General features: G+C 43.2%; 98 protein-coding genes (2 of these 98 cut by a window edge). 96 read left to right on the forward strand and 2 right to left on the reverse strand.

From position 1 onward, the window contains the following. The 83 genes from fliG to mutL form a co-directional block, all read left to right on the forward strand. On the forward strand, nucleotides 1–679 hold the 3' portion of the coding sequence (gene fliG / locus NYE56_RS08260) for a flagellar motor switch protein FliG (RefSeq protein WP_268549329.1). The gene continues 338 nt to the left of window position 1, outside the view; only the last 679 of its 1,017 coding nucleotides appear in the window; the start codon falls outside the window, past its left edge; the stop codon is at nucleotides 677–679. Next, entirely contained in the window at nucleotides 672–1,424 is a 753-nt protein-coding gene (fliH, locus tag NYE56_RS08265) for a flagellar assembly protein FliH (protein WP_268555217.1), read from the forward strand. Before fliG ends, fliH begins: the two co-directional genes overlap by 8 nt. Continuing rightward, on the forward strand, nucleotides 1,421–2,737 hold the full coding sequence (gene fliI, locus NYE56_RS08270) for a flagellar protein export ATPase FliI (RefSeq protein ID WP_014479783.1): 1,317 nt from the start codon (nucleotides 1,421–1,423) through the stop codon (nucleotides 2,735–2,737). The genes fliH and fliI overlap by 4 nt, the downstream gene beginning before the upstream one ends. Before the next feature lie 2 nt (nucleotides 2,738–2,739). After that, a complete protein-coding gene (gene fliJ, locus NYE56_RS08275) occupies nucleotides 2,740–3,183 on the forward strand; it encodes a flagellar export protein FliJ (protein ID WP_003231977.1) in 444 nt (147 codons plus the stop codon). An 11-nt stretch (nucleotides 3,184–3,194) separates the two neighbouring features. Continuing rightward, nucleotides 3,195–3,809, forward strand: coding sequence for a MotE family protein (locus tag NYE56_RS08280; RefSeq protein WP_268555216.1), 615 nt, complete (start codon nucleotides 3,195–3,197; stop codon nucleotides 3,807–3,809). A gap of 12 nt (nucleotides 3,810–3,821) precedes the next feature. After that, nucleotides 3,822–5,285: a flagellar hook-length control protein FliK gene (locus tag NYE56_RS08285; RefSeq protein WP_341283702.1), complete on the forward strand. Its 1,464-nt coding sequence runs from the start codon at nucleotides 3,822–3,824 to the stop codon at nucleotides 5,283–5,285. Further along, nucleotides 5,282–5,704, forward strand: coding sequence for a flagellar hook assembly protein FlgD (gene flgD / locus NYE56_RS08290; RefSeq protein WP_069840323.1), 423 nt, complete (start codon nucleotides 5,282–5,284; stop codon nucleotides 5,702–5,704). Before NYE56_RS08285 ends, flgD begins: the two co-directional genes overlap by 4 nt. 21 nt (nucleotides 5,705–5,725) lie before the next feature. Continuing rightward, complete coding sequence (gene flgG, locus NYE56_RS08295; RefSeq protein ID WP_014476809.1) at nucleotides 5,726–6,520, forward strand: flagellar basal body rod protein FlgG; 795 nt, start codon at nucleotides 5,726–5,728, stop codon at nucleotides 6,518–6,520. A gap of 39 nt (nucleotides 6,521–6,559) precedes the next feature. Continuing rightward, nucleotides 6,560–6,775: a swarming motility protein SwrD gene (swrD, locus tag NYE56_RS08300; RefSeq protein WP_003231966.1), complete on the forward strand. Its 216-nt coding sequence runs from the start codon at nucleotides 6,560–6,562 to the stop codon at nucleotides 6,773–6,775. Continuing rightward, nucleotides 6,772–7,194: a flagellar basal body-associated protein FliL gene (gene fliL / locus NYE56_RS08305; protein ID WP_064671382.1), complete on the forward strand. Its 423-nt coding sequence runs from the start codon at nucleotides 6,772–6,774 to the stop codon at nucleotides 7,192–7,194. Before swrD ends, fliL begins: the two co-directional genes overlap by 4 nt. Before the next feature lie 33 nt (nucleotides 7,195–7,227). Beyond that, nucleotides 7,228–8,226, forward strand: coding sequence for a flagellar motor switch protein FliM (gene fliM / locus NYE56_RS08310; RefSeq protein ID WP_003220879.1), 999 nt, complete (start codon nucleotides 7,228–7,230; stop codon nucleotides 8,224–8,226). Then, the gene (gene fliY / locus NYE56_RS08315; RefSeq protein ID WP_014479788.1) at nucleotides 8,216–9,352 is read left to right on the forward strand and encodes a flagellar motor switch phosphatase FliY; all 1,137 of its coding nucleotides are present in this window, start codon (nucleotides 8,216–8,218) and stop codon (nucleotides 9,350–9,352) included. Before fliM ends, fliY begins: the two co-directional genes overlap by 11 nt. A gap of 25 nt (nucleotides 9,353–9,377) precedes the next feature. Further along, nucleotides 9,378–9,740: a chemotaxis protein CheY gene (gene cheY / locus NYE56_RS08320; RefSeq protein ID WP_014476812.1), complete on the forward strand. Its 363-nt coding sequence runs from the start codon at nucleotides 9,378–9,380 to the stop codon at nucleotides 9,738–9,740. Nucleotides 9,741–9,754: 14 nt separating this feature from the next. Continuing rightward, the gene (gene fliZ / locus NYE56_RS08325; protein ID WP_341283703.1) at nucleotides 9,755–10,414 is read left to right on the forward strand and encodes a flagella biosynthesis regulatory protein FliZ; all 660 of its coding nucleotides are present in this window, start codon (nucleotides 9,755–9,757) and stop codon (nucleotides 10,412–10,414) included. Then, nucleotides 10,407–11,072, forward strand: coding sequence for a flagellar type III secretion system pore protein FliP (gene fliP, locus NYE56_RS08330; protein WP_003245692.1), 666 nt, complete (start codon nucleotides 10,407–10,409; stop codon nucleotides 11,070–11,072). The genes fliZ and fliP overlap by 8 nt, the downstream gene beginning before the upstream one ends. Nucleotides 11,073–11,086: 14 nt before the next feature. Further along, a complete protein-coding gene (fliQ, locus tag NYE56_RS08335; RefSeq protein WP_003220888.1) occupies nucleotides 11,087–11,356 on the forward strand; it encodes a flagellar biosynthesis protein FliQ in 270 nt (89 codons plus the stop codon). A 7-nt stretch (nucleotides 11,357–11,363) separates the two neighbouring features. Continuing rightward, entirely contained in the window at nucleotides 11,364–12,143 is a 780-nt protein-coding gene (gene fliR, locus NYE56_RS08340) for a flagellar biosynthetic protein FliR (RefSeq protein ID WP_251187117.1), read from the forward strand. Continuing rightward, the gene (flhB, locus tag NYE56_RS08345) at nucleotides 12,143–13,225 is read left to right on the forward strand and encodes a flagellar biosynthesis protein FlhB (RefSeq protein WP_003231949.1); all 1,083 of its coding nucleotides are present in this window, start codon (nucleotides 12,143–12,145) and stop codon (nucleotides 13,223–13,225) included. Before fliR ends, flhB begins: the two co-directional genes overlap by 1 nt. Nucleotides 13,226–13,257: 32 nt before the next feature. Then, on the forward strand, nucleotides 13,258–15,291 hold the full coding sequence (gene flhA / locus NYE56_RS08350; RefSeq protein WP_003231947.1) for a flagellar biosynthesis protein FlhA: 2,034 nt from the start codon (nucleotides 13,258–13,260) through the stop codon (nucleotides 15,289–15,291). Further along, nucleotides 15,291–16,391, forward strand: coding sequence for a flagellar biosynthesis protein FlhF (flhF, locus tag NYE56_RS08355; RefSeq protein ID WP_341283704.1), 1,101 nt, complete (start codon nucleotides 15,291–15,293; stop codon nucleotides 16,389–16,391). The genes flhA and flhF overlap by 1 nt, the downstream gene beginning before the upstream one ends. Then, nucleotides 16,382–17,278: a flagellum location/number ATPase FlhG gene (gene flhG, locus NYE56_RS08360; RefSeq protein ID WP_341283705.1), complete on the forward strand. Its 897-nt coding sequence runs from the start codon at nucleotides 16,382–16,384 to the stop codon at nucleotides 17,276–17,278. The genes flhF and flhG overlap by 10 nt, the downstream gene beginning before the upstream one ends. Before the next feature lies 1 nt (nucleotide 17,279). Continuing rightward, nucleotides 17,280–18,353, forward strand: a complete 1,074-nt coding sequence (gene cheB, locus NYE56_RS08365; protein WP_341283706.1) for a protein-glutamate O-methylesterase CheB — start codon at nucleotides 17,280–17,282, stop codon at nucleotides 18,351–18,353. Nucleotides 18,354–18,358: 5 nt separating this feature from the next. Further along, nucleotides 18,359–20,377, forward strand: coding sequence for a chemotaxis protein CheA (cheA, locus tag NYE56_RS08370; protein ID WP_341283707.1), 2,019 nt, complete (start codon nucleotides 18,359–18,361; stop codon nucleotides 20,375–20,377). A 21-nt stretch (nucleotides 20,378–20,398) separates the two neighbouring features. Beyond that, nucleotides 20,399–20,869: a chemotaxis protein CheW gene (cheW, locus tag NYE56_RS08375; protein ID WP_003231938.1), complete on the forward strand. Its 471-nt coding sequence runs from the start codon at nucleotides 20,399–20,401 to the stop codon at nucleotides 20,867–20,869. Nucleotides 20,870–20,887: 18 nt separating this feature from the next. Next, on the forward strand, nucleotides 20,888–21,517 hold the full coding sequence (gene cheC / locus NYE56_RS08380) for a CheY-P phosphatase CheC (protein WP_003231935.1): 630 nt from the start codon (nucleotides 20,888–20,890) through the stop codon (nucleotides 21,515–21,517). Then, nucleotides 21,514–22,014 carry a chemoreceptor glutamine deamidase CheD gene (gene cheD, locus NYE56_RS08385; RefSeq protein ID WP_268555210.1) on the forward strand — a complete coding sequence of 167 codons (501 nt, stop codon included), beginning with the start codon at nucleotides 21,514–21,516 and terminating at the stop codon, nucleotides 22,012–22,014. Before cheC ends, cheD begins: the two co-directional genes overlap by 4 nt. A gap of 22 nt (nucleotides 22,015–22,036) precedes the next feature. Continuing rightward, nucleotides 22,037–22,801, forward strand: a complete 765-nt coding sequence (gene sigD, locus NYE56_RS08390; RefSeq protein ID WP_003220911.1) for an RNA polymerase sigma-28 factor SigD — start codon at nucleotides 22,037–22,039, stop codon at nucleotides 22,799–22,801. 28 nt (nucleotides 22,802–22,829) lie between these two features. Continuing rightward, nucleotides 22,830–23,333: a swarming motility protein SwrB gene (gene swrB / locus NYE56_RS08395; protein ID WP_341283708.1), complete on the forward strand. Its 504-nt coding sequence runs from the start codon at nucleotides 22,830–22,832 to the stop codon at nucleotides 23,331–23,333. A gap of 143 nt (nucleotides 23,334–23,476) precedes the next feature. Then, a complete protein-coding gene (rpsB, locus tag NYE56_RS08400) occupies nucleotides 23,477–24,217 on the forward strand; it encodes a 30S ribosomal protein S2 (RefSeq protein ID WP_003220918.1) in 741 nt (246 codons plus the stop codon). Between the two features lie 101 nt (nucleotides 24,218–24,318). Then, a complete protein-coding gene (gene tsf / locus NYE56_RS08405; RefSeq protein ID WP_003231929.1) occupies nucleotides 24,319–25,200 on the forward strand; it encodes a translation elongation factor Ts in 882 nt (293 codons plus the stop codon). 145 nt (nucleotides 25,201–25,345) lie between these two features. Further along, complete coding sequence (pyrH, locus tag NYE56_RS08410; protein WP_003220923.1) at nucleotides 25,346–26,068, forward strand: UMP kinase; 723 nt, start codon at nucleotides 25,346–25,348, stop codon at nucleotides 26,066–26,068. A gap of 1 nt (nucleotide 26,069) precedes the next feature. Then, nucleotides 26,070–26,627 carry a ribosome recycling factor gene (gene frr / locus NYE56_RS08415; protein ID WP_003231927.1) on the forward strand — a complete coding sequence of 186 codons (558 nt, stop codon included), beginning with the start codon at nucleotides 26,070–26,072 and terminating at the stop codon, nucleotides 26,625–26,627. A gap of 130 nt (nucleotides 26,628–26,757) precedes the next feature. Further along, nucleotides 26,758–27,540: an isoprenyl transferase gene (locus NYE56_RS08420; RefSeq protein WP_003231925.1), complete on the forward strand. Its 783-nt coding sequence runs from the start codon at nucleotides 26,758–26,760 to the stop codon at nucleotides 27,538–27,540. 3 nt (nucleotides 27,541–27,543) lie between these two features. Continuing rightward, nucleotides 27,544–28,353: a phosphatidate cytidylyltransferase gene (cdsA, locus tag NYE56_RS08425; protein WP_003231924.1), complete on the forward strand. Its 810-nt coding sequence runs from the start codon at nucleotides 27,544–27,546 to the stop codon at nucleotides 28,351–28,353. A 61-nt stretch (nucleotides 28,354–28,414) separates the two neighbouring features. After that, nucleotides 28,415–29,566, forward strand: a complete 1,152-nt coding sequence (gene dxr, locus NYE56_RS08430; RefSeq protein ID WP_003245155.1) for a 1-deoxy-D-xylulose-5-phosphate reductoisomerase — start codon at nucleotides 28,415–28,417, stop codon at nucleotides 29,564–29,566. Between the two features lie 6 nt (nucleotides 29,567–29,572). Next, a complete protein-coding gene (gene rseP, locus NYE56_RS08435; protein WP_010886508.1) occupies nucleotides 29,573–30,841 on the forward strand; it encodes an RIP metalloprotease RseP in 1,269 nt (422 codons plus the stop codon). 32 nt (nucleotides 30,842–30,873) lie between these two features. Then, the gene (proS, locus tag NYE56_RS08440; RefSeq protein WP_003231918.1) at nucleotides 30,874–32,568 is read left to right on the forward strand and encodes a proline--tRNA ligase; all 1,695 of its coding nucleotides are present in this window, start codon (nucleotides 30,874–30,876) and stop codon (nucleotides 32,566–32,568) included. Between the two features lie 108 nt (nucleotides 32,569–32,676). Continuing rightward, the gene (locus tag NYE56_RS08445) at nucleotides 32,677–36,990 is read left to right on the forward strand and encodes a PolC-type DNA polymerase III (protein ID WP_341283709.1); all 4,314 of its coding nucleotides are present in this window, start codon (nucleotides 32,677–32,679) and stop codon (nucleotides 36,988–36,990) included. A 329-nt stretch (nucleotides 36,991–37,319) separates the two neighbouring features. Beyond that, nucleotides 37,320–37,790, forward strand: coding sequence for a ribosome maturation factor RimP (rimP, locus tag NYE56_RS08450; protein WP_003231915.1), 471 nt, complete (start codon nucleotides 37,320–37,322; stop codon nucleotides 37,788–37,790). Nucleotides 37,791–37,824: 34 nt separating this feature from the next. Beyond that, nucleotides 37,825–38,940 (forward strand): transcription termination factor NusA, encoded by a 1,116-nt coding sequence (nusA, locus tag NYE56_RS08455; protein WP_003231912.1) that lies wholly within the window; start codon nucleotides 37,825–37,827, stop codon nucleotides 38,938–38,940. A gap of 13 nt (nucleotides 38,941–38,953) precedes the next feature. Next, nucleotides 38,954–39,229 (forward strand): glucose-induced regulator RulR, encoded by a 276-nt coding sequence (gene rulR, locus NYE56_RS08460; RefSeq protein ID WP_009967250.1) that lies wholly within the window; start codon nucleotides 38,954–38,956, stop codon nucleotides 39,227–39,229. A 1-nt stretch (nucleotide 39,230) separates the two neighbouring features. Beyond that, the gene (locus tag NYE56_RS08465) at nucleotides 39,231–39,533 is read left to right on the forward strand and encodes a YlxQ family RNA-binding protein (RefSeq protein WP_003220946.1); all 303 of its coding nucleotides are present in this window, start codon (nucleotides 39,231–39,233) and stop codon (nucleotides 39,531–39,533) included. Between the two features lie 19 nt (nucleotides 39,534–39,552). Further along, nucleotides 39,553–41,703 (forward strand): translation initiation factor IF-2, encoded by a 2,151-nt coding sequence (gene infB / locus NYE56_RS08470; RefSeq protein ID WP_014479801.1) that lies wholly within the window; start codon nucleotides 39,553–39,555, stop codon nucleotides 41,701–41,703. Then, nucleotides 41,700–41,978, forward strand: coding sequence for a DUF503 domain-containing protein (locus NYE56_RS08475; protein ID WP_003231905.1), 279 nt, complete (start codon nucleotides 41,700–41,702; stop codon nucleotides 41,976–41,978). Before infB ends, NYE56_RS08475 begins: the two co-directional genes overlap by 4 nt. A gap of 16 nt (nucleotides 41,979–41,994) precedes the next feature. Further along, a complete protein-coding gene (rbfA, locus tag NYE56_RS08480) occupies nucleotides 41,995–42,348 on the forward strand; it encodes a 30S ribosome-binding factor RbfA (protein WP_009967251.1) in 354 nt (117 codons plus the stop codon). A gap of 81 nt (nucleotides 42,349–42,429) precedes the next feature. Continuing rightward, nucleotides 42,430–43,359: a tRNA pseudouridine(55) synthase TruB gene (gene truB / locus NYE56_RS08485; protein WP_341283710.1), complete on the forward strand. Its 930-nt coding sequence runs from the start codon at nucleotides 42,430–42,432 to the stop codon at nucleotides 43,357–43,359. 18 nt (nucleotides 43,360–43,377) lie between these two features. Next, complete coding sequence (gene ribF / locus NYE56_RS08490) at nucleotides 43,378–44,328, forward strand: bifunctional riboflavin kinase/FAD synthetase (protein WP_015252082.1); 951 nt, start codon at nucleotides 43,378–43,380, stop codon at nucleotides 44,326–44,328. A gap of 156 nt (nucleotides 44,329–44,484) precedes the next feature. Then, nucleotides 44,485–44,754 carry a 30S ribosomal protein S15 gene (rpsO, locus tag NYE56_RS08495; protein WP_003220957.1) on the forward strand — a complete coding sequence of 90 codons (270 nt, stop codon included), beginning with the start codon at nucleotides 44,485–44,487 and terminating at the stop codon, nucleotides 44,752–44,754. Nucleotides 44,755–44,926: 172 nt separating this feature from the next. Further along, nucleotides 44,927–47,044, forward strand: coding sequence for a polyribonucleotide nucleotidyltransferase (gene pnp / locus NYE56_RS08500; protein WP_003231897.1), 2,118 nt, complete (start codon nucleotides 44,927–44,929; stop codon nucleotides 47,042–47,044). 116 nt (nucleotides 47,045–47,160) lie between these two features. Next, complete coding sequence (locus NYE56_RS08505) at nucleotides 47,161–48,120, forward strand: polysaccharide deacetylase family protein (protein ID WP_341283711.1); 960 nt, start codon at nucleotides 47,161–47,163, stop codon at nucleotides 48,118–48,120. Between the two features lie 39 nt (nucleotides 48,121–48,159). Further along, a complete protein-coding gene (locus NYE56_RS08510) occupies nucleotides 48,160–49,389 on the forward strand; it encodes a M16 family metallopeptidase (protein ID WP_341283712.1) in 1,230 nt (409 codons plus the stop codon). 77 nt (nucleotides 49,390–49,466) lie between these two features. Next, a complete protein-coding gene (locus NYE56_RS08515; protein ID WP_341283713.1) occupies nucleotides 49,467–49,724 on the forward strand; it encodes a YlmC/YmxH family sporulation protein in 258 nt (85 codons plus the stop codon). Between the two features lie 185 nt (nucleotides 49,725–49,909). Next, nucleotides 49,910–50,803, forward strand: a complete 894-nt coding sequence (gene dpaA / locus NYE56_RS08520) for a dipicolinic acid synthetase subunit A (RefSeq protein ID WP_003231888.1) — start codon at nucleotides 49,910–49,912, stop codon at nucleotides 50,801–50,803. 2 nt (nucleotides 50,804–50,805) lie between these two features. After that, the gene (dpaB, locus tag NYE56_RS08525) at nucleotides 50,806–51,408 is read left to right on the forward strand and encodes a dipicolinate synthase subunit B (protein ID WP_003231884.1); all 603 of its coding nucleotides are present in this window, start codon (nucleotides 50,806–50,808) and stop codon (nucleotides 51,406–51,408) included. A gap of 125 nt (nucleotides 51,409–51,533) precedes the next feature. Continuing rightward, nucleotides 51,534–52,574 carry an aspartate-semialdehyde dehydrogenase gene (gene asd / locus NYE56_RS08530; protein WP_014479807.1) on the forward strand — a complete coding sequence of 347 codons (1,041 nt, stop codon included), beginning with the start codon at nucleotides 51,534–51,536 and terminating at the stop codon, nucleotides 52,572–52,574. 91 nt (nucleotides 52,575–52,665) lie between these two features. Then, the gene (dapG, locus tag NYE56_RS08535; RefSeq protein ID WP_015483233.1) at nucleotides 52,666–53,880 is read left to right on the forward strand and encodes an aspartate kinase; all 1,215 of its coding nucleotides are present in this window, start codon (nucleotides 52,666–52,668) and stop codon (nucleotides 53,878–53,880) included. Between the two features lie 30 nt (nucleotides 53,881–53,910). Continuing rightward, entirely contained in the window at nucleotides 53,911–54,783 is an 873-nt protein-coding gene (dapA, locus tag NYE56_RS08540) for a 4-hydroxy-tetrahydrodipicolinate synthase (RefSeq protein WP_014476832.1), read from the forward strand. A gap of 177 nt (nucleotides 54,784–54,960) precedes the next feature. Then, nucleotides 54,961–56,628: a ribonuclease J2 gene (gene rnjB / locus NYE56_RS08545; protein ID WP_014476833.1), complete on the forward strand. Its 1,668-nt coding sequence runs from the start codon at nucleotides 54,961–54,963 to the stop codon at nucleotides 56,626–56,628. 115 nt (nucleotides 56,629–56,743) lie between these two features. Further along, entirely contained in the window at nucleotides 56,744–57,481 is a 738-nt protein-coding gene (gene tepA, locus NYE56_RS08550; RefSeq protein WP_003245712.1) for a translocation-enhancing protein TepA, read from the forward strand. Beyond that, complete coding sequence (gene tepJ / locus NYE56_RS08555) at nucleotides 57,478–57,690, forward strand: TepA modulator TepJ (protein ID WP_003231871.1); 213 nt, start codon at nucleotides 57,478–57,480, stop codon at nucleotides 57,688–57,690. The genes tepA and tepJ overlap by 4 nt, the downstream gene beginning before the upstream one ends. A 130-nt stretch (nucleotides 57,691–57,820) precedes the next feature. Continuing rightward, nucleotides 57,821–60,184, forward strand: a complete 2,364-nt coding sequence (gene spoIIIE, locus NYE56_RS08560; protein WP_015483234.1) for a DNA translocase SpoIIIE — start codon at nucleotides 57,821–57,823, stop codon at nucleotides 60,182–60,184. A gap of 143 nt (nucleotides 60,185–60,327) precedes the next feature. Next, nucleotides 60,328–61,053 (forward strand): GntR family transcriptional regulator, encoded by a 726-nt coding sequence (locus tag NYE56_RS08565; RefSeq protein ID WP_335449312.1) that lies wholly within the window; start codon nucleotides 60,328–60,330, stop codon nucleotides 61,051–61,053. A 137-nt stretch (nucleotides 61,054–61,190) separates the two neighbouring features. Next, the gene (gene bcbE, locus NYE56_RS08570; RefSeq protein WP_031600514.1) at nucleotides 61,191–62,402 is read left to right on the forward strand and encodes a bacillibactin exporter BcbE; all 1,212 of its coding nucleotides are present in this window, start codon (nucleotides 61,191–61,193) and stop codon (nucleotides 62,400–62,402) included. Between the two features lie 179 nt (nucleotides 62,403–62,581). Further along, nucleotides 62,582–63,862 (forward strand): EF-P 5-aminopentanol modification-associated protein YfmF, encoded by a 1,281-nt coding sequence (gene yfmF, locus NYE56_RS08575; protein ID WP_335449314.1) that lies wholly within the window; start codon nucleotides 62,582–62,584, stop codon nucleotides 63,860–63,862. After that, entirely contained in the window at nucleotides 63,859–65,145 is a 1,287-nt protein-coding gene (gene yfmH / locus NYE56_RS08580; protein WP_003244823.1) for an EF-P 5-aminopentanol modification-associated protein YfmH, read from the forward strand. Before yfmF ends, yfmH begins: the two co-directional genes overlap by 4 nt. Nucleotides 65,146–65,199: 54 nt before the next feature. Then, on the forward strand, nucleotides 65,200–65,928 hold the full coding sequence (ymfI, locus tag NYE56_RS08585; RefSeq protein ID WP_015483236.1) for an elongation factor P 5-aminopentanone reductase: 729 nt from the start codon (nucleotides 65,200–65,202) through the stop codon (nucleotides 65,926–65,928). Nucleotides 65,929–66,008: 80 nt separating this feature from the next. After that, complete coding sequence (locus NYE56_RS08590) at nucleotides 66,009–66,266, forward strand: DUF3243 domain-containing protein (RefSeq protein WP_003245199.1); 258 nt, start codon at nucleotides 66,009–66,011, stop codon at nucleotides 66,264–66,266. 129 nt (nucleotides 66,267–66,395) lie between these two features. Then, nucleotides 66,396–67,187 carry a DUF3388 domain-containing protein gene (locus tag NYE56_RS08595; protein WP_003220998.1) on the forward strand — a complete coding sequence of 264 codons (792 nt, stop codon included), beginning with the start codon at nucleotides 66,396–66,398 and terminating at the stop codon, nucleotides 67,185–67,187. 18 nt (nucleotides 67,188–67,205) lie between these two features. Continuing rightward, the gene (gene rodZ, locus NYE56_RS08600) at nucleotides 67,206–68,120 is read left to right on the forward strand and encodes a cell shape determination protein RodZ (RefSeq protein WP_021479276.1); all 915 of its coding nucleotides are present in this window, start codon (nucleotides 67,206–67,208) and stop codon (nucleotides 68,118–68,120) included. 49 nt (nucleotides 68,121–68,169) lie between these two features. Continuing rightward, nucleotides 68,170–68,751 (forward strand): CDP-diacylglycerol--glycerol-3-phosphate 3-phosphatidyltransferase, encoded by a 582-nt coding sequence (pgsA, locus tag NYE56_RS08605; protein WP_003244753.1) that lies wholly within the window; start codon nucleotides 68,170–68,172, stop codon nucleotides 68,749–68,751. Nucleotides 68,752–68,768: 17 nt separating this feature from the next. Next, complete coding sequence (locus tag NYE56_RS08610; RefSeq protein ID WP_123373593.1) at nucleotides 68,769–70,019, forward strand: competence/damage-inducible protein A; 1,251 nt, start codon at nucleotides 68,769–68,771, stop codon at nucleotides 70,017–70,019. A gap of 172 nt (nucleotides 70,020–70,191) precedes the next feature. Beyond that, nucleotides 70,192–71,238, forward strand: coding sequence for a recombinase RecA (recA, locus tag NYE56_RS08615; RefSeq protein WP_003245789.1), 1,047 nt, complete (start codon nucleotides 70,192–70,194; stop codon nucleotides 71,236–71,238). A 167-nt stretch (nucleotides 71,239–71,405) separates the two neighbouring features. Further along, entirely contained in the window at nucleotides 71,406–72,581 is a 1,176-nt protein-coding gene (locus tag NYE56_RS08620; RefSeq protein ID WP_268555199.1) for a serine hydrolase domain-containing protein, read from the forward strand. Between the two features lie 275 nt (nucleotides 72,582–72,856). Beyond that, complete coding sequence (rny, locus tag NYE56_RS08625; RefSeq protein WP_003221010.1) at nucleotides 72,857–74,419, forward strand: ribonuclease Y; 1,563 nt, start codon at nucleotides 72,857–72,859, stop codon at nucleotides 74,417–74,419. Between the two features lie 68 nt (nucleotides 74,420–74,487). Then, the gene (gene ymdB / locus NYE56_RS08630; protein WP_003245138.1) at nucleotides 74,488–75,282 is read left to right on the forward strand and encodes a 2',3'-cyclic-nucleotide 2'-phosphodiesterase; all 795 of its coding nucleotides are present in this window, start codon (nucleotides 74,488–74,490) and stop codon (nucleotides 75,280–75,282) included. A gap of 199 nt (nucleotides 75,283–75,481) precedes the next feature. After that, entirely contained in the window at nucleotides 75,482–75,742 is a 261-nt protein-coding gene (spoVS, locus tag NYE56_RS08635) for a stage V sporulation protein SpoVS (protein ID WP_003154135.1), read from the forward strand. 264 nt (nucleotides 75,743–76,006) lie between these two features. Then, complete coding sequence (gene tdh, locus NYE56_RS08640) at nucleotides 76,007–77,050, forward strand: L-threonine 3-dehydrogenase (protein ID WP_015252072.1); 1,044 nt, start codon at nucleotides 76,007–76,009, stop codon at nucleotides 77,048–77,050. Nucleotides 77,051–77,062: 12 nt separating this feature from the next. Continuing rightward, nucleotides 77,063–78,241: a glycine C-acetyltransferase gene (locus NYE56_RS08645; protein ID WP_327830113.1), complete on the forward strand. Its 1,179-nt coding sequence runs from the start codon at nucleotides 77,063–77,065 to the stop codon at nucleotides 78,239–78,241. 147 nt (nucleotides 78,242–78,388) lie between these two features. Next, nucleotides 78,389–79,918 (forward strand): tRNA (N6-isopentenyl adenosine(37)-C2)-methylthiotransferase MiaB, encoded by a 1,530-nt coding sequence (miaB, locus tag NYE56_RS08650; RefSeq protein ID WP_014479820.1) that lies wholly within the window; start codon nucleotides 78,389–78,391, stop codon nucleotides 79,916–79,918. Nucleotide 79,919: 1 nt separating this feature from the next. Beyond that, the gene (gene ricA, locus NYE56_RS08655) at nucleotides 79,920–80,351 is read left to right on the forward strand and encodes a regulatory iron-sulfur-containing complex subunit RicA (RefSeq protein ID WP_003231834.1); all 432 of its coding nucleotides are present in this window, start codon (nucleotides 79,920–79,922) and stop codon (nucleotides 80,349–80,351) included. 261 nt (nucleotides 80,352–80,612) lie between these two features. Continuing rightward, nucleotides 80,613–81,158 (forward strand): outer spore coat protein CotE, encoded by a 546-nt coding sequence (gene cotE / locus NYE56_RS08660; protein WP_003231833.1) that lies wholly within the window; start codon nucleotides 80,613–80,615, stop codon nucleotides 81,156–81,158. A gap of 132 nt (nucleotides 81,159–81,290) precedes the next feature. After that, the gene (gene mutS, locus NYE56_RS08665) at nucleotides 81,291–83,867 is read left to right on the forward strand and encodes a DNA mismatch repair protein MutS (protein ID WP_341283714.1); all 2,577 of its coding nucleotides are present in this window, start codon (nucleotides 81,291–81,293) and stop codon (nucleotides 83,865–83,867) included. A gap of 15 nt (nucleotides 83,868–83,882) precedes the next feature. Continuing rightward, on the forward strand, nucleotides 83,883–85,766 hold the full coding sequence (gene mutL / locus NYE56_RS08670; RefSeq protein ID WP_341283715.1) for a DNA mismatch repair endonuclease MutL: 1,884 nt from the start codon (nucleotides 83,883–83,885) through the stop codon (nucleotides 85,764–85,766). A 397-nt stretch (nucleotides 85,767–86,163) separates the two neighbouring features. Here mutL and NYE56_RS08675 read toward each other — a convergent pair whose 3' ends face one another. Together NYE56_RS08675 and NYE56_RS08680 are read right to left on the reverse strand one after the other, a co-directional pair. Beyond that, on the reverse strand, nucleotides 86,164–86,619 hold the full coding sequence (locus NYE56_RS08675; RefSeq protein WP_015252068.1) for a regulatory YrvL family protein: 456 nt from the start codon (nucleotides 86,617–86,619) through the stop codon (nucleotides 86,164–86,166). A 154-nt stretch (nucleotides 86,620–86,773) separates the two neighbouring features. Next, nucleotides 86,774–87,331: a hypothetical protein gene (locus NYE56_RS08680; RefSeq protein ID WP_014476847.1), complete on the reverse strand. Its 558-nt coding sequence runs from the start codon at nucleotides 87,329–87,331 to the stop codon at nucleotides 86,774–86,776. A 120-nt stretch (nucleotides 87,332–87,451) separates the two neighbouring features. On the opposite strand from NYE56_RS08680, the gene NYE56_RS08685 reads away from it, so the two are divergent. The 13 genes from NYE56_RS08685 to pksL form a co-directional block, all read left to right on the forward strand. Next, nucleotides 87,452–88,069, forward strand: a complete 618-nt coding sequence (locus tag NYE56_RS08685) for a TetR/AcrR family transcriptional regulator (RefSeq protein ID WP_268553839.1) — start codon at nucleotides 87,452–87,454, stop codon at nucleotides 88,067–88,069. Between the two features lie 189 nt (nucleotides 88,070–88,258). Beyond that, nucleotides 88,259–88,936: an MBL fold metallo-hydrolase gene (locus NYE56_RS08690; protein WP_003231824.1), complete on the forward strand. Its 678-nt coding sequence runs from the start codon at nucleotides 88,259–88,261 to the stop codon at nucleotides 88,934–88,936. Nucleotides 88,937–89,046: 110 nt separating this feature from the next. Next, nucleotides 89,047–89,313, forward strand: a complete 267-nt coding sequence (locus NYE56_RS08695) for a hypothetical protein (protein ID WP_341283716.1) — start codon at nucleotides 89,047–89,049, stop codon at nucleotides 89,311–89,313. Continuing rightward, the gene (fabD, locus tag NYE56_RS08700) at nucleotides 89,310–90,176 is read left to right on the forward strand and encodes an ACP S-malonyltransferase (protein ID WP_341283717.1); all 867 of its coding nucleotides are present in this window, start codon (nucleotides 89,310–89,312) and stop codon (nucleotides 90,174–90,176) included. The genes NYE56_RS08695 and fabD (NYE56_RS08700) overlap by 4 nt, the downstream gene beginning before the upstream one ends. A 502-nt stretch (nucleotides 90,177–90,678) precedes the next feature. Continuing rightward, nucleotides 90,679–91,653 (forward strand): acyltransferase domain-containing protein, encoded by a 975-nt coding sequence (locus NYE56_RS08705; protein ID WP_341283718.1) that lies wholly within the window; start codon nucleotides 90,679–90,681, stop codon nucleotides 91,651–91,653. Continuing rightward, entirely contained in the window at nucleotides 91,650–93,953 is a 2,304-nt protein-coding gene (gene fabD / locus NYE56_RS08710; RefSeq protein ID WP_341283719.1) for an ACP S-malonyltransferase, read from the forward strand. The genes NYE56_RS08705 and fabD (NYE56_RS08710) overlap by 4 nt, the downstream gene beginning before the upstream one ends. A 62-nt stretch (nucleotides 93,954–94,015) precedes the next feature. Beyond that, nucleotides 94,016–94,264, forward strand: coding sequence for an acyl carrier protein (locus NYE56_RS08715; protein WP_003231809.1), 249 nt, complete (start codon nucleotides 94,016–94,018; stop codon nucleotides 94,262–94,264). Continuing rightward, entirely contained in the window at nucleotides 94,242–95,489 is a 1,248-nt protein-coding gene (gene pksF / locus NYE56_RS08720; RefSeq protein WP_341283720.1) for a polyketide biosynthesis malonyl-ACP decarboxylase PksF, read from the forward strand. Before NYE56_RS08715 ends, pksF begins: the two co-directional genes overlap by 23 nt. After that, nucleotides 95,490–96,752: a polyketide biosynthesis 3-hydroxy-3-methylglutaryl-ACP synthase PksG gene (pksG, locus tag NYE56_RS08725; protein ID WP_341283721.1), complete on the forward strand. Its 1,263-nt coding sequence runs from the start codon at nucleotides 95,490–95,492 to the stop codon at nucleotides 96,750–96,752. Then, on the forward strand, nucleotides 96,740–97,519 hold the full coding sequence (locus NYE56_RS08730; protein WP_341283722.1) for an enoyl-CoA hydratase/isomerase: 780 nt from the start codon (nucleotides 96,740–96,742) through the stop codon (nucleotides 97,517–97,519). Before pksG ends, NYE56_RS08730 begins: the two co-directional genes overlap by 13 nt. Before the next feature lie 39 nt (nucleotides 97,520–97,558). Beyond that, the gene (locus NYE56_RS08735; protein WP_015715915.1) at nucleotides 97,559–98,308 is read left to right on the forward strand and encodes a polyketide synthase; all 750 of its coding nucleotides are present in this window, start codon (nucleotides 97,559–97,561) and stop codon (nucleotides 98,306–98,308) included. A gap of 44 nt (nucleotides 98,309–98,352) precedes the next feature. After that, a complete protein-coding gene (gene pksJ / locus NYE56_RS08740) occupies nucleotides 98,353–113,484 on the forward strand; it encodes a polyketide synthase PksJ (RefSeq protein WP_341283723.1) in 15,132 nt (5,043 codons plus the stop codon). Then, on the forward strand, nucleotides 113,468–115,343 hold the beginning of the coding sequence (gene pksL, locus NYE56_RS08745) for a polyketide synthase PksL (protein ID WP_341283724.1). 11,753 nt of this gene lie beyond the right edge of the window; the window shows 1,876 of its 13,629 coding nt (coding positions 1–1,876); the start codon lies at nucleotides 113,468–113,470; the stop codon falls past the right edge of the window. The genes pksJ and pksL overlap by 17 nt, the downstream gene beginning before the upstream one ends.

The following is a 115,343-nucleotide window of genomic DNA, read 5'->3' on the forward strand; positions in this document are numbered from 1 at the left end:
TGCCAGAAAAGCGGAGCCTGAACAAATTTTGAATTTTATCCAGCAAGAGCATCCGCAGACGATGGCGTTAATCTTGTCTTATTTAGATCCTGTGCAGGCCGGGCAAATTTTATCCGAGCTGAATCCTGAAGTACAGGCTGAGGTTGCGAGAAGAATCGCGGTCATGGATAGAACGTCTCCAGAAATAATTAATGAGGTAGAACGGATTCTGGAACAAAAATTATCTTCTGCATTTACTCAGGATTATACACAAACAGGCGGAATTGAAGCTGTTGTGGAAGTGTTAAACGGGGTAGACAGAGGGACAGAGAAGACGATCTTGGATTCATTGGAAATTCAGGATCCCGATCTTGCTGAAGAGATTAAAAAGCGGATGTTTGTCTTCGAAGATATTGTCACACTTGATAACCGTGCCATTCAGAGAGTCATTCGCGATGTTGAGAACGACGATTTGCTCCTTTCATTAAAGGTTGCAAGCGAGGAAGTCAAAGAAATTGTATTCAACAATATGTCACAGCGTATGGTTGAAACCTTCAAAGAAGAAATGGAATTTATGGGCCCTGTACGCTTGAAAGATGTAGAAGAAGCTCAATCGAGAATTGTAAGCATCGTCAGAAAGCTTGAAGAAGCCGGTGAAATTGTGATAGCAAGAGGCGGAGGGGATGATATTATTGTCTAATATCATTAAACAAGAATCATCTATTTCTCCAAAAAAGGAAAAAAGAAAACTTTCTATACAAGAGGTGCGTATTGATCATTCTCACCTTTTGCAGGCTGAAGAGAACCCGGAGGCGCTTATGACTCGAGTGAAAGAGGAAGCTGACCGGATTTCTGAGCAGGCAAACAGTCATATAGAAAATATTCGCCGTCAAATTGAGCAGGAGAAAAACGATTGGGCGGCTGAAAAACAGAAGCTTATTGAAGAAGCAAAAAACGAGGGCTTTGAACAAGGAGTAGCCTTGGGAAAAGCTGAGGCAATGAAACAGTATGCCGAACTGATCGGCCAAGCAAACAGTATAACTGAAATGTCCAGAAAAGCTGTTGAGGACAAGCTTGAAGACGCAAATGAAGAAATCGTTGAGCTTGCCGTTGCCCTAGCAAAAAAAGTTTGGCAGCAAAAGTCTGATGATAAAGAGGCTTTCCTCCTGCTTGTACAACAGGTTATAAACGAAGTGAAGGAATATGACGATATATCAATTTATGTTGATCCATATTACTATGAGACAATCTTTCAGCAAAAAGATGAAATCCAGCAGCTTCTTTATAAAGAATGCCGGCTTGGCATATATGCTGATGAAAAAGCTCAAAAAGGAACCTGTTATATTGAAACTCCTTTTGGCAGGGTAGATGCGAGTGTTGACACACAATTGATGCAATTGAAAGATAAACTTCTGACAGCGCTGGAAGCAGGTGCAGCTGAATGAAGACACAGAGTCTGATAGATTGTATAGAAATGACAGACTCGTATAAACGATACGGAAAAGTCAAGCGGGTAATCGGCCTGATGATTGAATCAAAAGGGCCAGCAAGCTCAATTGGCGACGTGTGTCTAATTTATGCAAAAGGACAATCTGGGAAAGTCATTAAAGCTGAGGTAGTCGGCTTCCAGGAAGAAAATATTTTGCTTATGCCTTATTTAGAGGCTGCGAGCATTGCACCTGGCAGCATTGTAGAAGCTACTGGGGAATCACTTCGGGTTAAAGTTGGAACGGGACTGATTGGACAAGTCATCGATGCTTTTGGAGAACCGCTTGACGGAAAACTTCTGCCGAAAGGGCTTTCGCCTGTATCAACGGAGCAATCACCGCCCAACCCGATGAAACGGCCACCTATCCGTGAAAAGATGGGTGTTGGAGTCAGATCAATTGACAGCTTGCTGACAGTCGGTAAAGGCCAGCGGATTGGAATTTTTGCAGGAAGCGGTGTCGGAAAAAGCACATTAATGGGGATGATCGCCAAGCAGACAGAGGCTGACTTAAACGTCATTGCACTTGTCGGAGAGCGCGGACGAGAGGTTCGGGAGTTTATTGAAAAAGATCTGGGGAAAGAGGGGCTGAAACGATCGATTGTAGTCGTTGCCACCTCAGACCAGCCAGCATTAATGAGATTGAAAGCGGCATATACAGCGACTGCAATTGCCGAGTATTTCCGAGATAAAGGCCAAAATGTCATGTTTATGATGGATTCTGTTACAAGGGTGGCAATGGCGCAGCGAGAGATTGGACTGGCTGCAGGGGAGCCTCCGACGACAAAAGGTTATACACCTTCAGTGTTCGCTATTTTACCTCGTTTACTAGAACGAACGGGTGCAAACGAGCATGGAACCATTACGGCATTTTATACAGTGTTGGTAGACGGGGATGACATGAATGAGCCGATTGCCGATACCGTACGCGGAATTTTAGACGGACATATTGTGTTGGACAGGGCGCTTGCCAATAAAGGCCAGTTTCCTGCAGTTAACGTACTAAAAAGCATCAGCAGGGTGATGTCAAACATTTCAACAAAACAGCATCTGGATGCGGCAAATAAATTCCGTGAACTTTTATCGACATATCAAAATTCGGAAGATCTCATTAATATCGGAGCTTACAAAAGAGGATCATCCAGAGAAATTGATGAAGCGATACAATTTTATCCGCAGCTTATTCAATTTTTAAAGCAGGGAACAGACGAACCGGCTTTATTGGAAGAAAGCATTGCTGTATTAACTAGTTTGACAGGAAATGAGGAATAAACGTGGCTTATCAATTTAGATTCCAAAAGCTGCTGGAACTAAAAGAAAATGAAAAAGACCAATCCTTATCTGAGTATCAGCAATCAGTTTCTGAATTTGAAAACGTTGCTGAAAAATTATATGAGAATATGAGCAAAAAAGAATTGCTGGAACAAAATAAGGAAAAGAAATTAAAAAGCGGCATGAGTGTACAAGAAATGAGGCACTACCAACAATTTGTCTCAAATCTTGATAATACGATCTATCACTATCAAAAGCTTGTCATTATGAAAAGAAATCAAATGAATCAAAAACAAGAAATTTTGACAGAGAAAAACATTGAAGTGAAAAAGTTTGAAAAAATGCGTGAAAAACAGTTTAAAATGTTTGCTCTTGAAGATAAAGCTGCAGAAATGAAAGAAATGGACGATATTTCGATTAAGCAGTTTATGATTCAAGGCCATTAGGAGCGAATGTAATGTCCGGCAAAAAGAAAGAATCAGGTAAGTTCCGTTCGGTTTTGCTGATCATTATCCTCCCGCTGATGTTTCTATTAATCGCAGGGGGGATTGTTCTTTGGGCTGCTGGTATCAATGTTTTAAAGCCGATACAAGATGCTGCGGCAAAAACGCCGGTTCTTAAAGAATTGGTCCCTGAAACCGAAAATAAAAAAGGCACAGCATCAAGTAAGGATAGCAGTAATACGACAGCTCTGGAAAAGACCATTAAGGATCAAAAAAGTGAAATCAGTATATTGAATAAAGATTTAGAAACAAGTAAATCAGAAATCGATAGGCTCAATCAAAAGATCCGTTCACTTGAAAAGACGGCTGAGGATCAAAAAAAGTCATCAGAAGATCATGCTGAAGGATCAGCAGACTCGAAAGCTTCTTCTGAAAATGACAAAGTGATCAGTGTGTACAAAAGCATGGACAGCGGAAAGGCTGCTAAAATTATTGCCCAATTAAAGGAGCAAGAAGCACTGAAAATATTGAATGGCCTAAGCAAAAAGCAGCTTGCTGACATATTGGCGAAAATGACTCCTGAGCAAGCAGCAACCTATACAGAAAAAATTGCTGCCAGCCAAGAATAGGGGGAATGAAAGGTGAAGCTGCTTGAATTAGCCGGACCTTTGCTGCAAACCACAACGGGTTCTGCCGCTAAAAACATGAAAAGTAGCCAGGGAGTTTTTCAAAACTGGCTTATGTCTGAGGCTGGATTGAAGGAACTTTCAGAACAAGGAAAGGGAACTCCTAATTCCGAAGATCAGCTTTTAGCAGATGCGCTTAAAAAGATCGGTGAATGGCTAAATGCAAGTCCTGAAGATCAAGACAAACAAAATGCGGATCTTTTGCAAACATTAAGCAAACTGACAGGGAAGCAATTGGATGCGAATGTTCTGCAAATGTTGCAAGTTCTTTTGCAAGCAGTTGAATCAAAAATGTCAGGCGGGACGGATCAATTGCTCACAGAAACGGAGAAAATCTTTTCAGAAGCTAAAACGGCTCTGAGTGCCAATGATTCTGCTTCTGACATTAATGGAGCACTGAAGTCTGATACAGAGCAATCAAATCAGGAAAATGAAGTATCCGAGCCTGCTAAAGAGCTTATCTATATCCAGATGTTCATTAGCCAGCTCGTAGAAGGGAATAAGCTGACTGATCGCGGGAATGGCAATGAAGCTCATGCCATTTACCAAAATGGAGATCAATTCCTTTCTGCATTAGAAAAGAAGGGTGTATCTCAAAAACTAATTCAGGATCTTAAACAGCAAATATTCACTAAAGCTGAGTCAAGTTCAAAACTTTACTCGATGACAGCGTCAGAGCTGAAAAGTTTTCAAAGCTTAATGGATCAAATGTCTATGCTTCCTCAAAAAGGGACCAAAGAATGGAGTTTAGCTGAAAGCCAGCTGAAAGCCTTCTTGTTATCGAAATCATCCGAATCATCACAAGACTTTGGGAAGCGTGTTCTCACACCGCTCTCGCAGAGTTCATCCAGCAAAAATGCATCGGATGTTTCTGGAAGTATTCAGCCTGTAGATAGTAAATCAGGACTCCAAATGCTGTTTTCGGGGTATCGGAGCATAGGAGGAGTACAAACACTTGATCTGCAGCAGATGTCATCTGATATACCAAATGCCGAAACAAAAACGGTGGCTGATCAAGTGATTAATGCGTGGAAGCAGATGAAATATACGCCTTTCGGCAGATCGACGGGAAGTTTCACTATTCGGCTGAACCCTGAACATTTAGGATTTGTCACAATCAAGCTGACAAATGAAAATGGAATGTTTCAGAGTAAAATCATTGCATCTAGCCAATCAGCAAAAGAATTGCTTGAACAGCATCTTCCACAGCTGAAGCAATCATTGCCGAATATGGCCGTTCAAATTGACCGTTTTACTCTTCCGGTCCAAAGCGGGGATCAGCCGATATACGGCCAGCTTGCTGATGAACAGAAACAGCAGCAAGAGGGGCAGAGACAGCAAAGACAGAAAAAGCAATCAAATGATTTTGGCGATCTGCTCGATGAAGTGTCGATGGTTGAAATGGAGGAGGAAGAATGACTTCTATAAGTTCAGAATATAAACTGCCTGAAAAAACGAACACCGTGTCGACGAACAACAGCAGCTTGGGGAAAGACGAGTTTTTAAAAATATTAATGACTCAAGTTCAAAACCAAGATCCGCTTAACCCGGTTGACGATAAAGAATTTATCAGCCAGATGGCGACTTTTTCAAGCTTGGAGCAAATGATGAATCTGAATACGACAATGACTCAATTCGTTGAAAACCAAGATCCGTTTACAACGTATGTTGATTGGATGGGAAAAGAAGTATCTTGGACTGATGGTAAAAGTGCAACAGATAAAACAGGCACAGTAAGCTCTGTTAAACATTCTAAAGGAAATTATTATCTCGTTCTGGATGATGGGACCGAGATCAGTCCTGCGAATGTCATGTCTGTGGGACAATCATCTAAATAAAAACATCTGGGGGAATATATTATGTTACGTTCACTTTATTCTGGAATCAGCGGTATGAAAAACTTTCAAACAAAGCTTGATGTTATCGGCAATAACATTGCCAACGTAAATACAGTAGGATTCAAAAAGAGCCGTGTGACCTTTAAAGATATGGTGAGTCAAACGATTGCCGGCGGTTCTGCTGCTGGTGCAACAATCGGCGGAACAAACTCTAAGCAAATCGGTTTAGGTTCATCATCTGGCACAATTGATACAATTCATTCAACAAGCGCGACACAAAGCACAGGAAGAACACTTGATTTAGCAATCGATGGCGATGGCTATTTTCGAATTGATACAGGCGCCGGAACAGCTTATACAAGAGCTGGAAACTTCTATTTAGATAACACCGGAACATTGGTTACAGGTGATGGCTACCATGTACTAAATATGAATGGCGGAACAATTAAAATTCCTACTGATGCACAAAGCTTCACTATCGGTTCTGATGGTAAGGTATCGATCGTTGATGCCGGTGGTCAATCACAAGACGGCGGACAAATCGGGATTGTGACTTTTGCCAACAGTGACGGATTGGATAAAATCGGGAGCAACTTATACCGTGAATCTTTAAACTCTGGTACGGCCAGTGCAGCGAACCAGCCCGGTGATGGCGGAACAGGTTCCCTTAAAGTAGGATTTCTCGAAATGTCTAACGTTGATTTAACTGACGAATTTACTGAAATGATCGTAGCCCAGCGCGGATTCCAATCAAACTCAAAAATTATTACAACATCTGATGAAATCCTTCAAGAACTGGTTAACCTTAAACGTTAAGGAGGGAGGGGAGGCGAGTAATCGCTTCTCCGCTGTTTTATGATTAAAGTAACCCGTTTGAACGGGCAGCCCTTTACACTGAATGCGCTATTTATTGAACAGATTGAATGTTTTCCGGATACTACAATTACTCTGTCAAATGGTAAGAAGTTTGTAGTAAAAGAAGATGAAGAAGCTGTTCTGGAAAAGATCGCAGCTTTCTACCGAAAAATACAAATATTTGCAATGGATCAAGGAATAGAGGAACCGGAATGAAGAAAAAGTTAATGATCATCTTACTAATTATTCTTATCGTAATTGGTGCTCTCGGGGCGGCGGCTTATTTTGTTTTAGGCGGAAAGTCCGAAAATAGTGAAGCGAAAAAAAGTATTGATGAAATCGTTGCGTCTTCTGTTGATGTAGAAGAGATCACAACAAATTTAAAGTCTGATAACATTATCCGTCTTGCTATTAAACTTGAAACTGATTCTGATAAATCAAAAGAAGAACTTGAGAAACGTGATTTCCAAGTGAAAGACGCTGTTATATCACTGCTGGCTGATACGAATGCTGATCAGATTGAGGGAGACAAGGGAAAAGAAACCTTTAAGAAGGAACTAAAAGATAAAATAAATAGCTACCTCCAAGAAGGAAAAGTAGAAAAAGTGTATATTACCTCCTTTAATCTGCAATAAAGCATAATTTGACAGAATACGGAGGTGAGGAAAATGTCAGGAGAAGTTCTCTCCCAAAATGAAATAGATGCACTGCTTTCTGCAATATCAACTGGTGAAATGGACGCTGAAGAGCTGAAAAAAGAAGAAAAAGAGAAGAAAGTAAAGGTTTATGATTTCAAACGTGCGCTGCGGTTTTCTAAGGATCAGATCCGCAGTTTAACGAGAATTCATGACAATTTTGCAAGACTTCTTACCACTCATTTTTCTGCTCAGCTCAGAACCTATATTCACATATCTGTCAGTTCTGTTGACCAGGTCCCGTATGAGGAATTTATCAGATCGATTCCAAACATGACGATTCTAAATCTATTTGATGTTCATCCGATGGAAGGAAGAATTATGATGGAGGTCAACCCCACGATAGCTTATACGATGATGGATCGGGTCATGGGCGGGATTGGAATCAGTCATAACAAGGTTGACAGTTTGACAGAAATTGAAACAAAAATCATTTCTAATTTATTTGAAAATGCACTGGGTAATTATAAAGAAGCTTGGCAGTCAATTGCTGATATTGAACCGGAAATGACTGAGTTTGAAGTGAATCCGCAATTTGTTCAGATGGTATCTCCTAATGAAACAGTCGTGGTAATCTCGCTCAATACTCAAATTGGTGAAATCAGCGGTGTCATTAATCTCTGTATCCCGCATATTGTACTCGAGCCGCTCATACCGAAGCTTTCAGTCCACTATTGGATGCAATCAGACCGAAATGAGCCAAAGCCTGAGGAAACAAAGTCGCTTGAAAAACGTATCATGACAGCACAAATACCTGTCGTGGCCGAGCTCGGCACATCTGAACTGACGATAGAAGAGTTTTTAAGTTTAGAAGTCGGAGACTGCATAACTTTGGACAAATCAGTCACGGATCCTCTTACTGTATTGGTCGGAGATAAGCCGAAATTTTTAGGACAAGCCGGCCGGGTGAATCGAAAACAGGCAGTGCAAATTTTAGATCACGACATAAGAGGTGAACAAGATGGAGAATAATAGATTATCTCAAGATGAGATTGACGCGCTTCTTAACGGTACTGGCAGCACGCTTGATGAGCCAGAGGTTCCGGAAGTAGATGACTTATCGGAAATGGAGCGTGATGCGATCGGTGAAATCGGTAATATTTCATTCGGCAGTTCTGCGACAGCACTGTCAACGCTTTTAAATCAAAAGGTCGATATTACGACTCCAAGCGTAACGGTCATTCCAAGAAGTAAAATCAGCGATGCGTTTCCTGAACCGTATGTAGCGATTGAAGTGAATTATACGGAGGGCTTCAGCGGAAGCAACCTGTTAGTCGTGGAACAAAGTGACGCGGCGATCATTGCTGACTTAATGATCGGGGGAGACGGAAAAGGTGCGGACCCTTCACTGGGTGAAATCCATTTAAGTGCGGTTCAAGAAGCAATGAACCAAATGATGGGATCGGCTGCCACATCAATGTCTACTGTATTCAGTAAAAAAATTGATATTTCACCTCCTCGGGTTGAATTGCTGGATGTTACTGAAGAAAAGGGTACAGACCGTATTCCTGATGATGAAATGCTGGTGAAAGTTTCTTTCAACTTAAAGGTGGGAGAATTAATAGACTCCAGCATTATGCAGCTTTACCCATTGACATTTGCGAAAGATTTAATTTCAAGCCTTATGAACTCAGAAAGTGCAGAGGAAGAAGAAACGGTGCAGCCTGAAGTTACATACGAACAGCCGAAAGAGCCTGTGACGCCAGAGCCGCGTATTGAACCGAAGCAACAGCAGCAGCCGCCAAAAAGGCAGGGAACAGCAAAAAAAGCAGCGCCAGTTCAGGTTTCACCGGTGGAATTTTCCGCGTTTGATCCAAACGAAGCTGTACAAGCCCCTATTCATAATCTGGATATGCTTTTGGATATCCCACTTTCGATTACTGTTGAGCTTGGCAGAACGAAGAGAAGCGTAAAAGAGATTTTAGAGCTTTCTGCCGGAAGTATTATCGAGCTTGATAAATTAGCCGGTGAGCCTGTAGATATTTTAGTTAATCAGCGTATCGTTGCCAAAGGCGAGGTGGTTGTCATTGAAGAGAACTTCGGAGTAAGAGTCACTGACATTTTAAGCCAGGCAGAGCGCATTAATAATTTAAAATAACGAAACACAAGGAGAGAGATAGATTATGGCACATAGAATTTTAATTGTAGATGACGCAGCATTTATGCGAATGATGATTAAAGATATTTTGGTGAAAAATGGTTTTGAAGTTGTGGCGGAAGCTGAAAATGGAGCACAAGCGGTAGAGAAATATAAAGAGCATTCACCTGACCTTGTTACTATGGATATCACGATGCCAGAAATGGATGGTATTACAGCATTAAAAGAAATTAAACAAATTGATGCGCAGGCAAGAATCATCATGTGTTCTGCTATGGGACAGCAATCAATGGTTATTGATGCCATTCAGGCCGGCGCTAAGGATTTCATTGTGAAACCTTTCCAGGCTGACCGTGTGCTTGAAGCAATCAACAAAACATTAAGTTAAAGGGTGTACGACTGTTGAAAAAGAGTCAATATTTTATGGTTTTTATTTGTTTTTTCGTTTTATTCAGTGTACATCCGATTGCTGCTGCCGCGGCAGACTCTGATAATTCAACTGTAAACGAATGGTTTCAAAAAAAAGATGAAAAAACTGCAGATCAATCAGAGCAAAAGAAAGAAAAAACAACAAAAACTGCTGATGAGACGGAGGGAGCGGCTGCTCCTTCTGTCTCAGCTTTTGATTTTGTAAAGATGATTTTCGCTTTACTGTTTGTTATCGCGCTGATTTACGGGCTGGTTAAGCTCATGAACAAAAGAAATCGGCTCCTAAAGCCTTTTCAATATGTTGAAAATATTGGCGGCACATCGGTCGGCCAGAACAGATCCATACAATTGATCAAGGTCGGGAAAAGTGTGCTCGTCGTCGGTGTAGGAGAGACGATCCAGCTGCTGAAAGAAATTGAGGATGAAAAAGAGATTGAAGTCATTCTCAGTCAGCATGAAGAGGCAATGTCAAGCAAAATAGAGTGGCAAAAGTTTGTGAAGCCGCTTAAGAGTTCTGAACATCAGCCGCAGCAAAAACTGCCTTCATTTTCAAAAGCATTAAAAGAGCAACTTGAAGAGTTAAAACAAAACCGTTCTGAAGGAAAGAAGAAAGGCCCACGTCATCATGAATGAGTTTATAAATATTTTCAGTTCAAGCGATCCGGAAAACGTAAGTTCAACTGTTAAATTACTATTATTGTTAACTGTATTTTCAGTGGCGCCTGGAATATTGATTCTTATGACTTGTTTTACTCGCATCGTCATTGTTCTGTCATTTGTCAGAACTTCACTTGCGACGCAATCTATGCCCCCAAACCAGGTTCTTATCGGGCTTGCGCTGTTTTTAACATTTTTTATTATGGCTCCTACTTTTTCAGAAATTAATAAAGAAGCGCTGACCCCATTAATGGACAACAAAATCAGCTTGGATGAAGCGTATACGAAAGCTGAGGAACCGATTAAAGAATTTATGAGTAAACACACAAGGCAGAAGGATCTGGCGCTGTTTATGAATTACGCGAAAATGGATAAACCTGAATCATTAAAGGATATTCCGTTAACAACAATGGTTCCGGCTTTTGCCATATCGGAGCTTAAAACAGCATTTCAAATAGGTTTTATGATTTTTATCCCTTTTTTAATTATAGATATGGTAGTGGCGAGCGTCTTGATGTCAATGGGAATGATGATGCTGCCTCCAGTTATGATTTCTCTGCCCTTTAAAATATTACTTTTTGTTTTGGTAGACGGCTGGTATTTAATTGTGAAATCTTTGCTTCAGAGCTTTTAGGGTAGGTGCTAAACGTGAGTTCAGAATTTGTAATTTCTATGGCGGAAAAAGCCGTATACGTAACGCTGATGATCAGCGGGCCATTATTGGCTATTGCTTTACTGGTCGGTTTAATTGTCAGCATATTTCAGGCGACAACTCAAATCCAGGAACAGACTTTGGCGTTTATTCCGAAAATCGTGGCGGTTCTCCTGGCTCTCATTTTTTTTGGTCCGTGGATGCTGTCGACGATTCTTTCATTTACAACAGAGCTGTTTTCTAATTTAAATCGTTTTGCAGGGTAATGTAGAGATGAATTCAATTATTGACTTATTTCCTGCTTTTTTATTGGTTTTTATTAGAATCTCTGCTTTTTTTGTAACGATTCCGCTATTTGGACATCGAAATGTGCCGGCTGTTCATCGCATAGGTTTTGCTTTTTTTCTTGCGGTCATTTGTTTCAGCACCATTGATAAACCGCCCTCTTTGGAGATAGATGAGCACTATATGCTCTTGGCGTTTAAAGAAGCTTTGGTCGGCCTATGTCTGGGTTTAATTGCTTATATGATGATTGCCGCAGTGCAGATTGCCGGCTCGTTTATTGATTTTCAAATGGGGTTTTCAATAGCAAACGTTATTGATCCGCAAACCGGTGCACAAAGTCCGTTGATTGGCCAGTTTATCTATACGATGGCACTTTTGTTTATGCTGAGTGTCAATGCCCACCATTTGCTGCTGGACGGTATTTACTACAGCTTTCAGTATATTTCAGTTGATCAGGCATTTCCGAATTTCGGCGATGAAAAGTTTGCCTATTTGATCGCGAAAAGCTTTAATGCAATGTTTATTATCGCTTTTCAAATGTCAGCGCCGGTTGTGGCCAGTTTGTTTCTAGTTGATTTAGCATTAGGTATCGTGGCTCGAACTGTTCCGCAGTTAAATGTATTTGTGGTCGGTCTGCCTTTAAAGATCGCTGTCAGTTTCATCATGCTCATTGTATGTATGTCCGTTATCTTCGTCGTTGTCCGGAATGTTTTCAGTTTAACGATTGAAACGATGCGGAATCTTTTAGCATTGGTCGGTGTTTCTTAATGAAGCTTAGAGTTGACCTGCAGTTTTTTGCGGGAGAGAAGACAGAAAAAGCCACTCCGAAAAAACGGAAGGATACGCGAAAAAAAGGGCAAGTAGCCAAAAGCTCTGATGTAAATACCGCCGTTTCTTTACTGGTAATATTCCTTTCGCTTATTGCAATCGGTCCATATATGAGAGACAGGCTGCTGTCATTCATAGAAACATTTTATACCGAATCGCTCACAATGAAGCTCTCAGAATCAAATGTGCATACATTGTTTGTCAGCTTATTAAAGGATATGGGCATGATACTCGCACCGATTTTGCTTGTTGCTCTTGTTGCAGGAGTAGTAAGCAACTATATGCAGGTTGGGTTCTTATTTTCTGCTGAAGTGATACAGCCTAAGCTTGAAAAACTGGATCCGATCAAAGGCTTTAAACGAATATACAGTATGAGGGCGATTGTAGAGCTGATTAAATCAATTTTGAAAATCGTAGTCGTTGGTTTTGCGGCTTTTGCTGTGCTTTGGCTGCATTATGGAGAAATTCTCCGGCTTCCTCTCCTGACACCCGAAGAGGCACTTTCTTTCGTTTCAAAACTCACTTTGTGGATGGGACTAAGCGGTGCAGGTGCATTGTTGATTCTTGCGGGTCTCGACTATTTATATCAGAGGTTTGACTATGAGAAAAATATCAAAATGTCAAAACAAGATATAAAAGATGAGTACAAAAAATCTGAAGGGGACCCGATTATCAAGTCTAAGATTAAACAAAGACAGCGGGAAATGGCGATGAGGCGGATGATGCAGGAAGTTCCAAAAGCAGATGTCATTATCACAAACCCGACTCACTATGCGATTGCTTTGAAATATGATGAAGAAAAAATGGACGCACCTTATATTGTTGCAAAAGGCGTCGACCACCTTGCGTTAAAAATCAGGAAAATTGCTAAAGAGCATGATGTCATGATGGTAGAAAACAGACCGCTTGCCCGTGCGTTATATGATCAGGTAGAAATTGACCAGGCAGTGCCGGAAGAATTTTTTAAAGTTTTAGCAGAAATTCTGGCTTACGTATATAAAACAAAACAAAAAGTATATTGAATTTTTCGATTTAAAAGGAGAGAAAAAACAGCATGTCAACAAGAGATTTATCCGTTTTAATAAGTGTTGTCCTCATTGTGGCGATGCTGGTGATTCCATTTCCTCCATGGCTGTTAAGTATTTTGATCATTATTAATATTTCTCTTGCGTTGATCGTGCTTCTCACCACAATGAATATGCAGGAAGCGCTTCAGTTTTCAATTTTTCCGTCACTGTTGCTGCTTTTGACCCTATTTCGTTTGGGCTTGAACGTCTCAACTACCCGTTCAATTCTTTCACACGGTGAGGGAGGGAAAGTCGTCGAGACTTTCGGAAATTTCGTTGTCGGCGGAAATGTATTAGTTGGACTCGTTGTATTTATCATCCTTATTATTATTCAGTTTATCGTCATTACAAAAGGTGCTGAACGTGTTTCCGAGGTTGCAGCAAGGTTTACGCTGGACGCAATGCCTGGGAAGCAGATGAGTATTGATGCTGATTTAAACGCAGGGATGATTACCGAACAGGAAGCGAAGCATCGCCGCGAAAAAGTGGCAAGAGAAGCAGACTTTTATGGAGCAATGGACGGTGCCAGTAAATTTGTAAAAGGTGACGCCATTGCCGGAATCATCATTGTGATGATCAATATTATTTTCGGAATCGTGATCGGAATGCTTCAGCAGGGCATGTCCATTCAAGAGGCTGCTTCACACTTTACGATGCTGACTGTAGGGGATGGAATTGTTTCGCAAATCCCGGCACTGTTAATTTCTACGGCTACGGGTATTGTGGTCACAAGAGCTGCCTCTGAAGGAAACTTAGGGCATGACATTACAGGCCAGCTGTTTGCGTATCCAAAGCTTTTATACGTCGCAGCAGCTACGATAATGCTTTTAGGTATTTTCACTCCGATCGGCATCCTTCTGACGGGGCCGCTTGCGGGATTGCTTGCTTTTGGCGCATATACACTATCTAAATCAGGTAAGGAAAAAGAAGAAGTGGATGAGATTCTTGAGGAAGAGGCTGAGGTGGACGAGCTTAAAAGCCCTGAAAGTGTTGTTCAGCTTCTGCATATAGATCCGATAGAATTTGAGTTTGGATATGGCCTGATACCGCTTGCTGATGCCAATCAAGGCGGTGATTTATTAGACCGAATTGTTATGATACGCCGTCAGTTGGCTTTGGAACTCGGGCTTGTCATTCCTGTCGTGCGAATCAGAGATAATATAGCGTTGCAGCCTAATGAATACCGATTGAAAATTAAAGGAAACGAAGTAGCAAAAGGCGAGCTGTTGCTTGATCATTATTTAGCGATGTCGCCTACTCCTGAGGACGATCTCATTGAAGGGATTGAAACAGTGGAGCCTTCATTCGGTCTACCGGCTAAATGGATTAGCGAAGCGGTAAAGGATGAAGCCGACATGCTTGGTTATACAGTAGTTGATCCTGCATCAGTCGTTTCAACGCATATTACGGAGAAAATTAAGCAGCATGCCCACGAATTGATCGGAAGGCAGGAGACAAAACAGCTGATCGATCACTTGAAAGAATCGTATCCAGTCCTGGTTGAAGAGGTTACGCCGAATCCATTGTCTGTCGGTGATATTCAGAAAGTGCTTGCTAAGCTTTTAAAAGAAAAAGTTTCAATTCGAAACTTAGTAACGATTTTTGAAACACTTGCTGACTATGGGAAATTAACAACAGATTCTGATCTCTTGACAGAGTATACAAGACAAGCGCTTGCTAAACAAATTACAGCCCAGTTTGCCAAAGAAAATGAAGTATTGAAGGTTGTTACTTGTTCGGGCCGTGTAGAAAAAGCAATAGCAGACGGTGTGCAGCAGACGGAACACGGGAACTATTTATCACTTGAACCAGATATTTCAGAAAGTATAGTGCGCTCTGTCGCCAAAGAAGCTGAACAGCTCTCATTACGTCAGGAAACCGCGATTCTTCTTTGCTCGCCGCCTGTCAGAATGTATGTGAAGCAGCTTCTGGAACGGTACTTCCCTGATCTTCCGGTACTCTCTTATAACGAACTTGAGGCGAATGTTGAGGTACAAAGCATTGGAGTGGTGGATATTTAATGAAAATAAAAAAATTTACTGCTGCTTCAATGCAAGAAGCGGCACTTCTCATCAGAAAAGAGTTAGGTAATGAAGCGGTCATATTAAATTCGAAAAAAATTAAAAAGCGAAAATGGTTTGGCCTCATCAACAAGCCTGCTGTTGAAGTAATCGCCGTATTGGATCAGGACTTTCTTGAGAAAAAAACGCCTCAGAAGGCAGCTGAACCGAAACAAACATTAAAAAAACCGGTCAGCAGTCCGAAAATAGAGGAGAGAACATATCCCCCTCAAATTCCGGCGCAACAGGAGCTAGGTGATTTTTCAGCATATCAATCTGTACTTCCTGAGCCGCTGCGAAAAGCAGAAAAGCTTTTGCAAGAAACAGGGATCAAAGAGTCTACGAAAACGAACACTCTGAAAAAATTGCTTCGCTTCTCTGTTGAAGCAGGCGGCTTGACTGAAGAAAATGTTGTCGGCAAACTTCAGGAAATACTATGCGATATGCTGCCCTCAGCAGACAAGTGGCAGGAGCCAATTCATTCAAAATATATCGTTCTCTTTGGTTCAACAGGGGCTGGTAAAACAACTACACTGGCTAAACTCGCAGCCATATCTATGCTTGAAAAACATAAAAAAATCGCTTTTATTACAACAGATACGTATCGTATTGCAGCTGTTGAACAGTTGAAAACATACGCTGAACTGCTGCAGGCTCCTCTGGAAGTTTGTTATACAAAAGAAGAATTTCAGCAGGCGAAGGAGTTATTTTCTGAGTATGATCATGTGTTTGTTGATACAGCCGGAAGAAACTTCAAGAACCCGCAATACATTGATGAACTGAAAGAAACGATTCCTTTTGAGAGCAGCATTCAGTCATTTCTAGTTTTACCCGCGACTGCAAAATATGAAGATATGAAGCATATTGTCAAACGGTTTTCATCTGTCCCTGTCAATCAGTTTATTTTTACGAAAATAGATGAAACGACTTCCTTAGGTTCTGTATTTAATATACTGGCAGAATCAAAAATAGGTGTCGGGTTTATGACTAACGGCCAGAATGTGCCTGAGGATATACAGACTGTATCTCCACTTGGTTTTGTGAGGATGCTGTGCAGATGAACAGATATGACCAAGCAGCAACTTTACGGGCGAAAATGGCAAAACGTGAGCGCGTTTTGCCAATGGTTTATTCACAAAAAGCGAAGACACTTGCTGTCATCAGCGGCAAGGGCGGTGTCGGAAAATCCAATATTACCTTAAATATGGCACTTGCGCTGCAGGATAAAGGTAAGAAGGTGCTGCTCATCGACCTTGATATCGGGATGGGGAACATTGATATATTAATGGGAAATTCATCGTCTGCCACGATAATTGATGTTTTAACCGATCGTAAGCCTTTGCTCCAGTCATTATCCATTGGCCCAAAGGGTTTGCGGTATATATCAGGGGGAACCGGTCTTGATGTGATGTTTCAGCTCGATCAGAGAAAATGGACGTTTTTTGCCAATGAACTTTCTCATGCATTAAGCCAGTTCGATTATGTGCTGTTTGATATGGGAGCGGGCTTATCAAAAGATCAACTGCCTTTTATTTTATCAGCAGAAGATATTTTGATTATAACAACTCCCGAGCCGACGGCCATTATGGACGCATACAGCGCTGTCAAGCACTTGGTTTTGACAGAAAATAAGCTTTCAATGAAGGTGGCTGTCAATCGGTGCCGTGACCAAAAGGAAGGGCTTGACGCTTTTGCCCGCCTCTCCCGTACAATTCATATGTTTTTGGATGTTCAGGTTCAGTTTGCCGGTTCCGTTTCTGACGATGTGATCGTGAGCAAAGCGGTTGTCGAACAGGTTCCTTTTTTCATAAAAAGCCCTCAGGCAAAAGCCAGCCGGTCAGTCTGTATTTTAGCGGACGCCTTGTTTGAAAGAGAAGAAACGAGACACAAAGAAGACAAACAGACATTTATTGAGAAATTATCTTCTTTTTTAATGAGGAGGGCTTAATTTGATTCGTGTGCTTGTAGTTGATGATTCAGCTTTTATGAGAAAAATGATAAGTGATTTTCTGACCGAGGAAAAGCAGATAGAAGTAATCGGAACTGCGAGAAACGGAGAAGAAGCGCTTAAGAAGATTGAATTATTAAAACCGGATGTTATTACTCTTGATGTTGAAATGCCGGTCATGAATGGGACAGATACGCTCCGCAAAATTATTGAGATTTATAACTTGCCGGTCATTATGGTGTCTAGCCAGACCGAGAAAGGTAAAGAATGCACAATTAATTGTTTGGAGATCGGTGCCTTTGACTTTATCACAAAGCCATCAGGCTCAATATCTCTGGATCTATACAAAATTAAAGAACAATTAGTTGAGCGTGTCGTCGCGGCAGGACTTTCCGGCAAGCGGAAACGTCCTGTTTCCCAGACAGTTCGGCCCGAACCTATTGTGCGTGCTGTCGCTAAGCCTGAATTAAGCAAACCGAAACCTGGCACGGGCAGACAAATTGTGTGTATCGGCACATCAACAGGCGGTCCACGGGCGTTACAAAAGGTGATACCGAAGCTCCCTAAGGATTTGAACGCACCAGTGGTTGTCGTTCAGCACATGCCTGAAGGGTTTACTGCTTCTTTGGCTGATCGGCTGAATCATTTATCTGACATTCAGGTAAAAGAAGCAAAAGATGGTGAAGCAGCTCTTAACGGCTGTGTTTACATAGCACCGGGCGGAAAAAACATATCCGTTATTAAAAACAGCGAAGGACTCCAGATTGTGCTTGATAACCATGACACACCAAGCCGTCATAAACCATCTGCTGATTATTTATTCCGTTCTGTCGGGAAACTGACAGATTATGAAAAAGTAGCGGTTATCATGACCGGAATGGGCAGTGACGGCACTGCTGGGCTAAAGGACATGCTAACAGCCGGCAATGTGAAAGCCATTGCGGAGTCTGAAGAATCTTGTGTCGTATACGGGATGCCAAAAGCTGCTGTTAAAGCGGGTCTCATTCATGAGATTAAACATGTGGAAGATATCGCAGCATCCATCACAAGCTGTGTGAAAAAAGAGAGGGTGTGATTCAAATGGATATGAATCAGTATTTAGATGTCTTTATTGATGAGAGTAAAGAACATTTACAAACATGTAATGAAAAGCTTCTTCTTTTAGAGAAAGACCCGACTGATCTTCAGCTCGTACATGATATATTCAGGGCTGCCCATACATTAAAAGGAATGAGCGCAACGATGGGCTACACGGATTTAGCACATCTTACCCATCTGCTTGAAAACGTGCTGGATGCAATCCGAAACGGAGACATGGAAGTCACCTCAGACTGGCTGGATATTTTGTTTGAAGCTCTGGATCACCTGGAAGCAATGGTTCAGTCTATTATTGATGGCGGGGATGGTAAAAGAGATATTTCAGAAGTGAGTGCCAAGCTTGATGTGAATGGTGCGCACGCTGAATCCGCCGCCTCCGCGGAACCTGCAGAAGCACAGAGTTCAGCATCTGATTGGGAATATGATGAATTTGAACGCACAGTTATACAAGAAGCGGAGGAGCAAGGCTTCAAACGATATGAAATCAAGATTTCTCTGAACGAAAACTGTATGTTAAAAGCAGTTCGTGTCTATATGGTGTTTGAAAAACTAAATGAAGTCGGAGAAGTAGCCAAAACAATTCCAAGTGCTGAAGTGCTTGAAACAGAAGATTTTGGAACTGACTTTCAAGTTTGTTTCTTAACACATCAATCAGCGGAAGACATTGAACAATTAATCAATGGCGTGTCGGAAATTGAGCATGTTGAAGTCATTCAAGGGGCTCCTTTAACATCTGCTGAAAAGCCTGAAGAATCTAAGCAAGAAGATTCACCAGCAGCAGCTGTACCTGCGAAGCAGGAGAAACAAAAACAGACTGCTAAAAACGATGAACAGGCGAAGCATTCAGCCGGCGGATCTAAAACAATTCGTGTCAACATTGACAGGCTTGATTCTTTAATGAACTTATTTGAAGAGCTTGTCATTGACCGCGGGCGGCTCGAGCAGATTGCGAAAGAGCTTGAGCACAATGAACTGACTGAAACGGTTGAACGAATGACGAGAATTTCCGGAGATTTGCAATCGATTATTCTGAATATGAGAATGGTCCCGGTTGAAACCGTTTTTAACAGATTCCCGAGAATGATTCGCCAGCTTCAGAAAGAGCTGAATAAAAAAATTGAACTCTCGATCATCGGTGCGGAAACTGAACTGGATCGTACAGTAATTGATGAAATCGGAGATCCACTCGTTCACTTGATCAGAAACAGTATTGACCATGGTATCGAGGCGCCGGAAACACGTTTGCAAAAGGGAAAACCGGAATCAGGAAAAGTTGTGCTTAAAGCTTATCACAGCGGCAACCATGTCTTTATCGAAGTAGAGGATGACGGCGCAGGCCTTAATCGCAAAAAAATTCTGGAAAAAGCGCTTGAGCGCGGGGTCATAACGGAAAAAGAAGCTGAAACCTTAGAAGACAACCAAATTTACGAATTGATTTTTGCTCCGGGGTTCTCAACTGCTGACCAAATTTCTGATATTTCCGGCCGCGGTGTAGGACTTGACGTTGTAAAAAACAAACTGGAGTCTCTTGGCGGTTCAGTCAGTGTGAAATCAGCCGAGGGTCAAGGCTCTCTATTCAGCATCCAGCTGCCGCTTACCTTGTCTATTATTTCAGTTCTGCTGATTAAGTTGGAAGAAGAGACATTTGCCATTCCGATTTCTTCAATCATTGAGACAGCAGTTATTGACAGAAAAGACATTTTGCAAACGCATGACCGTGAAGTGATTGACTTTAGAGGGCATATTGTCCCTGTCGTTTATTTAAAAGAAGAGTTTAAAATAGAAGATACAAGAAAAGATGCGGAACAGCTCCATATCATTGTCGTGAAAAAAGGCGACAAACCTACTGCATTTGTGGTGGACTCCTTTATTGGCCAGCAGGAAGTTGTGCTGAAATCACTCGGAGATTATTTAACAAACGTCTTTGCAATTTCCGGAGCTACTATTTTAGGAGACGGAGAAGTAGCGCTCATTATTGATTGTAATGCACTGATTATTTAACCATTCGAGGAGGTGTCTCACATGACTGCAGAAATTAAAACAGGCGAAAAAATGATAGTCTTTATGGTAAATGGCAAAGAATATGCCATTTCCGTCACTCAGGTGAAATCAATTGAAAAATGGCAAAAGCCAACGAGGGTACCTGGCGTCGAACCGTATATTTGCGGGGTAATCAATTTACGCGGGGTGGTGACTCCGGTTATTGATTTAAGAAAACGCCTGAATTTGCCAGAGTATGAAATTACCGATGAAACACGAATTATCATTATTGCTTATCGTGATATTGAAGTCGGCTGGATTGTGGATGAAGCGAATGATGTGATTACCGTACACGAAAGTGAAATAGAATCTGCTCCAGAAGGCGTTCAGAAAGATACGGATGTGTCGATCGAACAGATTGTGAAACAAGAGAACAGACTCTTAAATATTATTGATGCGAACGCGGTTTTGGATAAAGAATCATCTCAGTCCGCTGTGCCCGATCAAGCTTAATCTTAAAGGGGTTATGACATGAGTATTTTTAATGGAATCAAAGAAGAGCAGATGGACATTTTGCGGGAAGTCGGCAATATAGGCGCCGGCCACTCCGCCTCTGCAATGGCCCAGCTGTTAAATAGAAAGATAGATATGGAAGTCCCATTTGCAAAGCTGCTGTCTTTTGATGAGCTTGTTGATTTTTTCGGCGGCGCCGATGTCCCGGTTGCCAGCATCTTTTTAAGAATGGAAGGCGATTTAACGGGTTCAATGTTCTTTATAATGCCTTTTTTTCAGGCGGAGCAGTTTATCAGAGAGCTGATTGGAAACCCCGATTTTGACATAGAGGACTTAGGTGAAGACCACATGAGCTCATCCGCTTTGCATGAACTGGGCAATATTTTAGCGGGGTCATATTTAACCGCTTTGGCAGATTTGACGAAACTCCAGCTCTATCCAAGTGTTCCTGAAGTCTCATTGGACATGTTCGGAGCTGTGATCAGCGAAGGGCTGATGGAGCTCAGTCAGGTTGGAGAACACGCCATTGTTGTCGACACGTCAATTTTTGACCAAAGCCATCAGCAGGAGCTGAAAGCGCATATGTTTATGCTGCCGGACTATGATTCATTTGAAAAGCTCTTTGTCGCCTTAGGTGCATCATTATGAGTACAACTGAGGCTGTTGTTATAAAGGTTGGGATTGCTGACGTGAAGATCGCCCGCTTCCCGGATACCATTCGGACCTCTGGGTTGGGCTCATGTGTGGGGCTGGTGCTTTATGATAAAGAAAAGCAAACGGCGGGTCTTGTTCATGTCATGCTTCCGGATTCGACGTTATCGAAAACTGTCGAGCTCAACCGGGCTAAGTACGCTGACACCGCCGTAAAGACCACGATTGATATGCTGATAGAAGCGGGATGCCGGAAATTTGCATTAAAAGCAAAGCTGGCCGGCGGATCAGAGATGTTTAAATTTAAATCGACAAATGATTTGATGAAGATCGGACCGAGAAATGTATTAGCGATAAAAGAACAGCTGTCTTTATTTAATATTCCTATTATTAGTGAAGATACGGGCGGCTCAAGCGGCCGGACGATAGAATTTGAACCGAAGTCCTGCATGCTGCATATTCGAACTGTTAAACAAGGTGAAAAAACGATTTAATTAAGGTATTAGGGGGATAACAATGCAATCCTTGAATTATGAAGATCAGGTGCTTTGGACGCGCTGGAAAGAGTGGAAAGATCCTAAAGCCGGTGACGACTTAATGCGCCGTTACATGCCGCTTGTCACATATCATGTAGGCAGAATTTCTGTCGGGCTGCCGAAATCAGTGCATAAAGACGATCTTATGAGCCTTGGTATGCTTGGTTTATATGATGCCCTTGAAAAATTTGACCCCAGCCGGGACTTAAAATTTGATACCTACGCCTCGTTTAGAATTCGCGGCGCAATCATAGACGGGCTTCGCAAAGAAGATTGGCTGCCCAGAACCTCGCGCGAAAAAACAAAGAAGGTTGAAGCGGCAATTGAAAAGCTTGAACAGCGGTATCTTCGGAATGTATCGCCCGCGGAAATTGCAGAGGAACTCGGAATGACGGTACAGGATGTCGTGTCAACAATGAATGAAGGTTTTTTTGCAAATCTGCTGTCAATTGATGAAAAGCTCCATGATCAAGATGACGGGGAAAACATTCAAGTCATGATCAGAGATGACAAAAATGTTCCGCCTGAAGAAAAGATTATGAAGGATGAACTGATTGCACAGCTTGCGGAAAAAATTCACGAACTCTCTGAAAAAGAACAGCTGGTTGTCAGTTTGTTCTACAAAGAGGAGTTGACACTGACAGAAATCGGACAAGTATTAAATCTTTCTACGTCCCGCATATCTCAGATCCATTCAAAGGCATTATTTAAATTAAAGAATCTGCTGGAAAAAGTGATACAATAATGAATTTCATGGTTAGCGAGTGAAAAACATGTCAACACTATTATGGCTTTTAAGCTTTACGCTCCACGGCGTTCTTCTGTACGCTGTCATTATCCTGTATACGAGGCTCGCTGCAGTGAAAGAAACAGAAAAACAGCAAAAACAGATACTTGAAGAGACGGAAAACACCTTGGCGGCATTTCTGCTTGAATTAAAAGAAGAAAATGAGAAACTGATAGAATATAAAGCTTCACCTGCAAGTCAATCCGATGAAGAATCCCAAAAGCCAGGCCTTCAGCACTCTGAAACATATCAAGAGCGGGATCCAGTTCAAGAGGCAGAGAATCTTCCTGAACATATTGAAGGTCTGATTACAGAGGTTGACCGTCGGGAAGAGATCGTAAACAGTGAGGTCCAATCATTTGAAGACCAGGTCATAGAATTATATGAACAGGGATATTCGGCAAGTCAAATTGCCCAGAAAATGAAGAGCGGAAAGACAGAAATCGAGCTATTTTTAAAATTTCGCTCCAAAGGTGTAAAGGATTCTTGATTGTCGGATAAAGCTGTGTTATATTATGTCTTGGTGTTAAATACACACGCTTAACGATTTATGCAGAGGGTGCTGCAGGCGGCAGTTCTGCACAAAAATGACCTAAGCGGAGGAAAAAAACCATTATATTAGGAGGAAATAACATGTCAGTCATTTCTATGAAGCAATTGCTTGAAGCTGGTGTTCACTTCGGTCACCAAACACGCCGTTGGAACCCAAAAATGAAGCGTTACATTTTCACGGAGCGTAACGGAATCTACATCATTGACCTTCAAAAAACAGTCAAAAAAGTAGAGGAAGCTTACAACTTCACTAAAAATCTTGCTGCTGAAGGCGGAAAAATCCTTTTCGTCGGAACAAAAAAACAAGCTCAAGATTCTGTTAAAGAAGAAGCTCAACGCTCTGGCATGTACTATGTCAACCAACGCTGGTTGGGCGGTACATTAACAAACTTTGAAACAATCCAAAAACGTATTAAACGTCTTAAAGACATTGAAAAAATGCAAGAAAACGGTACGTTTGATGTACTTCCTAAAAAAGAAGTCGTTCAATTGAAAAAAGAATTAGAGCGTCTTGAAAAATTCCTAGGCGGAATTAAAGATATGAAGGATCTTCCTGATGCATTATTCATCATCGATCCTCGCAAAGAGCGCATCGCTGTTGCGGAAGCTCGCAAATTAAACATCCCTATCATCGGTATCGTAGATACTAACTGTGATCCAGATGAAATCGATGTTGTTATCCCAGCGAACGATGACGCTATCCGCGCTGTTAAACTTCTAACTTCTAAAATGGCAGATGCAATCTTAGAAGCGAAGCAAGGCGAAGAAGAAGCGGAAGTTGCTGAAGAAACTGCACCAGAAACAGAAACAACAACTGCGTAACCTATTCAAAAGGTGATAAGAGGGACTGCCTTTTATCACCTTTTTTCAAGAAAAATGTGTAATATACATACTCTTGTTTAAACATATAAGGAGGAATACAAATGGCAATTACTGCACAGCAAGTAAAAGAACTGCGTGAAAAAACTGGCGCGGGCATGATGGATTGTAAAAAAGCGTTAACTGAAACTGACGGAGATATGGACAAAGCAATTGACCTTTTAAGAGAAAAAGGGATTGCAAAAGCAGCGAAAAAAGCTGACCGTATCGCAGCAGAAGGTTCTACTCTTATTAAAACTGACGGCAACAAAGGCGTTATCCTAGAAGTAAACTCTGAAACTGATTTCGTTGCGAAAAACGAAGGTTTTAAAGAGCTTCTTAACACTTTAGCTGACCACCTTCTTGCAAACACGCCAGCTGATGTTGAAGAAGCAATGGGCCAAAAAATGGAAAATGGCTCAACTGTTGAAGAGTACATCACAAGCGCAGTTGCTAAAATCGGTGAGAAAATCACTCTTCGCCGCTTTACAGTTCTTACAAAAGACGACAGCTCTGCATTCGGTGCGTACCTTCACATGGGCGGCCGCATCGGTGTATTAACTGTTCTCAACGGTACAACTGATGAAGAAACTGCGAAAGATATCGCAATGCACGTTGCTGCAGTTAACCCTCGTTACATTTCTCGTGATCAAGTATCTGAAGAAGAAACAAATCATGAGCGTCAAATCTTAACTCAGCAAGCCCTCCAAGAAGGCAAACCTGAAAACATCGTAGCGAAAATGGTTGAAGGCCGTCTGAACAAATTCTTCGAAGAAATTTGTCTATTAGACCAAGCGTTCGTTAAAAACCCAGATGAAAAAGTGAAACAAGTTATTGCAGCGAAAAACGCTACTGTTCAAACTTTTGTCCGCTATGAAGTTGGAGAAGGCATCGAAAAACGTCAAGAAAACTTTGCTGAAGAAGTAATGAACCAAGTGAAAAAATAATGGTGAAAAGATTTCGCGGCTAAGTCGCGTCTTTTCAGGCAGTATAGGGGACACATTTTGTGTTCCCTATTTTTAAAACTATATTTACAAACCTTTTTTTCTCTTGCATAATAGAAAACGGCAATGTTTACACTTGGAGGTTATCATGGAAAAACCAAAATACAAACGTATCGTATTAAAGCTTAGCGGGGAAGCATTGGCAGGAGAACAGGGAAATGGAATTAACCCGACTGTCATTCAATCCATTGCAAAGCAAGTGAAAGAAATCGCTGAGCTTGAAGTCGAAGTGGCTGTTGTAGTAGGCGGCGGCAACTTATGGCGCGGAAAAACAGGAAGTGACCTGGGCATGGACCGCGCGACTGCTGACTATATGGGAATGCTGGCGACAGTAATGAATTCGCTTGCTCTGCAAGACAGCTTGGAAACACTCGGAATCCAGTCCAGAGTGCAAACATCCATTGAAATGAGACAAGTTGCTGAACCGTACATAAGAAGAAAAGCGATACGCCACTTAGAGAAAAAACGTGTCGTTATTTTTGCTGCGGGCACAGGAAACCCATATTTCTCAACTGATACGACAGCTGCACTGCGGGCTGCTGAAATTGAGGCAGACGTTATTTTAATGGCTAAAAATAACGTTGACGGTGTGTATAATGCTGATCCTAGAAAAGATGAATCAGCTGTTAAGTATGAATCACTTTCTTATCTTGACGTTCTTAAAGACGGCCTGGAAGTCATGGATTCAACAGCTTCCTCTTTATGCATGGACAATGACATTCCGCTTATCGTCTTTTCTATTATGGAAGAAGGAAATATCAAACGTGCCGTTATCGGTGAATCAATCGGAACGATCGTGAGGGGGAAATAACGTGTCAAAAGAAGTATTAACTCAAACAAAAGAAAAAATGGAAAAAGCAATTGCTGCTTATCAGCGCGAATTGGCTACTGTACGCGCAGGCCGTGCAAATCCATCATTATTAGATAAAGTAACGGTTGAATATTACGGAGCGCAGACACCTTTAAATCAGTTGTCTTCTATTAACGTGCCTGAAGCTCGTATGCTCGTTATCACACCATACGACAAAACAGCAATCGGCGATATCGAAAAAGCGATTTTAAAAGCTGATTTAGGTCTTACACCAACAAGTGACGGCAATATGATTCGAATTGCAATTCCGGCACTAACAGAAGAGAGACGGAAAGAATTAGTGAAAGTTGTAAAAAAATATGCTGAAGAAGCAAAAGTAGCTGTTCGTAACGTTCGCCGTGATGCTAACGATGATCTCAAAAAACTTGAGAAAAACGGAGACATTACTGAGGATGAACTGCGTGCTTCCACTGAAGACGTTCAAAAACTGACAGATGAATATGTGTCAAAAATTGACAGTGTCACAAAAGACAAAGAAAAAGAAATCATGGAAGTTTAATGAAAAACTATGTACAATAGATAATAGTGAAAAGACCCTCTCATGTTTACAGGGGGTTTTTTTGTTAATACTGTTGATTACATTGATTATCAGCAGGGAATGTAACCTTTTTGGGTGACGGAGGAATCTCATGCTCAACATACTCAAAAATTGGAAGAATCAGCAAACTGCGGCTTCCAACTTAGAACGTTATACAAAAGAAGACATACTTAAGGGAGAAATTCCCGAACACATCGCCATTATCATGGATGGAAATGGCCGTTGGGCTAAAAAACGCTCTCTTCCCAGAATTGCAGGCCACCATGAAGGGATGAAGGTGGTAAAAAGGACCACGAAGCTCGCAAACGAATTAGGTGTCAAAGTACTGACATTGTATGCATTTTCAACAGAAAACTGGAAAAGACCGAAAATGGAAGTCGATTTTTTAATGAAGCTTCCGGAAGAATTTTTGAATACGTATCTTCCAGAGCTTGTTGAGGAAAATGTACAGGTTCGGATCATTGGGGATGAAACGGCTTTGCCGGCGCACACATTACGTGCGATTGAAAAAGCTGTACAGGACACGGCGCAAAACGACGGAATGATCCTTAATTTTGCTCTTAACTATGGAGGCCGTACTGAAATTGTCAGTGCTGCAAAATCACTCGCGGAAAAAGTGAAGGAAGGCTCTTTGAATATTGAAGACATTGATGAATCGCTTTTTTCTACTTATTTGATGACTGAATCTTTGCAGGATCCTGAACTTTTAATTCGAACGAGCGGCGAGATAAGGCTGAGTAATTTTATGCTATGGCAGGTTGCCTACAGTGAATTTGTCTTTACTGACGTCTTGTGGCCTGACTTTAAAGAAGATCACTTCTTGCAGGCGTTAGGAGAGTTTCAGCAGAGAGGCCGGAGGTTTGGCGGAATTTAGAGGATGGTGGACATGAAACAAAGAATTTTGACAGGTGTTCTGGCAGCAATTGTATTTTTATTTTTGGTTATTGTCGGGAAATTGCCGTTCACCATATTAATTTATGCTATGGGCAGTGTGGCGCTTTTTGAACTTTTACGGATGAAAAAGCTGAAGCTGGTTTCACTGCCGGGTTTGATCGGTCTTTTATTATTGTGGATGTTCTTATTGCCAAGCCAGTATTCGTTTTTTGAAGCGGACGGGATTTCCAAAATGGAAATCGCTTTATTTGCGGTACTGCTATTGCTGACTTACACAGTGTTGGTCAAGAACACCTTTACTTTTGATGAAGTCGGGTTTATTACGCTTGCAGCAATTTACATCGGAATGTGTTTTCATTATTTTATCGAAATCAGAAATCTTGACCAATACGGATTAACATACATTTTTTATGCGTGTGTTGTCATTTGGTCCACCGATTCCGGTGCCTATTTTGTCGGTAAATCGCTTGGGAAGCGGAAACTGTGGCCTGAAATCAGTCCGAATAAAACAGTGGAAGGGTTTGCAGGCGGAATTGTCATCGCACTTGTATTGGCGACGATTTTTCAGCTTGTTGCACAACTTCCAATCCCATATATCTATCTGCTGTTGATCACGCTGTTTTTGTCTGTTTTCGGACAACTTGGAGATTTAGTGGAATCCGCCTTGAAAAGACATTACGATGTAAAGGATTCGGGGAATATTCTTCCCGGGCATGGCGGTATATTAGACCGTTTTGACAGTTTCTTGTTTGTCATGCCTTTCTTGTACTTTCTGCTTGCCCTTTTTTCATAAAAAAGTCTAATATGAATATGAGACTGATCATGCAGCAATAAGAATAGGAGTAGTGGCAACTTTGAAAAATATTTGTCTTTTAGGAGCAACAGGATCAATCGGCGAACAGACTCTTGATGTACTGCGTGCACATCAAGATCAATTTCAGCTGGTATCTATGTCGTTTGGCAGAAATATTGATAAGGCCGTTCCAATGATTGAGGTCTTTCAGCCGAAGTTTGTCTCTGTCGGTGATCTGGATACATATCATAAATTAAAACAAATGTCTTTTTCTTTTGAATGCCAAATCGGGCTGGGAGAAGAAGGACTGATAGAAGCAGCAGTAATGGAGGAGGTTGACATTGTTGTCAACGCTTTGCTTGGAAGCGTCGGTCTTATCCCGACGTTAAAGGCAATTGAACAGAAAAAAACAATTGCGCTTGCAAATAAGGAAACTCTTGTCACTGCAGGGCATATAGTAAAAGAACATGCTAAGAAATATGATGTTCCGCTGCTGCCTGTTGACAGTGAGCATTCAGCCATTTTTCAAGCTCTTCAAGGCGAACAGGCTAAAAACATTGAACGCCTCATCATTACGGCATCCGGAGGAAGTTTTCGGGACAAGACACGGGAGGAGCTCGAATCAGTAACGGTTGAAGATGCATTAAAACATCCAAACTGGTCAATGGGTGCAAAAATTACAATTGATTCGGCTACAATGATGAATAAGGGATTAGAGGTGATCGAGGCACACTGGCTTTTCGATATACCTTATGAACAAATTGATGTGGTTTTACATAAGGAGAGCATCATCCATTCAATGGTTGAGTTCCATGATAAAAGTGTGATCGCACAGCTCGGAACTCCGGATATGAGAGTCCCCATTCAATATGCGCTCACTTATCCTGACCGATTGCCATTACCAGATGCGAAAAGGCTTGAATTATGGGAAATCGGCAGCCTTCATTTTGAGAAAGCTGATTTTGACAGGTTCCGATGCTTACAATTTGCTTTTGAATCAGGTAAAATAGGAGGAACAATGCCGACAGTGCTAAATGCGGCAAACGAAGTAGCTGTCGCTGCCTTTTTAGCTGGCAAGATACCGTTTTTGGCTATTGAAGACTGTATCGAAAAGGCACTAACCCGCCATCAATTACTGAAAAAACCGAGCCTGGCGGACATTCAAGAAGTGGACAAAGATACCCGGGGATACGTCAATTCAATACTCACATAAGGTGGTATGTTCGTGAATACAGTTATAGCGTTTATCATTATTTTCGGAACGCTCGTTTTCTTCCATGAACTGGGCCATTTATTGCTAGCCCAAAGAGCGGGAATTCTCTGCCGTGAATTTGCGATCGGCTTCGGTCCAAAGATTTTTTCTTTCAAAAAAAATGAAACAGTTTATACGATCAGGCTGCTTCCGGTCGGCGGATTTGTTCGTATGGCCGGCGAAGATCCGGAAATGATTGAGGTGAAACCCGGATACACGGTCGGGCTTCTGTTTAATAAGGAAGATCAAGTTGAGAAAGTCATCATCAATCAAAAGGAAAAATATCCGGATGCTTTAGTCATTGAAGTGGAAACAGCGGATCTAGAGCATGACATGAAGATCACCGGTTATGAACAGGGGAAAGAGGACGAACTTTCCAGCTTTACTGTCAGCGAAACATCCTTTTTTATTGTAGACGGAGAAGAAGTGCAGATTGCGCCGTATAATCGCCAATTTGGTTCCAAACCTGTGTGGCAGCGGATTAAAGCAATTGCTGCAGGGCCGATTATGAACTTTATTTTAGCTTACGTCATTTTAGTGATGCTTGGGCTGATTCAAGGCGTACCGTCAAATGAACCTATGCTCGGGCAGCTGACAGACAATGGACGGGCGGCTGAAGCAGGGCTAAAAGAAGGGGATTATATCCAAAGCATTAACGGAGAGAAAATGAGGTCTTGGACTGACATTGTCTCCGCTGTAAAAGAAAACCCGGAGAAAGAAATGGACGTTGCAGTAAAAAGAGATAACAAAACGCTTCATATTTCGGTGACTCCGGAAGCTGTTAAAGATGAGAACAAAAAAACAATCGGACGTTTCGGTTCCTATGCGCCGACTGAAAAAGGCGTACTCTCAGCGGTTGCTTACGGCGCGACATCAACAGTTGATGTCACCAAAGCCATTTTAACCAATCTGAGCAAATTAGTAACAGGCCAATTTAAACTCGATATGCTGTCAGGTCCTGTCGGCATATATGACATGACAGACCAAGTGGCGAAAACAGGGATCGTGAATTTATTTCAGTTTGCGGCGTTTTTAAGCATTAATCTTGGGATTGTCAACCTGCTTCCGATTCCGGCGCTTGACGGAGGAAGACTGTTGTTTCTATTTATTGAAGCGATTCGGGGCAAACCGATTAACAGGGAAAAAGAAGCATTTGTTGTGTTTATCGGAGTAGCTTTCTTAATGCTTCTTATGCTGGTTGTCACATGGAACGATATCCAGCGGCTGTTTTTGTAAACGAAAAGTAAATCAATCAGAGGTGCGAAGAAATGAGACAAAGCTTGACGCTTATTCCTACGCTCCGTGAAGTTCCAGCTGATGCCGAAGCAAAAAGTCATCAGCTTCTTCTGAGAGCAGGATTTATCAGACAGAATACGAGCGGGGTATACAGCTATATGCCTCTTGCGTATAAGGTGATTCAAAACATTCAGCAGATTGTTCGAGAAGAAATGGAGAAAATTGATGCCGTAGAAATGCTCATGCCCGCATTGCAGCAGGCAGAGACATGGCAGGAATCAGGCAGATGGTATACGTATGGTCCCGAACTGATGAGACTAAAAGACCGTCATGGCCGTGAATTTGCTTTAGGGGCAACGCATGAAGAGGTTATCACTTCGCTTGTTCGCGATGAGGTTAAATCTTATAAGCGCCTCCCTCTGACTCTTTATCAAATTCAGTCTAAGTTCAGAGATGAAAAACGTCCTCGCTTCGGTTTGTTAAGAGGCCGCGAATTTATTATGAAGGATGCGTACTCTTTCCATGCATCTGCAGAGAGCCTGGATGAAACGTATCAAAAAATGTACGAGGCCTATTCTAATATTTTTGCCCGCTGCGGCATTAATGTAAGACCTGTTATCGCTGATTCAGGCGCAATGGGAGGAAAGGATACGCACGAATTTATGGCACTTTCTGCGATCGGAGAGGATACGATTGCGTATTCTGATGAATCACAGTACGCGGCTAATATCGAGATGGCTGAAGTTCTTCACCAGGAAGTTCCTTCAGATGAAGAGCCTAAAGCTCTAGAGAAGGTTCATACGCCTAACGTGAAAACAATCGAAGAACTGACTGCGTTCTTGCAGGTTTCGGCTGAAGCGTGCATTAAGTCAGTATTGTTTAAAGCTGATGACCGTTTTGTCTTAGTGCTTGTAAGAGGGGATCATGAAGTTAACGATATTAAAGTGAAAAACTTGCTTCATGCAGAAGTTGTAGAGCTTGCCACACATGAAGAGGTCATTCAGCAGCTCGGAACAGAGCCAGGCTTTGTAGGCCCTGTCGGTATTCATCAGGATGTGGAAGTATATGCCGATCAAGCTGTGAAAGCAATGGTCAATGCTGTTGCCGGGGCAAATGAAGGAGATCATCATTATAAAAATGTCAATGTGAATCGTGACGCGCAAATTAAAGAATTTGCTGATCTTCGTTTTATTAAAGAAGGTGATCCTTCACCAGACGGCAAGGGAACGATCCGTTTTGCTGAGGGAATCGAAGTCGGACAAGTCTTTAAGCTCGGAACACGCTATTCAGAAGCGATGAATGCCACATATTTAGATGAAAACGGACGCGCGCAGCCAATGCTGATGGGCTGTTACGGAATCGGTGTGTCAAGAACGCTTTCTGCTATTGCTGAACAGCATCACGACGAAAAAGGATTAATATGGCCAAAAAGCGTTGCCCCGTACGATCTTCATATTCTTGCATTGAACATGAAAAACGATGGGCAAAGAGAGCTTGCTGAAAAGCTGTATGCCGATTTAAAAGCGGAAGGCTATGAAGTGCTCTATGACGACCGTGCTGAGCGTGCCGGCGTAAAATTCGCTGATTCAGATCTAATTGGCCTTCCAATCCGCATCACTGTCGGAAAAAGAGCTGACGAAGGAATCGTCGAAGTGAAAATTCGTCAAACTGGTGAGTCAACTGAGATTTCAGTAGACGAATTATCTGCGTTTATCAGCAAGCAGTAATCACCATAACGATTTATCAAAAAACATGTTAAAATAGAAATAATAGAAGGTACCTCATTGCCTGAGGTACCTTCACTTATGATGTTTTTAGGGAGGGATACTGTCTTAATGGAACAGTTATCAGTAAACAGAAGGCAGTTTCAAATTCTTCTGCAGCAGATTAATATGACAGATGATACCTTCATGACATACTTTGAACATGGCGAGATTAAAAAGCTGACAATTCACAAAGCTTCTAAGTCTTGGCATTTTCATTTTCAATTTAAATCTTTGCTGCCTTTTCAAATATATGACACATTAACAACGAGGCTGACGCAATCGTTTGCCCACATAGCAAAAGTGACATCTTCAATTGAAGTTCAGGATGCCGAGGTCAGTGAAAGTATCGTTCAAGACTACTGGTCACGCTGCATTGAAGAACTGCAGGGCATTTCGCCGCCGATTATCAGTCTTTTAAACCAGCAAAAACCGAAGCTGAAGGGCAATAAACTGATTGTCAAAACCAAAACGGATACAGAAGCGGCTGCGCTAAAGAACAAATACAGTTCCATGATTCAAGCAGGCTACCGTCAATTTGGCTTTCCGGATCTTCAGCTTGATGCTGAAATATTTGTATCCGAGCAGGAAGTTCAAAAGTTTCGGGAGCAAAAGCTTGCAGAAGACCAAGAGCGGGCTATGCAGGCCTTGATTGAAATGGAGAAGAAAGATAAAGAAAGTGATGAAGACCAAGCACCATCTGGTCCTCTTGTTATCGGTTATCAAATTAAAGATAACGAGGAAATCCGGACACTTGACAGCATCATGGACGAAGAACGGAGAATTACGGTCCAAGGTTATGTGTTTGATGTGGAGACGCGCGAGCTAAAGAGCGGGCGCACGCTGTGTATCTTCAAAATTACAGACTATACAAATAGTATTTTGATCAAAATGTTTGCACGTGAAAAAGAAGATGCGGCACTGATGAAGTCTCTGAAAAAAGGAATGTGGGTAAAAGCACGCGGAAGCATTCAAAATGATACATTTGTCAGAGACCTTGTCATGATCGCAAATGACGTAAACGAAATAAAAGCAAAAACCCGTGAAGATTCAGCACCTGAAGGAGAAAAAAGAGTGGAATTGCATCTTCATTCCCCAATGAGCCAAATGGATGCTGTTACGGGTATCGGAAAGCTTGTCGAACAGGCGAAAAAATGGGGGCATGAGGCCATCGCTTTGACCGACCATGCTGTCGTTCAATCCTTCCCTGATGCGTATTCTGCGGCCAAAAAGCATGGAATTAAAATGATTTACGGGATGGAAGCGAATCTCGTGGATGATGGCGTGCCAATTGCTTATAATGCCGCACATCGTCTGCTCGAAGAAGAAACATATGTTGTTTTTGACGTTGAGACGACAGGATTGTCTGCTGTATACGATACCATTATTGAGCTGGCTGCAGTAAAAGTAAAAGGCGGAGAAATTATTGATAAATTTGAGGCGTTTGCGAACCCGCATCGTCCGCTTTCCGCCACAATCATAGAGCTGACAGGGATCACTGATGATATGCTACAAGACGCTCCGGATGTCGTAGATGTAATAAGAGATTTCAGAGAATGGATTGGCGATGATATCCTTGTCGCTCATAATGCAAGCTTTGATATGGGATTCTTAAATGTAGCCTATAAAAAGCTTCTTGAAGTCGATAAAGCTAAAAACCCAGTCATTGATACGCTTGAGCTTGGACGTTTTCTCTATCCGGAATTTAAGAACCACCGGTTGAACACACTTTGTAAAAAGTTTGATATCGAACTCACACAGCATCACCGTGCGATCTATGATACTGAGGCAACCGCTTATTTGCTTCTGAAAATGCTGAAAGACGCAGCTGAAAAAGGCATTCAGTACCATGATGAGTTGAATGAAAATATGGGTCAGTCCAATGCTTATCAAAGATCAAGACCGTATCATGCAACATTACTTGCCGTGAACAGCACGGGACTTAAAAATTTATTTAAGCTTGTGTCACTTTCTCATATTCATTATTTTTACAGAGTGCCGCGTATTCCGAGATCTCAGCTTGAGAAATACAGGGAAGGGCTTCTGATCGGTTCTGCCTGTGACAGGGGAGAGGTTTTTGAGGGAATGATGCAAAAATCGCCTGAAGAGGTGGAAGATATCGCGTCATTCTATGATTACCTTGAGGTTCAGCCGCCTGAAGTGTATCGTCACTTGCTGGAGCTTGAACTGGTCCGTGATGAAAAAGCGCTGAAAGAAATTATTGCGAATATCACGAAGCTGGGGGAAAAGCTTAATAAACCGGTTGTTGCTACGGGAAATGTTCATTACTTGAATGATGAGGATAAAATCTACAGAAAGATTTTAATATCCTCACAAGGCGGGGCAAATCCGCTGAACAGGCATGAACTGCCGAAAGTGCATTTCAGAACGACAGACGAAATGCTTGAAGCTTTTTCTTTCTTAGGTGAAGAAAAAGCGAAGGAGATCGTAGTCACCAATACCCAAAAGGTTGCTTCTTTAGTTGAAGACATCAAGCCGATTAAAGATGATTTATATACGCCGAAAATCGAAGGCGCCGATGAAGAGATCAGAGAAATGAGCTATCAGCGTGCAAGAAGCATTTACGGGGAAGAGCTGCCTGAAATTGTCGAAGCGCGGATTGAAAAAGAGTTAAAGAGTATTATTGGCCACGGATTTGCTGTTATTTACTTGATCTCTCACAAACTTGTAAAACGTTCACTAGATGACGGGTATCTCGTTGGTTCCCGTGGTTCCGTAGGATCTTCATTAGTTGCGACACTTACTGAGATTACTGAGGTAAACCCGCTGCCGCCGCACTATGTTTGTCCTGAGTGCCAGCATTCTGAGTTCTTTAATGACGGTTCTGTCGGTTCCGGTTTTGACCTACCTGACAAGACATGTCCTCATTGCGGAACGCCTTTGAAAAAAGACGGCCATGATATTCCATTTGAAACGTTCTTAGGATTTAAAGGGGACAAAGTACCTGATATCGATTTGAACTTCTCAGGGGAATATCAGCCGCAAGCACACAATTACACAAAAGTATTGTTCGGAGAAGACAATGTATATCGTGCGGGAACAATAGGCACGGTGGCAGAAAAAACAGCCTACGGTTATGTAAAAGGCTTTGCCGGAGACAACAATCTTCATATGCGCGGTGCCGAAATAGATCGGCTCGTACAGGGATGCACAGGTGTAAAACGTACAACTGGACAACACCCTGGCGGTATTATTGTAGTTCCGGATTATATGGATATTTATGATTTTTCACCGATCCAGTTCCCGGCAGATGCCACAGGTTCAGAGTGGAAAACGACTCATTTTGATTTCCACTCCATCCATGACAACCTGTTAAAACTTGATATTCTCGGACACGATGACCCGACTGTTATTCGGATGCTTCAAGACTTAAGCGGAATAGATCCGAAAACAATTCCGACGGATGATCCTGAAGTGATGAAGATCTTCCAGGGAACCGAATCACTCGGTGTGACTGAAGAACAGATTGGCTGTAAAACGGGCACTCTTGGAATTCCTGAATTCGGAACCCGATTTGTCCGGCAGATGCTTGAAGATACAAAGCCGACCACTTTTTCTGAGCTCGTTCAGATTTCAGGCTTGTCTCACGGAACTGATGTATGGCTTGGCAATGCACAGGAGCTCATCCACAATAATATTTGTGAGCTGAGTGAGGTTATCGGCTGCCGTGATGACATTATGGTTTATTTAATCTATCAAGGCCTTGAGCCGTCCCTTGCCTTTAAAATCATGGAATTCGTGCGTAAAGGAAAAGGATTAACGCCTGAATGGGAAGAAGAAATGAAAAATAACAATGTCCCAGACTGGTATATTGATTCTTGTAAAAAGATTAAATACATGTTCCCGAAAGCCCACGCCGCGGCATATGTCTTAATGGCAGTCCGCATTGCTTACTTTAAAGTGCATCATGCTCTTTTGTATTATGCGGCTTATTTTACCGTTCGTGCAGATGACTTTGATATCGATACAATGATCAAGGGCTCTACAGCAATCAGAGCGGTAATGGAGGATATAAATGCTAAAGGACTTGACGCTTCACCGAAGGAAAAGAACCTTCTGACTGTTTTAGAATTAGCGCTTGAGATGTGTGAGAGAGGCTATTCATTCCAAAAAGTCGATTTATATCGCTCCAGCGCCACAGAGTTTATTATTGACGGCAACAGTCTTATTCCGCCGTTTAACTCTATTCCAGGGTTAGGGACGAACGCTGCTTTGAACATTGTAAAAGCTCGCGAAGAAGGCGAATTCCTCTCAAAAGAAGATTTGCAAAAGAGAGGGAAAGTATCAAAAACGATTTTAGAGTACTTAGATCGCCATGGCTGCCTGGAGTCACTGCCTGATCAAAACCAATTGTCACTGTTCTAATATGGAAAGCAGAATTTCTCAGAAATTCTGCTTCTATGCATACATAAGCGCAAAAAGTGCCATCGTAATATTAGAGTTTCTGTCACTTGCTTAGGTATGAAGGTAAGCGTATATCCATTTGCAATAAAAATATGGTTATGGTATAGTTTTATTGGAAATGCTAACGATTACCGAGGCAAAGAGTGGGGAAACCCGCTCTTTTGTATTGAACAGGAGAATTTTGTCTCGACATGTTCATCGTTTACTTTTTAGCCCCTGCTCTTTTGAAGCAGGGTTTTTATGCAGAGTGACGAGACGAATATGAGATCGACAGCACAAGGAGGAAGAACATGAGCAAAAAAGTGACTGACACCGTTCAAGAAATGGCTCAGCCAATCGTAGACAGCCTTCAGCTGGAACTCGTTGACATTGAATTTGTCAAAGAGGGCCAAAGCTGGTTCCTTCGCGTGTTTATTGATTCCGATGACGGTGTGGATATTGAGGAATGTGCCAAAGTAAGCGAAGCTTTAAGCGAAAAGCTTGATGAGGCAGACCCAATCAGCCAAAATTACTTTCTTGAAGTCTCATCTCCAGGAGCTGAGCGTCCGCTAAAGAAAAAAGCCGATTTCGAAAAATCACTAGGAAAAAACGTATACATTAAGACGTATGAGCCTATTGACGGCGTAAAAGTGTTTGAAGGTGAACTGGCTGAATTTGATGGACAAACAGTGACAGTTGAGATCACGATCAAAACAAGAAAGAAACGGATCAATATTCCGTATGAAAAGATAGCTAATGCAAGATTAGCTGTTACATTCTAATGAATACAAATGTTTTAAGGGGGGAGACCGTTAAATGAGCAGTGAATTATTAGATGCTCTCACGATTCTTGAAAAAGAAAAAGGCATCAGTAAAGAAATTATCATCGAAGCAATCGAAGCTGCGTTAATTTCTGCTTATAAGCGGAATTTTAATCAAGCGCAAAATGTACGGGTGGATCTAAACCGTGAAACTGGCTCCATCCGTGTATTTGCAAGAAAAGATGTCGTTGACGAAGTGTACGACCAGAGATTAGAGATCTCAATTGAAGAGGCGCAGGGCATCCATCCGGAATATATGGTCGGCGATGTCGTCGAAATCGAAGTTACACCTAAGGATTTCGGGCGCATAGCTGCTCAAACAGCAAAGCAGGTCGTCACACAGCGTGTGCGCGAAGCTGAGCGCGGTGTGATTTATTCTGAATTTATCGACCGTGAAGAAGACATCATGACAGGGATCGTCCAGCGTCTGGACAATAAATTTATCTACGTGTCTTTAGGCAAAATAGAAGCCTTGCTGCCGGTTAATGAGCAAATGCCGAATGAAAGCTACAAGCCCCATGACCGCATTAAGGTATATATCACAAAAGTAGAAAAAACAACGAAGGGCCCGCAGATTTATGTGTCAAGAACACATCCAGGCCTGTTAAAGCGTTTGTTTGAAATTGAAGTGCCTGAAATTTATGATGGAACTGTCGAGCTAAAATCTGTTGCCAGAGAAGCCGGCGACCGTTCAAAAATTTCTGTTCGCACAGATGATCCTGACGTGGATCCTGTCGGTTCATGCGTAGGGCCTAAAGGCCAGCGTGTGCAAGCAATCGTCAATGAATTAAAAGGTGAAAAAATTGACATTGTCAACTGGTCCAGTGATCCTGTAGAATTTGTCGCGAATGCGCTCAGCCCTTCCAAAGTGCTTGATGTCATCGTTAATGAAGAAGAAAAAGCGACAACTGTTATTGTTCCTGATTACCAGCTGTCTCTGGCAATTGGCAAAAGAGGACAAAACGCACGCTTAGCTGCTAAACTGACAGGCTGGAAGATTGATATTAAGAGCGAAACGGACGCAAGAGAACTTGGAATCTATCCGAGAGAACTTGAAGAAGATGATGAGCCGCTCTTTACGGAGCCTGAAACTGCTGAATCGGATGAATAAGAGGTGACTTTAGGTGAATAAACACAAAAAGATCCCATTACGCAAATGTGTAGTGACTGGTGAAATGAAGCCTAAAAAGGAACTGATCCGAGTTGTACGGTCAAAAGAAGGCGAAATCTCAGTAGACCCGACCGGAAAAAAGAATGGGCGGGGTGCTTATTTAACGCTGGATAAAGAGTGCATCTTAGCAGCAAAAAAGAAAAACACTTTGCAAAATCAATTTCAATCACAAATCGATGACCAGATTTTCGATGAATTGCTGGAACTGGCGGAAAAGGTGAAAAAATAAAATGTCTGGAATGGAATGGTTTCCCTTGCTGGGTCTGGCCAATCGAGCTCGTAAGGTCGTGTCAGGCGAAGACTTGGTAATAAAAGAAATCAGGAATGCGCGTGCAAAGCTTGTCCTGCTTACAGAGGATGCATCATCTAACACAGCAAAAAAAGTAACTGACAAGTGCAATTATTATAAAGTCCCTTATAAAAAAGTCGAGAGTCGCGCGGTTCTTGGACGCTCTATCGGTAAAGAAGCCCGTGTCGTTGTCGCCGTCACTGACCAAGGTTTTGCGAATAAGCTGATCAGCTTGCTCGATTAATATTTTTGGGGGTGAACGAATGGCTAAAATGAGAGTATACGAATATGCAAAAGCGTTAAATGTTTCAAGTAAGGAAATTTTGACCGCACTGAAGAACATGGATTTAGAAGTGAATAATCACATGGCCATGCTTGAAGAAAAGGCCATTAAAAAGCTTGATGCCAAATATAAAAAAGGCGGCGCAGCTGCTAAATCTCAAAAGCCAGCAGAAACGAACAAAAACAAACAGCCACAAGGGGTTAATCAGCAATCAGCTGGAAATCAACCAAATAAAATTCGAGACGGAAAGAAGAATGACGTGCAGAATAATCAATTTAACAAAAACAAGAAGAATAACAACAACAAAAAAAATAAACGCAACAACAACAATAATAAAAACCAACATCAGCAAAAGCCTGTAAAGCCGAAAAAAGAGCTTCCTGAGAAAATTACATTCTCTGGCACTTTAACAGTTGGCGCACTTGCTGAAGAGCTTGGCAAAGAGCCTTCAGAAATCATTAAAAAGCTGATGCTTCTTGGCGTAATGGCAACCATTAACCAAGAGCTTGATAAAGACACAATCGAACTCATTGCATCAGAATATGGTGTTGAAACAGAAGAGGTCATTGTGCTTGAAGAAACAGAGCTGGAAAAATACGAAGAGCCTGATAATGAAGAGGATCTTGAAATTCGTCCTCCTGTCGTGACAATCATGGGCCACGTTGACCATGGGAAAACAACACTTCTTGACAGCATCCGTAAAACAAAGGTTGTTGAAGGAGAAGCAGGCGGAATCACTCAGCATATCGGCGCTTATCAAATTGAAGAGAACGGCAAGAAAATCACGTTCTTGGATACACCGGGCCACGCCGCATTTACAACAATGCGTGCACGCGGTGCAGAAGTAACTGATATTACGATTCTTGTCGTAGCTGCCGATGACGGTGTCATGCCGCAAACAGTTGAAGCGATTAACCATGCAAAAGCAGCAGAGGTTCCAATCATCGTAGCTGTGAATAAAATAGATAAAGAATCCGCAAACCCTGACCGTGTGATGCAAGAACTGACGGAATACGGACTTGTCCCTGAAGCTTGGGGCGGAGAAACCATTTTTGTGCCGCTTTCCGCTTTAACTGGAAAAGGCATTGATGAGCTCGTTGAAATGATTTTGCTTGTCAGTGAGGTAGAGGAACTGAAAGCGAATCCGAACCGTCAGGCAAAAGGAACGGTTATTGAAGCTGAACTCGATAAAGGCAGAGGGTCAGTCGCGACATTGCTCGTACAGACTGGAACACTGCATGTCGGTGATCCGATCGTAGTCGGCAATACATTTGGCCGTGTCCGTGCAATGGTCAACGACATTGGCCGCCGTGTGAAAACTGCCGGCCCGTCAACTCCGGTTGAAATTACCGGTTTGAATGATGTCCCTCAAGCGGGAGACCAATTCCTTGTCTTTAAGGATGAAAAAACAGCTCGTTCTGTCGGTGAAGCCCGTGCTTCGAAACAGCTTGAAGAGCAGCGTAGCGATAAAGCGAAGCTCAGTCTTGATGATTTATTCGAGCAAATTAAGCAAGGTGATGTAAAAGACATCAACCTCATCGTAAAAGCTGACGTTCAAGGATCTGCTGAAGCTTTAACGGCTGCACTTCAAAAAATTGAAGTAGAAGGCGTTAAAGTGAAAATCATCCATACAGGCGTTGGTGCGATTACTGAATCAGACATTATCTTGGCATCTGCTTCCAATGCAATTGTTATCGGGTTTAATGTGAGACCGGACGGAAATGCTAAGAGTACGGCTGAAGCTGAAAATGTAGATATTCGACTTCACCGTATCATTTACAAAGTAATCGACGAGATTGAAGCTGCCATGAAAGGTATGCTTGATCCTGAATATGAAGAAAAAGTAATTGGTCAAGTAGAAGTACGCCAAACATTCAAAGTATCTAAAATCGGTACAATTGCCGGCGGATATGTTACTGAAGGAACCATTACGCGCGACAGCGGCCTCCGTTTAATTCGTGACGGCGTCGTCATCTTTGAAGGCGAAGTAGATGTTCTGAAACGCTTTAAAGACGATGTGAAAGAAGTTTCACAAGGCTATGAATGTGGTATTACAATTAAGAAATACAATGACATTCGTGAAGGTGACATCCTTGAAGCGTTTGTCATGCAAGAAATTGAAAGAACGTGATCGGATTTGCGGAGTGTGAATGCATCATTTATGATGCAGGATCGCTAAAAGAAAAGCGTGCCGTTCTGAAGCGGGTTTTAACCAGGGTTCAAAACAAGTTCAATGTTTCGATTTCGGAGATTGGCTATCAGGACACCTGGCAAAGAACCAGCTTCGGAATCGCCGCTGTTTCTTCCTCTCGCGTTCAAACAGAAAAAGAACTGCAGCGCGTCCTAGCGTTTATCGATTCTTTTCCTGAAATTGAACGGACGATCACTAGGACAGAGTGGTTTTAACTTAGAGGTGATTGAATTGAGTATGAGAGCAAACCGTGTCGGCGAGCAAATGAAAAAAGAACTCGGTGATATTATCAGCCGCAAGCTGAAAGACCCGAGAATTGGTTTTCTGACAGTAACGGATGTACGTGTATCAGGTGATTTGCAAATTGCAAAGGTGTATATCTCGGTTCTCGGTGACGAGAAAAAACGGGAAGAAGCGCTGAAAGGGCTGGCAAAAGCGAAAGGATTTATCCGATCCGAAATCGGCAGCCGCATCAGACTTCGAAAAACGCCTGAAATTGAATTTGAGTTCGATGAATCAATCGATTACGGGAATCGGATCGAAACACTGATTCACGAATTACATTCAGAGAAACCATCTGAATAAAAAATGAGAGGATAGGCGTATATCGTCTGTCCTCTTTCTTCGTTTAAAAGAAAAAAGCTCAAAAGAAGGAGTGAAAGGCAAATGGTTAACGGAGTTCTCCTTTTACATAAACCTGTTGGCATGACATCGCACGACTGTGTCATGAAGATCCGAAAGCTGTTAAAAACAAAAAAAGTAGGACATACAGGAACGCTCGATCCGGAAGTGTCAGGCGTGCTTCCGATTTGTGTAGGAAGAGCGACAAAAATAGTCGAATACTTAACTGAAAAATCTAAAACGTATGATGCAGAAATAACGCTTGGCTTTTCAACCACTACAGAGGATCAAACCGGAGAAACGGTGGAAACAAAGCCTGTCAATCACGACATTGATAAAGGGGATGTAGAAAAGGTTTTAAACAGTTTAAAGGGGAAACAAGAACAAATTCCGCCCATGTATTCCGCTGTAAAAGTAAACGGCAAAAAATTATACGAATACGCAAGAGCAGGGATTGAAGTAGAACGTCCGAAACGTATGATAACCATTGAAGACATTGCCCTGACGACAGAGATTAAACATCATGGAGAAACCGCAAGCTTCCGGTTTACAGTGACTTGCTCTAAAGGGACCTATGTAAGGACGCTGGCGGTCATGATCGGAGAAAAGCTCGGATATCCGGCTCATATGTCTCATTTAATCCGTACGGCATCCGGAGATTTTTCTCTCGACGAATGCTTTACTTTTGATGAGCTCGAAGCACAGGCCCAATCCGGAACCGTGGAAGAGCATACAGTTCCTATTGAACGTGCGCTCAATCATTTGCCGAAATGGATCATAAGTGATACATTAGCTAAGAAAGTAGAAAATGGGGCTTTGCTTGAGACGCCCGAGCAGTTTTCTGAAATGACAAGTGAAGACCGTATCGCCGTCTTTACTGAATCCGGAACCTGTTTGGCGATCTATTTCCCTCATCCTGCAAAAAAAGGGCTGTTAAAGCCGGCAAAAGTATTGATGCAAAAAAGCGAACAATAGAAAAAAGGTGACCGTTCTGTGAAGACGATACATATTACACATCCTCATCATTTAATAAAAGAGGAGCAGGCAAAATCAGTGATGGCGTTAGGATATTTTGACGGCGTTCATCTCGGGCATCAAAAGGTAATCGGCACAGCGAAGCAAATAGCCGAAGAAAAAGGCCTGACATTGGCTGTGATGACCTTTCATCCCCATCCTTCTCACGTGTTGGGCAGAGATAAGGAACCTAAGGATCTGATTACGCCTCTTGAAGACAAAATAAATCAAATTGAACAATTAGGCACAGAAGTTCTGTATGTCGTTAAATTTAATGAAGTGTTTGCTTCTCTTTCTCCTAAGCAGTTTATAGACCAGTATATTATCGGCCTTAATGTACAGCACGCAGTGGCAGGCTTTGACTTTACGTACGGCAAATACGGCAAGGGAACAATGAAGACCATGCCGGATGATTTAGACGGAAAAGCTGGGTGCACAATGGTAGAAAAATTAACGGAGCAGGATAAAAAAATCAGTTCTTCGTATATCCGTACCGCGCTTCAAAACGGAGATGTTGAATTGGCGAATGTCTTGCTTGGACAACCTTATTTTATTAAAGGAATTGTCATTCATGGTGATAAAAGAGGGCGGACCATCGGGTTTCCGACAGCGAATGTCGGTTTAAATAACAGCTATATCGTTCCGCCCACAGGTGTATATGCCGTAAAAGCGGAAGTGAACGGCGAAGTTTACAATGGCGTTTGCAATATTGGCTATAAGCCAACGTTTTATGAAAAGCGCCCTGAGCAGCCTTCCATCGAGGTCAATCTGTTTGATTTCGATCAAGAGGTATATGGAGCCGCTATAAAAATCGAATGGTACAAACGGATTCGGAGCGAGCGGAAATTCAATGGCATCAAAGAATTAACAGAGCAAATTGAGAAAGATAAGCAGGAAGCCATCCGTTATTTCAGCAATTTGCGGAAATAACTTGCAACGCACGCAAATTTTATTCTAAAATATTTGCATATAGGCACGATTTTTAGTATGATAGTTTTCGTAGTCTTAAAACCATTGCTTGGCAATCCGAAGTCACCGACGGTTGCTAGGTAACTGGGGCTAAATATGATTTGGAGGTGAAACAGGATGGCAATTACTCAAGAGCGTAAAAACCAACTCATCAATGAGTTCAAAACACACGAATCTGATACTGGATCTCCAGAAGTTCAGATCGCTATCCTAACTGACTCAATTAACAACTTGAACGAGCATTTACGTACTCACAAGAAAGACCACCACTCACGTCGCGGTCTTCTTAAAATGGTAGGTAAGCGTCGTAATCTTCTTACGTATCTGCGTAATAAAGACGTAACTCGTTACCGTGAGTTAATTAACAAACTAGGCTTACGTCGATAATCGTAAAAAGCGGGAGGATTCCCGCTTTTTTATCGTATTAAAGCGAAATTTCTTATAACAAATCATTGAAATCCTTTTACATACTACTTTGACATTGATATGTTCAATTCATTTCGTTCATAATAGGAGTAATTGATTATTTCACACAACGAAGAGAGGAGTTCGTAATTGTATGGGACAAGAAAAACATGTCTTTACCATAGATTGGGCCGGAAGAACGCTTACTGTTGAAACCGGCCAGCTTGCCAAACAGGCAAATGGTGCTGTGATGATCCGCTACGGTGATACAGCAGTACTTAGTACAGCAACCGCTTCAAAAGAACCTAAACCGCTTGATTTCTTCCCTCTTACTGTAAACTATGAAGAAAGATTATATGCGGTAGGGAAAATTCCGGGCGGATTTATTAAAAGAGAAGGACGTCCAAGTGAAAAAGCGGTTCTTGCCAGCCGTTTAATTGACCGTCCGATCCGTCCTTTGTTTGCCGATGGATTCCGTAATGAAGTTCAAGTCATCAGCATTGTCATGAGTGTTGACCAAAACTGCTCTTCAGAAATGGCTGCCATGTTCGGTTCATCTCTTGCACTTTCTGTATCGGATATTCCGTTTGAAGGACCGATTGCAGGGGTTACTGTCGGACGCATTGATGATCAATTTATCATTAACCCGACAGTCGATCAGCTTGAAAAAAGCGACATCAATCTTGTCGTTGCCGGCACGAAAGATGCGATTAACATGGTAGAAGCGGGAGCGGACGAAGTTCCTGAGGAAATCATGCTTGAGGCCATTATGTTCGGCCATGAAGAGATTAAACGCCTGATTGCATTCCAAGAAGAAATTGTTGCAGCAGTCGGCAAAGAGAAATCTGAAATTAAGCTCTTTGAAATTGATGAAGAGCTTAATGAAAAAGTAAAAGCTTTGGCAGAAGAGGATCTGCTGAAAGCCATCCAAGTTCATGAAAAGCATGCCCGTGAAGATGCCATTAACGAAGTGAAGAACGCAGTTGTGGCAAAATTCGAGGATGAAGAACATGATGAAGACACAATCAAGCAAGTGAAGCAGATTTTATCCAAGCTGGTGAAAAATGAAGTTCGCCGCCTGATTACTGAAGAGAAAGTAAGACCGGACGGCCGCGGTGTCGATCAAATCCGCCCGCTCTCTTCAGAGGTTGGCCTCTTGCCAAGAACGCACGGTTCAGGTCTATTTACAAGAGGACAAACTCAGGCCCTCAGCGTATGTACGCTAGGTGCTCTGGGAGATGTGCAAATCCTTGACGGCTTAGGTGTCGAAGAGTCAAAACGGTTTATGCATCATTACAATTTCCCGCAATTCAGCGTTGGGGAAACAGGACCGATGCGCGGACCGGGACGTCGTGAAATCGGACACGGAGCACTGGGTGAGCGTGCGCTTGAGCCAGTTATTCCGTCTGAAAAAGACTTCCCTTATACTGTCCGTCTTGTTTCAGAAGTGCTTGAATCAAACGGTTCTACATCTCAAGCAAGCATTTGCGCAAGCACACTTGCAATGATGGATGCTGGTGTACCGATTAAAGCGCCAGTTGCTGGTATTGCGATGGGTCTTGTCAAATCAGGCGAACATTACACTGTCTTGACTGACATCCAAGGCATGGAAGACGCGCTCGGAGATATGGACTTTAAAGTAGCGGGAACTGAAAAAGGCGTAACGGCCCTGCAAATGGACATTAAAATTGAAGGCCTTTCCAGAGAGATTCTTGAAGAAGCGCTTCAGCAGGCGAAAAAGGGCAGAATGGAAATCCTCAACAGCATGCTTGCAACATTAAGCGAATCAAGAAAAGAGCTTTCTCGATATGCGCCTAAGATCTTAACAATGACCATTAATCCTGATAAAATCCGCGATGTCATCGGACCAAGCGGAAAACAAATCAATAAGATCATCGAAGAAACCGGTGTTAAAATTGATATTGAGCAGGACGGCACAATCTTTATTTCCTCTACAGATGAAAGCGGCAACCAAAAAGCGAAAAAAATCATCGAAGACCTTGTTAGAGAGGTTGAAGTCGGCCAACTTTACCTAGGTAAAGTGAAACGGATTGAAAAATTCGGGGCTTTCGTTGAAATTTTCAGCGGAAAAGACGGTTTGGTGCACATTTCAGAGCTTGCGCTTGAACGCGTAGGGAAAGTTGAAGATGTTGTAAAAATCGGAGACGAGATTCTTGTCAAAGTCACTGAAATTGATAAACAAGGACGAGTGAATTTATCCCGCAAAGCGGTGCTCCGTGAAGAGAAAGAAAAAGAAGAACAACAATCTTAAATGAAAACATAAAAGGAGCCTGGGAGACCCGGCTTCTTTATTTTGAAGCTTTTCAAAAGCAGGCGGGTTCTACCTTGTTCTTCTCCTTCATAATGTGAGGTGAGGGGGGACAGAACATGTACAAAAAATTTGTACCGTTTGCCGTTTTTTTATTTCTTTTTTTTGTCTCATTTGAGATGATGGAAAATCCGCATGCACTTGATTATATAGGGGCAATGAAAAAAGATACGGTGACTGTCACGGCGTCAAAAGACCAATTATATGAAGAATTGCTTCAAAAAGCGCCGGAGTACGAAGTTAAGCCCCAGAATGCAAGAATTGATAAAGTGTGGAAAAGCATTCCAGGCTACAATGGATTAAAGGTCAATATTGAACAATCATATAAAAAAATGAAAAAGCATGGTGAGTTTCGGGAAAAAGATTTGGTGTACAGTCAAGTAAAACCAAGTGTTCATCTTGAGTCACTTCAGCCTGAGCCTATTTATAAAGGAAACCCTGACAAACCGATGGTGGCTTTTTTAATCAATGTGGCATGGGGAAATGAGTATTTGGAAAAAATGCTTCCTATTCTGCAAAAGCACCAGGTTAAAGCTACGTTCTTTTTAGAAGGCAATTGGGTGAGAAACAATGTACAGCTCGCTAAGAAGATTGCAAAAGACGGACATGAAATCGGAAATCATTCATACAATCATCCGGATATGAGCAAACTGACTACAGGAAGAATTTCCGAGCAGCTCGACAAGACTAATGAACAAATAGAACAAACGATCGGTGTTAAGCCAAAGTGGTTCGCTCCGCCGAGCGGAAGTTTCAGAAAAGCGGTTATCGACATTGCAGCTGAGAAACAGATGGGAACAGTCATGTGGACAGTTGATACAATCGATTGGCAAAAGCCGGCTCCGTCTGTACTTCAGACGAGAGTGTTAAGCAAGATACATAATGGTGCCATGATTTTAATGCATCCGACTGCCCCTACGGCGGAAAGTCTTGAAGCGCTGATTACAAAGATAAAAGACAAAGGATATGCGCTTGGAACAGTCACTGAACTAATGGATGAAACAAGACTATTGAAGTAACAGATGAAGGCAGCTTGTCTTTGAATAGGAGGAACAAATTTGATTAAACGATATACGTGTCAAAATGGTGTAAGAATTGTGCTGGAAAATAATCCGACAGTCCGTTCTGTTGCGATCGGCGTATGGATCGGCACAGGGTCGAGACATGAAACGCCGGAGATAAACGGAATTTCTCACTTTTTAGAGCACATGTTCTTTAAAGGGACGAGCACAAAATCTGCACGCGAGATAGCAGAATCTTTTGATCGTATTGGCGGCCAGGTCAATGCGTTTACTTCAAAGGAATATACCTGCTACTATGCAAAGGTGCTTGACGAGCATGCGAATTACGCGCTGGACGTATTAGCAGATATGTTCTTTCATTCAACATTTGATGAAAACGAGCTGAAAAAAGAGAAAAATGTAGTATATGAAGAAATTAAAATGTATGAAGATGCGCCGGACGACATTGTACATGATTTATTGAGCAAAGCCACTTACGGCAATCATTCTTTAGGCTACCCAATTCTAGGCACGGAAGAAACGCTTGCTTCCTTTAACGGTGACTCTCTCAGACAATACATGCATGATTATTATACGCCGGACCGAGTGGTGATTTCGGTAGCGGGCAATATATCTGACAGTTTTATCAAAGATGTAGAAAAATGGTTCGGGTCATACGAGGCGAAAGGCAAAGCGACAGGCCTTGAGAAGCCTGAGTTCCACACGGAAAAACTGACGAGAAAAAAAGAAACAGAGCAGGCTCATTTGTGCCTTGGATTTAAAGGCTTAGAGGTTGGCCATGATCGTATTTATGATTTAATCGTCCTCAACAATGTGCTCGGAGGCAGCATGAGCAGCCGGCTGTTCCAAGATGTGCGTGAAGATAAAGGACTTGCTTATTCTGTTTACAGCTATCACAGCTCATATGAGGACAGCGGAATGCTAACTATTTACGGCGGAACGGGTGCAAATCAGCTTCAGCAGCTGTCGGAAACAATTCAAGAAACCCTTGCCACATTAAAACGTGACGGCATTACCTCGAAAGAACTGGAAAACAGCAAAGAGCAAATGAAGGGAAGCTTAATGCTGAGTTTAGAAAGCACAAACAGCAAAATGAGCCGAAACGGAAAAAATGAACTGCTGCTCGGCAAACATAAAACATTAGATGAAATCATCAATGAATTAAACGCCGTCAACTTAGAGCGTGTTAACGGCCTTGCCAGACAATTGTTTACCGAAGACTATGCATTAGCACTTATCAGCCCTTCCGGCAATATGCCGTCTTAAAAAGGAAAGCCTGCCCCATAATGGAGCAGGCATTTTTTAATCCCTTTCATCATACATAGTACAAGGGGGTGACAGACATGCGGCTCAGTGAATTATCAGGAAAGGAAATTGTAGACATCAAAAGAGCTGAACGGCTCGGAGTGCTCGGCCAGACCGATTTGGAAATCAATGAACAGGATGGACAGATTACAGCACTCCTCATTCCCACAGTTAAGTGGTTTGGTTTGAGAAAGCAAGGTCATGACATTCGTGTCCCATGGCACCATATTCAAAAGATCGGTTCAGATATGATTATATTAGATGTACCTGAGGAAATGCCTCCTCGACAAGTGTAAATAGCCCAATTGACTGTGAGGCGGGCTCTAAAGAAAACATCTGAAACATCGGCTGCCGGAGCCGATGTTTTTTTATATGGAAAAAGCGCATCTTTTATATTCACCGGTATTTCCTTTTGATCATAAGATGAAGGGGAGCTTAACAACTAGAGATCCAGTATATACAAAGAAGGTGAACGTTTAGAATGTTAACCGGATTGAAAATTGCAGTTATCGGCGGTGACGCAAGACAGCTCGAAATTATAAGAAAGCTCACTGAACAGCAGGCTGACATCTATCTTGTCGGTTTTGACCAATTGGATCACGGTTTTACCGGGGCAGTAAAATGCAATATTGATGAAATTCCTTTTCAGCAAATAGACAGCATCATTCTTCCAGTATCCGCGACAACAGGAGAAGGTGTCGTATCGACTGTATTTTCTAATGAAGAAGTTGTGTTAAAACAGGACCATCTCGACAGAACGCCTGCACATTGTGTCATTTTCTCAGGAATTTCTAACGCCTATTTAGAAAACATTGCAGCTCAGGCAAAAAGAAAACTTGTTAAACTGTTTGAGCGGGATGACATTGCGATATACAACTCTATTCCGACAGTAGAAGGAACGATCATGCTGGCTATTCAGCACACGGATTATACGATACACGGATCACAGGTGGCCGTTCTCGGTCTGGGGCGCACCGGGATGACGATTGCCCGTACATTTGCCGCGCTCGGAGCGAATGTAAAAGTGGGGGCAAGAAGTTCAGCGCATCTGGCACGTATCACTGAAATGGGGCTCGTTCCTTTTCATACCGATGAGCTGAAAGAGCATGTAAAAGATATAGATATTTGCATTAATACCATACCGAGTATGATTTTAAATCAAACGGTACTTTCTAGCATGACACCAAAAACCTTAATATTGGATCTGGCCTCACGTCCCGGGGGAACGGATTTTAAATATGCCGAGAAACAAGGGATTAAAGCACTTCTTGCTCCCGGGCTTCCAGGGATTGTCGCTCCTAAAACAGCTGGGCAAATCCTTGCAAACGTCTTGAGCAAGCTTTTGGCTGAAATACAAGCTGAGGAGGGGAAATAAGGATGTCGTCATTAAAAGGAAAAAGAATCGGGTTTGGGCTGACCGGGTCGCATTGCACATATGAAGCGGTTTTCCCGCAAATTGAGGCGTTGGTCAACGAAGGAGCTGAAGTCCGTCCGGTTGTCACATTTAATGTGAAATCCACAAATACCCGATTTGGAGAGGGCGCAGAATGGGTTAAAAAAATTGAAGACCTGACTGGATATGAGGCCATTGATTCGATTGTAAAGGCAGAACCTCTTGGGCCGAAGCTGCCCCTTGACTGCATGGTCATTGCGCCTTTAACAGGCAATTCAATGAGCAAGCTGGCAAATGCCATGACGGACAGCCCGGTGCTGATGGCGGCAAAAGCGACAATCCGGAACAATCGGCCTGTCGTTCTGGGTATCTCGACAAATGATGCTCTTGGTTTAAACGGAACAAATTTAATGAGGCTCATGTCAACAAAAAATATCTTTTTTATTCCATTCGGGCAAGACGATCCATTTAAAAAACCGAATTCAATGGTAGCCAAAATGGATCTGCTTCCGCAAACGATTGAAAAGGCACTCATGCACCAGCAGCTTCAGCCGATTCTAGTTGAGAATTATCAGGGAAATGACTAAATTTACAGAAAATCTTTCCCAAACTAAAAAATTCGGTCATCACCCGCATATTCTATGGTAAAATAAAACGTAAAATCATAGTCAAATCAATTCAATGAAGCTGATTGGCGGAAGGAGTTTTACAGATGGGAAGAGGTTTACACGTAGCTGTTGTCGGAGCGACAGGGGCTGTGGGACAACAAATGCTTAAAACACTTGAAGACAGAAACTTTGAAATGGACACACTTACATTGCTATCTTCAAAACGCTCTGCGGGGACAAAAGTCACGTTTAAAGGCCAGGAACTGACTGTTCAGGAAGCTTCTCCTGAGAGCTTTGAAGGGGTAAATATTGCTTTGTTCAGCGCCGGCGGAAGCGTATCACAAGCATTGGCACCAGAAGCTGTAAAACGCGGCGCTATTGTTATAGATAATACGAGCGCGTTCCGCATGGATGAAAATACACCGCTTGTTGTGCCAGAAGTGAATGAGGCAGACTTGCATGAACACAACGGCATTATTGCCAATCCAAACTGCTCTACAATCCAAATGGTTGCGGCTCTTGAACCGATCCGCAAAGCATACGGCTTAAACAAAGTCATCGTGTCAACTTACCAGGCAGTATCAGGAGCGGGTAATGAAGCTGTAAAAGAGCTTTACAGCCAAACACAGGCGATTTTAAATAAAGAAGAAATAGAGCCTGAGATCATGCCTGTAAAAGGTGACAAAAAACACTATCAAATCGCCTTCAACGCGATTCCGCAAATCGATAAATTCCAAGATAACGGCTATACGTTTGAGGAAATGAAAATGATAAATGAAACGAAAAAAATCATGCACATGCCTGACCTTCAAGTTGCGGCTACATGTGTGAGACTGCCAATCCAAACTGGGCACTCAGAGTCCGTCTACATTGAGGTAGACCGTGATGATGCTACCGTTGAAGATATTAAAAATCTATTGAAAGAAGCTCCGGGCGTGACACTTCAGGATGATCCAAGCCAGCAGCTTTACCCGATGCCTGCTGATGCTGTCGGCAAAAACGATGTGTTTGTAGGCCGCATCCGCAAAGACTTGGACAGAGCAAACGGTTTTCATTTATGGGTTGTTTCTGATAACCTATTAAAAGGCGCGGCATGGAACTCTGTTCAAATTGCAGAAAGCCTGAAAAAACTAAACCTCGTATAAAAGAGAGAATTTTCTAAAGACGAATAGAAGAGAGTAAGGCGCTATCAGCCTGCTCTCTTCTGTTACGTCCGAATAATTTGGAGTGAAAACAGTGAAGATAATTGTTCAAAAGTTCGGCGGAACATCAGTAAAAGATGATAAAGGCCGCAAACTGGCTTTAGGGCATATTAAAGAAGCAATCAGTGAAGGATATAAGGTTGTCGTTGTCGTTTCAGCGATGGGCCGAAAAGGAGACCCGTATGCAACAGATTCTTTGCTTGGGCTGCTTTACGGCGATCAGTCAGCGATTTCTCCTAGGGAGCAGGATTTGCTTTTATCTTGCGGAGAGACTATTTCCTCTGTCGTCTTTACAAGCATGCTGCTTGATAACGGTGTGAAAGCAGCTGCGCTGACAGGGGCTCAGGCTGGCTTTTTAACGAATGATCAGCATACCAATGCGAAAATCATTGAAATGAAACCGGAGCGTTTATTCAGTGTGCTCGCCAATCATGATGCGGTAGTCGTCGCAGGCTTTCAGGGCGCAACTGAAAAGGGGGATACAACAACAATCGGCAGAGGGGGCAGCGATACGTCTGCAGCCGCACTCGGAGCAGCTGTTGATGCGGAATACATCGATATTTTCACCGATGTAGAAGGCGTGATGACTGCTGACCCAAGAGTGGTGGAAAATGCAAAACCGCTTCCTGTTGTGACGTATACGGAAATCTGCAACCTGGCGTATCAGGGGGCCAAGGTCATTCATCCGCGTGCTGTGGAAATCGCAATGCAGGCCAAGGTTCCGATCCGCGTCCGTTCGACTTATTCGAATGATAAAGGTACATTGGTGACATCACATCACTCTTCCAAGGTCGGCAGTGATGTTTTTGAAAGGCTGATTACGGGAATCGCCCATGTCAAAGATGTCACGCAGTTCAAAGTGCCTGCGAAAATCGGCCAGTATAACGTTCAGACTGAAGTGTTCAAGGCTATGGCAAACGCTGGAATCAGTGTCGATTTCTTTAACATTACACCTAGTGAAATCGTCTATACGGTAGCCGGAAATAAAACAGAAACAGCTCAGCGTATTTTAATGGATATGGGCTATGATCCAATGGTGACGAGAAACTGTGCGAAGGTATCGGCGGTCGGCGCGGGCATTATGGGTGTTCCCGGTGTTACGTCCAAAATTGTATCGGCTCTTTCAGAAAAAGAAATTCCGATCCTTCAGTCGGCTGACAGCCATACGACGATATGGGTGCTCGTCCATGAAGCGGATATGGTTCCTGCTGTAAACGCTTTGCATGAAGTGTTTGAACTTTCGAAGTAAATGTGATTGAATCATGATGAGGTGAATAAAATGAATTTCGGAAATGTGTCTACAGCGATGATTACACCCTTTGACAATAAAGGGAACGTAGACTTTCAAAAATTGTCTACACTGATTGATTACTTGTTGAAAAACGGAACGGATTCTTTAGTAGTAGCGGGAACAACTGGAGAATCTCCGACCCTTTCAACTGAAGAAAAAATTGCGCTTTTTGAATATACGGTAAAAGAAGTAAACGGACGGGTGCCCGTTATCGCTGGTACTGGAAGCAACAACACGAAGGATTCCATTAAGCTGACAAAAAAAGCTGAGGAAGCGGGCGTGGACGCTGTTATGCTTGTTACCCCGTATTACAATAAACCTTCTCAAGAAGGAATGTACCAGCATTTTAAAGCAATTGCGGCAGAGACATCTCTTCCGGTTATGCTCTATAATGTTCCTGGCCGTACGGTTGCTTCTCTTGCTCCTGAAACGACGATCCGTTTGGCGGCGGACATTCCGAATGTGGTTGCGATTAAAGAAGCGAGCGGAGACCTCGAAGCGATTACAAAAATAATTGCTGAAACACCGGAAGACTTCTATGTCTATTCAGGGGATGACGCTCTGACGCTTCCTATTCTTTCAGTTGGAGGAAGAGGAGTTGTATCAGTGGCGAGCCATATTGCAGGCTCTGATATGCAGCAAATGATCAAAAATTATACGAATGGGCAAACAGCTAATGCGGCACTGATCCATCAGAAACTGCTGCCGATTATGAAGGAACTGTTTAAAGCGCCTAATCCTGCTCCAGTCAAAACAGCGCTTCAGCTGAGAGGTCTTGATGTCGGTTCTGTGCGTCTGCCTCTAGTCCCGTTAACTGAGGATGAACGTCTGAGCTTAAGCAGCACGATCAGCGAACTGTAAGAAAATTTCATACAGTGAAACAAACGCGGTCATTCTCACATTCAGCTGAGTTTGACCGTTTCTTTTACATATTGGTTTTCCCTAAACCTTCTGCTTTATCTTGTTTTCTAAATTTACTTTCAGTTATAATAGGAACAAGTGATGATGGACGGGTATGAGACTAGGAGGATATAGATTTTGAAAAAGAAAAATACAGAAAACGTTAGAATTATCGCCCTTGGCGGTGTCGGAGAGATTGGGAAGAACCTTTATGTCATTGAAATTGACTCAGACATATTTGTCGTTGATGCCGGCCTTATGCATCCAGAAAACGAAATGCTCGGTATTGATGTAGTGATTCCTGACATATCATATTTGATTGAACGGGCTGACCGCGTCAAGGCAATCTTTTTAACGCACGGGCACGATGAAAATATCGGCGGCGTTTTTTACTTATTAAACAAGCTGTCCGTTCCAGTGTACGGAACAAAACTGACGCTTGCACTGTTAAGAGAGAAATTAAAACAATACGGACATAACCGAAAAACTGATTTAAGAGAAATTCACTCAAAATCTGTCATTACATTTGAATCAACAAAAGTATCGTTCTTTAGAACGATTCACAGCATTCCTGATTCTGTAGGTGTGAGCTTTAAAACATCACTTGGATCTATTGTATGCACGGGAGACTTCAAATTTGACCAAACACCTGCACTTAATCAGACATGCGACATTGGCGAGATCGCCAAGATCGGCAATAGCGGCGTGCTCGCTCTGCTTTCTGACAGTGCAAATGCGGAACGGCCGGGTTACACCCCTTCGGAAGCGGCTGTCAGCGGAGAAATTTCTGATGCGCTGTATAATTCAGAGAACCGGGTGATTATTGCTGTTTTCGCATCCAATATTAACCGGATTCAGCAAGTCATTCATGCAGCGGCTCAAAATGGCAGAAAGATTGCCGTAGCCGGAAAAAATCTTCAATCTGTCCTGCAGCTGGCGAGAAAGTTAGGATACATTGAAGCAGATGATGAATTGTTTATTTCTGTACAGGATGTCAAAAAATATCCGAAGCGAGAAGTGGCCATTATTACAGCCGGAAGCCAAGGTGAACCATTAGCTGCTTTGACAAGAATGGCAAACAAAGCTCACAAACAGCTGAACATTGAAGAAGGGGATACGGTGGTCATTGCGTCAACTCCGATTCCCGGGCAGGAACTCATTTATTCTAAAACAGTAGATCTTCTTGCGAGAGCCGGTGCACAAGTCATCTTTGCCCAAAAGCGTGTTCATGTATCAGGTCACGGCTCACAAGAAGAGTTAAAGCTGATGATCAACCTGCTTAAACCAAAATATTTGATTCCTGTAAATGGCGAATACAGAATGCAAAAAGCTCATTCAAAAATCGCTGAAGAAACCGGCATGAAGCGCAGTGACATCTTCTTAATTGAAAAAGGAGACGTCGTTGAATTCCGCGGCCAAAACGTAAAAATTGGGGATAAAGTTCCTTACGGCAATATTTTAATTGATGGTTTAGGTGTCGGTGATATCGGCAATATCGTATTGAGAGACCGCCGCTTGCTTTCACAGGACGGAATTTTAATCGTTGTCATTACACTTGATAAACAAAAGAAACATCTTGTATCAGGACCAGAAATTATCACTCGCGGCTTTGTTTATGTAAGAGAGTCTGAAGGTCTTATCGTACAGGCTACTGAGCTTGTACGGTCCATCGTGACAGAAGCGACTGAAACATCAAATGTCGAATGGTCAACGCTGAAGCAGGCAATGCGGGATGCTTTGAACCAATTCCTTTATGAAAAAACGAAACGTAAACCGATGATCATCCCAATTATTATGGAAGTATAATGACTGACTAAAGACCGGAGCTGCTCCGGTCTTTATTTTTTGTCCTTCAAGCCGGGATTGAATGAAGTATCTTTGTTCATAATACAAAGAGAAACTCGGAAAGGATGAAAGCGAGATGGATCATCGTATGGAAAACACAGAAGAAGAGCGTCCTGAAAAAAATGATGCGAAGGACAGCATTATGAATAAAATACAGCAGCTTGGTGAAACGACGCTTCCGCAGCTGCCCCAAGATACAAATATTCATTGTCTGACCATTATCGGACAAATTGAAGGCCATGTTCAGCTTCCTCCGCAAAACAAAACAACAAAATATGAACATGTCATCCCACAGATTGTGGCAATTGAACAAAATCCCAAAATTGAAGGCTTGCTGATCATATTAAATACTGTCGGAGGAGATGTTGAAGCTGGTCTTGCCATAGCGGAAATGCTTGCATCTTTATCGAAACCGACCGTTTCTATCGTGCTTGGCGGGGGGCATTCCATCGGCGTTCCGATTGCTGTATCCTGTGATTACAGCTATATCGCCGAAACAGCAACAATGACGATTCATCCAGTTAGGCTCACCGGGCTGGTTATCGGGGTGCCGCAAACGTTTGAATACCTGGATAAGATGCAAGAAAGAGTTGTTAAATTTGTGACAAGCCATTCCAATATAACCGAAGAGAAGTTTAAAGAGCTAATGTTTTCAAAAGGAAACTTAACACGCGACATCGGAACAAATGTAGTCGGTAAGGATGCGGTTAAATACGGATTGATCGATCACGCAGGCGGTGTCGGACAGGCAATCAACAAACTGAATGAGCTCATCGATGAAGCAAGGAAAGAAGAAGGACGGATGATTCAATGATTCTTTATACCGTGATGCCGCAGGAAATTGTGTTTGCAGAACAGAACCAAGAGACAAGCGCACATGAGCAAATTGAATATAAAGGTGTACCGCTTCTAGTCGAAATGAAAGGGAATGAAGCGGAAGTCATTCAAATCATGAGCACCAATCCAATGCATTTTCTGCATCCGGACATTTCACCGGGACAAAAGCTGAAATTAAACGTATAAGAATCCAATCCTTTTTTAAGGGCAAAATATGCTATAATAGGGGAATCCTACAGAAAAAACGCAGCCTGTAAACGGCTGCTTTCTTCATTATGTATGAACTTACATTTTTTAACGCAGTAAGGTGATGAGTGTGGCAAAGAAAAAACGAAAATCAAGAAAAAAACAGGCGAAACAGCTCAATATAAAATACGAGCTCAACGGATTGCTGTGTATAGCCATTTCAATTATCGCAATCTTGCAGCTGGGGGTAGTCGGGCAAACGTTTATCTATTTGTTCCGCTTTTTTGCTGGAGAGTGGTTTATTTTATGCTTGTTAGGTTTATTGGTGTTAGGAGTCTCACTGTTTTGGAAGAAGAAAACCCCAAGCCTTTTAACGAGACGAAAGGCCGGGTTGTACTGTATCATCGCAAGCATATTGCTGCTTTCTCATGTGCAGCTATTTAAAAATTTGACGCACAAAGGGTCTATTGAGTCCGCAAGCGTGGTGCGCAATACGTGGGAATTGTTTTTAATGGACATGAATGGCAGCTCTGCTTCACCTGATTTAGGCGGAGGGATGATCGGTGCGCTGCTGTTTGCGGCTTCACACTTTTTGTTTGCGTCGACTGGTTCTCAGATCATGGCAATTGTCATGATTTTGATCGGAATGATTTTAGTAACAGGACGCTCGCTACAAGAAACGCTAAAAAAGTGGATGAGCCCGATTGGACGTTTTATAAAAGAACAATGGTTAGCATTTATTGATGATATGAAATCCTTCAAATCAAATATGCAGTCATCGAAAAAAACGAAAGCGCCGAGCAAAAAACAAAAACCGGCCCGCAAAAAACAGCAAATGGAACCGGAGCCTCCTGATGAAGAGGGGGATTATGAAACAGTATCGCCTCTTATTCATTCAGAGCCGATTATCTCAAGCTTTTCTGATCGTAATGAAGAGGAAGAGTCTCCAGTTATAGAAAAGCGCGCCGAACCTGTGTCGAAGCCGCTTCAGGACATCCAACCGGAGACAGGTGATCAGGAAACTGTTTCTGCTCCTCCTATGACCTTTACAGAGCTCGAAAATAAGGATTACGAGATGCCGTCACTGGATTTGCTGGCAGATCCGAAGCATACCGGCCAGCAGGCTGATAAAAAGAATATTTATGAAAATGCGAGAAAGCTTGAACGCACATTCCAAAGCTTTGGCGTAAAGGCGAAAGTCACACAGGTTCATCTCGGACCGGCCGTAACAAAATATGAAGTATATCCTGATGTCGGAGTGAAGGTTAGCAAAATTGTCAATTTAAGCGATGATTTAGCGCTTGCGCTTGCTGCGAAGGATATCAGGATCGAAGCGCCTATACCAGGAAAATCAGCAATCGGAATTGAAGTTCCAAACGCAGAAGTGGCAATGGTTTCGCTGAAGGAAGTGCTGGAGTCTAAATTGAATGACAGACCGGATGCGAAGCTGTTAATTGGACTCGGCCGCAATATTTCAGGTGAAGCTGTATTGGCTGAGTTAAACAAGATGCCCCACCTTTTGGTCGCAGGCGCAACCGGTAGCGGGAAAAGTGTCTGTGTCAACGGCATTATTACAAGTATTTTAATGCGCGCGAAACCGCATGAAGTAAAAATGATGATGATCGATCCTAAAATGGTAGAGCTAAATGTCTACAACGGGATTCCGCATTTGCTTGCTCCGGTTGTAACCGATCCAAAAAAAGCGTCGCAGGCTTTGAAAAAGGTTGTCAATGAAATGGAGCGGCGGTACGAATTATTTTCTCATACGGGTACAAGAAATATTGAAGGATACAATGATTATATAAAACGCGCCAACAATGAAGAAGGAGCGAAACAGCCAGAGCTGCCTTATATTGTTGTCATTGTGGACGAGCTTGCTGATCTCATGATGGTCGCTTCATCTGATGTGGAAGATTCGATTACGAGATTGTCCCAAATGGCGCGGGCTGCCGGCATCCATCTTATTATTGCGACACAGCGGCCATCGGTGGATGTTATCACAGGGGTGATCAAAGCGAACATTCCGTCACGAATCGCGTTCAGCGTATCTTCACAGACGGATTCAAGGACCATTCTTGACATGGGTGGCGCTGAGAAGCTTCTTGGCCGCGGCGATATGCTGTTTTTACCTGTGGGGGCTAACAAACCTGTCCGTGTGCAGGGAGCATTTTTGTCGGATGACGAAGTGGAGAAGATCGTCGACCATGTGATTACGCAGCAGAAAGCGCAATATCAAGAAGAAATGATTCCTGAGGAGACAACAGAAACTCATTCCGAGGTTACTGATGAACTTTATGATGAAGCTGTTGAATTAATTGTCGGCATGCAGACGGCATCTGTTTCAATGCTGCAAAGAAGATTCAGAATCGGCTATACGAGAGCTGCGCGCCTGATTGACGCAATGGAGGAACGCGGTGTTGTCGGACCGTATGAAGGCAGCAAACCTAGGGAAGTATTATTATCAAAAGAGAAATATGATGAGCTCTCTTCTTAATGAAGGGAGTTCCGCTTTCTATAGTTGTTAATAATAACATTATGTAAACTGATCACCTTTCTATTTATTTTTTCGACAAAACATGATATAGTTGTCCCAATTGTTCAATAATTTTTATCGAAAGTGGTTTACGGAGGGGAAACATGTCTACAAAAGCTGATAATCGGCACTTGTATTTGAAAGTAATTGAACGAATTAAAGAGGATATAAAAAATGGGATCTACACTGAGAAGGAAAAGCTGCCTTCTGAATTTGAGCTTTCCAAAAAGCTTGGTGTCAGCAGAGCGACGCTAAGAGAAGCCTTGCGGATACTGGAAGAAGAGCATGTGATTATCAGAAGGCATGGTGTAGGCACTTTTGTCCATTCTAAGCCGTTATTTCTTTCGGGCATTGAACAGCTGAACAGTGTAACCAAGATGATAGAACAGGCGAATATGACCCCTGGCACGATTTTTCTATCATCACAAGTGCTTATGCCGTCTGAAGATGATACGAAGAGATTTCATTTGGCAGAAGGGCAAGAACTTTTTTACCTTGAACGAGTCAGGACAGCTGACGGACAGCCGATTGTGTATTGTATAGACAAAATTCCGATGAATATTTTGCCGAATTCTTTTTCTCATCAGCAAGAATCTATGTTTGACCTGCTTGAGAAAAATTCAGGCTCCGTAATCAGCTATGCAGTAACTGATATAGAACCGATCGGCTATCACGATACCATTTCTCCAGTGCTTGAATGCGATCCGGAAACAGCTCTTTTGCTGTTAAAACAAACCCATTACGATCAGCACGATAAACCGGTGCTTTATTCTTTAAATTATTTTAGAGCAGATAAATTCAGATTTCATGTTTTGCGTAAACGATTATAAAAACGGACGCCTGATGTGTCTGTTTTTTTATTTGCACTGATTCATGTTTCTTTGTACATACTTTCATTCCGGTTAACGCAATATATAAGGGATGACAAGAAAGTGAATGGGTGAAAATGTTGAGAGAGAAAAATGGAATGAAAAATATTATTGCATTGTCTTCCGTCCCGCTTGTGATGACACTCGGGAACTCCATGCTGATTCCTGTTCTTCCCATGATGGAGAAAAAGCTGTCTGTGACTTCATTTCAAGTATCTTTAATCATTACTGTATATTCAGTAGTAGCAATTATTTGCATTCCGATTGCCGGATATTTGTCGGATCGTTTCGGGAGAAAAAAAATATTGCTTCCATGCCTCCTCATTGCAGGATTGGGGGGAGCGGTAGCTGCTTTTGCCTCGACCTATATGAAAAATCCTTATGCTATGATCTTGGCGGGGCGGGTTCTTCAAGGCATTGGTTCTGCAGGTGCCGCTCCGATCGTCATGCCGTTTATCGGCGACTTGTTTAAAGGAGACGATGAAAAGGTCAGCGCTGGTCTTGGCGATATTGAAACCGCCAACACGTCAGGGAAGGTACTGAGTCCCATACTTGGAGCCTTACTGGCTTCTTGGTATTGGTTTGTACCGTTTTGGTTTATTCCGTTTTTCTGTTTGATCAGCTTTTTGCTCGTATTGTTTTTGGTGGCCAAGCCTGAAGAAGATGAAGATGCGCCTGCTGTTTCTGAGTTTATTAAGAGTGTGAAGAAAATTTTTAAACAGGATGGTCGCTGGCTTTATACGGTCTTCATTATCGGGTGTGTCATTATGTTTTTGTTATTTGGCGTATTATTTTATTTATCAGATACGCTGGAGAACAAGTATGCTATTGACGGAGTAGCTAAAGGCGGATTACTGGCAATCCCACTTTTGTTTTTGTCAACCAGTTCTTTTATAGCTGGCAAAAAGATCGGTAAAGATAAAGGCCGAATGAAATTTTGCGTTGTTACAGGAATGATTCTGTTAACCCTTTCGTTTATTGCCTTGTGGTGGAACCACAGTTTTTATTTTTTATTTGTCTTTTTAAGCTTTGGCGGGATTGGGATTGGAATGGCTCTTCCTGCTTTAGATGCATTGATAACCGAAGGGATTGAAAGTGAACAATGCGGAACCATTTCCTCCTTCTACAATAGCATGCGCTTTATAGGAGTAGCTCTCGGTCCACCTGTTTTTGCTGCATTAATGTCTAATGCAAACTGGATTATTTTCATACTTTCGGCGTTTTGCAGCATTGTTTCTTTATTTTTAGTGCTCTTTACTGTAGATGCTAAAAAAAGTGAAGAAGAAGAAAAAAACTTAGGGACGGTCTAGCCAGCCGTCTTTTTTTGCGCTTTCTTGCACAGTTTACAACTGTACCTATACAGCATGCGGAGGTTATTGTTTCCTTATAAATCCTACAGTTGCTATAATTACATGAAAGAGTGTTTCTGCGAATGCTGAAAATTGGTCATAATACATACTAATTAAGAAATGAACGAAGGAGGTTCCATATGTCATATGTTAATGAACTCAAATCAAAGCACGGCGGTTTAACCGCACACATTGTAAAAACAGAAAAATTCAAAACCGTCTCGCTTATTTTTAAGATGCTTGCGCCGCTGACAAAGGATCAAGTCACCAAAAGAGCGCTTCTCCCGCATGTGCTTCTTCGCGGAACGAAAAGCCATCCGAAAACCGCAGAATTGCGTTCATACCTGGATGAGCTGTACGGCACGTCAGTATCGGCTGATCTTACGAAAAAAGGAGAGCGGCACGTCATTACGTTCAGACTTGAAATCCCGAATGAAAAATATTTAAAAGACCAAACGCCGCTACTTGAGAAAGGGCTCCAGCTTCTTGCAGAAATCGTCTTTTCACCTGCTTTAGAGGGAGACGCTTTTCAGCCACAATATGTGGCTCAAGAAAAACGGACGCTTAAGCAAAGAATTCAAGCCGTCTATGATGATAAAATGCGCTTTTCAAATTTAAGGCTGATACAGGAAATGTGCAAAAATGAGCCTTACGCGCTTCATGTCAATGGTGAAATCGACGACGTCGATGACATTACGGCAGAGCAATTATACGAAACATACCAAAGCGCTATCCAAAAAGACCAGCTTGATCTATATGTTGTTGGCGATGTGGACAGTAACCAGGTACAATCGGTAATTGATAAGTATTTCAAAACAGAAGAGCGCACTCTTGACACGATTGAAAACAATCACGCTGATGAAAAAGTTCAGCCAAAAGAAGTAATTGATGAAGAGGATGTCAAGCAAGGAAAACTGAATATCGGCTACCGCACCAGCATCACTTATACAGATCAGGATTATCCTGCTTTACAAGTGTTTAACGGATTGTTCGGCGGATTCTCTCATTCTAAACTTTTCATTAATGTTCGGGAAAAAGCCAGTCTTGCTTACTACGCGGCTTCCCGTATAGAAAGTTTTAAAGGCTTGTTAATGGTGATGTCAGGCATTGAAGTGAAAAATTTTGAACAGGCGGTTTCGATTATTGCTGAGCAATTCCAGGCAATGAAAAATGGCGATTTCAGTGAGCAGGATATAGCACAGACAAAGGCCGTCATTCGAAATCAAGTGCTGGAAACGATTGATACAGCATACGGTTTATCTGAATTTTTATATCAGCAGGCCGCTGCTCAAGTCGAGATTCCTATCGAAGACTTTCTTGCCAATATTGAGAATGTCTCAAAAGAGGATATCATTAAAGCCGGCGAAAAGATTCAGCTTGATACGACTTATTTCTTAAAAGGGACGGAGGGTGCATCTTGATCAAACCAATCGAATATGAACAGCTTCAGGAGACGCTGTATCATGAAAAAATGTCCAACGGCCTTGATGTTTACGTTTTGCCGAAAAAAGGCTTCAACAAGACATATGCGGTCTTTACAACAAAGTACGGCTCGATAGATAACCGGTTTGTCCCTTTAGGTAAAAACGAGATGGTTCACGTGCCGGACGGGATTGCTCACTTTCTTGAGCATAAGCTGTTTGAGAAAGCGGACGGAGACGTTTTTCAAGATTTCAGCAAGCAGGGGGCTTCTGCCAATGCGTTTACGTCATTTACAAGAACGGCTTACCTTTTCTCAAGCACATCAAATGTTGAACGCAATTTAGAGACGCTTATCGATTTCGTACAGGACCCATATTTTACTGAAAAAACGGTTGAAAAGGAAAAAGGGATTATCGGGCAGGAGATTAATATGTACGACGATAACCCTGATTGGAGGCTTTACTTCGGGGTCATTGAAAACATGTACAAAGAGCATCCTGTCAGAATTGACATAGCGGGAACAGTGGAAAGCATTTCACACATTACAAAAGACCTTCTTTATGAATGCTATGAAACGTTTTATCACCCGAGTAACATGCTCCTTTTCATTGTCGGACCTGTAGATCCTGAAGCGATTATTTCTCAGGTAAGAGAAAACCAGGGGAAAAAGCCGTATACTGATCAGCCGGAGATCAAACGGGAAGAAGTGAAAGAGCAAGAAGCGGTTTTCCGAAAAGAAAAAGAGATCAAAATGAACGTGCAGGGACCGAAATGCCTTGTTGGGCTGAAATCCAAAAATCCGTTTAAATTAGGCAAAGAGCTCTTAAAGCATGAACTTTCAATGAACTTATTGCTTGAAGCTCTTTTTGGCAAAAGCTCTGCCCAGTATGAATCACTTTATGAAAAAGGATATATTGACGAAACGTTCAGCTTTGATTTTACTGCTGAATATGGGTTCGGTTTTGCGGCGATCGGCGGAGATACGCCTGAGCCTGATCAATTGGCTGAAGACATTTCAAGCATGCTTTTGCGCGCCGGTGAACTGATTACTGCTGAAAAGATTGAACTTGCCAGAAAGAAAAAGATCGGTACATTCTTAAAAGCGCTGAATTCCCCTGAATACATCGCTAATCAATTTACCCGTTATGCGTTCTTGGATATGAGCCTGTTTGACGTTGTAACGGTACTCGAGCAGATTACCCTCGAGGATGTCCAGAACGTAATACAAGAGGAAATTGCTGCAGACAGACTGACTGTCTGCAAGGTTGTTCCTAAATCATAAACAAAACATCCCTCCAGTGTGAGGGGTGTTTTTCTGCGGAAAGAAGGAAAGAGGATGAACAAAACAGCACTAATCACCGGAGCAAGCGGCGGCATTGGCAAAAGCATCAGCGAAACCCTTGCGGCTAAGGGATACAATCTGCTGCTGCATTACAATACAAATCAATACGCGGCAGCGGAGCTTGCTGAAAAACTAAGTCAGATGTTTGGCGTAAATGCGGAGATATTACAAGCTGATCTGTCCGCGCAAGATGGAGCAGATAAGCTGACAAGTTCAATTGTTCAGCCGATTGATGCGATTGTTTTAAACAGTGGAAGAAGCCATTTTGGGCTGATTACGGATGTAGATAACGCAACGGTCCAGGAAATGGTTCAGCTTCATGTGGCGAGTCCGTATATGCTGACGAGAAACCTTCTGCCAGGCATGATTCGGAATAAATCGGGAGCGATTGTGGCTGTCAGCTCGATTTGGGGAGAGACTGGAGCATCCTGTGAAGTACTGTACAGCATGGCAAAAGGAGCTCAGCATTCATTTGTAAAAGGATTGGCTAAGGAGCTGGCGCCAAGCGGAATCAGGGTAAACGCAGTAGCGCCGGGCGCAGTTGATACAAATATGATGAATCAATTTACCCCGGCTGAAAAAGAAGAGATCGCTGATGAGATTCCGATCGGCCGGCTGGCCCGGCCGCAAGAAATTGCTGATGCAACAGCTTTTCTCCTGTCTGAAAAAGCGTCATATATCACCGGCCAAATTCTGTCGGTGAATGGCGGCTGGCACTGCTGATCCGAAAATATTCGGTGTATAGTTTCTTTTGCGAAGGACACAATAATCTTGTAACTTCACATGAAATGGAGGAAACAAGCATGTCAGTATTAGAAAACTGGGATAGCTGGAAAAACTTCCTTGGCGACCGTCTGAACTATGCGCAAGATAAAGGTATGAGCCAGGATACGATTACAGATCTTGCGACAGAAATCGGCAGCTACTTGGCTAATGAAGTGGAATCTAAGAACGAGCAGGAAAAAGTGCTGGCAGATCTTTGGAGTGTAGCATCAAAAGATGAACAGCACGCCATTGCCAATATGATGGTTAAGCTTGTTGAAAATAACAGCACTCACTAGGAAGAGAGGGGATTTTTCCTCTCTTTTTTATGTTTTCCTCATCACAGCAACATTCTTCTTTCTAATTAGAGAAAAATGCTTTATGATAAAGGAAGGTAAAATTTTGCCACAATGAAGGGGGTATATCATTTGGCAAAGCTCGAATGGTATTTTGAATATGAAATTCAAGTGAACCGCCCCGGACTGCTCGGGGATATTTCATCTCTTCTTGGGATGCTTTCTATCAACATCGTAACGATAAACGGCGTCGATCTTTCCAGAAGGGGAATGCTTCTCAGGTGCCGCCATATAGATCAAATTAAACGATTAGAATCAATCTTAAAAACGATGGAAACAATTAAAGTAACGAAGCTTAGAGAACCGAGGCTTCGCGACCGACTTGCCGTACGCCACGGCCGTTATATTCAACGGGATGCCGATGACAAGAAAACGTTCCGCTTTGAACGGGACGAGCTTGGCTTATTAGTCGATTTTATGGCCGAATTGTTCAAAAAAGAAGGCCATAAATTAATCGGAATCAGAGGTATGCCGCGTGTCGGGAAAACGGAATCGATTGTAGCCTCTAGTGTGTGTGCAAGCAAAAGGTGGCTGTTTGTGTCATCAACCTTGCTGAAGCAGACGATAAGAAGCCAGCTGATTGCCGATGAATACAGCACTGAAAATGTCTTTATCGTTGACGGAATTGTGTCAACACGAAGAGGATCGGAACGCCATCTCCAGCTGGTCCGAGAAATCATGCGGCTGCCTGCAACAAAAGTGGTGGAGCATCCGGACATATTCGTTCAAAATACAGAGTATACACTAGATGACTTTGATTATATTATTGAACTGAGAAATGACCCTGATGAGGTTATTACATATGAACATGCCGAGGAACCCCAAATGTTTGATCAATCCGGGTTTTCAAGCTTTGATTTTTAAAATTGGAAGGTGTTTGTTGTGACTGAACTAGGAATCCGGCTCAAAGAAGCCAGAGAGGAAAAAGCAATGTCATTGGATGATCTCCAAGCGGCAACAAAGATTCAAAAAAGGTATTTAACCGCCTTGGAGGAAGGAAACTATGACATTATTCCGGGGAAGTTTTATGTTCGGGCATTCATCAAGCAATATGCAGAAGCCGTTGGGCTTGATGCGGATCAGCTGTTTGAGGAGCATAAAAAAGATATCCCTAATACGTATCATGACGATGTGTCTGAAAAGATCTCCGGCATGAATCTTCAAAAGGAAATGCCGAAGCCAGCATCTAAGGCGCTGGAGCTGCTGCCAACGATACTTGTTATTCTCGGCGTGATTGTCGTGATTGCCATTGTGTACGCGATCATTCAGTTTGCCAATCACAAAAACAGTGATGATCACAATGCGGCATCAGAAAAAGCAATTACGCAAAGTGAGAGCAAGTACGAAATCCCTAAAGATTCAACGCTGAAAGAGAATCAAAATAACAGCTCTGAAAAAGAGACAGACACTAAAAAAGAAACGAAAGAAAACGAAGATAAGAAAAAAGAAAATGACAGTGATAAGCTGGAGATTAAAGCTGCTGGCACTGAAGGATCGTTAACGACTTATGAAGTGTCCGGCGCTGATAAAATCGAGCTGGAACTGAAGGCATCAGACAGCTCCTGGATTCGAGTGCGCGATGAAAACAGCAGCTCTTTAAAAGAAGGAACGCTGAAAAAAGACGAAACCTATAAAAAAGACATAACTGATCAGAAACAAGTTGATATCCGCACTGGATATGCACCTAATCTGAAAATAAAAATCAACGGTAAGGTTCTTTCATATGAACTTGATCCGAAAAAAGTGATGGCACAAACCATAAAGATTGTAAATAAAAAGGAAGAAAAGTCATCTTAATTATCAGATGACTTTTCTTCACGTCCGAGTATGAAATTGGAGGGGCTTTATGTTTAACTTACCAAATAAAATCACACTAGCTAGAATCGCATTAATCCCAATCTTCATGATTATCATGCTGGCGCCGTTTGACTGGGGCAGGCTCGAAGTTGGAGACGAATCGATCCCGGTCGCACATTTGGCGGGGGCCATTCTATTTATTATTGCATCTACAACAGACTGGGTGGACGGGTATTATGCCCGAAAATTGAATCTCGTAACAAACTTCGGGAAATTTCTTGATCCGCTTGCGGACAAACTGCTCGTATCTGCAGCGTTAATTATCCTTGTTCAATTTGATCTCGCTCCAGCTTGGATGGTCATTGTGATTATCAGCAGGGAGTTTGCCGTGACAGGTTTAAGGCTTGTCTTAGCCGGAACAGGAGAAGTCGTAGCTGCTAACATGCTTGGTAAAATCAAAACCTGGGCACAGATTATTGCGGTATCCGCATTGCTTCTTCATAATCTTCCATTTGAACTTGTGTCATTCCCGTTTGCAGACTTGGCGCTGTGGGTAGCCGTCTTCTTTACTGTCGTCTCAGGCTGGGAATATTTCTCTAAAAACTGGGAAGCGTTAAAAACATCTAACTAAGAAAGAAGGACTTCGTCATGGAATTTCCAAAAAAAGCAGAAATAATTGCAGTCGGTTCAGAGCTGCTGCTTGGCCAAATCGCCAATACAAATGCTCAATTTATCAGCAAACAGCTCGCTGAAATCGGGGTCAACGTATTTTATCATACGGCGGTCGGAGATAACCCGGAGCGGCTGAAGCAGGTCATCCGCATTGCTGAAGAACGCTCTGACTTCATTATTTTTTCAGGAGGGCTTGGACCCACAAAAGATGATCTGACGAAAGAAACGATTGCAAATACGCTGGGACGTCCGCTTGTGTTAAATGATGAGGCATTCCAATCCATTGAGGACTATTTCAAACGAACAAAACGCACGATGTCACCTAATAACCGAAAACAGGCGCTTGTGATCGAAGGCTCTGACGTGCTGGCGAATCACTTTGGAATGGCCCCGGGAATGCTCACAGAGCATGAATCGCGCTATTATATGCTTCTTCCTGGACCGCCGAGCGAATTGCGTCCAATGTTTGAAAACGAGGCAAAGCCTCTTCTGCTGAAAAAGATGGGTTCAAATGAAAAAATTGTGTCAACCGTTCTTCGCTTTTTCGGTATCGGTGAATCTCAGCTTGAAGCCGATTTGGAAGATATTATTGATGCGCAAACCAATCCGACAATTGCGCCTTTGGCGGCTGATGGAGAGGTGACGCTGCGTCTGACAGCCAAACACGCCGATGAAAAGGAAACAGAGCGTCTGTTAAAAGAAACAGAGGCCGTTATCTTAGAGCGTGTCGGTGAATTTTTCTATGGTTACGATGATACTTCTCTTGTAAAAGAGCTATCTATAGCGTGTAAGGAAAAAGGCATTACAATTTCTGCGGCAGAAAGCTTTACCGGAGGGCTGTTTTCTGAATGGCTGACGGATCATAGCGGTGCCTCAAAATTATTTGCCGGGGGCGTTGTTTGCTATACAAACGACGTGAAGCAGAATGTGCTTGGTGTCAAGAAGGAAACATTAGATCGTTTTGGGGCGGTCAGCAAGGAGTGCGCATCAGAACTGGCTAAGGGTGTTCAAAAACTCACTGGCAGCGATATCGGCATTAGCTTTACTGGTGTAGCAGGACCTGATACTCAAGAAGGGCATGAGCCTGGGCATGTGTTTATCGGCATTTCCGCAAATGGTAAAGAAGAGGTTCACGAGTTTCACTTTGCGGGCTCCAGAACGGGGATCAGAAAACGCGGCGCTAAATACGGCTGCCATTTAATCTTAAAGCTTTTAGAGCAAAAATAATATTTTCAGCACATTATCCTCCTAAGAAAACATGATTTCTCTGATGCATTATGATATTTTGATAGGAATCACGCCAAGAAAAAATCCGAATATGCGTTCGCTTTTTTCTTGGCAAATCCCTTCAAACAGGGTATAGTATATGTAGTGGTAACATAAAGGAGGAAAAAATAGAATGAGTGATCGTCAGGCAGCCTTAGATATGGCTCTTAAACAAATAGAAAAACAGTTCGGCAAAGGTTCCATTATGAAACTGGGAGAAAAGACAGATACAAGAATTTCTACTGTCCCAAGCGGCTCCCTCGCTCTTGATACAGCACTGGGAATTGGCGGATATCCTCGCGGACGGATTATTGAAGTATACGGTCCTGAAAGCTCAGGTAAAACAACTGTGGCGCTTCATGCGATTGCTGAAGTTCAGCAGCAGGGCGGACAAGCCGCGTTTATCGATGCGGAGCATGCGTTAGATCCGGTATACGCGCAAAAGCTCGGTGTTAACATCGAAGAGCTTTTACTGTCTCAGCCTGACACAGGCGAGCAGGCGCTTGAAATTGCGGAAGCATTGGTTCGAAGCGGGGCAGTTGACATTGTCGTTGTCGACTCTGTAGCCGCTCTCGTTCCGAAAGCGGAAATTGAAGGCGACATGGGAGATTCGCATGTCGGTTTACAAGCACGCTTAATGTCTCAAGCGCTTCGTAAGCTTTCAGGGGCCATTAACAAATCGAAGACAATCGCGATTTTCATTAACCAAATTCGTGAAAAAGTCGGTGTTATGTTCGGGAACCCGGAAACAACTCCTGGCGGCCGTGCGTTGAAATTCTATTCTTCCGTGCGTCTTGAAGTGCGCCGTGCTGAACAGCTGAAACAAGGCAACGACGTAATGGGGAACAAAACGAAAATTAAAGTCGTGAAAAACAAGGTGGCTCCGCCGTTCCGTACAGCCGAGGTTGACATTATGTACGGAGAAGGCATTTCAAAAGAAGGCGAAATCATTGATCTAGGAACTGAACTTGATATCGTGCAAAAAAGCGGTTCATGGTACTCTTATGAAGAAGAGCGTCTTGGCCAAGGCCGTGAAAATGCAAAACAATTCCTGAAAGAAAATAAAGATATCATGCTGATGATCCAGGAGCAAATTCGCGAACATTACGGCTTGGATAATAACGGAGTAGTGCAGCAGCAAGCTGAAGAGACACAAGAAGAACTCGAATTTGAAGAATAAAAATAAAATAAGTTTCAAATGATACAAAAGGCTGAGTGAAAAACTCAGCTTTTTTGTATTTTGCAAAAAAATGATAAAAATATTGCTTTTTTTGACAACTTTTTTAGGGCTTTATTCGTCTAACAAAACGTGTGCAAAATGGAATTTATTTTGGGAGGAAAAAATGAATGACAAGCCCAACCCGCAGAAGAACTGCGAAACGCAGACGGAGAAAACTAAATAAAAGAGGAAAACTGTTGCTTGGTCTTTTAGCAGTGATGGTTTGCATTACGATTTGGAATGCTCTTCATCGAAATAGTGAAGAAAACGAACCATCTCAAGAAACTGCAGCGGTTTCAAATACCGATCAGAAAAAAGAGGTCAAAAAGAAAACTGCCAAAAAATCAGAGGAACAAATCAAAACAGTGGATCGAAATCAAAAAATCAGCAATTATTTAGAAGAGATCGGTTTCAGCGGAACAGCCATGATTGTCAGAAATGGAGAAATCGTAACAAATAAAGGTTTTGGCTATGCTGACCGTAAACACTACATTCAAAATAATCCATTGACATCTTTTTATGTCGGTTCATCACAAAAAGCGCTGATTGCAACTGCTATTTTGCAGCTAGAGGAAAAGGGGAAACTTCAGACAAGTGATCCGGTAAGTACGTATTTACCTCATTTTCCTAACGGACAAACCATTACTTTGAAGAATCTGCTTACACATACATCGGGGATAAACGGACATATTGAAGGAAACGGCGCCATTACGCCGGACGATTTAATAAAAGACATAGAACTGCAGGGAATCAAAAGTCAGCCGGGCGTATGGGACTACAAGGATTCCAACTATTCTGTTCTCGCTTATATTATTGCTGAAGTAAGCGGTGAGCCCTATGAACAGTACATAAAGAATCATATTTTTAAACCTGCGGGAATGACGCATGCAGGCTTTTACAAAACATATGAAAAAGAACCTTATCCTGCCGTCGGGTATAAGATGGAGGGCAGCAAAACAGTTACACCGTATATACCTGATCTATCCCAGCTGTATGGAGCGGGTGATATTTATATGAGCGCTATAGATATGTACAAATTTGACCAAGCGCTGATAGACGGAAAACTGTATTCGCAAAAAAGCTATGAAAAGATGTTTACGCCAGGGAGCAGCTCCACATACGGCATGGGATTTTATGTTGCTCCCGGAAGCTATTCAAACCATGGTGTTATGCCGGGCTTCAATATCTTGAACAGCTTTAGCAAATCTGGGCAAACCATTGTTATTTTGTTCTCAAACATTCAAAATAATGCTAAATTGGGCCAAGTGAACAATAAAATATACCAGCTTCTGAATCAAGAATGATTGGCGTTCTTCTTTTGGATGAATTGCATTCGGAACGTGAAAAGACGACTGGCCTGCAAACGTTAAGATGGCAAGCTTGACAAGTATTTCCGACACATTTACAATGAAGTTGTAACATTTGTTTTTTTAACATGATTGTTAAACCATTTAAACTTGACAAGGGCGATGAACACACTCATTCCCTGTGAAGGTTCTGTATGTTGAGAAAACTAGACAATGTACATGCCGACACTTTTTAAGCAACAACCAAGTTCATAGCAAGAGGAGGTGAAAGTATGACCCCAATTATGATGGTTCTCATCTCCATTTTGCTGATTCTACTCGGTTTAGTTGTTGGCTACTTTGTTCGTAAAACCATTGCCGAAGCGAAAATTGCGGGCGCACGCGGTGCAGCCGAGCAAATTCTTGAAGATGCAAAGCGTGATGCTGAAGCACTGAAAAAAGAAGCTCTGCTTGAAGCAAAGGATGAAATCCACAAACTTCGAATAGATGCTGAACAGGAAGTTCGTGAAAGACGAAATGAGCTTCAAAAACAAGAAAACCGTTTACTCCAAAAGGAGGAAAACCTTGATCGCAAACATGAGGGAATTGATAAACGGGAAGCGATGTTGGAGAAGAAAGATCATTCTCTGAATGAACGACAACAACATATTGAAGAGATGGAAAGCAAAGTGGATGAGATGATTCGTATGCAGCAGTCAGAGTTGGAACGAATTTCGAGTCTGACTCGTGATGAAGCAAAACAAATCATTCTTGAGCGGGTTGAAAACGAGCTTTCACATGACATCGCCATCATGACAAAAGAAACTGAAAACCGTGCGAAAGAAGAGGCGGATAAGAAAGCGAAAAACATTCTTTCACTCGCCTTACAGCGCTGCGCAGCGGACCACGTTGCCGAAACAACGGTATCAGTTGTCAATCTTCCAAATGATGAGATGAAAGGACGTATCATCGGACGGGAAGGGCGTAACATTCGTACGCTTGAAACGCTGACAGGAATTGACCTGATTATTGATGATACGCCTGAAGCTGTCATTCTTTCCGGATTTGATCCGATCAGACGTGAGACAGCCAGAATTGCTCTTGATAAACTCGTTCAGGATGGCCGTATTCATCCGGCACGGATTGAAGAAATGGTTGAAAAATCTCGCCGCGAGGTCGATGACTATATTCGTGAGATGGGTGAGCAAACGACATTTGAGGTTGGCGTTCACGGCCTCCACCCAGATCTCATCAAGATCCTCGGCCGCTTAAAGTTCCGTACAAGCTACGGTCAAAATGTGCTTAAGCATTCCATGGAAGTCGCATTCTTGGCCGGTCTAATGGCATCGGAGCTTGGTGAAGACGCAAAGCTTGCTAAACGTGCGGGTCTTCTTCACGACATCGGGAAAGCAATTGACCATGAAGTAGAAGGAAGCCACGTTGAAATCGGGGTAGAGCTTGCGACCAAATATAAAGAGCACCCAGTCGTGATTAACAGTATTGCATCACACCACGGGGATGAGGAGCCGACTTCCATTATCGCTGTGCTGGTAGCTGCAGCAGATGCGCTTTCCGCTGCAAGACCTGGCGCAAGAAGTGAGACGCTCGAGAATTATATTCGAAGACTTGAAAAACTCGAAGAAATTTCTGAGTCCTACGAAGGTGTTGAAAAATCATTTGCCATTCAGGCTGGACGCGAAGTGCGTATTATGGTGAAGCCGGATTCAATTAATGATCTTGAGGCTCATCGACTGGCGCGAGATATCCGCAAGCGAATTGAGGACGAGCTCGATTATCCAGGTCATATTAAGGTGACAGTAATCAGAGAGACTCGAGCCGTAGAGTATGCAAAATAAAGTGATGCGCTAAGCATCACTTTATTTTTTTGACGGCAAGGAATTTTCAAGAAGAAAGGATTTACAAAATGAGAATTTTATTTATCGGAGATGTTGTCGGTTCACCGGGCCGTGACATGGTCAAAGAATATGTACCAAAGCTAAAAACAAAATATAAGCCTCACTTTACCATTATTAATGGTGAAAACGCCGCACATGGAAAAGGCCTGACGGAAAAAATTTATCACAGCTTAATCCAGTCCGGCGCAGATGCAATCACAATGGGGAACCACACATGGGACAAAAAAGAAATATTTGATTTTATAGATGACGTTCCGAACTTGGTTCGCCCGGCAAACTTTCCTGAAGGAACACCGGGGAAAGGGATCACATATGTGAAAGCAAACGGCAAAGAACTAGCAGTCATTAATTTGCAGGGACGTACGTTTTTGCCGCCGCTTGATGACCCGTTTTTAAAAGCGGACGAATTGATCGCAGAAGCTGCGAAAAGAACACCGTACATTTTTATCGACTTTCATGCCGAAGCGACAAGTGAAAAGCTCGCACTTGGCTGGTACACGGATGGGAGGGCGTCGGCTGTAGTAGGAACTCATACACACGTGCAAACAGCGGATAACCGCATTTTGCCGAAGGGAACGGCATATATTACTGATGTGGGAATGACTGGCCCGTATGACGGTATACTGGGGATGGACAGAGAGACGATTATTAAGCGATTCAAAACGAACCTTCCAGTCCGGTTTACTGTCGCTGAAGGAAAAACAACGCTCAGCGGAGTTGTCATTGACATTGACGATCAAACGAAAAAAGCCGTGAAAATTGAGCGTATTTTAATCAACGATGATCACATGTTCTTTGAATAGTTGAACATATGGTTATTTTATAAAAATATTAAAAAGAAAAGCAGGAATATAGCAACTCCTTAGTGAATATAGTAAAAATGGAAGGTAGCCCGCTATTTTTGAAAAGCATTGTGGGGATGGCTTTTTGGATAGCAACATCTAATAATGATTGTTCTAATGAACACTCACTTATCCATTGTAAAACTAAGGGGGAGCAGAAATGGAAATCTTAAAAGTTTCAGCAAAATCGAGTCCAAATTCAGTGGCAGGTGCACTTGCAGGCGTGTTGAGAGAGCGAGGAGCCGCCGAGATTCAAGCGATCGGAGCGGGTGCATTAAACCAGGCTGTAAAAGCTGTGGCGATTGCCAGGGGATTTGTGGCGCCTAGCGGCGTTGATTTGATTTGTATTCCGGCTTTTACAGATATTCAAATCGATGGGGAAGAAAGAACAGCGATTAAATTAATCGTGGAGCCTCGCTAAAAACAAATAAAGCATTCTCAACCTGTTTGCGTAATGCAAACAGGTTGTTTTTCATTTATTGGGATATTTTCTCCCGATAGTATTTTTAGCACATAAATGAGCGAATATACAAAATCAAAAATGAGCTAAAACGTTTCAAAAAAAATTCCGCCCATTTTTCAAGACAGATACTTTTGTCCTTCTGGAGAAGACAGTGCTGTTTACGCTTATTCCATATCATGGTACAATCCGAATATAACAAGAATTTTTCAAGGAGGATTGTACATGCAGAGTGGAAAGATGAAAGCTCTAATGAAAAAGGACGGGGCGTTCGGTGCTGTGCTGACTGAAGTTCCCATTCCTGAGATTGATAAACATGAAGTCCTCATAAAAGTGAAAGCCGCTTCCATATGCGGCACGGATGTCCACATTTATAATTGGGATCAATGGGCACGTCAGAGAATCAAAACACCCTATGTTTTCGGCCATGAGTTCAGCGGCATCGTAGAGGACGTGGGAGAGAATGTCAGTAGTGTAAAAGTGGGAGAGTATGTGTCTGCGGAAACACACATTGTCTGTGGTGAATGTGTCCCTTGCCTAACAGGAAAATCTCATGTGTGTACCAATACTGCTATAATCGGAGTGGACACGGCAGGCTGTTTTGCGGAGTATGTAAAAGTTCCAGCTGATAACATTTGGAGAAATCCCGCTGATATGGACCCGTCGATTGCTTCCATTCAAGAGCCTTTAGGAAATGCAGTTCATACCGTACTCGAGAGCCAGCCTGCAGGAGGAACGACTGCAGTCATTGGATGCGGACCGATTGGTCTTATGGCTGTTGCGGTTGCAAAAGCAGCAGGAGCTTCTCAGGTGATAGCGATTGATAAGAATGAATACAGGCTGAGGCTTGCAAAACAAATGGGAGCGACTTGTACTGTTTCTATTGAAAAAGAAGACCCGCTCAAAATTGTAAGCGCTTTAACGAGTGGGGAAGGAGCAGATCTTGTTTGTGAGATGTCGGGCCATCCCTCAGCGATTGCCCAAGGTCTTGCGATGGCTGCGAATGGCGGGAGATTTCATATTCTCAGCTTGCCGGAACATCCGGTGACAATTGATTTGACGAATAAAGTGGTATTTAAAGGGCTTACCATCCAAGGAATCACAGGAAGAAAAATGTTTTCAACATGGCGCCAGGTGTCTCAGTTGATCAGTTCAAACGTGATCGATCTTGAACCTGTTATTACCCATCAGTTTCCGTTAGAGGAGTTTGAAAAAGGTTTCGAACTGATGAGAAGCGGGCAGTGCGGAAAAGTAATTTTAATTCCATAAAGGGGGATAAACATGACGAAGGAATTTGAGTTTTTAAAAGCAGAGCTTGATAGAATGAAAGAAAACCATACATGGCAAGACATAAAACAGCTTGAATCTATGCAGGGCCCATCTGTCACAGTGAATCACCAAAAAGTCATTCAGCTATCTTCTAATAATTACCTCGGATTCACTTCACATCCTAGACTCATCAACGCCGCACAGGAGGCCGTTCAGCAGTATGGAGCCGGCACCGGATCAGTGAGAACGATTGCCGGTACATTTACAATGCATCAAGAGCTTGAGAAAAAGCTGGCAGCCTTTAAAAAAACGGAGGCGGCACTTGTATTCCAATCAGGCTTCACAACAAACCAAGGCGTACTTTCAAGTATTCTATCAAAAGAGGACATTGTCATCTCAGATGAATTGAACCATGCCTCTATTATTGACGGAATTCGGCTGACAAAGGCGGATAAAAAGGTGTATCAGCACGTCAATATGAGTGATTTAGAGCGGGTGCTGAGAAAGTCAATGAATTATCGGATGCGTCTGATTGTGACAGACGGCGTATTTTCCATGGATGGCAACATAGCTCCTTTGCCTGATATTGTAGAGCTCGCTGAGAAATATGACGCATTTGTGATGGTGGATGACGCCCATGCATCCGGAGTACTTGGCGAAAACGGCAGGGGAACGGTGAATCACTTCGGTCTTGACGGCAGAGTTCATATTCAGGTCGGAACATTAAGCAAGGCAATCGGAGTGCTCGGCGGCTACGCTGCAGGTTCAAAGGTGCTGATCGATTATTTGCGCCATAAAGGCCGTCCATTTTTATTCAGCACATCTCATCCGCCGGCTGTCACTGCAGCTTGTATGGAAGCGATTGATGTCTTGCTTGAAGAGCCGGAGCATATGGAGCGCTTGTGGGAGAATACTGCCTATTTTAAAGCAATGCTTGTGAAAATGGGTTTGACTCTCACAGAGAGTCAAACGCCGATTCTTCCTATTTTAATAGGTGATGAAGGTGTGGCAAAGCAATTTTCAGATCAGCTCCTTTCTCACGGTGTTTTTGCCCAAAGTATCGTTTTCCCGACTGTAGCAAAGGGAAAAGCCAGAATTCGCACGATTATAACAGCTGAGCACACCAAAGATGAACTGGATCAGGCGCTTGATGTCATCGAAAAGACGGCAAAGGAGCTCCAGCTATTGTAACAAGAGGAAGAGTTTACTCTTCCTCTTTTGATTCCTTATTGATTATTATTCTCAATGAGTGTACAATGATAGGTTGCCAGTTGTGCAGAGCTTCAATAACCTTTATACTGAAGGGTGGAAGTTTGGTTTGAAAGGAGAAAATATGACATGAATGAAAAACAAAAATTAGAGAGCGGACAAGTTAATCCATCGGACAAAAAATCCGAGAAGGATTACAGCAAATACTTTGAAGCTGTTTACATTCCGCCTTCTTTAAAAGACGCGAAAAAACGAGGCAAGGAAGCCGTTACTTATCATAATGACTTTAAAATTTCTGAACAATTTAAAGGATTGGGAGACGGAAGAAAGTTCTATATCCGTACGTACGGCTGCCAAATGAATGAACACGATACAGAGGTTATGGCAGGGATCTTTATGGCGCTCGGTTACGAAGCGACAAACTCTGTTGACGATGCCAATGTCATTTTGTTAAATACATGTGCAATCCGTGAAAATGCTGAAAACAAGGTGTTTGGTGAGCTCGGACACTTAAAAGCACTGAAAAAAAACAATCCCGATCTGATTTTAGGCGTGTGCGGCTGTATGTCCCAAGAGGAATCAGTCGTGAACCGTATTTTGAAAAAACATCCGTTTGTCGATATGATTTTCGGAACGCATAACATTCATCGCCTGCCGGAGCTTTTGTCAGAAGCATACCTTTCAAAAGAAATGGTTGTAGAAGTTTGGTCTAAGGAAGGGGACGTTATTGAAAACCTTCCGAAAGTCCGAAATGGAAAAATTAAGGGCTGGGTCAATATCATGTACGGCTGTGACAAATTCTGTACGTATTGCATTGTGCCTTACACACGCGGGAAAGAAAGAAGCCGCCGCCCTGAGGATATCATTCAGGAAGTGAGAAGGCTTGCAAGTGAAGGCTATAAGGAAATTACTCTGTTAGGCCAAAACGTAAACGCGTATGGAAAAGACTTTGAAGATATGACGTACGGACTTGGTGATTTGATGGATGAACTGAGAAAAATCGATATCCCGAGAATCCGTTTTACAACGAGTCATCCGCGCGACTTTGACGACCGCCTCATTGAAGTGCTGGCAAAAGGCGGAAATCTGCTTGATCACATTCATCTTCCGGTTCAATCAGGAAGCTCAGAAGTTCTGAAGCTGATGGCCCGCAAATATGACAGAGAGCGTTACATGGAGCTGGTGCGAAAAATAAAGACAGCGATGCCGAACGCTTCTTTGACAACGGACATTATCGTCGGATTTCCAAATGAAACGGACGAACAGTTTGAAGAAACGCTTTCTCTATACCGTGAAGTGGAGTTTGACAGCGCCTATACGTTCATTTACTCTCCGCGTGAGGGCACTCCGGCTGCTAAGATGAAAGATAATGTACCGATGCGTGTGAAAAAAGAACGCCTGCAGCGTCTAAACGCACTGGTGAATGAAATTTCTGCTAAAAAAATGAAGGAATACGAAGGCAAGGTTGTCGAAGTATTAGTTGAGGGTGAAAGCAAAAATAACCCTGATATTCTTGCCGGCTATACGGAAAAAAGCAAGCTTGTCAATTTCAAAGGGCCGAAGGAAGCCATCGGCAAAATCGTCCGCGTGAAAATCCAGCAAGCGAAAACATGGTCGCTTGACGGAGAAATGGTAGGAGAAGCAATCGAGGTGAAATAAGATGACGCTCTACTCAAAAAAAGACATTGTGCAGCAGGCACGAAACCTTGCAAAAATGATTTCTGAAACAGAAGAGGTTGATTTTTTCAAACGGGCTGAAGCGCAAATCAATGAGAATGACAAAGTGTCCACAATCGTTAATCAGATTAAAGCCCTGCAAAAGCAGGCTGTCAATCTGAAGCATTATGAAAAGCATGAAGCGCTCAAACAAGTAGAAGCAAAAATTGACGCGCTGCAAGAAGAGCTTGAAGAGATTCCTGTTATCCAGGAATTCAGAGACTCGCAGATGGAAGTAAATGACCTATTGCAGCTCGTTGCACACACCATTTCCAACCAAGTCACAAATGAAATCATCACATCAACCGGAGGCGACCTGCTGAAAGGGGAAACCGGTTCAAAGGTGAAGCATTCAAATAACAGCTGTTCTCTCTAAACACGGTGCCTTTACAGGCCCGTGTTTTTTTATCATTTGTGCGGTTAAAAATGAACTAAATAATCTATGTACTAAATGTTCAATTGGTTATTCTGTGCTCAGCCGCGTATAAACTTTATCGCACTTATAAGTAAAGTTTCTAGGCACCCCTGCATACAATGGAACAGAAACTTTGTATTTTTATATTTTATTTATAAAAATGCACACTAGACAAATGCCCAGCATAAGATAACACGAAGAAGAACAAGGAGGCATGCCGGAATGTCTGAATACAGGGAAATTATTACGAAGGCAGTAGTAGCGAAAGGCCGAAAATTCACCCAATGCACCAACACCATCTCGCCTGAGAAAAAACCGAGCAGCATTTTGGGTGGTTGGATTATTAACCACAAGTATGACGCTGAAAAAATTGGAAAAACGGTAGAAATTGAAGGGTATTATGATATAAACGTATGGTACTCTTATGCGGACAACACAAAGACAGAGGTTGTCACAGAACGGGTAAAATATGTAGATGTCATTAAACTCAGATACAGAGACAATAATTACTTAGATGATGAGCATGAAGTGATTGCCAAAGTGCTTCAGCAGCCAAACTGCCTTGAAGTGACCATTTCGCCGAATGGAAATAAAATCGTTGTGCAGGCAGAAAGAGAATTTTTGGCGGAAGTGGTAGGGGAAACAAAGGTAGTTGTTGAGGTCAATCCTGACTGGGAAGAGGATGACGAGGAAGATTGGGAAGATGAGCTTGATGAAGAGCTTGAAGACATCAACCCGGAGTTTTTAGTGGGAGATCCTGAAGAATAAAAAAGGGACTAGGGGAGACAGTACCCCCAAGTCTCTTTTTTATATTGATATATCATTCTTTTATCACTTTTTGTTTATGTTATAATGAAGGTTGGAAAATAGAAACGTTGATACATAGTGAGGGATTAAACAATGGCCGGTTATACGCCTATGATACAGCAATATTTAAAAATAAAGGCAGAGCACCAGGATGCCTTTTTATTTTTTCGCCTGGGTGATTTTTACGAAATGTTTTTTGAGGACGCCAAAAAAGCGTCACAGGAGCTGGAAATTACGTTAACGAGCAGAGACGGCGGTGCGGCTGAAAAAATACCGATGTGCGGTGTGCCGTATCATTCTGCTTCCGCGTATATCGAACAGCTTATTAAAAAAGGATACAAAGTGGCGATCTGTGAACAGACGGAAGATCCGAAAGCTGCAAAGGGCGTTGTGAAAAGAGAAGTGGTTCAGCTGATTACGCCCGGAACTGTAATGGACGGCAAAGGCATCCATGAATCGGAAAATAATTTTATCGCATCTGTTTCAGCCTGCTCGAACGGATACGGACTTGCGCTGTCTGATTTAACAACGGGAGAAAATTTGGCTGTTTTGATTGAACGGCTTGAAGACGTCATATCAGAAATTTATTCAGTCGGCGCACGGGAAATCGTGGTTTCAGGAAGCTTGGATGCCGATACAGTGGCACAGCTGAGAGAGCGGTGCGGTGCAACGATTTCAATTGAAGACGGAGAAACAGACGAACACGTAACGATCATTGAGCACTTAAATAATGAAGATATAACAAAAACATTTATGCGCTTATATACGTATCTGAAAAGAACCCAAAAGCGCAGCCTTGATCATCTTCAGCCCGTGCAGGTGTATGAGCTTGAGGAAGCGATGAAAATTGACTTGTACTCAAAGCGTAATCTGGAGCTGACCGAAACGATCCGTTCAAAAAATAAAAAAGGCTCCCTTTTGTGGCTGCTGGATGAAACAAAAACGGCAATGGGAGGCCGGCTGCTTAAACAGTGGATTGACCGGCCGCTTATCAGAGTCAATCAAATCGAAGAGCGCCAAGAAATGGTGGAAACATTGATGTCCCATTTCTTTGAACGGGAAGAACTGCGTGAACGTTTAAAAGAAGTATATGACTTAGAACGCCTTGCCGGACGCGTTGCATTCGGAAATGTCAATGCCCGGGATTTGATTCAGCTGAAGGAATCGTTAAAGCAGGTTCCTGGCATCAAACAGCTGGTTGCTTCACTGGCTCATGACAAGGCCAAGGAACGTGCAAAGCGCATTGACCCTTGCGGGGATGTACTTGAACTGCTGGAAGAAGCGCTGTACGAAAACCCTCCTTTATCGGTAAAAGAAGGGAACCTGATTAAAGATGGTTATAATCAAAAGCTTGATGAATATCGTGATGCAAGCAGAAACGGAAAAGACTGGATTGCCCGCCTGGAACAGCAGGAGCGGGAATACACAGGCATTCGCTCTTTAAAGGTTGGCTTTAATAAAGTTTTCGGTTATTACATTGAAGTGACAAAAGCAAATTTGCACTTGCTTGAGGAAGGGCGTTATGAGCGGAAGCAGACGTTAACCAATGCAGAGCGCTACATTACACCTGAATTAAAAGAAAAAGAAGCGCTCATTTTAGAGGCGGAAAATAACATCTGTGAGCTGGAGTACGAGCTGTTTACCGAGCTGCGCGAGAAAGTGAAGCAGTATATTCCGCGGCTACAGCAGCTTGCAAAACAGATGAGCGAGCTGGACGCACTGCAATGCTTTGCGACAATCAGTGAAAATCGTCACTACACGAAACCGGAGTTCTCTAAAGATGAAGTCGAAGTGATTGAAGGCAGACACCCGGTTGTTGAAAAAGTCATGGACAGCCAGGAATATGTCCCGAACAACTGTATGATGGGCGATAACAGACAAATGCTTCTCATTACAGGTCCAAACATGTCAGGGAAAAGCACGTATATGAGACAAATCGCGCTCATTTCCATTATGGCGCAAATCGGCTGCTTTGTACCCGCGAAAAAAGCGGTGCTTCCGATTTTTGATCAAATTTTTACGCGAATCGGCGCTGCAGATGATTTGATTTCCGGACAAAGTACATTTATGGTAGAAATGCTTGAAGCGAAAAATGCGATTGTCAACGCGACGAAAAACAGCCTCATTCTGTTTGATGAAATCGGGCGGGGAACGTCCACTTATGACGGCATGGCGCTGGCACAGGCGATTATTGAATATGTTCACGATCATATCGGCGCCAAGACGCTGTTCAGCACACACTATCACGAGCTGACCGTTCTTGAGGACAAGCTGCCCCAGCTGAAAAACGTTCATGTTCGCGCTGAAGAATATAACGGAACGGTTGTCTTTCTTCATCAAATTAAAGAAGGTGCCGCTGATAAAAGCTATGGTATCCATGTAGCTCAGCTTGCCGAACTGCCGGGAGATCTGATTGCGCGCGCTCAAGATATTTTAAAAGAGCTTGAGCATTCAGGAAACAAACCGGAAGTGCCGATGCAGAAACCTCAGGTGAAAGAAAAGCCGGCACAGCTGTCCTTTTTTGACGAAGCGGAAAAGCCGGCTGAAACACCAAAGCTTTCAAAAAAAGAAAAGCAAGTGATCGATGCTTTCAAATCACTTAATATACTGGATATGACACCGCTTGAAGCGATGAATGAAATGTACAAGCTGCAAAAGAAATTACATTAAAACGGGGTGATGAATGTGGCAAAAGTCATCCAGCTGTCAGATGAGCTTTCAAATAAAATAGCGGCGGGCGAGGTTGTGGAACGGCCCGCCTCAGTCGTCAAAGAATTGGTGGAAAATGCGATCGACGCTGACAGCACAGTCATTGAAATCGATATTGAGGAAGCAGGCCTTGCATCCATTCGGGTCTTGGATAACGGCGAAGGGATGGAGAATGAAGATTGCAAGCGAGCTTTCCGCCGCCACGCAACGAGTAAAATAAAAGATGAAAATGATTTATTCAGGGTGAGAACGCTCGGTTTCAGGGGAGAAGCCCTGCCGAGTATCGCGTCAGTCTCTCATCTGGAGATTACAACAAGCACTGGTGAAGGAGCTGGGACGAAGCTCGTCCTCCAAGGAGGAAACATCATTTCCGAATCGCGTTCCTCAAGCAGGAAGGGAACTGAAATTGTCGTTTCCAACCTGTTTTTTAACACACCGGCCCGTTTGAAATATATGAAAACCGTTCATACAGAGCTTGGAAACATTACAGATGTGGTTAACCGTATTGCTCTGGCGCATCCAGAGGTATCGATTCGCCTGCGCCATCATGGGAAAAACCTGCTTCAAACGAACGGAAACGGAGATGTGCGCCATGTACTGGCAGCGATTTACGGCACGGCTGTCGCCAAAAAAATGCTTCCGCTGCATGTGAGCTCTTTGGATTTTGAAGTAAAGGGATATATCGCCCTCCCAGAGATTACACGGGCGTCGAGAAACTATATGTCGTCTGTGGTCAATGGCCGTTACATTAAAAATTTCCCGCTCGTCAAAGCGGTTCATGAAGGCTATCATACGCTTCTGCCGATCGGACGCCATCCAATTACCTTTATAGAAATTACGATGGACCCGATTTTAGTCGATGTCAACGTGCATCCATCGAAGCTTGAGGTCCGGCTCAGCAAGGAAACAGAGCTTCATGACTTAATTCGTGACGGAATTAAAGATGTATTTAAACAGCAGCAGCTGATTCCGAGTGCCCAGCTCCCGAAAAAATCGGCACCTGTTATCAAAAATGAGCAGCAGTTCATAACCTTTGATGAAAAGCCTCCGGAAAAAAAAGTTCCGGAAAAATCGACTGCGTCATCTTATTCACCAATGAAGCTCAGCTCAGTCGTGAAAGAGCCGATTGATGCGGAGGAAGAATTGCCTCCTCTCCAATTTGATGCTCCACCTATCGTTGATCAGAAACAAACCCTTGAGGTGTCCGATGTTTCAGAAGAACAGCCTGAAACATTTGAGCAGGAATGCCATGAGGAACAGCAGCAGCCAGCGTCTGATCGGGTTCCAATTATGTACCCGATCGGCCAGATGCACGGGACTTATATATTGGCACAAAACGAAAACGGCCTGTATATTATCGACCAGCACGCCGCCCAAGAACGTATTAAATATGAGTACTTTCGTGAAAAGGTGGGGGAGGTTGAGCCTGAGGTGCAAGATATGATTGTACCGCTGACGTTCCACTACTCCACAAATGAGGCTTTGATTATTGAACAGCACAAACAAGAGCTCGAAAGCGTCGGTGTCTTTTTAGAGTCATTCGGCTCTAACAGTTACATCGTCCGTTGCCACCCGGCCTGGTTTCCAAAGGGAGAAGAAGCAGAGCTTATAGAAGAAATCATTCAGCAGGTGCTCGACTCCAAAAATATAGATATTAAAAAACTCCGCGAGGAAGCGGCGATTATGATGAGCTGCAAAGGCTCCATCAAAGCAAATCGCCACCTCAGAAACGATGAAATCAAAGCGCTTCTGGACGACCTCCGAAGCACATCAGACCCATTTACATGCCCGCACGGCCGCCCGATCATCATTCACCACTCGACATATGAGATGGAAAAGATGTTCAAACGCGTGATGTAGCGGGGGTGGTAGGCATTGATCCATTCTCTGAATGGATCAATGCTTTTTTTGTACTCCTTCGAGTGTCAGATTATAAGAAACGGTTGTAAACGTGTGAGCAGTGTTAACGCATTATACTTCATGGTTCCTCCGTATAACGAAATTTCCATTTACAGGCAATTGGGATTAATGTATATTTTGGGTGAGGGGGTGGAAACATATGGCATGTGGTCCGAAGATCATTATCTTTTTGGATGAACTTGATGATCCAAATGTAAGAATCATTTTAGAATGCAGAATTTAAATTACGACATTGTGTTTTGCTCCCTGTTCGTGTGAACAGGGAGATTTTTTCGTTTATATAACTGGTGATGTCCAAATATAGGGTGTTATGAATTTTCCATATCTGCCATCGGCTTTAAGCTGCTTCTCTATTAGGCTGGTTATCAAAAGCAAGTTCAATGAAAGCCATGAAAGCTGATATCACAACAAGCAAGACATCTGGAATATAAATAGACTGCATAAAGTAATCTGCAAAACAGATCGTTATAAGATTGCTGATAAAATACAGTATAAAAGCAAAAAGTGCAGTCTTTTTCAATGAAAGTGATTTTGCCAAAATGATAGAGATAATCTTTGTGAGTGGGTCTATGATTAATCCTACAGCAAAGCAGGCTAAAATAAATAAAGCTAATGTTTGATTGGAAGCGTATGTGATGCCAAGTATGGAGAACAAGCCTTTCATCCCGAAGAAAAAGCCGCCGAAGATGACTGCAAGCGCAATGGCCGCGATAAAAGTGATAGATACAATTCCGATTAATTTTGATCTCAAGTTAAAATCTTTAGAGTGCTCGTTCTGTTCTTTTTGGTTCAAGTATGACACTCCCTTCACCTGCTTACTCATACAACAGTTACCCTTGAATCAGCCCAAAATATCTATAAGTCTATTTTCTAACGAAAATAGTATAGCATATTTTAACAAAACCAAAAAAGGTCCTTTCCACTAGGGAAGGGCCTTTTTCTTCATGTTAACTCCTGAGATTCGCCGAAGCTTTCTCTTTTTTTGGCCAAATAAAATAGCTGGCTGTAATGAGAAAGTCAATGCCTATAATGACAGTCCACAGTTTAAGAATGCCGCTCAATGCCTCGGTTCGGGCATAGTCATTGATAAAATAGATCATCCCTGCCAATAGTCCCGCACCAATTAAGTAGGCCAGCACATGTCTTAGCCAGCCTTTCGCACCGTGCTTGGCATGATCCATTCCAAAACGTTTCAGCGGTTTTGCGCCTTTTTTTGTCACATAATATTGAAATTTTTCATCTGCCCATTGAATCATTTGTTTCCCATAAGCGATCGATATACCGATGTAAACAGCTGCAATCCCATGGGCTGCGGTCGCTGAGGCTCCGCGGTAAAGGTCCACACCAGTTGCCGCTAACAAGATCAAATCGATAACGGGAGTTAAGGCAAGGAATAGCAGTCCTAATGTATGTCGTTTGAATACGTAGCGTACAGCAAGCCCCAAAACAATGACAACCCAAAACGCAATTTCACAGAAAACAATCATCCATGCGATACCGTTCAATCCATTCCCCTCTTTTCAATACAGTTGTATTATTTAAATAATATGTTACCATCTTTGTTTTTGTAACACAACTGTATTATAAAAATTGCTCTCTCATTTTTTTCTTGTTACAATAAAGCTATGCCAAAACAAATTGATCATGAGAAAAGAAGAAAACAAATTGCAGAAGCAACGTGGCGCGTCATTTTAGAACGAGGGATGGAAGGAGCATCAGCCAGAAATATTGCAAAGGAAGCAGGATTGTCATTAGGTGCGCTGCGCCATTATTTCTCTACACAAGATGAATTGCTTGCTTTTGCAATGAAACTTGTCCAAGAAAAGGTGACGGCCCGAATTAAGGACATTGCAGTGAGGGATTTGCTCCCTAAAGAAAAAGTGTTGCAAATGTTGCTTGAAATGGTCCCAACGAATGAAGAAACGATTAGAGAGATGGAGGTTTGGTTTGCTTTTACTGCTTACGCCAGACATAAAAAGGATATGTTTGATGCGAATCATGACGGGATTTTCAGCGGCATGCGGAATCTGATTGCCTATTTAGATGAATCCGATTTACTGAAGCAGAATGCTGATAAAGACATTGAAGCTGAGAGACTTTACGCGCTTGTTGACGGCTTGGCTTTACATGCCATGCTTGACCCTGTGCGAGTGAATAAAGACCGAATTAAGCGGGTCATTATGCAGCATGTAGAGTCAATTTGCGTGGAAGATACACGTGAGACACAAAAACGACATCCTTAAGGCACTAGTGCGAAAAGCGATTCTTGTTGGGCATGCGTCCAAAAGAGTCGCTTTTTTATATTCAAAGAACAAGGATCTCTGAAAAAAATGGAAAACAATCATGCTGTTTGGTAAAGTGGAATGAAAGACGGACTGAGGGATGAACACTGGTCCATCGTTTAAGAACTTTACATGATAGGGATGGTATAAATGAATCTTACTTACAAGGTGCATCCAATTAAAACAAGGTATCAGGGCTGGACGAATTATTGCTATATCATTGAAGATATTGTAAGCAGATCTGCAATTGTTGTTGATCCCTCATGGGAATTGAGTAAGATAACCACTACACTTTCTGAACTCGAAGCGGAATTAAAGGCAGTCGCATTGACACACTCTCATTATGATCATGTAAATCTGGTAGACCCGCTGACGAAGATGTTTAACGCTCAAGTTTATATGTCAAAAAAAGAAATTGATTATTATCAATTCCGATGCAGAAATTTAATTAGCCTAGATGATCATCAGACAATCAGCATAGGAAACACAAGAGCACAATGCCTTCTCACACCAGGGCATACAGCTGGCGGAATGTGTTATTTGTTTTCTGAGAGTATTTTTACCGGAGATACGGTGTTTACAGAAGGGTGCGGCATATGTGAGGATGATGGCAGCTCTGCGGAAGAGATGTTTGATAGTATTCAAAGAATAAAGTCGGAGGTTTCACCCCATGTACGGGTGTATCCTGGTCACTCATTTGGCAAATCGCCCGGCCATTCGATAAAGGATCTTTATCAGCATAATATTTACTTTCAAATTGATAAGAAAGAATATTTTGTGAAATTTCGCACTCGTAAAAACCAAAAAGGTATTTTTGATTTTAAATAATCCTTCTGAATCTATTATCCTATTTTTCTTCGAATATCTAAATGATTTTTATTTTCGAAAATGATTACATAGAAGGGTGTTATTTATTTTGAAAACTCATTTGAAAGAAAATGAAGCGCATTATCATGATATGGCGCCCTATACGTAATCCGGGTCTTTTTTCTTATGTTCTGTTATATCTCCTGATCCTTTATTCCTCAATGGAAAAAAGCAGAAAAACAATCGAGCAAACTGTAGGAAAAATTAACTTGACGGATAATATTTACAGAGGTTACCATCAACATGAACATGCTACTATTTATCCGGTCATCACTATTATAAAATCATACAGAAGTGAAAGACATCTACTAATCGGAAGGGTGGCTTTGAGAGAATGATCACATATGTTTTTCCAGGTCAGGGTTCACAAAAACAGGGAATGGGCAGCGGCCTATTCGATGAATTTAAAGAACTGACGGATCAGGCAGATGAGATCTTAGGATATTCTATCAAACGTCTTTGCCTGGAAAATCCTTATTCCAATTTAAACAAAACGCAATTTACTCAGCCGGCGTTATATGTGGTAAACGCACTAAGCTATCTGAAAAAAATCAAGGATGAAGAAGTTAAACCTGACTTTGTCGCCGGGCACAGCTTGGGTGAATACAATGCGTTATTTGCAGCTGAAGCCTTTGATTTTAAGACAGGTTTACAGCTTGTCAGAAAAAGAGGCGAACTGATGAGTCTGATAAGCAACGGCGGTATGGCAGCTGTTATGGGACTAAATGAAGAGCAGGTTGCAAAGGCTCTGAAAGAATATCATTTACATGATGTTGATATCGCTAATGTGAATGCCCCATATCAAATTGTAATTTCAGGAAAAAAAGAGGAGATTGAAAAAGCCGCATCTCTTTTTGAAACGATGACTGAAGTTACAATGGTACTCCCCTTAAACGTAAGCGGCGCGTTTCATTCCAGATACATGAATAAGGCAAAAGAAGAATTTGAGGAGTTCCTTCATGCCTTTTATTTTTCGCCTCCGTCTATCCCGGTTATTTCTAATGTGTATGCCAAACCGTATACATACGAATTCATGAAACAGACGCTGGCTGATCAAATTAATCATTCAGTGAAATGGACTGACAGCATAAGATACTTAATGAAAAAAGGCCATATGGAGTTTGAGGAGGTAGGGCCTGGAAATGTTTTAACTGGGTTAATTCATCGCATAAAGAAAGATGCGGAAGCAATGCCCCGCTAAAGCATTTGCCCCTATGGCCGTGTACCTCATCAATCAGGTCTAAACACAGATTTCCTTTCATTTAAGGTATAAAGTTTTAAGGATTCAATCGTTCGATTGACACTGTTTCTAATTGAATAACTTTATATACTGTTACATAAAGAGGCTGATAAATTAAGTTAGACATTTGAACTATGTCAGCCGGTCTGTCAAACCATCGCTCCCACATCTAGATGGTCCATTTTTTAACCGCACCCACCAATCATAGAGTCGATGTTTTTTGCTGATCCTGTTATCATGTTACATCAATTTTGAGATATCAACATCCATCTACGATCACGTCATAAATGAACCGCATCCAGAGCACCAATAGCAATCCTTCCAAGTTGAATCTCCTTTACTTTTCACATATGTCTTTTCCATTTATTAATTTCATTTCAATCGCTGCTATGTGCTTTTACAACATACATGGAAATAAGAAATCCAATAGCCGTCATAAATATAAAAAAAGAAGGTTATACACATGAAAGAACCGCTTGTTTTTATGTTTTCCGGGCAAGGTTCCCAATACTATCACATGGGGAAAGAACTATTTAAGGAAAATACCGTGTTTCGCCAATCAATGCTTGAAATGGATGCCATTGCAGCACGGCGAATCCGCACATCCATTGTTGAAGAAATCTACCATCAAGATAAACGTGTGTCAGATCCGTTTGACAGTATTCTTTTTTCTCACCCCGCCATTTTTATGATCGAGTATTCCTTATATAAGGTTTTGGAAGACAGGGGAATTTATCCTGATTACGTATTAGGATCAAGTCTGGGAGAATTCGCAGCAGCGGCAGTTTCTGGTGTGTCAGACGCAGAGGATATACTGGATTGCATACTTGAACAGGCTATTATCATCCAAAATTCCTGCGATAAAGGAAAAATGCTGGCCATTCTTGACAAACCGCAATTGCTGAATGATCATCATCAACTGTTTGGAAATAGTGAACTCATTTCTATCAATTATGATTCGCACTTCGTCATTTCTGGTGAAGAAGATCATATAAGGAGGATTATGGAGGATTTAAAGGAGAAGCAGATTCTTTGCCAGCTGCTTCCTGTGTCCTATGCCTTTCATTCTTCGCTTATTGATCCGGCAGAGAGTGCCTATGCAGAATTTTTAAGATCAAAATCTTTTAAAAAACCGTCAATACCGATTGTATCGAGCTTAACGGGAAGCTGCCTTCACGTAATGGACGAGAATTTCTTTTGGAATGCGGTCAGAAAGCCAATGATGTTTCGTGAAGCGATTCGATATTTGGAAAGCCAGCATGCATGCAAGTTTATCGATTTAGGGCCATCCGGCACCTTAGCTGCTTTTGTGAAACAGCTGATTCCGGGTGATTCAGCTGACCGTTGCTGCTCAATCATAACACCATTTCATCAGGAGCTGAAAAATCTGAATACGGTTGAGTATTTCCGTACACCAGAAAGGAAGTTTACAAGATGATTACATATGTCTTTCCAGGGCAAGGCTCCCAGCAAAAGGGGATGGGACAAGGCCTATTTGAACAATATCAGCATTTGACTGATCAAGCAGATCAAATATTGGGCTATTCAATAGAGAAGCTATGTACCGAAAAATCATATCTGGATGTAAATCATACTGAATACACGCAGCCGGCTTTGTACGTTGTTAATGCACTCAGTTACTTGAAGAGAGTAGAGGAGACCGGCAGAAAACCTGATTTTGCGGCAGGACATAGCTTAGGAGAATACAATGCGCTGATGGCAGCCGGTGCCTTTGATTTTGAAACCGGATTAAGGCTCGTCAAAAAAAGAGGAGAATTGATGGGACGAATTACAGGGGGCGGAATGGCTGCTGTGATCGGCCTGAGTAAGGAACAAGTTACAGCCGTTTTAGAAGAGCGCCGTCTTCATGACATTGATGTGGCAAATGAAAATACGCCCCGGCAAATTGTGATTTCTGGCCCGAAAAAAGAGGTTGAAAAAGCTCGGGCTGTATTTGAAAACACCAAGGATGTAAAGCTGTTTCATCCATTAAATGTGAGCGGAGCTTTTCATTCCAGATATATGAATGAAGCCAAACAGGTATTTAAGCAATATATTGACTTATTCCAGTTTGCACCTTTGGCGATCCCGGTTATCTCCAATGTCTACGCAGAGCCATACCATCAAGACAGATTAAAAGATACATTATCTGAACAAATGGACAACACAGTGAAATGGACGGACAGCATTCGTTTTCTGATGGGAAGAGGAGAAATGGAGTTTGAAGAGATTGGGCCCGGAACTGTTTTAACCGGTCTCATTCATCGGATTAAAAATGAAGCTGAACCATTGACATATATACTGAAAAAGAACCCCGCGATCAGTGCGCATCTAAAGGAGCAACGCAATGTTCAAGCTGGGATTACGGCAGAATCTTTAGGAAGTGCTGAATTTAAACAAGATTATCATCTTACATATGCTTATCTTGCAGGAGGAATGTACCGCGGCATTGCTTCGAAAGAAATGGTAGTAAAGCTGTCAAGGGCGGGAATGATGGGGTTCTTTGGCACAGGAGGTCTGAGCCTGAAAGAGGTTGAAGATGCGATCCATGCTATACAAGGTGAATTAGGGAAAGGACAAGCCTATGGCATCAATCTGGTCCACAATATGAAACATACTGAATCAGAAGAAAAAATGATCGATCTTTTATTGAGGAATCAAGTGAGCATTGTGGAAGCTTCAGCATTTTTAAGTGTCACCCCTGCATTAGTAAGGTACCGCGCAAAAGGAGTGAAACGAAATCAAAATGGTGACGTTATATGCTCAAATCGTCTCATAGCAAAAATATCACGGCCGGAAGTTGCAGAATCATTTCTGAGTCCTGCGCCTGAGAATATGCTGCAAAAGCTTTTAGGAGAAAATAAAATCACTATGAACGAAGCTGAGTTGTTGCGGTGCATTCCGATGGCTGACGATATTTGTGTAGAAGCTGATTCAGGCGGTCATACAGATGGCGGTGTAGCATACAGCCTGATGCCGGCAATGACATCTTTAAGAGATGAAATGATGAAAAAATATCAATACCGGAAAAAAATAAGAGTTGGTGCAGCTGGAGGAATTGGAACACCTGAGGCAGCGATGGCGGCTTTTATGCTAGGAGCTGATTTTATTCTAACAGGCTCAATCAATCAATGTACGGTTGAGGCGGCAACAAGTGATAAAGTAAAGGATTTGCTTCAGCAGATGAATGTACAAGATACAGCCTATGCGCCTGCAGGTGATATGTTTGAATCGGGCAGTAAAGTGCAGGTGCTAAAGAAAGGCGTGTTCTTTCCCGCACGGGCAAACAAGTTATATGAACTGTATCAGCGGTATGGGTCTATACGTGAGCTGGATGCAAAGATGCTGGCCCAGCTTGAGGAGAAATACTTTAAACGCAGTATAGAAGACATATATAAAGATATTGCATTGCATTATCCCGCTGCAGACATTGAGAAGGCGGAACAAAATCCGAAGCATAAAATGGCTTTGATTTTTCGATGGTACTTCAGATACAGCTCAAAATTGGCAATCAGCGGAAGCGAACATTCGAAGGTCGATTATCAAATTCACTGCGGTCCCGCGCTGGGAGCCTTTAATCAATGGGTCAAAGGATCGCAATTAGAAAATTGGCGAAACCGCCATGTGGATGAAATCGGGAAAAAATTAATGACAGAAACGGCAGTATTGCTTCATGAACGGATGCAATCGATGTATCAGCCGTCGCATGAAACAGACAGCATAAAAATGAAAGTTTGAATATTGTGAAAATATACCTATAAAAATCATTAAAATAATCCCTTTGAAGGAGAGAGCGTATTATGGATAAACAGAGAATCTTTGAAGTACTAATCACCAATATTTGCGAGGTGCTTCCTGAATTAGACGGACACAGATTTGAGCCTGAAGATCAGTTAGTTGAGCTAGGAGCTGACTCTGTAGACAGAGCTGAAATTATCACGATGGTGCTAGAGGATTTATCGTTAAAAATCCCTCGTATTGAACTATCCGGGGTGAAAAACATCGGTGAATTAGCTGAGGTGCTTTATGACAAAGTACAATCTGCCTGAGGTGGTGGTGACCGGTGTAGGCGTCACGGCCTCTATCGGTCAAGGGAAAGAGGACTTTGCTTCCTCGCTCTTGTCCGGCAGACATGCCTTTGATGTCATGAAGCGTTCAGGCAGACAAAAAGACAGCCGGTTTATCGGAGCCGAAATTGCGTCATTGTCTTATCCTGACCGACTCTCTAAAAAAATGTTGCGAAAAGCATCATTCTCCAGCCGCGCTGCATTGGTAACTCTCACAGAGGCTTGGGAGGAGGCTGAATTGGACGATGCAGATTCCTCACGTATCGGACTGGTTGTTGGCGGGTCAAATTTTCAACAGAGAGAAAACTTTGAAGTTTATGAAAGGTATCAAGACCGCTCCGGTTTTATTTCTCCGGCGTATGGCCTGTCTTTCATGGACAGCGATCTTTGCGGGATATGTACAGATCAGTTTGGCATCACGGGATTAGCATATACGGTGGGAGGAGCCTCGGCCAGCGGCCAGTTAGCAGTCATTCATGCGATTCAGCAAGTCCTGTCAGGCGAAGTTGATACTTGCATAGCACTTGGTGCTTTAATGGATCTTTCTTATATGGAATGCGAGGCGCTAAGGGCTTTAGGCGCTATGGGGACGGACAAATATGCTGATGAACCTGAAAAAGCGTGCCGTCCCTTCGATCAAAACAGAGACGGGTTTATCTATGGAGAATCGTGCGGTGCATTGGTAATAGAACGAAAGGAGACGGCTTTACGAAGAGGTCTTAAACCTTATGCAGCATTGTCTGGCTGGTCAATCAAACTGGACGGAAACCGGAATCCTGATCCTTCATTAGAAGGAGAGATTCATGTCATCCAGAAGGCACTGGAGCGTGCCAGGCTTTTACCAGAAGATATTGATTATATTAACCCTCATGGAACAGGCTCTTTTATTGGAGATGAAATAGAATTAAAGGCGCTCCGTGCATGCCGGCTTTCCCATGCTTATATCAATGCAACAAAATCGATAACCGGACACGGGCTTAGTGCGGCGGGCATCGTAGAGATTATTTCTGTTTTGCTGCAAATGAAAAAATCTGCCCTGCATCCGAGCCGGAATTTGGATCATCCAATCGATGATTCCTTTCATTGGGTAAATGAGAAATCGATTTCATACCGCATCAAAAATGCGCTGAGCTTAAGCATGGGGTTTGGCGGAATGAACACCGCGGTTTGTATACAAAACATTGAGAAATGTGGAGGCGAATCATAAATGGTTTCAGCCGGAATAGAAGCGATGAATGTCTTTGGCGGAACGGCATACCTTGATGTCATGGAGCTGGCCAAATACAGACACTTAGATACTGTGAGATTTCAAAACTTATTAATGAAAGAAAAAGCGGTAGCACTGCCTTATGAAGATCCCGTGACCTTCGGAGTCAATGCAGCTAAGCCGATTATTGATGCTTTATCTGAAGCAGAGAAGGACCGGATTGAATTGCTGATCACTTGCTCTGAATCCGGGATCGACTTTGGGAAATCGTTAAGTACATATATCCATGAATATTTAGGTCTCAACCGCAACTGCCGTTTGTTTGAGGTTAAACAGGCGTGTTATTCAGGGACAGCGGGATTTCAGATGGCGGTGAATTTTATATTATCCCAGACTTCTCCGGGTGCCAAAGCACTGGTTATCGCCAGTGATATTTCACGTTTTTTAATCGCTGAGGGCGGAGACGCTTTAAGCGAAGATTGGTCTTATGCGGAACCGAGCGCCGGAGCGGGAGCGGTGGCCGTTTTAGTTGGCGAAAATCCCGAGGTGTTTCAAATAGATCCCGGAGCAAATGGTTATTACGGCTATGAAGTGATGGACACGTGCCGCCCCATTCCCGACAGTGAAGCGGGAGATTCTGATCTGTCTTTAATGTCATATTTGGATTGCTGCGAACAGACTTTTCTGGAATATCAAAAGCGTGTACCGGGTGCCAATTATCAGGACACGTTTCAATATCTTGCTTACCATACGCCCTTTGGCGGGATGGTGAAAGGTGCGCACCGGACAATGATGCGTAAGGTGGCGAAGGTGAAAACATCCGGGATTGAGCCGGATTTTTTAACTCGGGTAAAACCAGGTTTAAACTACTGTCAACGGGTTGGAAATATTATGGGGGCAGCTTTGTTTCTGGCATTGGCCAGCACGATAGACCAAGGGAGATTTGATTCGCCTAAACGAATTGGCTGTTTTTCCTACGGATCCGGCTGCTGTTCTGAATTTTACAGCGGAATTACAACTCCGCAAGGCCAGGAGCGTCAGCGAACATTTGGTATTGAGAAGCATTTGGACCGCCGGTATCAGCTCTCCATGGAAGAGTATGAGCTGCTGTTTAAGGGGAGCGGGATGGTGCGGTTTGGGACGCGCAATGTAAAGCTGGACTTTGAGATGATACCGGGCATCATGCAGTCCACTCAAGAGAAGCCGCGCTTGTTTTTAGAAGAAATTTCTGAGTTTCATCGGAAGTACAGGTGGGTCTCGTGACCTATCAAACGATAAAGGTCCGCTTTCAAGCGTCGGTTTGCTATATTACCTTTCACCGTCCTGAAGCGAATAATACGATTAATGACACGCTGATAGAAGAATGCTTGCAAGTGTTAAACCAATGTGAAACATCAACGGTGACGGTTGTCGTTTTAGAGGGGCTTCCCGAGGTGTTTTGTTTCGGAGCTGATTTTCAAGAAATCTATCAGGAAATGAAAAGGGGCAGAAAACAGGCAAGCTCCCAAGAGACTCTCTATGATTTGTGGCTGAAATTACAGACCGGCCCTTATGTCACGATTTCGCATGTCAGGGGAAAAGTGAATGCCGGCGGTCTTGGATTTGTATCTGCCACAGATATTGCCATTGCTGATCAGACGGCGTCATTCAGTCTCTCTGAGCTGCTATTCGGCCTGTATCCTGCTTGTGTTTTACCGTTTCTGATCCGCCGTATCGGCCGACAGAAAGCGCATTATATGACGCTTATGACAAAGCCGATTTCCGTTCAGGAAGCCAGTGAATGGGGGTTAATAGATGCTTTTGATGCTGAAAGTGACGTGCTGCTGAGAAAGCATTTATTGCGTTTGCGGAGGCTGAATAAAAAAGGAATCGCACATTATAAACAGTTTATGAGCTCACTTGATCATCAAGTCAGTCGTGCGAAAGCCACCGCTTTAACTGCAAATCAAAACATGTTTTCTGATCCTCAAAACCAAATGGGAATCATCAGGTATGTTGAAACAGGACAATTCCCATGGGAGGATCAGTAACCGTTTAAAAATGACAATCAGAACCGTTAGGAGGACATCATGACGCATTCTGTTGTAGAGCTTATCGAAATTGAATCCGCCATTATTCAGGTAAAGATGCAAGATCGCACTCATAAAAACGCGTTTTCACAAGAACTTACAGACGGTTTAATTCAAGCGTTTGAATACATACGGCAGAACCCAAAATACAAAGCGGTCATTTTGACAGGATATGATAATTATTTTGCTTCAGGAGGAACGCAAGAAGGACTGCTTCGAATTCAACAGGGATTGACCAAGTTCACAGATGACAATCTTTATTCTCTGGCGCTGGATTGCGAGATTCCAGTTATTGCGGCAATGCAGGGCCATGGAATTGGAGGCGGCTTTGTCATGGGGCTCTTTGCTGACATAGTCATTCTGAGCAGGGAAAGCGTGTATACGGCTAATTTTATGAAATACGGATTTACTCCTGGAATGGGCGCTACCTTTATCGTTCCTAAAAAACTGGGTTTCAGCCTGGCCCAGGAAATATTATTGAATGCGGGCAGCTACCGCGGAGCTGATCTTGAAAAAAGAGGGGTTCCCTTTAAGGTGCTGCCCCGTGCAGAAGTGTTAGATTATGCAGTGGAGCTGGCGCAAGAATTGGCGGAAAAGCCGAGAAACTCGCTGGTTACACTGAAAGATCATTTGGTTGCCCCGCTTCGCGATCAGCTGCCGCGCGTCATTGAACAGGAACTGATGATGCATGAGAAAACATTTCATCATGAAGAAGTCAAAAGTAGAATCAAAGGTTTATATGGTAATTAACTGAAAATATATATAAATTTTGCAGGTGAAATGGAGGCAGCGTGATGAGAAATAATGATAATATCCGCATATTAGCTAATCCTTCTGTCAGTCATGGTGAGCCTTTACATATATCTGAAAAGCAGCCGGCAACAATACCTGAAGTTTTATACAGAACGGCGGCGGAGCTTGGGGATACAAAGGGAATCATTTATTTGCAGCCGGATGGAACTGAAGTTTACCAATCATACAGACGACTATGGGATGATGGACTGCGCATTGTGAAGGGGCTTCGCCAATCAGGCCTGAAAGCAAAACAAAACGTGATTTTGCAGCTTGGTGACAATTCACAGCTTCTCCCTGCGTTCTGGGGGTGTGTGTTAACAGGGGTTGTTCCGGCTCCATTAGCCGTTCCGCCAACGTATGCTGAATCGAGCAGCGGCACTCAAAAGCTGAAAGACGCATGGACGCTTCTTGACAAGCCAGCGGTGATTACGGACCGGGGGATGCACCAGGAAATGCTCGATTGGGCAAAAGAACAAGGGCTTGAAGGGTTCAGGGCAATTGCTGTAGAGGATCTGCTCAGCGCTGAAGCGGACACAGATTGGCATCAATCCAGTCCCGAAGACTTAGCGCTTTTATTGCTGACTTCAGGCAGTACGGGAACGCCCAAAGCAGTTATGCTTAATCATCGTAACATTATGAGCATGGTGAAAGGGATTATTCAAATGCAAGGCTTCACTAGAGAGGATATTACGTTTAACTGGATGCCGTTTGACCATGTCGGAGGGATCGGAATGCTGCATTTGCGGGATGTTTATCTTGGCTGTCAGGAAATTAACGTCTCAAGCGAAACAATCTTAATGGAGCCGTTGAAATGGCTGGATTGGATTGATCATTACCGAGCTTCTGTTACGTGGGCGCCGAATTTTGCGTTTGGTCTGGTTACTGATTTTGCAGAAGAAATAAAAGATAGGAAATGGGATCTGTCTTCAATGCGATACATGCTCAATGGCGGGGAAGCAATGGTAGCCAAGGTAGGGCGCAGAATACTTGAGCTTTTAGAACCACATGGACTGCCTGCTGACGCCATCCGACCTGCATGGGGAATGTCCGAAACTTCATCGGGCGTTATTTTTTCTCATGAATTTACCCGGGCTGGAACAAGTGATGATGATCATTTTGTTGAAATAGGCTCTCCAATCCCCGGCTTCTCTATGAGAATTGTGAATGACCATAATGAATTGGTTGAAGAGGGCGAGATCGGCCGTTTTCAAGTCTCGGGTCTTTCTGTTACTAGCGGTTATTACCAGCGGCCTGATTTGAATGAGAGTGTGTTTACAGAAGACGGCTGGTTTGAAACCGGAGATCTTGGCTTTTTGCGAAACGGGCGCTTAACCATAACAGGCCGTACGAAAGATGCAATTATCATTAACGGCATTAATTATTACAGTCATGCAATTGAGTCTGCAGTTGAAGAATTATCTGAAATTGAAACTTCTTATACTGCTGCTTGCGCTGTCCGTCTGGGCCAGAATTCAACAGATCAGCTGGCTATCTTCTTTGTTACTTCCGCAAAATTAAATGATGAGCAGATGTCTCAGCTTCTTAGAAACATACAATCCCATGTCTCACAGGTGATCGGAGTCACCCCGGAATATTTGCTGCCTGTACAAAAAGAAGAGATTCCAAAAACGGCTATTGGAAAGATCCAGCGCACCCAGCTAAAAACTTCATTTGAAAATGGAGAGTTCGACCACTTGCTACATAAACCCAATCGGATGAACGATGCGGTCCAGGATGAGGAGATACAGCAAGCAGACCATGTGAAAAGAGTAAGGGAAGAAATACAGAAGCATCTGCTCACCTGTTTGACTGATGAGCTGCACGTTTCCCGCGATTGGGTGGAGCCAAATGCAAATATCCAAAGTCTTGGTGTGAATTCTATCAAGATGATGAAGCTCATTCGATCGATCGAGAAAAACTACCATATCAAACTAACAGCCAGAGAGATACATCAATATCCTACAATTGAACGCTTAGCCAGCTATCTATCAGGACATGAAGACCTCAGCAGCTTGTCTGCTGACAAAAAGGGCACGGACACATATAAAACCGAACCGGAAAGGAGTCAGGCAACTTTTCAGCCTCTCTCTGAGGTTCAAAAAGGATTATGGACATTGCAAAAAATGTCACCCGAAAAAAGTGCATATCACGTACCTCTCTGTTTTAAATTTTCGTCAGGGCTTCACCTTGAAACATTACAGCAGGCTTTCGGCCTTGTATTGAATCAGCACCCAATCTTAAAGCACGTCATCCAAGAGAAAGACGGAATGCCATTTCTTAAAAATGAGCCAGCACTTTCAATTGAAATCAAGACAGAAAATATCTCAAGTATGAAAGAGTCTGATATTCCTGCTTTTCTTAGGAAGAAAGTAAAGGAACCGTATGTAAAGGAAAACAGCCCGTTAGTCCGTGTCATGAGCTTTTCCAGATCTGAACAAGAGCATTTTTTATTAGTTGTCATTCACCATTTGATTTTTGACGGAGTTTCGTCTGTCACATTTATACGCAGTCTGTTTGATACCTATCAGCTTCTTTTAAAAGGACAGCAGCCGGAAAAAGCTGTTTCTCCTGCCATTTATCATGATTTTGCGGCATGGGAGAAAAACATGCTTGCCGGCAAACACGGTGTGAAGCATCGTACATATTGGCAGAAACAGCTATCGGGAACTTTGCCGAATCTTCAGCTGCCTAAGGTCAGCGCAAGTTCAGTCGATTCTGAGTTTAGAGAGAATACATACACCAGGCGGCTGTCCAGCGGCTTCATGAATCAGGTCAGAACGTTTGCGAAAGAGCATTCTGTAAATGTCACGACGGTATTCTTAAGCTGCTATATGATGCTGCTTGGCCGTTACACCGGCCAAAAGGAACAGATCGTCGGCATGCCGGCCATGGTGAGGCCGGAAGATAGATTTGATGATGCCATTGGACATTTTCTCAATATGCTCCCGATTCGGAGTGAGCTGAACCCGGCAGACACTTTTTCTAGCTTTATTTCAAAATTGCAATTAACGATATTGGATGGGCTTGATCATGCAGCATATCCTTTTCCAAAAATGGTGAGGGATCTGAATATTCCTCGCAGTCAAGCAGGTTCACCGGTATTTCAAACCGCTTTTTTCTATCAGAATTTTCTTCAATCCGGAAGCTATCAAAGCTTGCTGAGCCGCTATGCTGACTTCTTTTCTGTCGATTTCGTTGAGTATATTCACCAAGAGGGCGAATACGAATTAGTATTTGAACTGTGGGAAACAGAAGAAAAAATGGAGCTGAACATCAAGTATAATACTGGGCTGTTTGATGCGGCTTCTATATCCGACATGTTGGACCATTTTGTTTATGTAACAGAGCAGGCGATGTTGAATCCTTCTCAGCCTTTAAAAGAGTATTCTTTATTACCTGAGGCAGAGAAGCAGATGATTCTCAAAACATGGAACGCCACAGGAAAAACGTATCCATATATCACTTTTCATGAGTTGTTTGAGCAGCAGGCGAAAAAGACGCCTGATAGAGCGGCTGTCAGCTATGAAGGTCAAACATTGACGTATCGGGAGCTTGATGAAAGAAGCACACAGCTGGCCATTTATTTGCAGGCGCATGGAGTGGGTCCTGACCGTCTGGCGGGGATCTATGTGGATCGATCGCTGGACATGCTAGTGGGTTTATTAGCGATCCTCAAGGCTGGGGGAGCGTATGTGCCGCTAGACCCGTCCTATCCGGCTGAACGATTAGAATACATGCTTGAGGACAGTGAAGTTTTCATTACACTGACGACATCGGAATTAGTAAATACGTTGAGTTGGAACGGTGTCACAACAGCTCTTTTAGATCAAGATTGGGATGAAATTGCTCAAACAGCCTCTGATCGAAAAGTGCTTACACGCACTGTCACGCCGGAGAACTTGGCATATGTCATTTATACATCCGGCAGCACAGGAAAGCCAAAAGGTGTCATGATACCGCATAAAGCTTTGACAAACTTTCTCGTTTCGATGGGGGAAACACCAGGTCTTACGGCAGAGGATAAAATGCTTGCTGTCACAACCTACTGTTTTGATATCGCAGCTCTGGAATTATTTTTGCCTTTAATAAAGGGCGCACACTGCTATATTTGTCAAACGGAGCATACAAAAGACGTTGAAAAACTGAAACGGGACATCCGCACGATCAAACCGACAGTGATGCAGGCAACCCCCGCTACGTGGAAGATGCTCTTTTATTCAGGCTGGGAAAATGAAGAGAGCGTGAAAATTTTATGCGGAGGCGAAGCATTGCCTGAGACATTAAAACGATATTTCTTAGATACGGGCAGCGAAGCCTGGAATATGTTCGGGCCAACCGAAACAACTATCTGGTCAGCGGTTCAGCGCATTAACGATGAATGCTCTCATGCCACGATAGGAAGGCCAATCGCCAATACACAAATCTATATTACGGATTCTCAGCTCGCGCCAGTGCCGGCAGGTGTCCCGGGTGAGCTGTGCATTGCAGGAGACGGTGTGGCGAAGGGCTACTACAAAAAGGAAGAATTAACGGATTCGAGATTCATTGACAACCCTTTTGAGCCTGGGTCTAAGCTTTATAGAACGGGAGACATGGCCCGCTGGCTTCCGGGAGGGCGAATTGAATATATAGGCCGCATCGATAATCAAGTAAAAATCCGCGGATTCCGTATTGAACTTGGTGACATTGAAAGCAGGCTTAGTGAGCATCCCGGCATTCTGGAATGCGTTGTGGTCGCAGATATGGATAATCTAGCTGCCTATTATACAGCTAAACATGCAAATGCTTCTCTCTCAGCGAGAGAGCTGCGTCATTTGGTGAAAAACGCTTTGCCTGCCTATATGGTGCCTTCTTATTTTATTCAGCTTGATCATATGCCGTTAACTCCGAACGGAAAGGTAGATAGAAACAGCCTTAAGAATATCGATTTATCAGGGGAGCAGCTAAAGCAAAGGCAGACCTCTCCTAAGAACATTCAGGATACTGTTTTTACCATTTGGCAGGAAGCGCTGAAAACGAGTGACATTGAATGGGATGACGGATTTTTCGATGTGGGCGGGGATTCGCTTCTCGCGGTCACTGTGGCTGATCGCATCAAACATGAACTATCCTGTGAGTTTTCTGTCACAGACCTGTTTGAGTATTCAACCATTAAAAATATCAGCCAGTACATCACTGAACAGCGAATGGGCGATGCAAGTGACCATATGCCGACAGAACCGGCAGCTCATATAGAAGATCAGTCTACCGAGATGAGTGATCTCCCGGACTATTATGATGATAGTGTGGCGATTATTGGCATATCGTGTGAATTTCCAGGGGCAAAAAATCGTGATGAATTTTGGGAGAACCTCAGAGACGGCAAGGAAAGCATTGCGTTTTTCAATAAAGAAGAGCTTCAGCGCTTTGGCATTTCAAAGGAGATAGCGGGGAATGCCGACTATGTCCCTGCTAAAGCTTCAATTGAGGGGAAAGACAGATTTGATCCAAGCTTCTTTCAAATCTCTCCTAAAGACGCTGAATTTATGGACCCTCAGCTTCGGATGCTGCTGACTCATTCATGGAAAGCAATAGAAGATGCCGGTTATGCTGCGAGACAGATTCCGCAAACCAGTGTTTTTATGTCGGCAAGCAATAATTCTTATCGCGCGCTGCTGCCTTCAGATACAACAGAGAGCCTGGAGACGCCGGACGGCTATGTTTCGTGGGTGCTTGCACAGAGCGGGACGATTCCGACAATGATTTCTCATAAGCTCGGGCTGAGAGGGCCAAGCTATTTCGTTCATGCCAACTGCTCATCCTCTCTGATTGGATTGCATTCTGCCTATAAAAGCCTGCTGTCGGGTGAATCTGATTATGCTTTAGTTGGCGGTGCAACGCTGCATACCGAGTCAAATATCGGATATGTGCATCAGCCGGGGCTGAACTTTTCGAGTGATGGACATATTAAAGCTTTTGACGCTTCAGCTGACGGAATGATAGGCGGTGAGGGCGTTGCTGTTGTATTGCTGAAAAAAGCAGCTGATGCAGTAAAGGACGGGGATCATATCTATGCCTTGCTGAGAGGCATTGGTGTAAATAACGACGGCGCTGACAAAGTCGGCTTTTATGCTCCAAGCGTTAAAGGCCAGGCTGACGTGGTCCAACAGGTCATGAATCAAACGAAGGTACAGCCTGAATCCATCTGCTATGTAGAAGCACACGGGACCGGAACGAAGCTGGGGGACCCGATCGAGCTGGCGGCTTTAACAAACGTTTACAGGCAATATACAAATAAAACGCAATTTTGCGGCATTGGGTCGGTGAAAACCAATATCGGACATTTAGATACAGCCGCCGGTCTTGCGGGCTGCATTAAGGTCGTGATGAGTCTTTATCATCAAGAGCTTGCACCGAGTATCAATTATAAGGAGCCGAATCCAAATACAGACTTAGCCAGCTCTCCTTTTTACGTCGTTGATCAAAAGAAAACGTTAAGCCGTGAGATCAAAACGCACAGGGCTGCACTTAGCTCGTTCGGGCTTGGCGGGACAAATACCCATGCCATTTTTGAACAATTCAAAAGGGATTCAGATAAGAGAAAGATAGACGGAACCTGCATCGTCCCGATCTCGGCGAAAAATAAAGAGAGGCTGCAAGAGTATGCAGAAGACATTCTGGCCTATTTGGAAAGAAGAGGGCTTGAGAACAGCCAGCTGCCTGATTTTGCGTATACCCTTCAGGTGGGGCGCGAAGCGATGGAGCATCGCGTTGTCTTTATTGCCGATCATGTAAATGAGTTAAAACAGAGGCTCACAGATTTTATCAATGGAAAAACAGCGATTGAAGGCTGTTTTCAAGGAAGTAAGCACAATGCCAGAGAGGTTTCATGGCTGATGGAGGATGAGGACAGCGCTGAACTCATACGTAAGTGGATGGCCAAAGGAAAAGTAAACAAGCTTGCAGAAATGTGGAGCAAGGGAGCGCATATAGATTGGATGCAGCTTTACAAGGGAGAGCGCCCAAACAGAATGAGTCTGCCGACTTATCCATTTGCAAAGGAACGATACTGGCCGTCGCAGGATGACCGCAAACCGGTGGCGCAGCTATCCGGAAATCAGACAGGGATCGGCTCTATTCATCCATTGCTTCATCAGAATACATCTGATTTTTCTGAGCAGAAATTCAGTTCGGTTTTCACTGGTGAAGAATTCTTCCTGAGAGACCATGAGGTAAGAGGAAAGCCTGTGCTTCCTGGTGTTGCGTACCTTGAAATGGCGTACGCGGCTATAAACCAGGCGGCAGGAAGTGAAATTGGCCAAGATGTCAGAATCAGATTGAATCATATAGTCTGGGTTCAGCCTGTTGTGGTTGACAGACATTCAGCTCAAGTGGATATCAGTCTCTTCCCTGAAGAAGATGGAAAAATCACCTTTGACATTTACAGTACACAGGAAGACGGGGACGACCCTGTTATTCATAGTCAAGGCAGTGCGGAGCTGGCATCTGCCGCCGAAACGCCAGTCGCAGACCTCACTGAAATGTCACGCCGCTGCGGCAAAGGAAAGATGTCGCCTGATCAATTTTACGAAGAAGGCAGAAGCAGAGGAATGTTCCATGGTCCGGCCTTTCAAGGAATTAAGAATGTGAATATAGGAAACAGAGAGGTTTTGGCGCAGCTGCAGCTTCCAGAAATCGTTTCTGGAACGAATGAACAGTTTGTGCTGCACCCAAGTATCATGGACTCCGCCTTGCAGACAGCAACAATATGCATCATGCAGGAATTGACGGATCAAAAGCTGATTTTGCCATTTGCGCTTGAGGAGCTTGAGGTGATCAAAGGGTGTTCTTCTTCTATGTGGGCTTATGCTCGCTTAAGTGACAGCGATCACTCCGGAGGGGTTGTTCAGAAAGCGGATATCGATGTCATTGACGAGAGTGGAAGCGTATGTGTTAGGATCAAAGGATTCTCAACGAGAGTATTAGAAGGGGAGGTTCATCCTTCAAAGCCTTCATCACGGCACGAACGCTTAATGCTTGAACCGGTGTGGGAAAAACAGAATGAAGAACGAGAGGACGAAGATCCTTCGTACACGGAGCATATCATTGTTCTCTTCGAAACTGAACGAAGTGTCACAGACAGCATTGCCTCCCACATGAAAGATGTCCGTGTGATTACTCTGAATGAAGCTGAAGGACATATTGCTGAACGTTATCAATGTTACACGCAGAACATTTTTGAACTCCTGCGAGGCAAGCTCCGTGAGCTTTCTGCAGGCCATATCATCATTCAAGCGATTGTTCCGCTGAAAAAAGAGAAGCAATTGTTTGCCGGCGTTTCCGGTCTGCTTAAAACAGCAGAAATAGAGTTCAGCAAACTGACTGCTCAGGTCATCGAAATTGAGAAACCTGAAGAGATGATAGACCTTCACCTCAAGCTGAAAGACGACAGCCGGAGACCATTTGACAAACAGATTCGATATGAGGCTGGGCACCGATTTGTGAAAGGCTGGAGGGAAATGGTGCTTCCTTCAGCTGATACGCTTCACATTCCGTGGAGAGACGAAGGCGTTTATCTAATCACAGGCGGAGCAGGAAGCTTAGGCCTTCAGTTTGCAAAGGAAATTGCCAAGCGAACTGGCCGGTCTACTATTGTGCTGACGGGACGATCTGTTTTAAGTGAGGATAAGAAAAACGAGCTGGAGGCTCTTCGAAGCATCGGAGCGGAGGTTGTCTATCGAGAGGCTGATGTAAGTGATCAGCATGCGGTTCGTCATCTTTTGGAGGAAATCAAAGAAAGATATGGCACTCTCAATGGAATTATTCACGGTGCAGGCAGCATTAAAGATCGCTTCATCATTCATAAAACGAATGAAGAGTTTCAAGAAGTGCTGCATCCAAAAGTGAGCGGGTTGTTACATGTAGACGAATGCAGCAAGGATTTCCCATTGGACTTTTTCATTTTCTTCTCATCTGTTTCGGGATGTTTAGGAAACGCTGGACAAGCCGATTATGCGGCAGCCAATTCGTTTATGGATGCATTTGCTGAATACCGCCGTTCTCTTGCGGCATCAAAAAAGAGATTCGGCTCCACCATTTCCTTCAATTGGCCGTTATGGAAAGAAGGCGGTATGCAAGTCGGCGCTGAAGATGAAAAGAGAATGCTGAAAACGACGGGAATGGTCCCGATGCCGACAGATAGTGGCTTGAAAGCATTTTATCAAGGGATAGCATCTGATAAGCCGCAAGTTTTTGTGATGGAAGGACAGCTTCAGAAAATGAAACAAAAACTGCTTTCCGCAGGATCGAAAGCCAAGCGGAACGATCAGAGAAAGGCGGATCAGGATCAAGGACAAACTAGAAAATTGGAAGCAGCCTTAATCCAAATGGTTGGCGCAATTTTGAAAGTAAACACTGACGATATCGATGTCAACACAGAGCTGAGTGAGTACGGATTCGACTCAGTTACATTCACTGTCTTTACAAACAAGATCAACGAAAAATTTCAGTTGGAGCTAACACCGACCATTTTCTTTGAATATGGCAGCGTCCAAAGCCTGGCTGAATATGTAGTTGCTGCGTATCAGGGCGAATGGAATCAAGATGCTACTGCTAAAGGCATAGATGAAAGAACAAACTCATTGCACAGTTTAAACAGCCTGGAGGCATCATTAAGCAACATGGTCAGTGCAATTTTAAAAGTAAATAGTGAAGATATTGATGTCAATACAGAGCTGAGTGAATACGGATTTGATTCTGTTACATTTACGGTCTTTACAAACAAGATTAACGAAGAATTTCAGTTGGAGCTAACGCCGACCATTTTCTTTGAATATGGAAGTATCCAAAGCCTGGCTGAGTATTTGACTGCTGAACATGAGGACACCCTGGTTCAGGAGCGCGAAAAACCAGAGGGGCAGGAAGAGTTACAAACAAAATCCCCTGAAGCGCCGAAAATCACATCACGTAGAAAGCGCCGCTTTACACAGCCTGTTATTGCAAAAGCAGAAAGAAACAAAAAGCAGGCTGCCGATTTTGAGCCGGTTGCAATTGTCGGCATCAGCGGCCGATTCCCTGGCGCTATGGATATAGATGAATTTTGGAAAAACCTAGAAAAAGGAAAAGACAGCATCACAGAAGTTCCAAAAGATCGATGGGATTGGCGGGAGCATTATGGAAACCCAGACACTGACGTCAATAAAACCGACATCAAATGGGGTGGGTTTATTGATGGTGTCGCAGAGTTTGATCCGTTGTTTTTTGGTATTTCGCCGCGAGAAGCTGATTATGTAGACCCTCAGCAACGCTTGTTAATGACATACGTGTGGAAGGCATTGGAAGATGCGGGTTGCTCGCCGCAAAGCCTTTCGGGTACAGGGACTGGTATCTTTATCGGTACGGGAAACACCGGTTATAAAGATCTATTCCATAGAGCGAATCTTCCAATTGAAGGCCATGCTGCTACAGGTCATATGATTCCTTCGGTAGGCCCGAATAGAATGAGTTATTTTTTAAATATTCATGGTCCGAGCGAACCAGTAGAGACGGCTTGTTCCAGTTCTCTTGTAGCCATTCACCGTGCTGTGACTGCGATGCAAAACGGTGATTGTGAGATGGCGATCGCTGGAGGCGTGAATACGATCTTAACCGAGGAGGCGCATATTAGCTACAGCAAGGCGGGGATGCTCAGCAAAGACGGCAGGTGTAAAACCTTCTCTGCCGATGCGAATGGCTATGTCAGAGGCGAAGGGGTCGGAATGGTCATGTTGAAAAAGCTGGAAGATGCCGAGCGCGACGGAAATCATATTTACGGCGTTATTCGGGGGACAGCGGAAAATCACGGCGGAAGAGCCAATACCCTGACATCGCCTAATCCGAAAGCACAAGCTGATTTGTTGGTGCGTGCATATCGCCAAGCAGGCATAGATCCAAGCACTGTCACATATATCGAAGTACATGGAACAGGGACGGAATTGGGCGATCCGATTGAAATAAATGGGCTGAAAGCCGCGTTTAAGGAACTATCCAATATGAGAGGCGAGAGCCAGCCGGATGTTCCGGATCACCGTTGCGGCATCGGCTCAGTTAAAAGCAATATCGGTCATTTAGAGCTAGCGGCAGGTATTTCCGGTTTGATCAAGGTGCTTTTGCAAATGAAGCATAAAACGTTAGTGAAAAGCCTGCATTGCGAGACGCTTAACCCTTATCTTCAGCTGACTGACAGTCCGTTTTACATCGTTCAGGAAAAACAGGAATGGAAGTCTGTCACAGATCGTGACGGAAACGAGCTTCCACGCCGTGCGGGAATCAGTTCGTTTGGGATTGGCGGAGTAAACGCGCATATTGTGGTTGAAGAATATATGCCAAAAGCCAATTCAGAACACACGGCTACAGAACAGCCAAACGTGATTGTGCTGTCGGCTAAAAATAAAAGCAGGCTGATGGATCGTGCTTCGCAATTGCTTGAGGCGATTCGCAATAAAAAATATACAGATCAGGAGTTACACCGCATCGCTTACACCCTGCAGGTCGGGCGCGAGGAAATGGATGAGCGTCTGGCGTGTGTTGCGGGGACGATGCAGGAACTTGAAGAGAGACTGCAGGCGTTTGTTGACGGTAAGGAAGAAACAGACGAATTTTTCCGGGGACAGTCTCATCGAAATAAAGAGACCCAGACTATTTTTACAGCAGATGAAGATATGGCGTTGGCACTTGATGCTTGGATCAGAAAAAGAAAATACGCCAAACTTGCTGATTTATGGGTCAAAGGGGTCTCAATCCAGTGGAACACATTATATGGAGAGAACAAACCGCGCCTGATCAGCCTCCCTTCATACCCGTTTGCGAAGGATCACTATTGGGTGCCGGTAAAGGAACATTCAGAAAGAGACAAAAAAGAACTGGTTAATGCAATTGAAGATCGGGCTGCATGCTTTTTGACGAAGCAATGGAGTTTGAGTCCAATTGGCTCAGCAGTGCCCGGGATAAGAACTGTTGCCATCCTGAGCAATCAAGAGACAGCAGATTTAGCAGCAGAAGTGTCTTCGTATTTTCCGAATCATCTCTTAATAGAAGTGAGCCGGATAGAAAATGATCAGTCAGACATTGACTGGAAAGAGTTTGACGGCCTAGTGGATGTCATCGGATGCGGTAAGGATGATGAGGGCCGGCTGGATTGGATTGAATGGGTGCAAAGACTGGTTGAATTCGGGCATAAAGAGGGGCTCAGGCTGCTTTGTGTGACGAAGGGGCTCGAATCGTTTCAAAACACATCTGTCCGGATGGCTGGCGCCTCACGGGCTGGGTTGTATCGAATGCTCCAATGCGAGTACAGCCATCTTATATCAAGGCATATGGATGCTGAGGAGGTTACTGATCATCGCCGTCTCGCGAAGTTGATCGCTGATGAGTTTTATTCCGATTCTCATGATGCCGAGGTTTGCTACAGAAATGGTTTACGGTACCAAGCTTTTCTAAAAGCACATCCGGAAACAGGTAAGGCCACGGAACAAAGCACGGTCTTCCCGAAAGATCATGTACTTCTCATTACAGGCGGCACACGAGGCATCGGACTATTATGCGCCCGTCATTTTGCAGAGTGCTATGGAGTGAAAAAACTGGTGCTGACCGGACGAGAACAGCTTCCTCCGCGAGAGGAATGGACTCGTTTTGACACCTCGAACACATCAGTTGCCCAGAAAATCCAGGCAGTGCGGGAGCTGGAAGCGAAGGGTGCACAGGTGGAGATGCTGTCGCTGACGTTATCTGATGATGCTCAGGTTGAGCAAACGCTGCAACATATCAAGCGAACATTAGGACCGATTGGCGGTGTCATTCATTGTGCAGGTCTGACGGATATGGATACGCTGGCATTTATCCGAAAAACTTCAGATGATATCCAGCGGGTGATGGAACCTAAGGTGTCAGGTCTTACAACGTTATATCGCCATGTGTGTAACGAGCCTTTACAGTTTTTTGTCTTATTTTCTTCTGTTTCAGCCATTATTCCGGAGCTTTCGGCGGGACAAGCTGACTATGCGATGGCCAATAGCTATATGGATTATTTTGCAGAAGCACATCAGAAACATGTGCCGATCATCAGTGTTCAGTGGCCGAACTGGAAAGAAACCGGTATGGGTGAAGTGACAAATCAAGCGTATCGGGAAAGCGGCTTGTTGAGCATTACGAATTCAGAAGGCTTACGTTTTCTAGATCAAATTGTATCGAAAATGTTCGGACCGGTTGTTCTCCCTGCAATGGCGAATCAAACAAACTGGGAGCCGGAACTGCTGATGAAGAGGAGGAAACCGCATGAGGGCGGTTTGCAGGAAGCTGCTTTACAGAGCCCGCCAGCCAGAGACATTGAAGAGGCCGATGAAGTTTCCAAATGTGATGGATTATTATCTGAAACACAGTCCTGGCTTGTTGATCTGTTTACCGAAGAGCTGAGAATAGATCGTGAAGACTTCGAGATTGACGGGTTGTTTCAGGATTATGGCGTGGATTCGATCATTTTGGCACAGGTGCTCCAGCGTATAAACCGCAAATTAGAGGCAGCGCTCGATCCATCGATTCTATATGAATACCCGACAATTCAAAGGTTCGCAGATTGGCTGATCGGTTCTTATTCCGAAAGGCTGTCCGCTTTATTCGGAGGCAGGATATCGGATGCATCAGCACCTTTGGAGAACAAAATAGAGGCGGAGGCATCTGTTCCTGCGAAGGATCGAGCTCTTACACCCCAGATTCAGGCGCCAGCGATTTTGTCACCGGACTCTCATGCAGAAGGTATTGCCGTTGTCGGACTCTCTTGCCGATTCCCTGGGGCAGAGACATTGGAGTCATATTGGTCGTTACTATCCGAGGGGCGTTCATCAATCGGTCCGATTCCGGCAGAGCGTTGGGGCTGTAAGACGCCATATTATGCCGGCGTGATTGATGACGTCAGCTATTTTGATCCTGATTTCTTTTTGCTTAACGAAGAAGACGTAAGGGCGATGGATCCGCAAGCACTGCTCGTGTTGGAAGAGTGTCTGAAACTCTTGTATCACGCCGGTTATACGCCTGAGGAAATAAAGGGCAAGCCTGTCGGTGTTTATATTGGAGGCAGAAGCCAGCACAAACCTGATGAAGAGAGCCTTGATCATGCCAAGAATCCGATCGTGACAGTCGGCCAAAATTATTTAGCGGCTAATCTTTCACAATTTTTTGATGTCCGCGGCCCGAGTGTTGTAGTTGATACTGCATGCTCGTCAGCTTTGGTCGGCATGAATATGGCCATTCAGGCGCTGCGTGGCGGAGATATTCAATCCGCCATAGTCGGCGGTGTCAGCTTGCTGAGCTCAGATGACTCGCACAGGCTGTTTGACCGGCGCGGCATTTTAAGCAAGCATTCATCCTTCCATGTGTTTGATGAGCGTGCTGACGGAGTTGTGTTAGGTGAAGGCGTCGGAATGGTCATGTTAAAAACGGTAAAACAGGCACTGGAAGACGGAGATACCATATATGCTGTCGTGAAAGCGGCCTCGGTCAATAACGACGGAAGAACGGCGGGACCTGCAACACCTAATCTTGAGGCGCAAAAGGAAGTCATGAAAGATGCGCTTTTCAAAAGCGGAAAAAAACCAGAAGACATCAGCTATCTTGAGGCAAACGGGTCAGGTTCAATCGTAACCGATCTCCTTGAGCTAAAAGCGATCCAATCAGTGTACCGTTCTGGGCACTCATCGCCTCTTTCTCTTGGCTCAATCAAGCCGAACATCGGGCATCCGCTATGTGCTGAAGGGATCGCCAGCTTCATTAAGGTTGTGCTGATGCTGAAAGAGCGCCGCTTTGTCCCATTTTTATCAGGTGAAAAAGAGATGGCGCATTTCGATCAACAGAAAGCGAACATCACGTTCAGCCGAGCCCTGGAAAAATGGACAGATTCGCAGCCTACTGCGGCTATTAACTGCTTTGCCGATGGGGGGACGAATGCCCATGTCATTGTAGAGGCGTGGGAAAAAGATGAAAAACACGCCATCAAGCGCAGTCCAATATCGCCTCCTCAATTAAAGAAACGAACGCTTTTGCCAGGCGAGCCAAAGCTGGAAGCGGAGACTTCAAAAATGACTGCGGCAAACATATGGGATACTTATGAGGTGGAGGTCTAACGTGAAAAAGATAACGAAACAACTCACATTATCGTTAAAAAATCCGTTTATTTATCACCATGTGGTTTACGGACAAAATGTCCTGCCGGGATTGGCTTATATCGATATAATCTACCAGATATTCAGAGAACACGGCTTCTCATGCTCAGAGCTTCAGCTGCGGAATTTATCCATCTATCAGCCATTGACGGCGGAACAGGATGCAGTAATTGTTCTGAATATCCAATGCGCAGAGAAAAAAGAAGGACAGTGGCAAATCACAGCCAAGGGAATTGAAAAACGTGATGAGAAAGAAGCTTCAGAAGAAAAGCTCTATATGAAGGCTGATATGTACGCAGACTCCCCAGCCATATTTGAAGAAACACTGGATCTCAGTCAAATCAAAGCATCTGCACAGAACGTTGTTCAGCTTGATGATGTATATGAACAATGCAGACGTCAGGAATTGGTGCACAGCGAATATATGAAAGCAAGTGGCTGCATCTATGAAGAGGAAGACGGCGTCCTTCTTGAGCTTTCTCTCGGTTCGGAAGCCATGCTTCACGCAGAAGGCTTTATGTTTCACCCGACTCTCATAGACGGGAGCGGGGTGGGTGCCAATCATTTGCTCACATCTTTGCTTAAAGGAGAACAGAGGCTGTATTTGCCTCTGTTCTATGAATCCTTTTCCGCTTCTGCACTTTTGCAGTCGGATTGCATGACGAGAATTAAGCGCTCCTCCGTCCGGCGGGAAAAAGAGCTGATTTATGTAACCCTTGAATTTTTTAATGCGTCGGGAGAAAAAGTGGCTGAGTTGAAAAACTTTACAAGCAAATTGGTGCGAGCAGCGGAGCTGATTAGCGGAAAACATCAAGATGCACAGGAGACACAGATGACAAGAGCGGACACTGCTGAGCGTGATAAACCTGCTGACATGGTTTCTTCTCCCGTTGATTCCTACAGCGGGGCTGAACAGTTCGTAAGCCAATTAATTGCAGAGAAAATCAATAAGCCGGTAGAACAAGTTGAAAAACAGGTCGGTTATTACCAAATGGGACTGAATTCATCGGGCTTGCTTGAGGTGGTAGAAACGATCAGTGATAAGATCGGTGAGAGCCTTTCGCCGACTCTTCTGTTTGAGCATACCACCATAGCGGAGCTGTCAGCGTTTCTTGCCGAGGAATATGCTGAGCATTTTAGTGCCGCTGGTTCTCTTGGCCAGAATGAAAGAGCACACGTTTCCGACACAATAAACGACCGTAAGACTGTTGAAGCTTCTCGTCCTGTACCTGTTGAGGCAGCAGGCGATATTGCGATTATCGGCTTGGCGGGCAGGTATCCGAAGGCAGCCAATATTCATGAATTTTGGAACAATCTGAAAGAGGGGAAGGACTGCGTTAGCGAGATTCCTGAGTCGCGCTGGGATTGGCAGCGACTTGAAGGAATCACCTCTCCTTCGGGTAAGGACATTTCCAAATGGGGAGGATTTATTGATGATCCCGACTGCTTCGATCCCCAATTTTTCAGAATCACGCCAAGAGAAGCGGAGACAATGGACCCTCAAGAGCGGCTGTTTTTAGAAACATGCTGGGAAACGATTGAAGATGCGGGCTATACGCCAAAGACGTTGGCCAAGCCTAAAGGACGAAATAAAAGGCAGCATGTAGGAGTTTTTGCCGGTGTCATGCACAAGGATTATACATTAGTCGGAGCTGAAGAAGCATCAGCAGAAAATGTGTTTCCTCTTTCGCTCAACTATGCGCAAATCGCCAACCGTGTTTCTTACTTTTGTAATTTCCACGGTCCGAGTATGGCTGTCGATACGGTATGTTCATCCTCTTTGACCGCAGTGCACTTGGCGTTGGAAAGCATACGTCACG

The sequence above is a fragment of the Bacillus sp. FSL R5-0603 genome (assembly GCF_038050295.1).
Classification (GTDB): domain Bacteria; phylum Bacillota; class Bacilli; order Bacillales; family Bacillaceae; genus Bacillus; species Bacillus subtilis.

Coding starts and splice junctions, on each gene's coding strand:
- rpsB (WP_003220918.1), top strand. CDS start 23,477: ATGTCAGTCATTTCTATGAAGCAATTGCTTGAAGCTGGTGTTCACTTC.
- recA (WP_003245789.1), top strand. CDS start 70,192: ATGAGTGATCGTCAGGCAGCCTTAGATATGGCTCTTAAACAAATAGAA.
- NYE56_RS08610 (WP_123373593.1), top strand. CDS start 68,769: ATGGAATTTCCAAAAAAAGCAGAAATAATTGCAGTCGGTTCAGAGCTG.
- cheC (WP_003231935.1), top strand. CDS start 20,888: ATGAGTATTTTTAATGGAATCAAAGAAGAGCAGATGGACATTTTGCGG.
- cheD (WP_268555210.1), top strand. CDS start 21,514: ATGAGTACAACTGAGGCTGTTGTTATAAAGGTTGGGATTGCTGACGTG.
- pksJ (WP_341283723.1), top strand. CDS start 98,353: ATGAGAAATAATGATAATATCCGCATATTAGCTAATCCTTCTGTCAGT.
- yfmF (WP_335449314.1), top strand. CDS start 62,582: ATGTCATATGTTAATGAACTCAAATCAAAGCACGGCGGTTTAACCGCA.
- pksF (WP_341283720.1), top strand. CDS start 94,242: ATGACAAAGTACAATCTGCCTGAGGTGGTGGTGACCGGTGTAGGCGTC.
- pksG (WP_341283721.1), top strand. CDS start 95,490: ATGGTTTCAGCCGGAATAGAAGCGATGAATGTCTTTGGCGGAACGGCA.
- NYE56_RS08420 (WP_003231925.1), top strand. CDS start 26,758: ATGCTCAACATACTCAAAAATTGGAAGAATCAGCAAACTGCGGCTTCC.
- fliI (WP_014479783.1), top strand. CDS start 1,421: ATGAAGACACAGAGTCTGATAGATTGTATAGAAATGACAGACTCGTAT.
- pyrH (WP_003220923.1), top strand. CDS start 25,346: ATGGAAAAACCAAAATACAAACGTATCGTATTAAAGCTTAGCGGGGAA.
- NYE56_RS08645 (WP_327830113.1), top strand. CDS start 77,063: ATGACGAAGGAATTTGAGTTTTTAAAAGCAGAGCTTGATAGAATGAAA.
- infB (WP_014479801.1), top strand. CDS start 39,553: ATGGCTAAAATGAGAGTATACGAATATGCAAAAGCGTTAAATGTTTCA.
- fabD (WP_341283717.1), top strand. CDS start 89,310: ATGATCACATATGTTTTTCCAGGTCAGGGTTCACAAAAACAGGGAATG.
- NYE56_RS08695 (WP_341283716.1), top strand. CDS start 89,047: ATGAAGCGCATTATCATGATATGGCGCCCTATACGTAATCCGGGTCTT.
- NYE56_RS08565 (WP_335449312.1), top strand. CDS start 60,328: ATGTCTACAAAAGCTGATAATCGGCACTTGTATTTGAAAGTAATTGAA.
- NYE56_RS08515 (WP_341283713.1), top strand. CDS start 49,467: ATGCGGCTCAGTGAATTATCAGGAAAGGAAATTGTAGACATCAAAAGA.
- cotE (WP_003231833.1), top strand. CDS start 80,613: ATGTCTGAATACAGGGAAATTATTACGAAGGCAGTAGTAGCGAAAGGC.
- NYE56_RS08280 (WP_268555216.1), top strand. CDS start 3,195: ATGTCCGGCAAAAAGAAAGAATCAGGTAAGTTCCGTTCGGTTTTGCTG.
- NYE56_RS08685 (WP_268553839.1), top strand. CDS start 87,452: ATGCCAAAACAAATTGATCATGAGAAAAGAAGAAAACAAATTGCAGAA.
- fliY (WP_014479788.1), top strand. CDS start 8,216: ATGGAGAATAATAGATTATCTCAAGATGAGATTGACGCGCTTCTTAAC.
- mutS (WP_341283714.1), top strand. CDS start 81,291: ATGGCCGGTTATACGCCTATGATACAGCAATATTTAAAAATAAAGGCA.
- tepA (WP_003245712.1), top strand. CDS start 56,744: ATGGATCATCGTATGGAAAACACAGAAGAAGAGCGTCCTGAAAAAAAT.
- rny (WP_003221010.1), top strand. CDS start 72,857: ATGACCCCAATTATGATGGTTCTCATCTCCATTTTGCTGATTCTACTC.
- dapA (WP_014476832.1), top strand. CDS start 53,911: ATGAATTTCGGAAATGTGTCTACAGCGATGATTACACCCTTTGACAAT.
- fliR (WP_251187117.1), top strand. CDS start 11,364: ATGAATTCAATTATTGACTTATTTCCTGCTTTTTTATTGGTTTTTATT.
- sigD (WP_003220911.1), top strand. CDS start 22,037: ATGCAATCCTTGAATTATGAAGATCAGGTGCTTTGGACGCGCTGGAAA.
- NYE56_RS08620 (WP_268555199.1), top strand. CDS start 71,406: ATGACAAGCCCAACCCGCAGAAGAACTGCGAAACGCAGACGGAGAAAA.
- flgD (WP_069840323.1), top strand. CDS start 5,282: ATGACTTCTATAAGTTCAGAATATAAACTGCCTGAAAAAACGAACACC.
- spoVS (WP_003154135.1), top strand. CDS start 75,482: ATGGAAATCTTAAAAGTTTCAGCAAAATCGAGTCCAAATTCAGTGGCA.
- swrD (WP_003231966.1), top strand. CDS start 6,560: ATGATTAAAGTAACCCGTTTGAACGGGCAGCCCTTTACACTGAATGCG.
- pnp (WP_003231897.1), top strand. CDS start 44,927: ATGGGACAAGAAAAACATGTCTTTACCATAGATTGGGCCGGAAGAACG.
- rseP (WP_010886508.1), top strand. CDS start 29,573: ATGTTCGTGAATACAGTTATAGCGTTTATCATTATTTTCGGAACGCTC.
- NYE56_RS08505 (WP_341283711.1), top strand. CDS start 47,161: ATGTACAAAAAATTTGTACCGTTTGCCGTTTTTTTATTTCTTTTTTTT.
- proS (WP_003231918.1), top strand. CDS start 30,874: ATGAGACAAAGCTTGACGCTTATTCCTACGCTCCGTGAAGTTCCAGCT.
- NYE56_RS08465 (WP_003220946.1), top strand. CDS start 39,231: ATGTCTGGAATGGAATGGTTTCCCTTGCTGGGTCTGGCCAATCGAGCT.
- fliM (WP_003220879.1), top strand. CDS start 7,228: ATGTCAGGAGAAGTTCTCTCCCAAAATGAAATAGATGCACTGCTTTCT.
- fabD (WP_341283719.1), top strand. CDS start 91,650: ATGATTACATATGTCTTTCCAGGGCAAGGCTCCCAGCAAAAGGGGATG.
- NYE56_RS08705 (WP_341283718.1), top strand. CDS start 90,679: ATGAAAGAACCGCTTGTTTTTATGTTTTCCGGGCAAGGTTCCCAATAC.
- dpaA (WP_003231888.1), top strand. CDS start 49,910: ATGTTAACCGGATTGAAAATTGCAGTTATCGGCGGTGACGCAAGACAG.
- cdsA (WP_003231924.1), top strand. CDS start 27,544: ATGGTGGACATGAAACAAAGAATTTTGACAGGTGTTCTGGCAGCAATT.
- ymfI (WP_015483236.1), top strand. CDS start 65,200: ATGAACAAAACAGCACTAATCACCGGAGCAAGCGGCGGCATTGGCAAA.
- asd (WP_014479807.1), top strand. CDS start 51,534: ATGGGAAGAGGTTTACACGTAGCTGTTGTCGGAGCGACAGGGGCTGTG.
- NYE56_RS08690 (WP_003231824.1), top strand. CDS start 88,259: ATGAATCTTACTTACAAGGTGCATCCAATTAAAACAAGGTATCAGGGC.
- flgG (WP_014476809.1), top strand. CDS start 5,726: ATGTTACGTTCACTTTATTCTGGAATCAGCGGTATGAAAAACTTTCAA.
- rimP (WP_003231915.1), top strand. CDS start 37,320: ATGAGCAAAAAAGTGACTGACACCGTTCAAGAAATGGCTCAGCCAATC.
- pgsA (WP_003244753.1), top strand. CDS start 68,170: ATGTTTAACTTACCAAATAAAATCACACTAGCTAGAATCGCATTAATC.
- ricA (WP_003231834.1), top strand. CDS start 79,920: ATGACGCTCTACTCAAAAAAAGACATTGTGCAGCAGGCACGAAACCTT.
- bcbE (WP_031600514.1), top strand. CDS start 61,191: ATGAAAAATATTATTGCATTGTCTTCCGTCCCGCTTGTGATGACACTC.
- flhB (WP_003231949.1), top strand. CDS start 12,143: ATGAAGCTTAGAGTTGACCTGCAGTTTTTTGCGGGAGAGAAGACAGAA.
- nusA (WP_003231912.1), top strand. CDS start 37,825: ATGAGCAGTGAATTATTAGATGCTCTCACGATTCTTGAAAAAGAAAAA.
- fliP (WP_003245692.1), top strand. CDS start 10,407: ATGAATGAGTTTATAAATATTTTCAGTTCAAGCGATCCGGAAAACGTA.
- ymdB (WP_003245138.1), top strand. CDS start 74,488: ATGAGAATTTTATTTATCGGAGATGTTGTCGGTTCACCGGGCCGTGAC.
- NYE56_RS08590 (WP_003245199.1), top strand. CDS start 66,009: ATGTCAGTATTAGAAAACTGGGATAGCTGGAAAAACTTCCTTGGCGAC.
- truB (WP_341283710.1), top strand. CDS start 42,430: ATGGTTAACGGAGTTCTCCTTTTACATAAACCTGTTGGCATGACATCG.
- tepJ (WP_003231871.1), top strand. CDS start 57,478: ATGATTCTTTATACCGTGATGCCGCAGGAAATTGTGTTTGCAGAACAG.
- flhF (WP_341283704.1), top strand. CDS start 15,291: ATGAAAATAAAAAAATTTACTGCTGCTTCAATGCAAGAAGCGGCACTT.
- tdh (WP_015252072.1), top strand. CDS start 76,007: ATGCAGAGTGGAAAGATGAAAGCTCTAATGAAAAAGGACGGGGCGTTC.
- swrB (WP_341283708.1), top strand. CDS start 22,830: ATGTCAACACTATTATGGCTTTTAAGCTTTACGCTCCACGGCGTTCTT.
- cheW (WP_003231938.1), top strand. CDS start 20,399: ATGACTGCAGAAATTAAAACAGGCGAAAAAATGATAGTCTTTATGGTA.
- cheA (WP_341283707.1), top strand. CDS start 18,359: ATGGATATGAATCAGTATTTAGATGTCTTTATTGATGAGAGTAAAGAA.
- NYE56_RS08735 (WP_015715915.1), top strand. CDS start 97,559: ATGACGCATTCTGTTGTAGAGCTTATCGAAATTGAATCCGCCATTATT.
- tsf (WP_003231929.1), top strand. CDS start 24,319: ATGGCAATTACTGCACAGCAAGTAAAAGAACTGCGTGAAAAAACTGGC.
- NYE56_RS08715 (WP_003231809.1), top strand. CDS start 94,016: ATGGATAAACAGAGAATCTTTGAAGTACTAATCACCAATATTTGCGAG.
- fliL (WP_064671382.1), top strand. CDS start 6,772: ATGAAGAAAAAGTTAATGATCATCTTACTAATTATTCTTATCGTAATT.
- cheY (WP_014476812.1), top strand. CDS start 9,378: ATGGCACATAGAATTTTAATTGTAGATGACGCAGCATTTATGCGAATG.
- flhA (WP_003231947.1), top strand. CDS start 13,258: ATGTCAACAAGAGATTTATCCGTTTTAATAAGTGTTGTCCTCATTGTG.
- NYE56_RS08445 (WP_341283709.1), top strand. CDS start 32,677: ATGGAACAGTTATCAGTAAACAGAAGGCAGTTTCAAATTCTTCTGCAG.
- miaB (WP_014479820.1), top strand. CDS start 78,389: ATGAATGAAAAACAAAAATTAGAGAGCGGACAAGTTAATCCATCGGAC.
- dpaB (WP_003231884.1), top strand. CDS start 50,806: ATGTCGTCATTAAAAGGAAAAAGAATCGGGTTTGGGCTGACCGGGTCG.
- rpsO (WP_003220957.1), top strand. CDS start 44,485: ATGGCAATTACTCAAGAGCGTAAAAACCAACTCATCAATGAGTTCAAA.